Annotated in this window: 109 protein-coding genes (2 of these 109 running past the window's edge); 61 read left to right on the top strand and 48 right to left on the bottom strand. The window is 66.2% G+C overall.

Annotated elements, in window-relative coordinates:
- The 9 genes from ASE75_RS13140 to ASE75_RS15220 all read left to right on the top strand — a co-directional run.
- Nucleotides 1–914, top strand: the 3' portion of a protein-coding gene (locus ASE75_RS13140) for an acyl-CoA carboxylase subunit beta (protein WP_055934283.1). The gene continues 610 nt to the left of window position 1, outside the view; only the last 914 of its 1524 coding nucleotides appear in the window; its start codon lies beyond the left edge, outside the window; its stop codon occupies nucleotides 912–914.
- Entirely contained in the window at nucleotides 911–1453 is a 543-nt protein-coding gene (locus tag ASE75_RS15590; protein WP_156340469.1) for a hypothetical protein, read from the top strand. The genes ASE75_RS13140 and ASE75_RS15590 overlap by 4 nt, the downstream gene beginning before the upstream one ends.
- Entirely contained in the window at nucleotides 1450–1869 is a 420-nt protein-coding gene (gene mce / locus ASE75_RS13135; RefSeq protein WP_055934280.1) for a methylmalonyl-CoA epimerase, read from the top strand. The genes ASE75_RS15590 and mce overlap by 4 nt, the downstream gene beginning before the upstream one ends.
- A 118-nt stretch (nucleotides 1870–1987) precedes the next feature.
- Nucleotides 1988–2773 (top strand): enoyl-CoA hydratase-related protein, encoded by a 786-nt coding sequence (locus ASE75_RS13130; protein WP_055934277.1) that lies wholly within the window; start codon nucleotides 1988–1990, stop codon nucleotides 2771–2773.
- Between the two features lie 129 nt (nucleotides 2774–2902).
- Nucleotides 2903–5041 (top strand): methylmalonyl-CoA mutase, encoded by a 2139-nt coding sequence (gene scpA, locus ASE75_RS13125; RefSeq protein ID WP_055934273.1) that lies wholly within the window; start codon nucleotides 2903–2905, stop codon nucleotides 5039–5041.
- Nucleotides 5038–6093 carry a biotin synthase BioB gene (gene bioB / locus ASE75_RS13120; RefSeq protein ID WP_082463976.1) on the top strand — a complete coding sequence of 352 codons (1056 nt, stop codon included), beginning with the start codon at nucleotides 5038–5040 and terminating at the stop codon, nucleotides 6091–6093. The genes scpA and bioB overlap by 4 nt, the downstream gene beginning before the upstream one ends.
- Complete coding sequence (locus tag ASE75_RS13115; protein ID WP_055934270.1) at nucleotides 6084–6455, top strand: lysozyme inhibitor LprI family protein; 372 nt, start codon at nucleotides 6084–6086, stop codon at nucleotides 6453–6455. Before bioB ends, ASE75_RS13115 begins: the two co-directional genes overlap by 10 nt.
- Nucleotides 6456–6827: 372 nt before the next feature.
- The gene (locus ASE75_RS13105; protein ID WP_055934266.1) at nucleotides 6828–8930 is read left to right on the top strand and encodes an acetyl-CoA carboxylase biotin carboxylase subunit; all 2103 of its coding nucleotides are present in this window, start codon (nucleotides 6828–6830) and stop codon (nucleotides 8928–8930) included.
- Nucleotides 8931–8951: 21 nt separating this feature from the next.
- The gene (locus ASE75_RS15220; protein WP_082463975.1) at nucleotides 8952–9743 is read left to right on the top strand and encodes an abortive infection family protein; all 792 of its coding nucleotides are present in this window, start codon (nucleotides 8952–8954) and stop codon (nucleotides 9741–9743) included.
- A gap of 143 nt (nucleotides 9744–9886) precedes the next feature.
- On the opposite strand, the gene ASE75_RS13100 is transcribed toward ASE75_RS15220, so the two are convergent.
- The 6 genes from ASE75_RS13100 to ASE75_RS13075 form a co-directional block, all read right to left on the bottom strand.
- On the bottom strand, nucleotides 9887–10456 hold the full coding sequence (locus tag ASE75_RS13100; protein WP_055934264.1) for a nucleotidyltransferase family protein: 570 nt from the start codon (nucleotides 10454–10456) through the stop codon (nucleotides 9887–9889).
- Nucleotides 10443–11366 (bottom strand): XdhC family protein, encoded by a 924-nt coding sequence (locus ASE75_RS13095; protein ID WP_055934262.1) that lies wholly within the window; start codon nucleotides 11364–11366, stop codon nucleotides 10443–10445. Before ASE75_RS13095 ends, ASE75_RS13100 begins: the two co-directional genes overlap by 14 nt.
- A gap of 95 nt (nucleotides 11367–11461) precedes the next feature.
- Nucleotides 11462–13675, bottom strand: coding sequence for a xanthine dehydrogenase family protein molybdopterin-binding subunit (locus tag ASE75_RS13090; protein WP_055934260.1), 2214 nt, complete (start codon nucleotides 13673–13675; stop codon nucleotides 11462–11464).
- 170 nt (nucleotides 13676–13845) lie between these two features.
- The gene (locus ASE75_RS13085) at nucleotides 13846–16071 is read right to left on the bottom strand and encodes a xanthine dehydrogenase family protein molybdopterin-binding subunit (RefSeq protein ID WP_055934258.1); all 2226 of its coding nucleotides are present in this window, start codon (nucleotides 16069–16071) and stop codon (nucleotides 13846–13848) included.
- Nucleotides 16068–17054, bottom strand: coding sequence for an FAD binding domain-containing protein (locus ASE75_RS13080; protein ID WP_055934256.1), 987 nt, complete (start codon nucleotides 17052–17054; stop codon nucleotides 16068–16070). The genes ASE75_RS13085 and ASE75_RS13080 overlap by 4 nt, the downstream gene beginning before the upstream one ends.
- Nucleotides 17051–17578 carry a 2Fe-2S iron-sulfur cluster-binding protein gene (locus tag ASE75_RS13075; protein WP_082463974.1) on the bottom strand — a complete coding sequence of 176 codons (528 nt, stop codon included), beginning with the start codon at nucleotides 17576–17578 and terminating at the stop codon, nucleotides 17051–17053. Before ASE75_RS13075 ends, ASE75_RS13080 begins: the two co-directional genes overlap by 4 nt.
- A gap of 141 nt (nucleotides 17579–17719) precedes the next feature.
- On the opposite strand from ASE75_RS13075, the gene ASE75_RS13070 reads away from it, so the two are divergent.
- Nucleotides 17720–18727 (top strand): glycerophosphodiester phosphodiesterase, encoded by a 1008-nt coding sequence (locus tag ASE75_RS13070; RefSeq protein ID WP_055934254.1) that lies wholly within the window; start codon nucleotides 17720–17722, stop codon nucleotides 18725–18727.
- Nucleotides 18728–18732: 5 nt separating this feature from the next.
- On the top strand, nucleotides 18733–19014 hold the full coding sequence (locus ASE75_RS13065; protein ID WP_443025348.1) for a hypothetical protein: 282 nt from the start codon (nucleotides 18733–18735) through the stop codon (nucleotides 19012–19014).
- A 122-nt stretch (nucleotides 19015–19136) separates the two neighbouring features.
- Here ASE75_RS13065 and ASE75_RS13060 read toward each other — a convergent pair whose 3' ends face one another.
- From ASE75_RS13060 to ASE75_RS13050, 3 genes are all read right to left on the bottom strand, one after another.
- Nucleotides 19137–20393: a hypothetical protein gene (locus ASE75_RS13060; RefSeq protein ID WP_162233740.1), complete on the bottom strand. Its 1257-nt coding sequence runs from the start codon at nucleotides 20391–20393 to the stop codon at nucleotides 19137–19139.
- A gap of 145 nt (nucleotides 20394–20538) precedes the next feature.
- Nucleotides 20539–21258 (bottom strand): alpha/beta hydrolase, encoded by a 720-nt coding sequence (locus ASE75_RS13055; RefSeq protein WP_235512741.1) that lies wholly within the window; start codon nucleotides 21256–21258, stop codon nucleotides 20539–20541.
- Nucleotides 21249–21941, bottom strand: a complete 693-nt coding sequence (locus ASE75_RS13050; protein WP_156340467.1) for a TIGR02117 family protein — start codon at nucleotides 21939–21941, stop codon at nucleotides 21249–21251. Before ASE75_RS13050 ends, ASE75_RS13055 begins: the two co-directional genes overlap by 10 nt.
- A gap of 23 nt (nucleotides 21942–21964) precedes the next feature.
- On the opposite strand from ASE75_RS13050, the gene phhA reads away from it, so the two are divergent.
- Complete coding sequence (gene phhA / locus ASE75_RS13045; protein ID WP_055934250.1) at nucleotides 21965–22834, top strand: phenylalanine 4-monooxygenase; 870 nt, start codon at nucleotides 21965–21967, stop codon at nucleotides 22832–22834.
- A 166-nt stretch (nucleotides 22835–23000) separates the two neighbouring features.
- Here phhA and ASE75_RS13040 read toward each other — a convergent pair whose 3' ends face one another.
- The 4 genes from ASE75_RS13040 to ASE75_RS13025 all read right to left on the bottom strand — a co-directional run bounded on the left by ASE75_RS13040 (nucleotide 23001) and on the right by ASE75_RS13025 (nucleotide 28030).
- Nucleotides 23001–24749 (bottom strand): methyl-accepting chemotaxis protein, encoded by a 1749-nt coding sequence (locus ASE75_RS13040; protein WP_055934248.1) that lies wholly within the window; start codon nucleotides 24747–24749, stop codon nucleotides 23001–23003.
- Nucleotides 24750–24863: 114 nt separating this feature from the next.
- Complete coding sequence (locus ASE75_RS13035) at nucleotides 24864–25829, bottom strand: 50S ribosomal protein L11 methyltransferase (RefSeq protein ID WP_055934245.1); 966 nt, start codon at nucleotides 25827–25829, stop codon at nucleotides 24864–24866.
- Nucleotides 25819–26532 (bottom strand): SDR family NAD(P)-dependent oxidoreductase, encoded by a 714-nt coding sequence (locus ASE75_RS13030; RefSeq protein WP_055934243.1) that lies wholly within the window; start codon nucleotides 26530–26532, stop codon nucleotides 25819–25821. The genes ASE75_RS13035 and ASE75_RS13030 overlap by 11 nt, the downstream gene beginning before the upstream one ends.
- A gap of 157 nt (nucleotides 26533–26689) precedes the next feature.
- Entirely contained in the window at nucleotides 26690–28030 is a 1341-nt protein-coding gene (locus ASE75_RS13025; RefSeq protein ID WP_055934241.1) for a methyl-accepting chemotaxis protein, read from the bottom strand.
- Between the two features lie 268 nt (nucleotides 28031–28298).
- Here ASE75_RS13025 and sdhC point away from each other — a divergent pair, with 268 nt between their 5' ends.
- From sdhC to sdhA, 3 genes are read left to right on the top strand one after another with little or no spacing between them, the layout of a single operon-like run.
- Nucleotides 28299–28712: a succinate dehydrogenase, cytochrome b556 subunit gene (sdhC, locus tag ASE75_RS13020; RefSeq protein ID WP_055934239.1), complete on the top strand. Its 414-nt coding sequence runs from the start codon at nucleotides 28299–28301 to the stop codon at nucleotides 28710–28712.
- 1 nt (nucleotide 28713) lies between these two features.
- Nucleotides 28714–29097, top strand: a complete 384-nt coding sequence (sdhD, locus tag ASE75_RS13015) for a succinate dehydrogenase, hydrophobic membrane anchor protein (RefSeq protein WP_055934237.1) — start codon at nucleotides 28714–28716, stop codon at nucleotides 29095–29097.
- On the top strand, nucleotides 29097–30899 hold the full coding sequence (sdhA, locus tag ASE75_RS13010; protein WP_055934235.1) for a succinate dehydrogenase flavoprotein subunit: 1803 nt from the start codon (nucleotides 29097–29099) through the stop codon (nucleotides 30897–30899). Before sdhD ends, sdhA begins: the two co-directional genes overlap by 1 nt.
- A 73-nt stretch (nucleotides 30900–30972) precedes the next feature.
- Here the strand turns inward: sdhA and ASE75_RS13005 are convergent, their stop codons facing one another.
- On the bottom strand, nucleotides 30973–31293 hold the full coding sequence (locus tag ASE75_RS13005) for a type II toxin-antitoxin system PemK/MazF family toxin (RefSeq protein ID WP_055934233.1): 321 nt from the start codon (nucleotides 31291–31293) through the stop codon (nucleotides 30973–30975).
- Nucleotides 31287–31535 carry an AbrB/MazE/SpoVT family DNA-binding domain-containing protein gene (locus tag ASE75_RS13000; RefSeq protein WP_055934231.1) on the bottom strand — a complete coding sequence of 83 codons (249 nt, stop codon included), beginning with the start codon at nucleotides 31533–31535 and terminating at the stop codon, nucleotides 31287–31289. Before ASE75_RS13000 ends, ASE75_RS13005 begins: the two co-directional genes overlap by 7 nt.
- Nucleotides 31536–31654: 119 nt before the next feature.
- On the opposite strand from ASE75_RS13000, the gene ASE75_RS12995 reads away from it, so the two are divergent.
- From ASE75_RS12995 to ASE75_RS12985, 3 genes are all read left to right on the top strand, one after another.
- Entirely contained in the window at nucleotides 31655–32221 is a 567-nt protein-coding gene (locus tag ASE75_RS12995; protein ID WP_055934229.1) for a hypothetical protein, read from the top strand.
- Nucleotides 32218–32706 (top strand): nucleoside deaminase, encoded by a 489-nt coding sequence (locus ASE75_RS12990; RefSeq protein ID WP_055934227.1) that lies wholly within the window; start codon nucleotides 32218–32220, stop codon nucleotides 32704–32706. The genes ASE75_RS12995 and ASE75_RS12990 overlap by 4 nt, the downstream gene beginning before the upstream one ends.
- Nucleotides 32707–32831: 125 nt before the next feature.
- Nucleotides 32832–33611 carry a succinate dehydrogenase iron-sulfur subunit gene (locus ASE75_RS12985; RefSeq protein WP_055934225.1) on the top strand — a complete coding sequence of 260 codons (780 nt, stop codon included), beginning with the start codon at nucleotides 32832–32834 and terminating at the stop codon, nucleotides 33609–33611.
- A gap of 124 nt (nucleotides 33612–33735) precedes the next feature.
- Here the strand turns inward: ASE75_RS12985 and ASE75_RS15585 are convergent, their stop codons facing one another.
- Nucleotides 33736–34029, bottom strand: a complete 294-nt coding sequence (locus ASE75_RS15585; RefSeq protein WP_156340465.1) for a hypothetical protein — start codon at nucleotides 34027–34029, stop codon at nucleotides 33736–33738.
- An 858-nt stretch (nucleotides 34030–34887) separates the two neighbouring features.
- Between ASE75_RS15585 and zapE the strand changes: the two genes are divergently transcribed.
- The 10 genes from zapE to ASE75_RS12940 all read left to right on the top strand — a co-directional run bounded on the left by zapE (nucleotide 34888) and on the right by ASE75_RS12940 (nucleotide 47419).
- Entirely contained in the window at nucleotides 34888–35997 is a 1110-nt protein-coding gene (zapE, locus tag ASE75_RS12980; protein WP_055934223.1) for a cell division protein ZapE, read from the top strand.
- Nucleotides 35998–36138: 141 nt separating this feature from the next.
- Nucleotides 36139–37101, top strand: coding sequence for a malate dehydrogenase (gene mdh / locus ASE75_RS12975; protein WP_055934221.1), 963 nt, complete (start codon nucleotides 36139–36141; stop codon nucleotides 37099–37101).
- Complete coding sequence (locus ASE75_RS15580; RefSeq protein WP_156340463.1) at nucleotides 37101–37592, top strand: hypothetical protein; 492 nt, start codon at nucleotides 37101–37103, stop codon at nucleotides 37590–37592. The genes mdh and ASE75_RS15580 overlap by 1 nt, the downstream gene beginning before the upstream one ends.
- Nucleotides 37589–38473, top strand: coding sequence for a succinate--CoA ligase subunit alpha (gene sucD / locus ASE75_RS12970; RefSeq protein WP_055934219.1), 885 nt, complete (start codon nucleotides 37589–37591; stop codon nucleotides 38471–38473). The genes ASE75_RS15580 and sucD overlap by 4 nt, the downstream gene beginning before the upstream one ends.
- 126 nt (nucleotides 38474–38599) lie before the next feature.
- Nucleotides 38600–41569, top strand: coding sequence for a 2-oxoglutarate dehydrogenase E1 component (locus tag ASE75_RS12965; RefSeq protein ID WP_200922366.1), 2970 nt, complete (start codon nucleotides 38600–38602; stop codon nucleotides 41567–41569).
- Nucleotides 41570–41653: 84 nt separating this feature from the next.
- The gene (gene odhB, locus ASE75_RS12960) at nucleotides 41654–42934 is read left to right on the top strand and encodes a 2-oxoglutarate dehydrogenase complex dihydrolipoyllysine-residue succinyltransferase (protein ID WP_055934214.1); all 1281 of its coding nucleotides are present in this window, start codon (nucleotides 41654–41656) and stop codon (nucleotides 42932–42934) included.
- Nucleotides 42935–43035: 101 nt separating this feature from the next.
- Nucleotides 43036–43323, top strand: coding sequence for a GIY-YIG nuclease family protein (locus ASE75_RS12955; protein ID WP_268796048.1), 288 nt, complete (start codon nucleotides 43036–43038; stop codon nucleotides 43321–43323).
- 102 nt (nucleotides 43324–43425) lie between these two features.
- Nucleotides 43426–44829, top strand: a complete 1404-nt coding sequence (gene lpdA / locus ASE75_RS12950; protein WP_055934211.1) for a dihydrolipoyl dehydrogenase — start codon at nucleotides 43426–43428, stop codon at nucleotides 44827–44829.
- A gap of 445 nt (nucleotides 44830–45274) precedes the next feature.
- Nucleotides 45275–45562: a hypothetical protein gene (locus ASE75_RS12945; RefSeq protein ID WP_055934208.1), complete on the top strand. Its 288-nt coding sequence runs from the start codon at nucleotides 45275–45277 to the stop codon at nucleotides 45560–45562.
- A gap of 261 nt (nucleotides 45563–45823) precedes the next feature.
- Nucleotides 45824–47419 carry an isocitrate lyase gene (locus ASE75_RS12940; protein ID WP_055934206.1) on the top strand — a complete coding sequence of 532 codons (1596 nt, stop codon included), beginning with the start codon at nucleotides 45824–45826 and terminating at the stop codon, nucleotides 47417–47419.
- 464 nt (nucleotides 47420–47883) lie between these two features.
- On the opposite strand, the gene ASE75_RS12935 is transcribed toward ASE75_RS12940, so the two are convergent.
- Nucleotides 47884–48330, bottom strand: a complete 447-nt coding sequence (locus tag ASE75_RS12935) for a hypothetical protein (protein ID WP_055934204.1) — start codon at nucleotides 48328–48330, stop codon at nucleotides 47884–47886.
- Nucleotides 48331–48778: 448 nt separating this feature from the next.
- Here ASE75_RS12935 and ASE75_RS12930 point away from each other — a divergent pair, with 448 nt between their 5' ends.
- From ASE75_RS12930 to ASE75_RS16065, 4 genes are all read left to right on the top strand, one after another.
- Entirely contained in the window at nucleotides 48779–49555 is a 777-nt protein-coding gene (locus ASE75_RS12930) for a hypothetical protein (protein WP_055934202.1), read from the top strand.
- Nucleotides 49556–49624: 69 nt separating this feature from the next.
- Nucleotides 49625–50539 (top strand): LysR family transcriptional regulator, encoded by a 915-nt coding sequence (locus tag ASE75_RS12925; protein WP_055934546.1) that lies wholly within the window; start codon nucleotides 49625–49627, stop codon nucleotides 50537–50539.
- Between the two features lie 113 nt (nucleotides 50540–50652).
- Complete coding sequence (locus ASE75_RS12920) at nucleotides 50653–51408, top strand: SDR family NAD(P)-dependent oxidoreductase (RefSeq protein ID WP_055934200.1); 756 nt, start codon at nucleotides 50653–50655, stop codon at nucleotides 51406–51408.
- 129 nt (nucleotides 51409–51537) lie between these two features.
- Nucleotides 51538–51666 (top strand): hypothetical protein, encoded by a 129-nt coding sequence (locus ASE75_RS16065; protein ID WP_268796047.1) that lies wholly within the window; start codon nucleotides 51538–51540, stop codon nucleotides 51664–51666.
- Nucleotides 51667–51804: 138 nt separating this feature from the next.
- Here ASE75_RS16065 and ASE75_RS15700 read toward each other — a convergent pair whose 3' ends face one another.
- On the bottom strand, nucleotides 51805–52287 hold the full coding sequence (locus ASE75_RS15700; RefSeq protein ID WP_055934198.1) for a hypothetical protein: 483 nt from the start codon (nucleotides 52285–52287) through the stop codon (nucleotides 51805–51807).
- Nucleotides 52288–52441: 154 nt separating this feature from the next.
- On the opposite strand from ASE75_RS15700, the gene uvrA reads away from it, so the two are divergent.
- From uvrA to ASE75_RS12880, 9 genes are all read left to right on the top strand, one after another.
- A complete protein-coding gene (gene uvrA, locus ASE75_RS12910) occupies nucleotides 52442–55345 on the top strand; it encodes an excinuclease ABC subunit UvrA (RefSeq protein ID WP_055934196.1) in 2904 nt (967 codons plus the stop codon).
- 67 nt (nucleotides 55346–55412) lie between these two features.
- Nucleotides 55413–57065, top strand: a complete 1653-nt coding sequence (locus ASE75_RS15205; RefSeq protein ID WP_162233739.1) for an anti-phage dCTP deaminase — start codon at nucleotides 55413–55415, stop codon at nucleotides 57063–57065.
- A 16-nt stretch (nucleotides 57066–57081) separates the two neighbouring features.
- The gene (locus ASE75_RS15565) at nucleotides 57082–57597 is read left to right on the top strand and encodes a hypothetical protein (protein WP_156340457.1); all 516 of its coding nucleotides are present in this window, start codon (nucleotides 57082–57084) and stop codon (nucleotides 57595–57597) included.
- A gap of 119 nt (nucleotides 57598–57716) precedes the next feature.
- A complete protein-coding gene (locus tag ASE75_RS12905) occupies nucleotides 57717–57899 on the top strand; it encodes a hypothetical protein (protein ID WP_055934194.1) in 183 nt (60 codons plus the stop codon).
- On the top strand, nucleotides 57896–59545 hold the full coding sequence (locus ASE75_RS15950) for a PA2169 family four-helix-bundle protein (RefSeq protein ID WP_235512736.1): 1650 nt from the start codon (nucleotides 57896–57898) through the stop codon (nucleotides 59543–59545). The genes ASE75_RS12905 and ASE75_RS15950 overlap by 4 nt, the downstream gene beginning before the upstream one ends.
- Before the next feature lie 320 nt (nucleotides 59546–59865).
- On the top strand, nucleotides 59866–60075 hold the full coding sequence (locus tag ASE75_RS12895) for a cold-shock protein (RefSeq protein ID WP_055934192.1): 210 nt from the start codon (nucleotides 59866–59868) through the stop codon (nucleotides 60073–60075).
- 77 nt (nucleotides 60076–60152) lie between these two features.
- Nucleotides 60153–60380 (top strand): hypothetical protein, encoded by a 228-nt coding sequence (locus ASE75_RS12890; RefSeq protein WP_055934189.1) that lies wholly within the window; start codon nucleotides 60153–60155, stop codon nucleotides 60378–60380.
- A gap of 83 nt (nucleotides 60381–60463) precedes the next feature.
- Nucleotides 60464–60901, top strand: coding sequence for a DUF3597 domain-containing protein (locus tag ASE75_RS12885; protein ID WP_055934187.1), 438 nt, complete (start codon nucleotides 60464–60466; stop codon nucleotides 60899–60901).
- Nucleotides 60902–60967: 66 nt separating this feature from the next.
- Nucleotides 60968–61372 (top strand): glycine zipper 2TM domain-containing protein, encoded by a 405-nt coding sequence (locus tag ASE75_RS12880; RefSeq protein WP_200922365.1) that lies wholly within the window; start codon nucleotides 60968–60970, stop codon nucleotides 61370–61372.
- Between the two features lie 3 nt (nucleotides 61373–61375).
- On the opposite strand, the gene ASE75_RS12875 is transcribed toward ASE75_RS12880, so the two are convergent.
- From ASE75_RS12875 to ASE75_RS12810, 14 genes are all read right to left on the bottom strand, one after another.
- Nucleotides 61376–62407, bottom strand: coding sequence for a cell wall hydrolase (locus ASE75_RS12875; protein ID WP_235512734.1), 1032 nt, complete (start codon nucleotides 62405–62407; stop codon nucleotides 61376–61378).
- A gap of 98 nt (nucleotides 62408–62505) precedes the next feature.
- Nucleotides 62506–65307, bottom strand: coding sequence for a M16 family metallopeptidase (locus ASE75_RS12870; protein WP_235512727.1), 2802 nt, complete (start codon nucleotides 65305–65307; stop codon nucleotides 62506–62508).
- A 50-nt stretch (nucleotides 65308–65357) separates the two neighbouring features.
- Complete coding sequence (locus ASE75_RS12865) at nucleotides 65358–65561, bottom strand: hypothetical protein (protein ID WP_156340455.1); 204 nt, start codon at nucleotides 65559–65561, stop codon at nucleotides 65358–65360.
- Nucleotides 65558–66697: a tRNA guanosine(34) transglycosylase Tgt gene (gene tgt / locus ASE75_RS12860; protein WP_055934183.1), complete on the bottom strand. Its 1140-nt coding sequence runs from the start codon at nucleotides 66695–66697 to the stop codon at nucleotides 65558–65560. The genes ASE75_RS12865 and tgt overlap by 4 nt, the downstream gene beginning before the upstream one ends.
- 230 nt (nucleotides 66698–66927) lie before the next feature.
- Nucleotides 66928–67401 carry a calcium-binding protein gene (locus ASE75_RS12855; RefSeq protein ID WP_055934181.1) on the bottom strand — a complete coding sequence of 158 codons (474 nt, stop codon included), beginning with the start codon at nucleotides 67399–67401 and terminating at the stop codon, nucleotides 66928–66930.
- The gene (gene queA / locus ASE75_RS12850; RefSeq protein ID WP_055934179.1) at nucleotides 67398–68426 is read right to left on the bottom strand and encodes a tRNA preQ1(34) S-adenosylmethionine ribosyltransferase-isomerase QueA; all 1029 of its coding nucleotides are present in this window, start codon (nucleotides 68424–68426) and stop codon (nucleotides 67398–67400) included. Before queA ends, ASE75_RS12855 begins: the two co-directional genes overlap by 4 nt.
- Before the next feature lie 7 nt (nucleotides 68427–68433).
- Complete coding sequence (locus ASE75_RS12845; RefSeq protein ID WP_055934177.1) at nucleotides 68434–69165, bottom strand: peptidylprolyl isomerase; 732 nt, start codon at nucleotides 69163–69165, stop codon at nucleotides 68434–68436.
- A 90-nt stretch (nucleotides 69166–69255) separates the two neighbouring features.
- Nucleotides 69256–69762, bottom strand: coding sequence for a pantetheine-phosphate adenylyltransferase (gene coaD / locus ASE75_RS12840; protein WP_055934175.1), 507 nt, complete (start codon nucleotides 69760–69762; stop codon nucleotides 69256–69258).
- On the bottom strand, nucleotides 69759–70649 hold the full coding sequence (locus tag ASE75_RS12835; RefSeq protein ID WP_443025350.1) for a polyprenyl synthetase family protein: 891 nt from the start codon (nucleotides 70647–70649) through the stop codon (nucleotides 69759–69761). The genes coaD and ASE75_RS12835 overlap by 4 nt, the downstream gene beginning before the upstream one ends.
- A 14-nt stretch (nucleotides 70650–70663) precedes the next feature.
- Nucleotides 70664–70903, bottom strand: coding sequence for an exodeoxyribonuclease VII small subunit (locus ASE75_RS12830; RefSeq protein WP_055934171.1), 240 nt, complete (start codon nucleotides 70901–70903; stop codon nucleotides 70664–70666).
- A 92-nt stretch (nucleotides 70904–70995) separates the two neighbouring features.
- Nucleotides 70996–71199 carry a hypothetical protein gene (locus tag ASE75_RS12825; protein ID WP_055934169.1) on the bottom strand — a complete coding sequence of 68 codons (204 nt, stop codon included), beginning with the start codon at nucleotides 71197–71199 and terminating at the stop codon, nucleotides 70996–70998.
- Between the two features lie 60 nt (nucleotides 71200–71259).
- Nucleotides 71260–72849 (bottom strand): sensor domain-containing diguanylate cyclase, encoded by a 1590-nt coding sequence (locus ASE75_RS12820; RefSeq protein ID WP_162233738.1) that lies wholly within the window; start codon nucleotides 72847–72849, stop codon nucleotides 71260–71262.
- Nucleotides 72850–73114: 265 nt separating this feature from the next.
- Nucleotides 73115–75430, bottom strand: coding sequence for an ATP-dependent Clp protease ATP-binding subunit ClpA (gene clpA, locus ASE75_RS12815; protein ID WP_055934165.1), 2316 nt, complete (start codon nucleotides 75428–75430; stop codon nucleotides 73115–73117).
- Between the two features lie 134 nt (nucleotides 75431–75564).
- Nucleotides 75565–75759, bottom strand: a complete 195-nt coding sequence (locus tag ASE75_RS12810; protein ID WP_055934163.1) for a DUF1192 domain-containing protein — start codon at nucleotides 75757–75759, stop codon at nucleotides 75565–75567.
- A gap of 89 nt (nucleotides 75760–75848) precedes the next feature.
- Here ASE75_RS12810 and ASE75_RS12805 point away from each other — a divergent pair, with 89 nt between their 5' ends.
- The 4 genes from ASE75_RS12805 (at nucleotide 75849) to ASE75_RS12790 (ending at nucleotide 79734) form a co-directional block, all read left to right on the top strand.
- Nucleotides 75849–76850, top strand: a complete 1002-nt coding sequence (locus tag ASE75_RS12805; protein WP_200922364.1) for an NAD(P)H-quinone oxidoreductase — start codon at nucleotides 75849–75851, stop codon at nucleotides 76848–76850.
- A 152-nt stretch (nucleotides 76851–77002) separates the two neighbouring features.
- On the top strand, nucleotides 77003–77872 hold the full coding sequence (locus ASE75_RS12800) for a UDP-2,3-diacylglucosamine diphosphatase (RefSeq protein ID WP_055934159.1): 870 nt from the start codon (nucleotides 77003–77005) through the stop codon (nucleotides 77870–77872).
- Nucleotides 77873–77892: 20 nt separating this feature from the next.
- Entirely contained in the window at nucleotides 77893–78918 is a 1026-nt protein-coding gene (locus tag ASE75_RS12795) for a glycosyltransferase family 4 protein (RefSeq protein ID WP_055934157.1), read from the top strand.
- Between the two features lie 147 nt (nucleotides 78919–79065).
- Nucleotides 79066–79734, top strand: coding sequence for a DUF1013 domain-containing protein (locus tag ASE75_RS12790; RefSeq protein ID WP_055934155.1), 669 nt, complete (start codon nucleotides 79066–79068; stop codon nucleotides 79732–79734).
- A 207-nt stretch (nucleotides 79735–79941) separates the two neighbouring features.
- On the opposite strand, the gene ASE75_RS12785 is transcribed toward ASE75_RS12790, so the two are convergent.
- From ASE75_RS12785 to ASE75_RS12775, 3 genes are all read right to left on the bottom strand, one after another.
- Entirely contained in the window at nucleotides 79942–80487 is a 546-nt protein-coding gene (locus ASE75_RS12785; protein ID WP_055934153.1) for a hypothetical protein, read from the bottom strand.
- Nucleotides 80488–80572: 85 nt separating this feature from the next.
- A complete protein-coding gene (locus ASE75_RS12780; RefSeq protein WP_055934151.1) occupies nucleotides 80573–80929 on the bottom strand; it encodes a hypothetical protein in 357 nt (118 codons plus the stop codon).
- A gap of 35 nt (nucleotides 80930–80964) precedes the next feature.
- Entirely contained in the window at nucleotides 80965–83016 is a 2052-nt protein-coding gene (locus ASE75_RS12775) for an NAD(+) synthase (RefSeq protein ID WP_055934148.1), read from the bottom strand.
- A gap of 219 nt (nucleotides 83017–83235) precedes the next feature.
- On the opposite strand from ASE75_RS12775, the gene ASE75_RS15560 reads away from it, so the two are divergent.
- The 8 genes from ASE75_RS15560 to ASE75_RS12740 all read left to right on the top strand — a co-directional run bounded on the left by ASE75_RS15560 (nucleotide 83236) and on the right by ASE75_RS12740 (nucleotide 89778).
- Nucleotides 83236–83670 (top strand): hypothetical protein, encoded by a 435-nt coding sequence (locus ASE75_RS15560; protein ID WP_156340451.1) that lies wholly within the window; start codon nucleotides 83236–83238, stop codon nucleotides 83668–83670.
- 169 nt (nucleotides 83671–83839) lie between these two features.
- Complete coding sequence (locus tag ASE75_RS12770) at nucleotides 83840–84199, top strand: ArsC family reductase (RefSeq protein ID WP_055934536.1); 360 nt, start codon at nucleotides 83840–83842, stop codon at nucleotides 84197–84199.
- A 39-nt stretch (nucleotides 84200–84238) separates the two neighbouring features.
- The gene (locus tag ASE75_RS12765) at nucleotides 84239–84670 is read left to right on the top strand and encodes a hypothetical protein (protein WP_235512725.1); all 432 of its coding nucleotides are present in this window, start codon (nucleotides 84239–84241) and stop codon (nucleotides 84668–84670) included.
- Nucleotides 84671–84708: 38 nt separating this feature from the next.
- The gene (gene panB, locus ASE75_RS12760; protein WP_055934147.1) at nucleotides 84709–85569 is read left to right on the top strand and encodes a 3-methyl-2-oxobutanoate hydroxymethyltransferase; all 861 of its coding nucleotides are present in this window, start codon (nucleotides 84709–84711) and stop codon (nucleotides 85567–85569) included.
- An 81-nt stretch (nucleotides 85570–85650) separates the two neighbouring features.
- Nucleotides 85651–86352 carry a tetratricopeptide repeat protein gene (locus tag ASE75_RS12755; protein WP_055934145.1) on the top strand — a complete coding sequence of 234 codons (702 nt, stop codon included), beginning with the start codon at nucleotides 85651–85653 and terminating at the stop codon, nucleotides 86350–86352.
- Nucleotides 86349–87671: an outer membrane protein assembly factor BamB family protein gene (locus ASE75_RS12750; protein WP_055934143.1), complete on the top strand. Its 1323-nt coding sequence runs from the start codon at nucleotides 86349–86351 to the stop codon at nucleotides 87669–87671. The genes ASE75_RS12755 and ASE75_RS12750 overlap by 4 nt, the downstream gene beginning before the upstream one ends.
- A 164-nt stretch (nucleotides 87672–87835) precedes the next feature.
- Nucleotides 87836–89233 (top strand): ribosome biogenesis GTPase Der, encoded by a 1398-nt coding sequence (gene der, locus ASE75_RS12745; protein ID WP_055934141.1) that lies wholly within the window; start codon nucleotides 87836–87838, stop codon nucleotides 89231–89233.
- A 116-nt stretch (nucleotides 89234–89349) separates the two neighbouring features.
- Complete coding sequence (locus ASE75_RS12740) at nucleotides 89350–89778, top strand: Hpt domain-containing protein (RefSeq protein WP_082463992.1); 429 nt, start codon at nucleotides 89350–89352, stop codon at nucleotides 89776–89778.
- Nucleotides 89779–89838: 60 nt separating this feature from the next.
- On the opposite strand, the gene bfr is transcribed toward ASE75_RS12740, so the two are convergent.
- The 5 genes from bfr to map all read right to left on the bottom strand — a co-directional run bounded on the left by bfr (nucleotide 89839) and on the right by map (nucleotide 95282).
- On the bottom strand, nucleotides 89839–90345 hold the full coding sequence (gene bfr / locus ASE75_RS12735) for a bacterioferritin (RefSeq protein WP_055934530.1): 507 nt from the start codon (nucleotides 90343–90345) through the stop codon (nucleotides 89839–89841).
- 117 nt (nucleotides 90346–90462) lie between these two features.
- Nucleotides 90463–90633 carry a (2Fe-2S)-binding protein gene (locus ASE75_RS12730; protein ID WP_055934139.1) on the bottom strand — a complete coding sequence of 57 codons (171 nt, stop codon included), beginning with the start codon at nucleotides 90631–90633 and terminating at the stop codon, nucleotides 90463–90465.
- A gap of 75 nt (nucleotides 90634–90708) precedes the next feature.
- A complete protein-coding gene (locus ASE75_RS12725; RefSeq protein WP_235512724.1) occupies nucleotides 90709–91950 on the bottom strand; it encodes a DUF418 domain-containing protein in 1242 nt (413 codons plus the stop codon).
- A 42-nt stretch (nucleotides 91951–91992) separates the two neighbouring features.
- Complete coding sequence (gene purL / locus ASE75_RS12720) at nucleotides 91993–94215, bottom strand: phosphoribosylformylglycinamidine synthase subunit PurL (RefSeq protein WP_055934137.1); 2223 nt, start codon at nucleotides 94213–94215, stop codon at nucleotides 91993–91995.
- A gap of 239 nt (nucleotides 94216–94454) precedes the next feature.
- Nucleotides 94455–95282: a type I methionyl aminopeptidase gene (map, locus tag ASE75_RS12715; protein ID WP_055934135.1), complete on the bottom strand. Its 828-nt coding sequence runs from the start codon at nucleotides 95280–95282 to the stop codon at nucleotides 94455–94457.
- Between the two features lie 52 nt (nucleotides 95283–95334).
- On the opposite strand from map, the gene ASE75_RS12710 reads away from it, so the two are divergent.
- The 4 genes from ASE75_RS12710 to ASE75_RS12695 all read left to right on the top strand — a co-directional run bounded on the left by ASE75_RS12710 (nucleotide 95335) and on the right by ASE75_RS12695 (nucleotide 98338).
- A complete protein-coding gene (locus ASE75_RS12710; RefSeq protein ID WP_082463991.1) occupies nucleotides 95335–96093 on the top strand; it encodes a competence/damage-inducible protein A in 759 nt (252 codons plus the stop codon).
- 8 nt (nucleotides 96094–96101) lie between these two features.
- Nucleotides 96102–96461: a hypothetical protein gene (locus tag ASE75_RS12705; protein WP_055934131.1), complete on the top strand. Its 360-nt coding sequence runs from the start codon at nucleotides 96102–96104 to the stop codon at nucleotides 96459–96461.
- A 105-nt stretch (nucleotides 96462–96566) separates the two neighbouring features.
- Nucleotides 96567–96824 (top strand): PepSY domain-containing protein, encoded by a 258-nt coding sequence (locus tag ASE75_RS12700; protein ID WP_162233737.1) that lies wholly within the window; start codon nucleotides 96567–96569, stop codon nucleotides 96822–96824.
- Nucleotides 96825–97015: 191 nt separating this feature from the next.
- Nucleotides 97016–98338, top strand: coding sequence for an alginate export family protein (locus tag ASE75_RS12695; protein ID WP_162233736.1), 1323 nt, complete (start codon nucleotides 97016–97018; stop codon nucleotides 98336–98338).
- A gap of 159 nt (nucleotides 98339–98497) precedes the next feature.
- On the opposite strand, the gene ASE75_RS15695 is transcribed toward ASE75_RS12695, so the two are convergent.
- The gene (locus tag ASE75_RS15695) at nucleotides 98498–98653 is read right to left on the bottom strand and encodes a hypothetical protein (RefSeq protein WP_162233734.1); all 156 of its coding nucleotides are present in this window, start codon (nucleotides 98651–98653) and stop codon (nucleotides 98498–98500) included.
- Between ASE75_RS15695 and ASE75_RS12690 the strand changes: the two genes are divergently transcribed.
- The gene (locus tag ASE75_RS12690; RefSeq protein ID WP_235512722.1) at nucleotides 98643–100325 is read left to right on the top strand and encodes a chloride channel protein; all 1683 of its coding nucleotides are present in this window, start codon (nucleotides 98643–98645) and stop codon (nucleotides 100323–100325) included. The two genes, ASE75_RS15695 and ASE75_RS12690, sit on opposite strands and share 11 nt — an antisense overlap.
- A gap of 19 nt (nucleotides 100326–100344) precedes the next feature.
- Here the strand turns inward: ASE75_RS12690 and ASE75_RS12685 are convergent, their stop codons facing one another.
- On the bottom strand, nucleotides 100345–101439 hold the full coding sequence (locus tag ASE75_RS12685) for a serine hydrolase (protein WP_082463968.1): 1095 nt from the start codon (nucleotides 101437–101439) through the stop codon (nucleotides 100345–100347).
- Between the two features lie 213 nt (nucleotides 101440–101652).
- Between ASE75_RS12685 and ASE75_RS12680 the strand changes: the two genes are divergently transcribed.
- Nucleotides 101653–102363, top strand: coding sequence for a hypothetical protein (locus tag ASE75_RS12680; RefSeq protein ID WP_055934124.1), 711 nt, complete (start codon nucleotides 101653–101655; stop codon nucleotides 102361–102363).
- Nucleotides 102364–102477: 114 nt separating this feature from the next.
- Here the strand turns inward: ASE75_RS12680 and ASE75_RS12675 are convergent, their stop codons facing one another.
- The 6 genes from ASE75_RS12675 to ASE75_RS12650 form a co-directional block, all read right to left on the bottom strand.
- Nucleotides 102478–103506, bottom strand: coding sequence for a c-type cytochrome (locus tag ASE75_RS12675; RefSeq protein WP_055934122.1), 1029 nt, complete (start codon nucleotides 103504–103506; stop codon nucleotides 102478–102480).
- Nucleotides 103503–104123, bottom strand: coding sequence for a cytochrome c oxidase assembly protein (locus ASE75_RS12670; RefSeq protein WP_055934120.1), 621 nt, complete (start codon nucleotides 104121–104123; stop codon nucleotides 103503–103505). The genes ASE75_RS12675 and ASE75_RS12670 overlap by 4 nt, the downstream gene beginning before the upstream one ends.
- Nucleotides 104120–104521, bottom strand: a complete 402-nt coding sequence (locus tag ASE75_RS12665) for a hypothetical protein (protein WP_055934118.1) — start codon at nucleotides 104519–104521, stop codon at nucleotides 104120–104122. The genes ASE75_RS12670 and ASE75_RS12665 overlap by 4 nt, the downstream gene beginning before the upstream one ends.
- Complete coding sequence (gene ctaD / locus ASE75_RS12660) at nucleotides 104518–107064, bottom strand: cytochrome c oxidase subunit I (RefSeq protein ID WP_055934116.1); 2547 nt, start codon at nucleotides 107062–107064, stop codon at nucleotides 104518–104520. The genes ASE75_RS12665 and ctaD overlap by 4 nt, the downstream gene beginning before the upstream one ends.
- Entirely contained in the window at nucleotides 107061–108029 is a 969-nt protein-coding gene (locus ASE75_RS12655; RefSeq protein WP_055934523.1) for a cytochrome c oxidase subunit II, read from the bottom strand. The genes ctaD and ASE75_RS12655 overlap by 4 nt, the downstream gene beginning before the upstream one ends.
- Before the next feature lie 254 nt (nucleotides 108030–108283).
- Nucleotides 108284–111316 (bottom strand): TonB-dependent receptor, encoded by a 3033-nt coding sequence (locus ASE75_RS12650; protein WP_055934113.1) that lies wholly within the window; start codon nucleotides 111314–111316, stop codon nucleotides 108284–108286.
- Between the two features lie 356 nt (nucleotides 111317–111672).
- On the opposite strand from ASE75_RS12650, the gene ASE75_RS12645 reads away from it, so the two are divergent.
- Both ASE75_RS12645 and ASE75_RS12640 read left to right on the top strand, forming a co-directional pair.
- A complete protein-coding gene (locus ASE75_RS12645; RefSeq protein ID WP_055934112.1) occupies nucleotides 111673–113244 on the top strand; it encodes a right-handed parallel beta-helix repeat-containing protein in 1572 nt (523 codons plus the stop codon).
- Nucleotides 113237–113771, top strand: the 5' end (the start) of a protein-coding gene (locus tag ASE75_RS12640; protein WP_082463965.1) for a tryptophan halogenase family protein. Its footprint extends 983 nt past the window's final position; 535 of the gene's 1518 nt are visible here — the first part of the coding sequence; the start codon lies at nucleotides 113237–113239; the stop codon falls past the right edge of the window. The genes ASE75_RS12645 and ASE75_RS12640 overlap by 8 nt, the downstream gene beginning before the upstream one ends.

Here is a 113771-nt window from a genome sequence, read left to right as displayed (position 1 = left end):
TCGTGACCCAGGAGGCGCTTGGCGGCGCGATCACCCACACGACCAAGACGAGCGTCGCCGACAATGCGTTCGAGAACGACATCGAAACGCTGCTCGCCGCGCGTGATTTCATTGATTTCCTGCCCGCCTCGAACCGGGACGGCGTGCCCGAACGGCCGACCGCCGACGATTGGGACAGGCAGGAGGACAGCCTCGACACGCTGATCCCGGCCTCGGCCAACCAGCCGTATGACATGCACGAACTGATCCGGAAGGTCGTCGACGAGGCCGATTTCTTCGAGACGCAGCCCGCCCATGCCGCCAACATCATCACCGGCTTCGGCCGGATCGAGGGGCGGACCGTCGGCTTCGTCGCGAACCAGCCGATGGTGCTGGCCGGTGTGCTCGATATCAACGCGTCGAAAAAGGCGGCGCGTTTCGTCCGCTTCTGTGACGCGTTCGACATCCCCATCGTCACCTTCGTCGACGTCCCCGGCTTCCTGCCCGGCACGTCGCAGGAGCTGGGCGGCATCATCAAGCACGGCGCGAAACTGCTGTTCGCGTACGGCGAGGCGACCGTGCCGAAAATTACCGTCATCACGCGGAAGGCCTATGGCGGCGCCTACGACGTGATGGCCTCCAAGCATTTGCGCGGCGACCTCAACTACGCCTGGCCCACCGCCGAAATCGCGGTGATGGGGGCCAAGGGCGCGGTCGAGATCATCTTCCGGGGCAAGACGCCCGAGGAAATCGCCGAACGCACCGCCGAATACGAGGCCCGCTTCGCCAACCCCTTCGTCGCCGCCTCCAAGGGCTTCATCGACGAGGTCATCCAGCCCCACTCCACCCGGCGGCGTATCGCGCTGGGCCTGCGGAAGCTACGCGGCAAACAGCTGGAAAACCCGTGGAAGAAGCATGACAACATCCCGCTATGATTGCGCGTGATTGGATTGCCTTAATTGGCGTATTAGCAAGCCTAACGACACCTGCTGCGCTCGCAATTATTGGTTTTAAGCTTAATAAGCGTCCGAAGCATTTTGAGCGGTCACTCGACGAGCAGAAGCGCACGAGTGAAACAAGGTTTCAGCTATACAAAGATATAGGTTTTAAACTGAACGATATATATTCGTATTTTCTTTATGTCGGGTCGTGGAAAGATCATACGCCGGCAGATGTAATAGTGCGTAAGCGTGAATTAGATAGACATGTGTACACATATAGGCCGGTATTTAGTGCGGAATTCAACAAGCAATATGATCGATTCATATCAGCTTGTTTTTCAATGTTTGGGGGTTGGGGAAAAGATGCTTCGTTGAGGACATTTTCAATGTACCGCAAGGAGGGCGGAGATGATAATTGGTCTGATTGTTTTACGCAGGAAGACAACTGTACCGAAATAATGGCGGCTTACAAGAAGTTGCTCAGCAGCTTGGCTAGTGATTTGAACATGAAAAAGAGCGATTTTAGGTTGTGACCCTAGGCCGCCTCAACCACATCGGCATCGCAACGCCGTCTATCGCGCAGTCGATCGAAACCTACCGCACCCTGTTTGGCGCGACCGTGATCGGCGAGCCGTTCGACCTGCCGGCGCAGGGCGTGAAGGTGTGTTTCATCGACGCGCCCAATACCCAGATCGAGCTGATCGAACCCTATGACGACGCCTCGCCGATCGCCGGTTTCCTGCGCAAGAACCCCGCCGGCGGCCAGCATCACGTCTGTTTCGAGGTGCCCGATATCACCGCCGCCGTCGCCGACCTGACGGCGAAGGGCGCGACGATCCTGGGGCAACCCCGCATCGGCGCGCACGGCACGCCGATCGTCTTCGTCCACCCCAAGGACTTCGGCGGGGTGCTGGTCGAACTGATGGAAACGCCGGGGGACGGGCACTGACGCCATCCGCCGTGTTCCTGCGTACGCAGGAACCCAGGGTTTCGGGCGTTGCCCTATGCGGCACTGGATTCCTGCGTGCGCAGGTACACGGGTGGCCGCTGGAACAAGGAATTACGACGTGACCGACTACCAGACCATCCTGACCGAGCGGCACGGCGACGTGCTGGTGGTAACCCTCAACCGCCCGGACCGGCTGAACGCCGCGTCGCTCGACATGGCGGGCGAGATCACCGCCGCGCTCGCCGATCTGGACGGCGCGCGCGCGGTCGTCCTCACCGGCGCGGGCCGCGCCTTCTGTTCGGGCGCGGACTTGCAATCGCGTGGGGGTGGCGGGGGCACGCAGGGTGAGGCCAGCCACGCCGCGCTGACCGACCATTACAACCCGCTGATGCTGGCCATCGCCGACCTGCCCGTGCCCGTCGTCACCGCGGTCAACGGCCCGGCCGCCGGGATCGGCTGTTCGATCGCGCTGGCCGCGGATTTCGCGGTCGCCGCGCGCTCGGCCTATTTCCTCCAGGCGTTCGTCAATATCGGCCTCGTCCCCGACGGTGGCGCGTCGTGGATGCTGCCGCGCCTGATCGGCAAGGCGCGCGCGACGCAGATGATGATGCTCGGCGAGAAGATCGACGCGGCAACGGCGCAAGGCTGGGGCCTGATCTACGCCTGCGTCGACGATGCCGCGTTGCTCGCCACCGCGATGGAACTCGCCCACCGTCTTGCCGCCGGCCCGACGCTGGCGCTCGGCATCATGCGCGCGAACCTGAAGGCCGCGCTCGACAGCGACTATCCGACCGCGCTGGCCCGCGAAGCCGACGGCCAGCGTCGTGCCGCCGACAGCGCCGATGCGGTCGAGGGCGGGGTGGCCTTCCTGCAGAAACGCAAAGCCGCGTTCACGGGCCGATGATGATCCGTGTGTGCACCACCCCGGCGAAGGCCGGGGCCCCATATCGATGCGCGATGTTGGCGGATGCCGTCCTGCATTGCGACGACCCCGGCACTTGGACCCCGGCTTTCGCCGGGGAGGTACGATAGTATGACTGATAAACCGACCCCCGACGACTGGGCGCGCCTCGCCGCGAAGGAAACGAAGAACGCTGACCTCACCTGGGCGACGCCGGAGGGGATTGCGGTCAAGCCGCTCTACACGCCTGAGGACGTGACCACCGACCCCGGCCTGCCCGGTTTCGCGCCGTTCACCCGCGGCGTCCGCGCGTCGATGTATGCCGGCCGCCCCTGGACCATCCGCCAGTATGCCGGCTTTTCCACCGCAGAGGCGTCCAACGCCTTCTACCGCCGCAATCTGGCGGCGGGGCAGAAGGGCCTGAGCGTCGCGTTCGATCTCGCCACCCACCGTGGGTACGACAGCGACCACCCCCGCGTCACCGGCGATGTCGGCAAGGCGGGCGTGGCGATCGACAGCGTCGAGGACATGAAGATCCTGTTCGACGGCATCCCGCTCGATCAGATGAGCGTCAGCATGACGATGAACGGCGCGGTCATCCCGATCCTCGCCTTCTTCATCGTCGCAGGGGAAGAACAGGGCGTGCCGCGCGCGCTGCTCGACGGGACCATCCAGAACGACATCCTCAAGGAGTTCATGGTCCGCAACACCTACATCTACCCGCCCGAACCAAGCATGCGGATCATCTCGGACATCTTCGGCTACACGTCGCGCGAGATGCCCAAGTTCAACAGCATCTCGATCAGCGGCTATCACATGCAGGAGGCCGGCGCGACGCAGCTCCACGAACTGGCCTTCACCATCGCCGACGGCATGGAATATGTGAAATACGGCGTCGCATCCGGCCTCGACATCGACAAGTTCGCCGGCCGCCTGTCGTTCTTCTTCGCGATCGGCATGAACTTCTTCATGGAGATCGCCAAGCTGCGCGCCGCGCGCGTCCTGTGGCACCGCGCGATGACGCAGCTGGGCGCGCAGGACGAGCGGTCGAAGATGCTGCGCACCCACTGCCAGACCAGCGGCGTCTCGCTGACCGAGCAGGACCCGTACAACAACGTCATGCGCACCACGATCGAGGCGATGGCGGCGATGCTGGGCGGCACCCAGTCGCTGCACACCAACGCGCTCGACGAGGCGATCGCGCTGCCCACCGACTTCTCCGCCCGCATCGCCCGCAACACGCAGATCGTGATCCAGGAAGAAACGGGGATGACGAAGGTCGTCGATCCGCTGGGCGGCAGCTATTATGTCGAGAGCCTGACGCAATCGCTGGTCGACGGCGCATGGGAGTTGATCGAGCGCATCCAGTCGGAGGGCGGCATGGCCAAGGCGGTCGCCGCCGGCTGGCCCAAGGCGATGATCGAGGAGGCCGCCGCCGGTCGCCAGGCGCGCGTCGATCGCGGTGAGGACGTCATCGTCGGCGTCAACAAGTACATGCTCGCCGAACAGGACGCGATCGAGATCCTCGACGTCGATAATGTCGCTGTCCGCGCCGGCCAGATCGAACGGATTGCGCGCGTGAAGGCGACGCGCGACGAAACCGCCTGCCGCGCCGCGCTCGATGCCCTGCGCGAGGGAGCAAGGGGCACCGACAACCTCCTCGCGCTCGCCGTCGACTGCGCCCGCGCCCGCGCCACCCTGGGCGAAATCTCGTCGGCGATGGAGGACGTGTTCGGCCGCTACGGCACGCAGCCGACGCCGGTGTCCGGCATCTACGGCGGCGCGTACACCGACGACGCGCGCTGGACCCGCCTGACCGACGGCGTCGCCGCGACCGAACGCCGGATGGGCCGCAAGCCCCGGATGCTCGTCGCCAAGATGGGGCAGGACGGGCATGATCGCGGCGCGAACCTCGTCTCCTCGATGTTCGGCGATCTGGGGTTCGAGATCGTGCCGGGGCCGCTGTTCCAGACGCCCTCCGAAGCCGCCGCGCTCGCGGTCGACAGCGATGTCGACATCGTCGGCGCGTCCAGCCTTGCGGCGGGGCACAAGTCGCTGATCCCCGAACTGATCGGCCACCTGCGCGACGCAGGGCGCAGCGACATCAAGGTCATCGCCGGCGGCGTCATCCCCGCGCAGGATTACCAGATCCTGCGCGACGCCGGCGTACAGGCGATCTTCGGTCCCGGCACCAATCTGGTCGAAGCCGCCGGAGAAGTGCTACGGCTGCTCGGGCACAACATGCCTCCCGAAACGGATACCGAAGAATGACCGATACCCTCGTCCGCGCAGCGGCACCCGCGCCAGTCCCGCAGGCGCGCGCCACGACGCGCACCGACTGGACCCGCGCCGAAATCGCCGCGCTGTTCGACCTGCCCTTCGACGACCTGATGTTCCGCGCGCAGACGATCCACCGCGCGCACCACGCGGCGGGGCAGGTCCAGCTCTGCACGCTCCTGTCGATCAAGACCGGCGGCTGCCCGGAGGATTGCGGCTATTGCTCGCAGTCGGCCAGCGCGGATACCAGGCTGAAGGCCGAAAAGCTGATGGACGTCGACGCCGTCCTCGCCAGCGCGGCGGAGGCCAAGGCCGCCGGATCGCAGCGTTTCTGCATGGGTGCCGCGTGGCGCAACCCCAAGCCGCGCGACATGCCCGCCGTCGTCGCGATGGTCGAGGGCTTGAAGGCGATGGGTCTGGAAACCTGCATGACGCTCGGCATGCTCGACGCGGGGCAGGCGGCACAGCTCGCCGACGCCGGCCTCGATTACTACAACCACAATATCGACACCGCGCCCGAGAATTACGCCAACGTTATCACCACGCGCACCTTCGACGACCGGCTCGACACGCTGGCGCATGTCCGTGACGCCGGGATCAACGTGTGCTGCGGCGGCATCGTCGGCATGGGCGAGACGCGCGAGACCCGCGTCGGCTTCGTCCATGCGCTCGCCACGCTGCCGCGCCATCCCGAAAGCGTCCCCGTCAACGCGCTGGTCCCGGTGCGCGGTACGCCGATCGGCGACATGCTGGCCGACACGCCGATGGGGAAAATCGACGATATCGAGTTCGTCCGGACGGTCGCCGTGTCGCGAATCACCATGCCGCTCAGCATGGTCCGCCTGTCGGCGGGGCGCGAGAGCATGTCCGACGCGACGCAGGCCCTATGCTTCATGGCCGGTGCGAACTCGATCTTCACCGGCGACAAGCTGCTGACCACCGGCAACGCCGGCGGCGGCGCGGACGCCGCCCTGTTCACCAAGCTCGGGCTGGTGCCGATGGACGGCCCCGAACCGATGCGGATCAAGGAAAAGTCATGCTGCTGACCATCCTGCTGCTGGCCGCCACGCCGGGCTGCAACGCCCCGCGCAGCCAGGCGGCGATGAACAGTTGCGCCGGGCTGGAGTACCGGGCGGCCGACGCGGCGATGACCGCGCAGTGGAAGCGTACCTATGCGTACATGAAGGGCCGCGACGCGCAGGACACCTCGCGCGGCGGCGGCTTCGGCTACGCCGCCGCCACGCTCGCCAGCCAGCGCGCGTGGCTGGCGTACCGCGATGCGCAGTGCGTGATCGCCGGCGCGGAATATAGCGGCGGCTCGATCGAACCGATGACCCAGTCCCGCTGCAAGACCGCACTGACGAAGCTGCGCACCACGGAACTGAAATCGCTGATCTGGCGCCGGTGACACGCCTCCACGCCACTCCTTCACCGTTCCCCGGCGAAGGCCGGGGCCCAGTCGGGAGAGCGGATGCGGCGACGTGGATTGCGTCGTCACAACCCGCCCGCAACTGGACCCCGGCCTTCGCCGGGGAAGATGATGTAAGTGCATCATGAAAGCATGGCATCCGCTGATGCTATCGCTCGTATTGATGAGCGTGATCTACTGGATCGCAGCCGCTTTTGGTTTTTTTCTTTTGGCGCTTCGTAGCTGCGGAATGGCTCCCGATAGCGTTGAAATGTGTGATCTCACGCCGATCAGAATCTACGTTGCTGTAGCTCTGATCGGGTACGTTGGGTGGGCTGCGCCGATATCCTTTAGATTTTTGAGGTTTCGCTAGTGTTCAAGAAAATCCTCGTCGCCAACCGTGGTGAAATCGCCTGCCGCGTCATGCGCACGGCCCGGAAAATGGGCATCGCCACCGTCGCGGTCTACTCGGACGCTGACGCGCGCAGCCCCCACGTCCTGCTGGCCGACGAGGCGGTTCGCCTAGGCCCCGCACCGGCGGCGGAAAGCTATCTCAACCCCGACCTGATCCTGCTGGCGGCGAAGGAAACCGGCGCGGACTGCATCCATCCCGGCTACGGCTTCCTGTCGGAGCGCGAGAGCTTCGCCCGCGCCTGCGCCGACGCCGGCATCGCCTTCGTCGGGCCACCGCCCAAAGCCATCGCCGCGATGGGCGACAAGATCGAGTCCAAGAAACTGGCGAAGGCGGCGGGCGTCAGCGTCGTTCCCGGCTTCGTCGGCGAGATCGACGACACCGACCACGCGGTCCGCATCGCATCGGAGATCGGCTATCCGGTGATGATGAAGGCCAGCGCCGGCGGCGGCGGCAAGGGCATGCGTCTGGCGTACAGCGAACAGGACGTCCGCGAGGGCTTCGACGCGACCAAGCGCGAGGGGCTGGCCAGCTTTGGCGACGACCGCGTCTTCCTCGAAAAGTTCATCGAAAGCCCGCGCCACATCGAAATCCAGGTGATGGGCGACCAGCACGGCACCATCCTCTACCTCGGCGAGCGCGAATGCTCGATCCAGCGCCGCCACCAGAAGGTGGTCGAGGAAGCGCCATCGCCCTTCGTCACGCCCGAGATGCGCCGCGCGATGGGCGAGCAGGCCGTCGCGCTTGCCGCCGCCGTCGGCTATTACAGCGCCGGCACCGTCGAACTGATCGTCGGCGCGGACCGCAGCTTCTATTTCCTCGAAATGAACACCCGGTTGCAGGTCGAACACCCGGTCACCGAATGCATCACCGGCCTCGACCTTGTCGAGCTGATGATCCGCGTCGCCGCCGGCGAACCCTTGCCGCTGCGCCAGGATCAGGTCCGCCTCGACGGCTGGTCGGTCGAAACCCGCGTTTACGCCGAGGATCCGTATCGCGGCTTCCTCCCCAGCACCGGCCGGCTGGTGCGGTATAATCCGCCATCCCCCCTCCCGCCTGCGGGAGGGGCCGGGGGTGGGGACACGGCACCGTCGGGCGATCCGCTTATGGGTCAGGACTCCCCACCCCCGACCCCTCCCGCGAGCGGGAGGGGAGTGACCATCCGCGTCGACGACGGCGTGAACGAGGGTGGTGAGGTGTCGATGTTCTACGATCCCATGATCGCCAAGCTCATCACCCACGCCCCCACCCGCCTCGGCGCGATCGACGCGCAGATCGCGGCGCTCGACGCGTTCGAGATCGAGGGGCCGGGCAACAACATCGACTTCCTCTCCGCGCTGATGCAGCATCCGCGGTTCCGCGCCGGCACGATCACCACCGGCTTCATCGCCGAGGAATATCCCGACGGCTTCCACGGCGCGCCCGCGTCGCCCGAGCTGCTCCGCACGCTCGCCGCCGTCGCCGCCTTCGCCGCCACCGCGCAGGCCGACCGCGCGCGCCGCATCGACGGCCAGCTGGGGCGAAAACTCGCGCCGCCCTCCGACTGGATGGCGACCATCGGCAAGACCGATTACGCCGTCGCCGTCTCCACTGACGGCATCACCGTCGACGGCACGTCGCTCGATCTCGCCATGGAATACACCCCCGGCGACCGCCTGATCGAGGTCGAGACCCTGTACGACGAGGACGACGCGGACGGGGAGGGCACACCACCCCTCTCGATCCGGATCGCCCCAACCCGCCGCGGCTTCCGCCTGACGACGCACGGAGCCTCGCACGACGTCCGCGTCCTGCCCGCCCACGTCGCCCCGCACGCCCGCCACCAGATCGAAAAGATCCCGCCCGACCTGTCGAAGTTCCTCATCTGCCCCATGCCCGGCCTCCTCGTCCGCCTCGACGTCGCCGAAGGCGACGCGGTCGAAGCCGGCCAGCCCCTCGCCGTCGTCGAAGCCATGAAGATGGAAAACATCCTCCGCGCCGAAAAGACCGGACGGGTAAAGACGGTCAACGCCAAGCAGGGCGATAGCCTGGCAGTCGATGCGGTGATCCTGGAATTGGAGTGATGGTCGCGCTATAGAGCCGTAATGAGCTTCTTCAACCAGACTTCTGTCGTTGGTCTTGTCGACTTGCCGAGCAATAAACTTGAGCGGGCCATGACACTTCGTAATGGACTTGTCTCGCTCTGTGAGGGCGGTGCCAACATGGATGACTCTGTCTATCGCTTACTTCGGCGTGAGTTCATGGACGATCCTACGGTTTCGCATCTTGTTCCAGCTTTCGTTCGGACTACGCAAGATAAGGCGGCAATGTGGGCGTTTTTGAAAGGGCATAGCGGCCAGTGGGAGCCGCGACGCAAATATGTTCGGGAACAGTTCATGCCGCTAATTGACAGGCTCGAACGGAGTCCGGCGCCTGCCGATGCCATAGTAACCGATGCGCTTCAGCGGTTCGACGCTGAAGGCATCACTGACGCCTGGAACAAAGCGCTTTCTCGGCGCGAAGCCGATCCTGCTGGTGCGATTACGGCAGCACGGACCTTACTTGAAACCGTCTGCAAGCATCTTCTCGAAGATACCGATGGCAACGCCACCTATGGCCCTAGCGATGATTTGCCAAAACTGTATCGGCAAGCATCGGAACTGCTTAACATTGCACCCTCGCAACATTCGGAAGATGCGTTCAAGCGTATATTGGGTAGCGCAGCGAGCATCGTTGAAGGTCTAGGAACGTTGCGCAACAAGGTAGGCGATGCCCACGCTTCGGGCGGGCGGCCGGTCAAGCCAGCACCTCGACATGCGGCGTTAGCTGTGAACATGGCCGGAAGTATGGCATTGTTTTTGATCGAAACAGCCAATGCTAAGGGCATTGATGTATAGCAACTGGATCTCATGAAATTTGAAGAATTAAGCTTTCTTTTTAGTGACACATTGAGATGTGGCTCTTGGAAAGGCGGCTTTCTGCCAACCACAGACGCCGCAAACCGGCACAAATTGTCGCAGCTGTCGCCCGCCTAATCCACCTAACCAACAACCCGCGCCAGATCCCCCACCGTATCCACATCCACCAGCACGCCCGCGTTCGCCACCACATGCCGCGCAGCCCGGATCATCGCCCGTGCGCCGGCGTCCCCCTCCAGCGCCAGCAGCGCGTCGAACCGGTCCGCACCGAACAGCGCCGGCGGCATCGGCCGGACGCCGTCGCTCGACGCCACCACCGCGTCGCCGTCTTCCGCCGCCGCGAACAGCCGGGCGACATGCCCGGCGGTTACGCGCGGCATATCGGCTAGCACGATCAGCACCGCGTCTGCGCCCTCCGCCTTCGCCCGCGCCACGCCCAGCCGGATCGACCCAGCCATGCCGCTGGCCGCGTCGTCGTTGCGGATCACGCGGTAGCCGTGGGCGGCGAAGTCCAGCCGGCACCCGTCAACCACCGCGATCCGCGCGGCGAACGGCACATCCGCCAGCGCCGCGACGACGTGCAGCCCCAGCGGTCGCCCGCCGACGTCCGCCGCCAGCTTGTCCGCCGCCCCGAACCGCCGCGACGCGCCCGCCGCCAGCAGGATCAGCGCCGTCCGCTCAACCGCGACCATGGAACGCCGCGATCATCGCGGCGGCGATCGACAGCGCGATTTCGGACGGGCCGATCGCGCCGATGTCGATCCCGACCGGCCCGTCGATCCGGTCGATCGCGTCGGCGCCCACGCCCTGTTCGGCCAGCCGTTCGCGTCGCGCCGCATGGCTTCTGCGCGATCCCAGCGCGCCGACATAGGCCGCGTTCGACGCCAGTGCCGCGACCAGCGCGGGATCGTCGATCTTGATGTCGTGGCTCAGCGTCACCACCGCCGTCGCCGGTCCCGGCCGGTACGCGGCAACCGCTTCGTCCGGCCAGCGATCGTCCAGCGTCACGCCCGGAAACCGCTCCGCCGTCAGGAAGCGCGCGCGTGGGTCGATCACCACGGTCTCGATCCCCAGTTCACGCGCGAGTCCGGCCAGGCTCTGCGCGATCTGGACCGCGCCGACGATCAGCAGCCGGCGCGGCGGGTCATAGCGATTGACGAAGACCTCCCCCGTCTCGACCGGCCGCAAATCGCTGTGCCCGGTCGACAGGTCGGTCGTGACGGTCAGCGAGTCCCCCTGCGCGCGCGCCTCGGCGATCCGGTCGAACAGTTCGGGGTCGAACCCGTCCGCCGACACCGGCTGCACCATCACCGAGATCTTGCCTCCGCACGGCAAGCCGACCTCCCACGCCGCCGCATCCGCCACGCCGTAGTCGCGGACCTGGAACGGCGCGCCCGCGATCACCTCCGCCGCCACCGCCAGGATATCGCTTTCGACGCAGCCGCCCGACACCGATCCCTCGAACCGCCCATCGGCATGGACCAGCATGTGGCTGCCCTTCGGCCGCGGCGCGGACCCCCAGGTCGACACCACGGTCGCCAGCGCCAGCCGCTCACCCGTCCAGTTCCGTGCCGCCGCCAGGACGCTGTCATTCTCAGCCATATCGTCATCCTAAAGATCCTCCCCGTACGCGGGGAGGGGGACCATGCGCAGCATGGTGGAGGGGGGGCGCCACACGGGACAGCTCCCGGAAACACCTACACCGGCGGCAACCCCGCCATCACCCGGTCCGGCGTGATCGGAAAGTCGCGCACCCGCACGCCGCACGCATTGTAGATCGCGTTGGCCACCGCCGCGCCAGCACCGGAAATGCCCAGTTCGCCGATCCCCTTCGCACCGACCGGGTTCGCGTCGCGGTCGATCTCCTCGACGAAATACGCCTCGATCTGCGGCACGTCGGCATTCACCGGCACATGATATTCGCCGAAGTCGCGGTTCACATACGCCCCGGTCCGCGTGTCGACGACCGCATGTTCGTGCAGCGCATAGCCAAGGCCCCAGATCATCCCGCCGATCGCCTGACTGCGCGCGGTTTTCGCGTTCAGGATCCGGCCGCAATCGAACACGCCGAGCATCCGCGTCACCCGCACCTCGCCGGTCACCGCGTTGACGCGCGCTTCCGCGAACTGTGCGCCGTGCGTGGCCTGGCTGAACGTCTTGTTGTTGCGGCCCGGGTGGATGGTGCCAAGACCGGCGATGGGCTGTCCCCGCGTCAGTTCACTCAACGGCACCCGGCGGTTGCCGGCGATCGCATGCCCGTCCTTCAACGTCATGTCGGCCGGCTCGGCCTCCATCCGCGCGGCCAGCACCGCGACGATATCCTCGCACGCCAGCGCCACCGACGACGCGGACGACGCCGCCCCGAACGATCCGCCCGACCCGGCACCCGGCGGGTACAGGCTGTCGCCCAGCCGCACGTCGATCTGCTCCATCGGCAGGCCCAGCGCCTCGCCCGCCACCTGCGCCAATATGGTGTAGGTGCCGGTGCCGATGTCGGTCATGTCGGTCTCGACCGCCGCCCGGCCGTCCGGCGACAGCGTCACGCGCGCCACGGAATCGCTCAGGAAGTTGACCCGCGCCGCCGTCGCGACGCCAAGGCCTACCAGCCACTCGCCCTCTCGCTGCGCTCCCGGTGTCGCGACCCGCGCGTCCCAGCCGAATAGCGCCGCGCCGTTGGCGAAACACTCCGCCAGCCGCCGCGAGGAAAACGGCTTGCCCGTCGTCGGGTCGACCGCCGGCTCGTTGGCCAGCCGGAAAGCGATCGGGTCCATCGCCAGCGCCTCGGCCATTTCGTCCATGGCACATTCCAACCCCGTCATGCCGACCGCCTCGCCCGGCGCGCGGACCGGGCCGTGCGGCGTGAGGTTCAGCTTGGCGATCCGCGTCGTGAAGCTGCGGTTCTCACCCGCGTACAGCCCGACCGCACCCAGCGCGACCGGCTCGAACGACGTCGCGCCGATCCGCTGCGCCACCAGGCTGTCCTGCGCGATGGCGGTCAGCCGCCCGTCGCGGTCGGCCGCAAGGCGAATATGCTGGCGCGTGTCGCTGCGGCCATAGACCGAATGGAACAGCTGCTGACGGCTCAGCGCGACCTTCACCGGCCGGCCGATCCGCTTCGCCGCCACCGCCGCCAGGATCGCGTCGGCCGACGTGTTCTTGCCGCCGAACCCGCCGCCGATATAGGGCGACAGCAACCGGATATTGTCCGGTGCGATGCCCAGCGACGCTGCCAGCACCGGTTTCGCCATGCGCAGGATCTGCAACGATCCGTACAGCGTCAGCGCGTCGCCGTCCCATACCGCCACCGACCCATGCGGCTCCATCGCCGCATGGACATGGCGCGGGGTCGTATAGACGACGTCCAGCGTCACATCGGCCGCCCGCATCGCCGCGTCGACATCGCCCTTCACCGTATCGGGCAGCATTGCGCCCTCGGCCGGGCTGTCGGCATCGTCGCGCCCGTCGTCCAGCGTGAAGCGTGCTCCGTCCGCGGCTTCGCACGTCACCACCACCGCGCGCGCGGCATCCCGCGCCGCCTCGAAACTCTCGGCCACCGCGATGCCGACGACTTCGCCATAGCTGGTCAGCGTCCCGTCATAGCCTTGCGCCGCCGGCTGGCCGAAGATCGGCGTCTGGCGGGGCAGGGCGGGGTCGCCGACGATCACGTCGATCACCCCCGGCAACGCGCGCGCAAGTCCGGCGTCGATCGACACGACCCGGCCCTTGGCCGTCGTCGCGGTGATCGCCACGCCATACGCCATCCCCTCCAGCCGCCGGTCGAGCGCATAGCGCGCCACACCCGTGACCTTCGCCGGCCCGTCCACCCGGTCCAGCCCACGTCCGAGCACACCCTGCACCCCGCGATCCAGCGCGGTCGGGACGTGACGGGCATCCATGCGATATTCGGTCATGCCATCACCTCATGCTGCCGGGGCAGGGGCACCCCGTCACCCTCGCAAGAGCGAAGGTCCCGCTTTTCTATAATGACCACCCCATAATCGTCACGCCAGCCCCCCTCCGTCATTGCTTCGCTAACGCTCGCAATGACGGTGGAGAGGCGAAAGACCCACCGCCCCGGAAATCAGACCGCCGGCAATCCTTCCAGCAGTTTGTCCAGCGTGATCGGATATTCCCGCACCCGCACGCCCGTCGCATTATACACCGCGTTGGCGATCGCCGCGCCTGCACCCGAGATGCCCAGCTCGCCGATGCCCTTAGCGTGCAGCGGGTTGGTGTGGATGTCGCGCTCCTCCAGGAAAATGACCTCCTGCTGCGGCACGTCGGCGTTCACCGGCACATGATATTCCGCCAGGTCGCGGTTCACCAGCTTGCCGTTGCGCGGATCGTGGATCAGATCCTCGGTCAGCGCGGTGCCGATGCCGAAGGTCATGCCGCCCAGACACTGCGACCGCGCGGTTTTGGCGTTCAGGATCCGCCCGGCGGTGAACACGCCCAGCATCCGCCGGACCCGCGTTTCGCCGGTCACGACATTGACCGCGACTTCGCAGAAATGCGCACCGAACGCCGCCTGCGTCGTCTGCTTCTCTTGGCTACCCGGCTTGATCTCGCCGGTCGCCTGTATCCCGTCCCCGACAAGGCTCTGGATCGGCACCGCGCGGTTGTCGCCGATGACCGTGCCGTCCTTCAGCGTCATCGCCTCCGCATCGACACCCATCGCCTTGGCAAGCTGCCCGCGCAGGTTTTCGCACGCCAGATACACCGCCGACCCGGCCGATCCGGCACCCCAGGATCCGCCCGACCCGGCGGCCGGCGCATCCGCGGTATCGCCCAGCCGAACCGTGATCCGCTCGACCGGCAGGCCCAGCAACTCGCCCGCGATCTGCGCCAGGATGGTGTAGCTGCCCGTGCCGATATCGGTCATCGCCGTCGCGATCGTCGCGGTGCCGTCCGGGTTCAGCGTCACGCTCGCCGACGACTGCATCAGCATGTTCGCGCGACACGCCGACGCCATGCCCATGCCGATCAGCCATTCGCCCTCGCGCCGGCTGCCGGGCTGCATTGGCCGATCCGCCCAGCCGAACTTGGCCGCGCCCTCGTCCAGACAGCGCGACAGGCCGCGCGTGGAATACGGGATGTCCTTTTCCGGGTCGACACTCGGATCGTTCTTCTTGCGCAAATCGACCGGGTCCATCCCCAGTTTTTCCGCCAGTTCGTCCATCGCGCCTTCCAGCGCCAGCATGCCGACCGCCTCGCCCGGCGCGCGCATCGACCCCGACAGCAACAGGTTCAGCCGGACGATATCATGCGTGATCCGCCGGCTTTCGCCCGCATACAGGAAATGCGTGCCGATCCCGGCCGGCTCGAAATAATCCTCGCCCTCCAGATTGGAGGTCAGCGTCTCGTGCGCGATCATCGTCAGCGTGCCATCGGCCTTCGCCGCCAGCCGCAGCCGCTGCTGCGTGTTCGACCGCCGCACCGTCGCCTCGAAGACCTGCTGGCGCGCCATCACCGCCTTGACCGGACGGCCAAGCTGTTTGGATGCGATCGCCGCCGCGACTGCCTCCGCCGAAATGCCCAGCTTCGACCCGAACCCGCCACCGACATAGGCGGCGATGATCCGCACCTTTTTCTCGGAAACGCCCAGCGACTTCGCGAGCTGCGAGACGTTCGACGTCGGCATCTGGTACGACCCGTACACCGTCAGCGCGCCGTCATCATCCCATGTCGCGATCGAGGCATGTGGCTCCATCGCCGCCGAACTCTGGCTTGGCGTCACGAAGGTCGCATCGACCGAGGCATCGGCCGCCGCGATCGCCGCGTCGATATCGCCCTGTTCGCTGTGCGCCGGGATCATGTCGTCGGCGGGCTTGTCGGCACTGTCGCTATTGGCGTCGAAGTCGAAGACGCCCTCATGCTCCTCATACTCGACCTTCAGCCGCTGCGCCGCGTCCCGCGCTGCCTCGAAACTTTCGGCCAGCACGATCGCGATGATCGTTCCCTGATAGAAGATCTCCTTCACGCCCTGCGTCGGGGCGCCTTCCTGGCCGCCCTGTTGCGGGTTGCGCAGGAACGTCTTCAGGTCGGTGACGACGTCGATTACGCCGGGGATCGCGCGCACGCTGTCGGCGTCGATATTCACCACCCGACCGGCACCGATCCGCGCGCCAACCAGTACGCCGTACGCCATATCGTCAAACTGATATTCGGCGGCATAGGTCGCCGCGCCCGACACCTTCTTCGGTCCCTCGATCCGGTCGATCGGCTTGCCGATGATGTCCTGCACGCCGGTGTCCAGCAGACTGCGCTCGACCGGCGCGTCCATCGTCAGGCTGTTGGTATCGCTCATATGCCGGTTCCCGTCAGTTCGCGAAGCGACGCGATCAGCGTGCGCTTCATCAGCGGTATCTTGAAATCATTCGACCCATACCCGCGCGCCTCGGCGAGCAGGATATCGGCGGCGCGCGCGAACACGGCATCACCCGGGGCCTGTCCGACCAGGGCCGCCTCGACCGCCGGGTCGCGCCACGGCATCGGCCCAAGCCCACCGAACGCCAGCGATGCGCCGGCGATCACCCCGTCCCGCACCTCGACCACACCCGCGACCGACACCAGCGCGAACGCATAGGATGCGCGATCGCGCACCTTGCGGTACAGATGCCTGCCGGCCTTTGGCGCGGGCAACTCGACATGGGTGATAAGCTCGCCCGGCTCCAGCACCGTCTCCACGTCCGGCGTCTCGCCCGGCAACGCATAAAACGCGTCCAGCGCGATCCGCCGCCGGTCGCCATCCGCCTTCAACGTCACGACCGTCGCGTCCAGCGCGCGCATCGCCACCGCCATGTCGCTCGGATGCGTTGCGATGCAATGCTCGCTTGTCCCCAGCACGGCCAGGATCCGGTTGAACCCATCCTTGGCCGAACAGCCGGTGCCCGCCTCGCGCTTGTTGCACGGCATCGCGGTGTCGTAGAAATAATAACAGCGTGTTCGCTGGAGCAGGTTGCCGCCGGTCGTCGCCTTGTTCCGCAACTGCCCCGACGCCCCCGCCAGCAGCGCACGCGCGAGCACCTCATACTTCGCCACGACACGCGGGTCGGCGGCCAGATCGCTGTTCGGCACCAGCGCGCCGATCGTCAGCCCGCCATCCTCGCGTTCCTCGATGGTGTTCAGGTCGAGCCGGCTGATGTCGACCAGCTTTTCCGGTGTCTCGATCTGCAACTTCATCAGGTCGAGCAGGTTGGTGCCGCCGGCGATGAACTTCACCCGCTCGCCGCCACCCGCCGCCACCGCCGCCTCGGGGCTGTCGGCGCGCGCATATTGGAACGTCTTCATGCGTCGGCTCCCGAAACTTCGCGGCTGGATACGTCGCTACTGGAGACTTCACGAATAGCATCGACGATGTTGGGATAGGCCGAGCAGCGGCACAGATTGCCGCTCATCCGCTCCGAAATCTCGTCGTCGTTCAGGGTCACGTCGCTCAGCGATTCCGACGCATGGCTGGCCCAGCCCTTCTTGACCTCGTCCAGCATCCCCACCGCCGAGCAGATCTGCCCCGGCGTGCAATAGCCGCACTGGTATCCGTCGTGGCGCACGAACGCCGCCTGCATCGGATGCAGGTTATCCGCGCTGCCCAGCCCCTCGATCGTCGTGATCTCGTCATCCTGATGCATCACCGCCAGCGTCAGGCAGCTGTTGATCCGCCGTCCGTTGACCAGCACCGTGCACGCACCGCACTGACCATGGTCGCAGCCCTTCTTGGTGCCGGTCAGGCCGACATGTTCGCGCAGCACATCGAGCAGCGAGGCGCGAATATCGGGGTCGGTGTCATGCGATTGACCATTGATCGTGAAATGCATCGGCTGCTGGCCCCCGGGGTCGTGATTTGGGTCGATAGTGAAGGGGTAACGCGCGTGTGCAAAATGGTGTCCGTGGCCGCAACGTCGATTAGTCTGTTTCTGCTACTGGCATCTGCCTGCGGACAGGCGCAGGAGAGCAGCATGATCCTTCCCGTCACCCCGCTGTCGCCGCCGATCGTCATCGCCCATCGCGGGGCGAGCGGCCTGCGTCCCGAACACACGCTCGCCGCCTATGATCTCGCGATCGAGCAGGGCGCGGACTTCATCGAACCCGATCTGGTGCCGACCAAGGACGACGTGCTTGTCGCGCGCCACGAGAATTATATCGACGAGACGACCGACGTCGCCGCCCACCCCGAGTTCGCCGACCGCCGCACGACCAGGACGATCGACGGCCAGACCATGACCGGCTGGTTCGTCGAGGATTTCACGCTCGCCGAGCTGAAGACCCTGCGCGCGAAGGAACGCCTGCCAGACTTGCGCCCCGCCAACACCGCGTTCGATGGCCAGTTCGAGATCCCGACGCTGGCCGAGATCATCGCGCTCGCCAAGCGTCGTTCGACCGAAACCGGCCGCACCATCGGCATCTATCCCGAAACCAAGCACCCGACCTATTTCGCGCAGATCGGCCACCCGACCGACCTGCTGCTGGTCGCCGCCCTGCGCGAAGCCGGCTGGGATTCGGACCGCGCGCCGGTGTTCATCCAGTCGTTCGAGGTCGCGAACCTGAAGCGCCTCCACGGCCTGACCAAAGTCCGCCTGATCCAGCTGCTGGCCGGGCGGGGCGGTCCCGCCGACGGGGCCGCGCCCAGTTACGCGCAGATGATTACCCCCGCCGGCCTGCGCGCGGTTACCGCCTATGCCTACGGGATCGGCCCGGACAAGGCGATGCTGTGGAACGGCACGACGCCGACGACCCTCGTCCGCGACGCGCACGCGCTCGGCCTGCGCCTCCACCCCTGGACCTACCGCGCCGAAAACCAGTTCCTGCCCGACCGCTTCCGGAACGGCACCGATCCCGCCGCGCAGGGCGACGTCGCCGCCGAGATCGCCGCCGGTCTGCGCCTTGGCATCGACGGTTTCTTCACCGATTATCCGGCAACAGGGGTCGCGGCGCGCGCCGCCGCCCGCGCCAAACCTTCGGAGTAATTTCAGTGACCTTGCGTAAAATCCTGCCCCTGCTGCTTCTGCCGCTGATGACGTCGGGCTGCCTCAGCACCGCCGCCAGCATCGTAAAGGCCCCCTTCGCCGTCGCCGGCCAGACCGTCGACTGGGCCACCACCAGTCAGGACGAGGCCGACCGCAACTTCGGCCGCAAGATGCGCAAGAAGGAAGCGAAGGAGGGCCGCGAACGCCGCGAATACCAGAAACGCTGCCGCAAATACCCGCAGGAATGCCGCGGCTACGACGGGTATCAGGCCGCCACGGACAATTGAGGCAAGGGGGCTGCCGTAAACGACGCGCAGTCGCTGGCATGCCGGGGTGGGACGTCCCGCATGGCGCGTAGTCATGAGTTGCAAACTCGCAGACACGAACGGCTGCTGTCGCCTAAAGGCAGTCATTCGGGCTTGAGCGACTCCTTGATAAGTTCTCCTGCACGTCCCAGCCAGTTGGTGTGCAGGATGGTGCCTGCCGCCGGCGACACGCTGACGGCAATTTCTGCCACCGCCAAGAGAAGCCCCACCGAGATCGTGATCTGAGCAACCTTTTTTATGCCCTCGCGTGCGCCGTCGGGCAATCCGCCAAGAACGTGAACAAGCGAGCTGAACGTGGCGCTGACAAGGTTCTCGATCGATCGGATTGCGGCAAATACCGTCCGCTTTAACGCGCGCCGTGGATCGCGGATCGTCTCAAGGATGAAAGCCAGCGTTCGTGGTACTTCCGGATCGACGTTGGTCGTCGCCTTCCGAAGTTCTTGGATTAAACGCATACCGCTTTGGTGAAGCGCGATGACGTCGGCCTCGCTGTAGTCAATTGCCGCGGCATTGCCCGCGAACCGTGCCCAATCGGAAAATTGAGAAACGTACATGCCCAGTCCGATCGTCAACCCTCTTAGTCGGCCACTAAGGTGGGTCGGCAATTCCTCTTCGAAACGGTCACAGGTAAACTGAAATGAGATGGCGGCGATACCGAGCTGGATGATGTCCGTGCGTTCCTCGATCCGGCCGCGCATTGCATTCGTCAGCTCGATCAAGCGTGGATCTTGGTTGGACGATGTCATTTCGGTAACGATCTCGCCGAATGAACTGAGCAATTCCTTCCGCGCCGAATCCGCGTTTTGCATGTTGACCGATGCAGATACGGCAGCTTGGTGCCTCACTCTGAGAATGCCACCGGCCACTTCATACATGATCGGACCTACTTTCTGGTCCGGCACCAACTTCGTTACCTCCGCCGCGGCGATCTGAAGCGGCGTAGGTGGCGGCGGTTGCGCTTCCCAATAGGCATGTGTGTAGATGCGGATATCTTCCAGCGCGCTCTCGATCTCCTCGCCCATATTCATGAGGTGCTGCTGCCCACCAACTTTGTAAGTCGCGGTCCTCAGGCGTTCCTGAAAAAACGGGTTGTTGAGAATTGCACTGAAATCCGCTGCTGCGGCTTCGATCTCGGCAAACGCCCGCCGGATGTCGCCAAGCGATTGCTGGCCATCCAGCCGACGCGCTATGGCCTCTGCGGCGGCTTTGACCTGCCGACCTTCGCCTGAGGCCGGCCAAGCAGTCATCAGGCGTACAGCATCGTTACCGATCTGATTGGCGAGCTGCCGCAGTTCGATGCGCTTGAGCCGGGTCCAAGTTTGCGGGTTCTTAACGGCCATGACGTGGTTGAACCCGCGATGAGTGATGCTGACAAGGGGCATCTTCAACAGTGATCTAGATTAAATGTCTTTTCACTGTGCTGATGCGCATTTGCCTCGAACGAACGGTCAGCTATTCATCAACTCCCGCCGTTGCATTATCAACCTACATCTCAGCAAACGCCATCCCGCCCAACACCCGCGCCACCGCCGCCAGCACCTCGGGGCGCACCTGCACCCCCAGATGCCCGCTGCGCACCTCGACCGCCGGGCAGTCCCCGCCGTGGCAGATCGCGCCCGCGACCAGCCCGTCGCTCGCGCTCCAGATCGCGGTTGCGGGCACGGGCAGGGGCGACGCGACCAGCGCCATCGTCGACAGCACAGCCGGATCGTGGATCCGCTCGCCCGACAACAGCTGGAACGCGCGCCAGACATTCGTCGCGCGCGGCGACCCGGCATAGGGCGAGGCGACCGTCACCACGCCGCGCACCAGATCGGGCCGCCGGTGCGCCACCAGCCGCGCCAGAATCCCGCCAAGGCTGACCCCCACCAAAGTCACAGGCCCGCCCTCCGCCGCCAGCGCCGCGACCCGCGCGACCACCGCCTCAGCCTCGGCCCCGACCGTGCGCGTACCGAAATTGCGCCCGAACCCCCAATCCTCGACCCGGTAGCCAAGCCGGCGCAGATACCGCCGAATCACGAACAGCGACCGCGCCGAATTGCCGAGGCCCGGCAGCAGCATCACCGTCCGCCCGTCGCCGCGCGGCACGTCCTCCAGCAGCGCCCGGTGCCGCCACCATGTCGCGACCATCCACGCCGCGCGCGGCACCTCCGCCGCCCACAGTGCCTTGGACGGGGGCAGGGGATCGGGTGGCCTCAGAACCACCACAGCACCGTCGCGGGAAACGGCGTCCACGCCCCCACCCGCACCCCGGCGAAGCGCAGCGCCGCCCCGGTCCAGCTGTTGCACGTCGTCACCGCGCTGTACCGCCCGCGTCCATCATAGAACGCATCATACTCGCCATAGCCCGGGTAATGCGCAGCCCCATCCGCAACGCTCGCCCGGATATACGCCGCCAGCCGCCGATATTCTTCCCGACGCAGCACGATCCGCCGCACGTCCGCCGACGCAGCGGGCAGGGGCACATGATCGACATGCACCAGCGTATCCGTGCTGCCGAACGCGGCCGCCGCGATCGTCGCCGGCTTCACCTCGGCCCAGGTCGGCGTCTCCAGGTAAAACCGCTTCTCGCCCCAGCCGACGCTCAGATGGTCATGACCCCCATAGCGCGGGTCGCGCAGATCCTCGGCCCGCGCAAAGCCCCGCCAGTCGACCCCGGCCGCGACCTTCGGCACGACGATGCCGGTATGCACCCCGTTGCTCTCGACGAAGATGACGATCCCGTCGGCCGCCTCCGTCCAGTCGCGGTTCATCGGAATTGCCCCGCCAACGAAGCCCGCGAGAACATACAGCGCCACGACCAGCACCAGACCGCCCGCACCCCGCGCCAGCCAGCCCCCGATCCGCGCCGGCCAGCGACCCCCGGCAATCCCTGTTTCCCGCGTCATCGGACCCATGCTACGCTTCGATCATGGTAGAGGAAACACAAACAATCAGCGCAGCCCCGTCGCCCGACTGGACCGTCCCGCAGGACTGGTCGCATTACAGCGCGCAGGACCACGCCACCTGGGACACGCTGTTCGCGCGTCAGGCGAAACTGCTGCCCGGTCGCGCGTCGGAGGCGTATCTGCGCGGCCTCGACGTGCTGAAACTGTCGAAGCCCGGCATCCCCGATTTCGACGAACTGTCCGACCGGCTGATGAAACTGACCGGGTGGCAGGTCGTCGCCGTCCCCGGCCTCGTCCCCGACGACGTGTTCTTCGACCACATGGCCAATCGCCGCTTCGTCGCGGGCAATTTCATCCGCCGCCCCGACCAGCTCGATTACCTGCAGGAACCCGACGTCTTCCACGACGTGTTCGGCCATGTGCCGATGCTCGCCGACCCGGTGTTCGCCGATTATCTCGAAGCCTATGGCCGCGGCGGCCAGCGCGCGCTGACCCTCGACGCGCTGAAATATCTTGGCCGGCTCTACTGGTACACGGTCGAGTTCGGCCTGATCGCGGAGCCTGAGGGCCTGCGCATCTACGGCTCGGGGATCGTCAGCAGTTACGCCGAAAGCCGCTTCGCGCTCGACGACCCAAGCCCCAACCGGATCGCCTTCGACCTCGCCCGCGTCATGCGCACCGACTACCGGATCGACGATTTCCAGCAGAACTATTTCGTCATCCCCAGCTTCGACGACCTGCTCCGCCTCACCGTCGAAACCGACTTCGCGCCGCTCTACGCCGACCTCGCCGCTCAGCCCGACATCCCCGTCGCGGCCATCGACCCCAACGACATCGTCCTGACCCACGGCACACAGGCTTACGCGCGAAACAAGGCGGCGGGGGCGGGCTGAAGCTTCCTCCACCACCACCCCGGCGAAGGCCGGGGTCCATTAGGGAAGCGGTTCGTAACGGCGCGAACCGGCCTATCGTTACCGCTGACCCGGTTGGGCCCCGGCCTCCGCCGGGGTGGTGCGTTGTCCCTGTTGCCCCGCTCCGCTCAATCCCTCAGGCCACCCCTCAGGCCGCCAGCGCGCGCAACCCGCCATACCCGCGCCCACGCGTCGCCTCGGCCAGCCGGAACCGTTCGACCAGCCCCAGCAGGTCACCGGCCTTGCCCGACAGGGCGCGCGCGGCGGCGTTGTTCTCGACCACCATCGCCGCGTTCTGCTGCGTGGTGCTGTCCATCTCGCCGACCGCGATGTTGATCTGCTGCAAGCCTGACGACTGGTGCGATGCCGATACCGCGATCGTCGCGACCAGGGTGCTGATCTCCTCCACCCGCTCGACGATGCGGTCCAGCGCGCGGCCGGTGTCGCCGACCAGCGCGACGCCGCGATCGACCTGCGTGGCGCTGACGGTGATCCGCGCCTTCACGTCGCGCGCGGCGTCGGCCGATCGCTGCGCCAGCGCGCGCACTTCGGACGCGACCACCGCAAAGCCCTTGCCCGCCTCGCCCGCGCGGGCCGCCTCGACCCCGGCGTTCAGCGCCAGCAGGTTCGTCTGGAACGCGATGCCGTCGATCACGGTGATGATCTCGGAGATTTCGGCCGAGGCGCGCTCGATCCCGCCCATCGCGTCGACCGCCTGGCGGACGATGTCGCCGCTGGCCTTGGCTTCGGCCCGCGTTTCGGCGACCGCGACGTTGGCGCGCGCGGTGCCATCGGCGGTTTCGCGCACGGTGGTGGTGATTTCCTGAATCGCGGCCGCTGTTTCCTCCAGGCTGGCCGCCTGCTGTTCGGTGCGATGCGACAGGTCGTCGGACGCCTGCGTGATTGCGCTTGCCCCGCTGCCGATCGCGTCGGAACTGGCGCGCACCGCGGCCAGCGCGGTCGACAGCCGCTCGACCGCCTGGTTGAAATCGCGCTCGATCGCCGCATAGGCGCTGGGGAAGCCGTCAAGGCGCGGGGTCAGGTCGGACTCGGCCAGCTGCGACAGCGCGTCGCCGATCTGCGCCACCACCCGCTGCTGTTCCAGCTCCAGTCCCCGCGCGACGACGGCGGCATCGCGGAACACGGTCAGCGCCGCCGACATTTCGCCGACCTCGTCACCCCGGTCCAGCCCGGGGATCGCCGTGTCGGTGTCCCCGTCCGCCAGCGACCGCATCCGCGCGGTCACCGTCTCGACCGGCACCGTGATCGACCGGCCGATCCGCCAGCCGCACAGCAGCACGATCGCCGCGACCAGCAGCGCCAGCAACCCCAGCGACACGCCCGCCGCCCACACCGCGTCCGAAATCGTGTCGATGTACACGCCCGACCCGACCAGCCAGCCCCAGGGCGCAAACCCCTTCACATAGGACAATTTGGGCACTGCGGCCGTCGCACCCGGCTTGGTCCAGTTATATTGCAGGAAGCCCGCGCCGTTCTTGCGGACGATGTCGACCATCTGCACGAACATCGCCTTGCCGTCGGCATCGGTCCTGGCGGTCAGGTCGGTGCCGTCCAGCTCGGGCTTCATCGGATGCATCAACATGCGCGGCTGCATGTCGTTGACCCAGAAATAGTCGTTGTCGCCGTATCGCATCGCCGACAGCGTGGTCAGCGCGGCCTTCTGCGCATCCGCGCGGCTCATCGTGCCGTTGCGTTCCAGCGTTTCGTAATGCGCAAGCACGCCATGCGCGCTTTCAACCGCGTGGCGGGTGCCGACCGCGATATCCTCGTGCATCACCGCCGACAGTTTCATCAGGCTCAGCCCAAGCAGGACCAGCAACCCGATACCGGCGGCAACGCCGATCAGGTTGATCCTGGCACGAATTCGCAACTTCATCGGCCGACATGCTCCCCGCACGATTATCTAAGGGGACCATGCCCGTCACGGCGTTGAAGGACGGTTAATTCGGCCGTCACATTATACTAAATATCGTCCGCCCGATCATTTGTCCTAGATATCCAGCGCCCAGCCGTCGCGGCCCTTGGGGTCGAACGGCCCGCTCGGCACATAACGCCCCGCGCCGGCGCGCAGGGCCAGCACGGTCCAGTCGCCCCGCCGGTCGACCCACTCCACCGTGCAGCCGCACGCGGCATAGGCCGCGACCACGGCCGCGCGCTGCGTTTCCAGCAGGCCCGCCAGCATGATCGTCGCACCGCTGTCGGCGATCGCGGCCAGTTCGGGGGCCATCGACACCAGCGGGCCGGCAAGGATGTTGGCGATCACCAGATCATAGGGGGCGCTGGCCACGATCCGATCATCCAGCGTCCCGTCGGCTATGATCAGGTCGATTCCCGCGACGCCGTTCGCCACCGCGTTTTCGCGGGTCACGTCGATCGCTACCGCATCAATATCCGTCGCGACCACACCGGCGTCGGGCCACAGATGCGCGGCGGCAAAGGCGAGCAGGCCGGTGCCGGTGCCAATGTCGATGATCTTGGAGAAAATCTGCTTCTCGGTCGCCATCGCGTCCAGCATGGCCAGACACCCGCTGGTCGTCTCGTGATGGCCCGTCCCGAACGCGCGGCCCGCGGCGATATGGAACGCGCGTGTCCCCGCGGGCGCCGCCTCGCCGCCGGTATGGACGAAGAACCGGCCGACGTGCAGCGGGGCCAGCCCCGCCTGGCTCATCGTCACCCAGTCGGCATCGGTCAGCCGTTCCAGCACCAGGTCGGCCTCCGCCGCGCTCGGCACCAGCGCGCGGACGGCGGCGATGGCGGCGGCATCCGGCTCGCCCTCGAAATACGCGTCCAGCCGCCAGCGTTCGGCGTCGTCCAGCACGTCCTCGGTCGTCATCAGAGTCGGCGGCGGGTCCAGGTCGACCCCGTCTCCGACATCAATTGCCTCGGCCTCCGCGCGGGTGCAGGGCAGGGTGAGCTTCCAGCTGTCCCCCATCGGGGCCTCCGGTTCAGCGGACATAGCTCGCCCCGTTCACGTCGATCACCGCACCGGTCATCGACGCCGGTGCCTCCAGCGCCAGATAGCGGATGACCGAGGCGACCTCGGCCGGGTCGGCCACGCGCCCCAGCGGAATGTCGGCGAGCAGCGCGTCGCCGCCCCGACTTTCCAGATATTCCTCCGCCATCCCCGTCATCGTGAACCCCGGACACACCGCGAACGCCAGGATCCCGTCACGGGCATAGCCGCGCGCGATGGTCTTGGTCATCGCCACCATCCCCGCCTTCGACGCGGCATAATGCCAGTGCGCGGGGGAATCCCCGCGATACGCCGCGCGGCTGGCGACATTCACGATTCGCCCGGCAACCCCGCACGCCTGCCAGTGCAGCACCGCCAGCCGGCAGAGCTGCGCCGACGCGGTCAGGTTGACCTGCATCGTCCGCGCCCAGTTCGCCGCCCAGACGTCGTCGTCCCCGTCGAGCGGATTGGCCTCGAACACCCCGGCATTGTTCACCAGCACGTCGATCGTACCACCCGCCTGGTCGAGCGCCGCTGCCCACAGGCCAGACGCGCCGTCGGGGTCGGCAAAGTCCGCCGCGATCCCGCGGGCGGTCCCCCCGGCGGCGGTCCGGTGCCCGATGACGTTGGTGCCCGCAGCGTTCAGCGCCACGGCTGCGGCCGCCCCGATACCCCGGCTCGAACCGGTCAGAAGAATGTTGGTCATGGCGGCCGCTGTAGCCGCGTTAGGGGCCGGTCGTCACCCCGGCATGGCACTCCGGTTCCCCGGCGAAGGCCGGGGCCCAGTCAGGCAAGCCGTCGTGATAGCGTACCGCCGTCGACGCAACTGGACCCCGGCCTCCGCCGGGGAACAGAAATGAGTCCTACGCCGCGACCTTCGCCGCGAACGTCCCCGCACTGTCCTTCAACGTGCTCAGCTGCCGGTCGAGCAGGTCGAATCCGTGGCCCACGCCGTCGATCTCGCTCGCGACCGTTTCGGTGTCCTGCCGGATCGCGGCGATCGTGTCGGCCATCGAATCGGCGGCCAGCGCGGTTTCGTCGACCGCGGCGGTGATCGCGGTCACGGTCTGCGCCTGCGCCTCCATCGCCCGGCGGATCCGGTCCGCGCTGTCCTGCACCTCGGCGACGGTCGCCTCGATCGACGCGTTGGTGTCGACCGTCACGCGGGTGGCGGACTGGATCGCGGCGATCTTGGCGGCGATGTCGTCGGTCGCCCGCGCGGTCTGGTTGGCGAGGCTTTTCACCTCCTGCGCCACCACCGCGAAGCCGCGCCCGGCATCGCCCGCGCGTGCCGCCTCGATCGTGGCGTTCAGCGCCAGCAAATTGGTCTGCCCGGCAATGTCGCGGATCAGGCCCAGGATCGATTCGATCGACTTGGCATGATCCGACAGGGTTTCGCTCATGCCGACCGCCTTGCCCGCCTGCACGCTGGCGCGCGCCGCGATCTCGGCCGCGACCTCCACTTCGCTGCGCGCGTCCTCGATCGCGCGGATCAGGCCGGCGGCGGTCTGTGCCGCCTCGCGCATCGCCACGGCGGACTGTTCGGCGGCGGCGGCGACCTCGCTGGTCTTGCCCAGCATCCCGCGCGCGAACGCCGACGTCCGCTCGCTGTTGCCGCGCAGGTCGTGGCCCTCGATCGTGGCGGATTCCACCATCACGGCGATACCGTCGCGGAACTCGGCGGCCAGCCGGTCGCGCGCCATGGTCGCCGAATGGGTGCGATATTCGGTGTAGATCGCGACCGTGATCTCGCCCTCCATCGCCGACAACCGCATCAGCGTGTCGATCAGCACCGGCAGGTCGGCCTCATCGGCCTTGCGCCGCATCAGGATCCCCATCGCGCTGCGATCGCTGGCGCTTATCATCGACAGCAGCGCCATCGGCGGCACCTGCGCGGCATAGGCGGCGGCGACCGAGCGCTCGATGGATTCGATCCAGGCGATCCCGTCGGTATTCAGGAACCGGTCGCGCAGAAAGGTGCAGCCGATGTCGATCATCTGCGCGTCGTTGGCCGTCGCCCAGTTGCGCTCATCGGGGAAACACTGTTTCCACTGCGCCCAATAGGCCCCCGCCACCTCCCGGATATCGGGTTCCAGCACGTCCCACAGTTCGCGGCTCGCGCCGCTCAGCCGTCCGTCGAAATCGAACGCGCGCAGGCGGGACGCACGGTCGATGGTCGCGGCGATCGCGCCGGGTACGGGCATGGTGGTCGGCAAGGAAATGCACTCCATCGGATGATCGCGGGCGGACGGTTCATGGCCCTTGGCATCGACCCTACGGAGCAAGTGGTTAAGGGGTGGTTAGGCCGCCGATCAATGTCCCGCCGATCGCCGCGCATCGGCGGTGCCGCGGGCACGACCGCGCCGGATCCATTGCCGCTGATTGTCCACCCCCCGCCACATCGCTTGCATCGCGGCCCTTGGCGTCTAATAGGTCGACCCCATATCTGTCGTTTCTGCAAGGATACGCTCGTTGGCAACCCGACCCAAAGCCCGGCCTCTCAGCCCCCATCTCGGTATCTGGAAATGGGGACCGCACATGCTGGTCTCGATTCTCCACCGTGCCACCGGCGTCGGCATGGCGCTCGTCGGCCTGCCGTTGCTGACGTGGTGGCTGGCCGCCATCGCGACCGGCGGAGAGGCGTATGCGACCTTCGTCGACGTCTTCACCGTGTCGGGCGGCGGGTTGAACATCATCGGCTATCTGGTCGGCATCGGCCTGACGCTGGCGCTGTTCCAGCACATGATGACCGGCCTGCGCCACTTCGTGCTGGATACGGGCGCGGGCTATGAACTGAAGATCAACCGGATGTTCGCGATGCTGACCATGGTCGCATCGGTCGTCCTGACCGCCGCCTTCTGGGCGTATATCGTGGGAGTGCGCTGATATGGGTACCGGTACGCATCTCGGCCGTGTCCGTGGCCTTGGCAGCGCGAAAGAAGGCGCGTCGCATTGGTGGCGGCAACGCCTGACATCGGGGTCGAACCTGTTCCTGATGGCATGGTTCCTGATCGCGATCGCCCGCCTGCCTGCCTATGACCATGCCAGCGTCCAGATGTGGTTGGCCTCGGCCTGGGTCGCGGTGCCGCTGGTCCTGCTGATCGCCTCGGTCCTCTACCATGTCCGTCTCGGCCTTCAGGTCGTGATCGAGGATTACCAGCATGGTGCCAGCCATGTCGTGTCCATGATCGCCCTCAACGCCTTCGTCATCGCGCTCGGCGCGATCGCCCTGTTCTCGATCCTCAAGGTCGCACTCGGAGCCTCCTCCTGATGTCAGACTCGTACAAGATCATCGACCATACCTATGATGCCGTCGTCGTCGGTGCCGGCGGCTCGGGCCTGCGCGCCGCGATGGGCATCGCCGAAAGCGGCCTGAAGACCGCCTGCATCACCAAGGTGTTCCCGACCCGCAGCCACACCGTCGCGGCGCAAGGGGGGATCGCCGCGTCGCTCGGCAACATGGGGCCGGACCACTGGACCTGGCACATGTACGACACCGTCAAGGGGTCGGACTGGCTCGGCGACCAGGACGCGATCGAATATCTCGTGCGCGAGGCTCCCGCCGCCGTCTACGAACTGGAACATGCCGGCGTGCCGTTCAGCCGGACCGAGGAGGGCAAGATCTATCAGCGCCCGTTCGGCGGCATGATGCAGAACATGGGCGAGGGGCCACCCGCGCAGCGCACCTGCGCCGCCGCCGACCGTACCGGCCACGCCATGCTCCACGCGCTGTACCAGCAGAGCCTGAAGTACGAGACCGACTTCTACATCGAATATTTCGCGCTCGATCTCATCATGGAGAACGGAGTCTGCCGCGGCGTCATCGCGCTGTGCATGGAAGATGGCTCAATTCACCGTTTCCGCGCGCACCAGACCGTGCTCGCGACCGGTGGCTATGGCCGCTGCTATTATTCCGCCACGTCGGCCCATACCTGCACCGGTGACGGCGGCGGCATGGCCCTGCGCGCCGGCCTGCCGATGCAGGACATGGAATTCGTGCAGTTCCACCCGACCGGTATCTACGGCGCGGGCGTCCTCATCACCGAGGGCGCACGCGGCGAGGGCGGCTACCTCACCAATTCCGAGGGCGAGCGGTTCATGGAACGCTACGCACCCTCGGCCAAGGATCTCGCCAGCCGTGACGTCGTGTCGCGCTCGATGGCGATGGAAATGCGCGAGGGCCGCGGCGTCGGCAAGGAAGGCGACCACATCTTCCTGCACCTCGACCACATCGACCCCAAGGTGCTGGCCGAGCGCCTGCCCGGCATCACCGAAACCGGCAAGATTTTCGCCGGCGTCGACCTGACCCGCCAGCCGCTGCCGGTCACGCCGACCGTCCATTACAACATGGGCGGCATCCCGACCAACTACCACGGCGAGGTCGTCAACCTGAAGGACGGCAACCCCGACAGCGTCGTCCCCGGCCTGTTCGCGGTCGGTGAGGCGGCCTGCGTCTCGGTCCACGGCGCGAACCGCCTTGGCTCCAATTCGCTGATCGACCTCGTGGTGTTCGGCCGCGCGACGGGCCTGCGGATCAAGGATACGCTGAAGCCCAACACGCCGCACAACCCTCTCCCGAAGGACTCGACCGAGATGGCGCTCGGCCGCCTCGATCACTTCCGCACATCGACCGGCGGCACCAAGACCGCGGCGCTGCGGATGGACATGCAGAAGACGATGCAGAAGCACTGCGCCGTGTTCCGCACCGACGAGCTGATGGCCGAAGGCGTCGGCAAGATGGAGCGCGTCTACGCCGGCATGGCCGATATCGGCATCAAGGATCGCTCGATGATCTGGAACACCGATCTGGTCGAGACGCTGGAACTCGACAACCTCGCCAGCCAGGCGCTGGTCACGATCCGCTCCGCGCTCAACCGCAAGGAAAGCCGCGGCGCGCACATGCACGAGGACTTCCCCGAGCGAAACGACGGCGAGTGGATGAAGCACACCATCGCCGACTTCGACGGCTGGGGCGGCAAGGGCGGCACGACGAAGATCGACTACCGCCCGGTCCACGACTACACCCTCACCGACGACATCGACTACATCAAGCCGAAGAAGCGGACGTACTGAGCCAGACGGCGGTGGAGCAATCCACCGCCGTTTTTGCGTGCCGGTGCAGACCTTCGCACGTCCGACCCCACCCTCAGTCCGCAAACATCTCGCGCAGCACCGCCAACACCGCGCGCATGGTCGCCGCATCGCTGCGTCCCATCCGCGTGACCAGCCGCGCGGCATCGATTGTCCGCATCTGATCGGCGAGCACCAACCCCGTATTGCCCTGAAAGGTCAGCTCCACGCGGAACGGGGCGGCGCGGCTACCGGTCGTCACCGGCGTTACCGTCACGGTGCGCAGGTGCCGGTTCATGTCGTCGGGTGATACCACCAGGCAGGGCCGCGTCTTCTGGATCTCGCGACCGATTGTCGGGTCCAGCGCCGCCAGCCAGATTTCGCCCCGCTTTACCACGCGCTGTCCGCGTCATCCTCGGTGCCGAACGTCCGCCATTCCGGCGCATCGTCGACGCCGATCGCCGCGGCCGCCTCGGCCCATCCGGCCCTGACCGTTACGGTCATCGGCGTTGCGATCAGCCGCCCGTCCTCGATGGTCAGGTCCAGTGCGGCCCCGGTCTTCAACCCCATCGCGGTCAGCACCGCGCGCGGCACGAGCATACCCGTGGAATTGCCCATTTTTCTGAATGACGTCTGCATCGACCCAATCCCTGCTCCGATTCCGTCGAACGTGTTATAACATGGTTATAACGTGCGCCGGAACGCAAAAATACTACGTCCGCGCGGAACACCCGTCCGTCCGCACGGTTACGAAGGCCATGAAACAGGACCCCAACCGCTATCCGCTGCTCGCCGCCCCGCATATCCGCCTGTCCGGGCCGGTAGACGAGGCGATGTATGCCAGCTTCCGTGACCAGCTCGTCGCAGCCCCGGCCGACGGCACGCTGGTCGTCGCGATCACGACGCTGGGCGGCGACCCCGAAATCGCCCGCGCGATGGGGACCGATATCCGCATGCTGCGCGATTTCCACGGCCGCGAGATCCTGTTCTTCGGCAAGGTCGCGGTCTATTCGGCGGGCGCGACCTTCATGTCCTATTTCCCGGTCGAGCACCGCTTCCTGACCCGCCGTACCCGGCTGATGCTGCACGAACGTCAGCTGACCAAGACGATCAACCTGTCCGGCCCCTTGCGCTCCTGCATCGCCCAGCTGAAGGCGACGCTGCACGAGATCGAACATTCGATCATGATCGAGGAGGAGGGCTTCCACGATATCGTCAACGGCAGCCAGGTGTCGTTTGACGAACTGCATGAAAAGGCCCCCGCCAACTGGTATATCGAGGCGGAGGAGGCCCGCGATCGCGGCCTTGTCCTCGACGTGATATGACCGACGACGCGCACTGGATGCGCGAGGCGATCGCCGTCGCCCGCGAAAAGGGTGACGATCCGGCCCTGTCGCTGATCGGCGCGGTCATCGTCCGGGACGGAAAGCTGCTGGCCCGCGTCCACAACCGCGTGGCCGATGACTGCGATGCGACCGCCCATGCCGAAATCCTTGCCATCCGCGCGGCCGGCGCGGCGGCGGGCGACGCGGAGTTGCGCGGTGCGACGCTCTACACCACGCTGCAACCGTGCGGCATGTGCACGATGGCAACCATCTGGTCGAAGGTCGGGCGCGTCGTCTACGGCGCCGGACGCGACGACGTGCACAGCATGTACTGGGAGGACCGGCACATCGACACGGTCGATTTCGTTCGCGACGCCTGGCGCGACGACCTCGTCTATGAGGGCGGCGTACTGCGGGAGGACTGCGCCGCGCTGTATTTCCGCCCATGGGACAAATTGTCCCAGGACCAGATCGGCAACACATAAGCGATTGACCCGCCGCGACCCCGCACCCATTTGCGAGCGTACCCGCGATTGTGTATCGACGGGGACGCATTGGCCGAGCCGTGGGCGTGATGCCCGGGTGGCGGCGTACAAGACGGGATAATCCGATGGCCGAATTCAGCCTGCCGAAGAACAGTGTCGTCAAGAAGGGTGAGGTTCACGAATCCCCCACCAACGGCCGGCTCAAATCGTTCAAGGTCTATCGTTACGATCCCGACTCGGGCGAAAACCCGCGCTACGACACGTTCAAGGTCGACCTCGACGAATGTGGCCCGATGGTGCTCGACGCGCTCATCAAGATGAAGGGCGAGCAGGATTCCTCGCTCACCTTCCGCCGCTCCTGCCGCGAGGGGATCTGCGGATCGTGCTCGATGAACATCGACGGCACCAACACGCTGGCCTGCACCAAGGCGATCGAGGACGTGAAGGGCGAAGTCCGCATCACCCCGTTGCCGCACATGGATGTTGTCAAGGATCTCGTCCCCGACTTCACCCATTTCTACGCGCAATATTCGTCGATCAAGCCGTGGCTGCAGACCGTCACCCCGCCCCCCTCGGGCAAGGAACGGCTCCAGTCGCCTGACGACCGTGCGAAGCTCGACGGCCTGTACGAGTGCATCCTGTGCGCCTGCTGCTCGACCTCGTGCCCCAGCTACTGGTGGAACAGCGACAAGTTCCTGGGGCCGGCGATCCTGTTGCAGGCATACCGCTGGCTCGCCGACAGCCGCGACGAGATGACGGGCGAGCGGCTCGACGAGCTGGAGGATCCCTTCCGTCTCTATCGCTGCCACACCATCATGAACTGCGCCAACGTCTGCCCCAAGGGCCTGAACCCCGCCAAGGCGATCGCCGAAATCAAGAAGATGGAGGCCGAACGCGTCATCTGACGTGGGTCATGGTCTTTGCGATGATCTGCTTGCCGTAACGGGGAGATAGGCGGTACGACCGTTTCTTGATGCAAAACTTAAAGGTTTTGCATCAAGCTGAAAGCCGAACGACCAATGGCTGCATTCAGAAAGGTGCCGGGATTTCTCGTACCATGCGCAATAATTTGATCTGACCATCGCTAATTATGAGGCCGACGGCCCAATCCCCACCGAGAAAGATTGTCATCGCTCGCTGCCCTGTTCCCAATTTATTTGTTCGATCGGCAGGCCGAAGAACGTCGGGGTAGGCAGTCGAAGCCAAACCGCTAAAGCTCACGGCATCAACCGGCAGAGATGCCAATGCGTTCTTAGCATTAGTGACGATTTTGAGTTCTGGATCATGGGGAATTTCGGGATGCTGACGCTCATAGGCCAGCATGCTCGGCCCTTCACGATCCTCGACGGACACCGGAAAAGATATTCGACGGCCAAGCTTAGCGTCCTGGCTAGCTAAGCCTAGCAAGTGAACTGCTTCTAGCGCTTGATCTTCGGCTTCCGGTTTCGTCGTAAAAAACTGATATTTCGATGCAGTGCAGGTTACGCCACTCGAAGGCGATCCAACCCAGCGATAAGCGGTTTGGGTCGAAATTCGAGCAGCCGGTGATGCCGGGAGGTGCCCATCCTTCAATCGATTTACCGGCGCCAAATATACGGTCGCGATGTCTCGCTCACAAAACCCTGTTTTCCCGCTACGAACGGGCTCTAGGTAGAGTTTTATACGCGTGGAATCTGGCATTCCCGGGGGGGTGGGCGGCTCCATGCCCTCAGGTCCGACCGTAACCTCGGTGACTGGCGGATGCCCTGGCGCAAGCAAAGCGTCTCCCAGCGCCGCCGCACTCAATGCCTTAGCTTGTTCTGGAGTGAGTGCTGGACCGTTTTCTCGGAGGCGTATTGTCGAAATCTCGGCCGGCTCTGCCGCGAGAAGGGGCGAACTTATAACGGATAAGGCAGCTAGCAGCAGACGATACGGCATTGCTGTGTCTTTCATTTGCCATTGGTTTTATGATCTTCTTCTAGCGAAAATTCTCGATCTACCTAACGAAGCCATCGGCGGGTCACTGATGCAAAATTCACAATTTTTGCATCGTATAAGTAATGAGCCAATCTCAGGCGCTTCCCTTATGCAAAAATCCGATGCGTCTGAGGGTGCGTCACAGGCGCGATCAGTTGCCAGGCCGGGAAGGCCGACCGCGACGCCCCCTTCGACAAACCGCCCGCAAACCGGCTAGGGGCGGGCATGGCCACCGTCCTCACCGCATATAACGCCCTCATCGCCAACGGCGAACTCCGCGCCGACCCGGAGCAGGCCGCCGCCGCCGCCCGCCTCGATGCGCTCGCCGTACAGCTCGAAACCCCGCCGAAGACCGGCCTGTTCGCCAAGCTCACCGGCCGCACCGTCGCCCCGCCGCGCGGCGTCTACATGTGGGGCGGGGTCGGGCGCGGCAAGTCGATGCTGATGGACCTGTTCTATGACCATGTCGCGGTGCCGGCCAAGCGCCGCGTCCATTTCAGCGAATTCATGCTGGAGGTTCACGCGCGGCTGGCGGCCGAGCGCCGCAACGAAACCGGCGACCCGATCGCCCCCGTGGCGGCGCGGCTTGCCGAGGAAACCCGGCTGCTCGCGTTCGACGAGATGATGGTCACCAACAGCCCCGACGCGATGATCCTGTCGCGCCTGTTCACCGCGCTGATCGCGGCCGGCGTCACCATCGTCACGACCTCCAACCGCCCGCCCGCCGACCTGTACAAGAACGGCCTCAACCGCGAGCATTTCCTGCCCTTCATCGCGCTGATTGGCGAGCGGCTCGACGTGCTGACGCTCAACGGCCCGGTCGATTACCGCCGCGACCGGCTGGGCCAGGTCGATACCTGGCTCGTGCCCAACGGGGCGAAGGCGACCGCCGACCTTTCCGTCGCGTTCTTCCGCCTCACCGACTATCCCCCCGGCGACAAGGCGCATGTGCCCGAGGAGGAATTGCCGCTGGGCGGCGGCCGATCCTTACGTGTGCCGAAAAGCCTGAAGGGCGTCGCCGTCTTCGCGTTCAAGAAACTGTGCGGCGAGGCGCGCGGGGCCGCCGACTATATCGCGGTCGCGCGCCGCTATCACACCGTCATCCTGGTCGGCATCCCGAAACTCGGCCCGGAAAACCGCAACGAGGCCGCGCGCTTCGTGGCGCTGATCGACGCGCTGTACGAACACAAGGTCAAGCTGCTGGCGGCGGCGGACGCCGAACCGGCCGACCTGTACGAAACCGGCGACGGCCGGTTCGAGTTCGACCGCACGATCAGCCGGCTGGAGGAAATGCGGTCCGAAACCTATCTGGCGCAGGGGCATGGAACGGCTTAACGCTCCTGCGAACCATTATCATTGTAATAGCGAGCTGATATGCTTTAGCGGGTTGCCCCGACTCGGCGATGGGCCTATGCGGCATTTCCAAACGCGGTAACGCCCGAACGCTGCACCGCCATGTTGGAGAAGGACAGGCCTATGGCTCGCAAGAAGATCGCCCTTATCGGCGCCGGCAATATCGGCGGCACGCTGGCTCACCTCGCCGCGCTGAAGGGTCTGGGCGACATCGTCCTGTTCGACGTCGCCGAGGGGATCCCCCAGGGCAAGGCGCTCGACCTGTCGCAGTGTTCGCCGGTCGAGGGCTTCGACGCGAAGATCACCGGCTCCAACGACTATGCCGACATCGCGAACGCCGACGTCATCATCGTGACCGCCGGTGTCGCGCGCAAGCCCGGCATGAGCCGTGACGACCTGCTCGGCATCAACCTGAAGGTGATGAAGGCGGTCGGCGAGGGCATCAAGAACAACGCACCGAACGCGTTCGTCATCTGCATCACCAACCCGCTCGATGCGATGGTCTGGGCGCTGCGCGAGTTCTCGGGTCTGCCGCACCACATGGTCGTCGGCATGGCCGGCGTGCTCGATTCGTCGCGGTTCAGCCATTTCCTCGCCGACGAGTTCAACGTGTCGGTCAAGGACGTGACCAGCTTCGTGCTCGGCGGTCACGGCGACACGATGGTCCCGGTCATCAGCTATTCGACCGTCTCGGGCATCCCCGTCCCCGACCTGATCGCGATGGGCATGTCCACCCAGGACAAGATCGACGCGATCGTCCAGCGCACGCGCAGCGGCGGCGGCGAGATCGTTGGCCTGCTCAAGACGGGGTCGGCCTATTACGCGCCCGCCACCAGCGGCATCGCGATGGCCGAAGCCTATCTCTACGACCAGAAGCGCGTCCTGCCCGCCGCCGCCTATGTCTCGGGTGAGTACGGCTTGTCCGACCTGTATGTCGGCGTCCCCGTCGTCATCGGTGCGGGCGGCGTCGAGAAGATCGTCGAGATCACGCTCGACGACGACGCCAAGGCGAACCTCGGCGTTTCGGTCGACGCGGTCAAGGAACTGATCGTCGCCTGCAAGGGCATCGACGGCTCGCTGGGCTGATGCTCGCTGCCGCCCTGTTGTTTGCAACGCTGCAGCCGCCGGAGCCGACGCTGATTGCCGAATTGCCCCAGCCTGTTCTTAGCGAGGTTTCTTCGGCAATCACGGAGTGTAAATCTGCGCTGACAGGCGGGGGTATCGAATTCCTGGAGGGCGCAGGCTGGAAGCGTGCCAAATTGAAAAAGGCCAGTATTCTGGGCAGCGATGTCAAAGGATTGATGGCTAAAGGGTCGGACGCTCCGCTAATTGAATTCAAGCAATCCCTTAATGGACTGTATTCATGTACCGTGTGGGGTAGGATTGATAGAAAAAAAGACGTGAGCTTGCTTACCTCAGCAATCGTCACCGCGTTGCCAGCCAAATCTAACGAAAAGATCATGGCGGCGTATCTGTTTGCCGGTGAGGACGCATTGGCTGCAATGAATTTGCGCGACAGTAACACTGGGCCAATTTTCAACATTGGCATATTCCCCGTCAAACGAGGTAAAAAATGAGCATTCTCGTCGACCGTAACACCAAGGTCATCACCCAGGGCATGACCGGCGAAACCGGCACCTTCCACACGCAGCAGGCGCTGGCCTATGGCACGCAGATGGTCGGCGGCGTCACGCCGGGCAAGGGCGGCACCACGCATATCGACCTGCCGGTGTTCAACACCGTGCACGAGGCCAAGGCGAAGACCGGCGCGAACGCGTCCGTCATCTACGTTCCGCCCCCCTTCGCCGCCGATTCGATCCTCGAGGCGATCGACGCCGAAATCCCGCTGATCGTCGCGATCACCGAGGGCATCCCCGTGCTCGACATGGTCAAGGTCAAGCGCGCGCTCTCAGGGTCCAAGTCGCGCCTCATCGGCCCGAACTGCCCCGGCGTCCTGACGCCCGAGCAGTGCAAGATCGGCATCATGCCCGGCAGCATCTTCAAGAAGGGGTCGGTCGGCGTCGTCTCGCGCTCGGGCACGCTTACCTATGAGGCGGTGTTCCAGACCTCGAACGCCGGCCTGGGTCAGACCACGGCCGTCGGCATCGGCGGCGATCCGGTGAACGGCACCAACTTCATCGACGTGCTGGAACTGTTCCTGGCCGATGACGAGACGACCTCGATCATCATGATCGGCGAAATCGGCGGCGACGCCGAGGAGCAGGCCGCGCAGTTCCTGATCGACGAGGCCAAGCGTGGCCGCAAGAAGCCGATGGCCGGCTTCATCGCCGGTCGCACCGCGCCTCCGGGCCGTCGCATGGGTCATGCCGGCGCGATCGTGTCGGGCGGCAAGGGCGATGCCGAGAGCAAGATCGCGGCGATGCAGGCCGCCGGTATCCGCGTGGCCGACAGTCCCTCGGAACTCGGCACGACCCTGCTCGCGGTGCTGAACGGGTAACAAACCCTTCTCCCTTCGTGGGAGAAGGTGGCGTCCGCAGGGCGTCGGATGAGGGGGGACGCGGGTAATGCTATCCGACGCCCCCTCACCCTCCCGCAAGGGGAGGGTGGCAGAAGGAAGATGACGATGGGCTACGAAGGCCAGGATTTCAGCGATATCGCCGCCGGCGTCAGCCCGGCCTTCGTGGAGACGCTCTACGCGAAGTTCCAGTCCGCACCCGACAGCGTCGAGCCGGGCTGGCGCAATTTCTTCGAGGGGCTGGAAACGGCGCAGGGGCCAAGCTGGAGCAACACCGCCTGGCCGCTGAAATCGACCGACGACCTGACCGCGGCGATGGACCCGACCCAGATGGAGCCGGCGCCCAGGCCCGCCCGCGGCGGCAAGCCCGCCCCCGCTGCGGCCGCCGCCGCACCCGCCGCCCCGGCGGTCGACGTGACCAAGGCCGCCGCCGACGCGATCCGCGTCCAGATGCTGATCCGCACCTACCGCGTGCGCGGGCATCTGGCCGCCGATCTCGACCCGCTCGGCATGGCGCGACAGGACCTGCCCGCCGATCTCAGCCCGGAATATCATGGCTTTTCCGGCGCGGACCTTGAAAAGCCCGTCTATCTCGGCGGCACGCTCGGCCTCGAATGGGCGACCGTCGCGGAGGTCGTGAAGATCCTGCGCAAGAATTACTGCGGCAAGGTCGGCCTGGAATACATGCACATCTCGGACGTGGAGGAGCGCCGCTTCCTTCAGGACCGGATGGAGGGTCAGGACAAGGCGATCGAGTTCTCCGACCTCGGCAAGAAGGCGATCCTGAACAAGGTGATCGAGGCTGAGCAGTGGGAGAAGTTCCTCGGCAAGAAATATGTCGGCACCAAGCGGTTCGGCCTCGACGGCGGCGAATCGATGATCCCCGCGATGGAGTCGATCATCAAGTATGGCGGCCAGATGGGCGTGCGCGAGATCGTGATCGGCATGGCCCATCGCGGCCGCCTGAACGTGCTGGCCAACGTCATGGCAAAGCCCTTGCGCGTCATCTTCCACGAATTTGCCGGCGGCTCGGCCAACCCGGACGAGATCGGCGGGTCGGGTGACGTGAAATATCACCTCGGCACCAGCACCGACCGCGAGTTTGACGGACACAAGGTCCACATGTCGCTGGTCGCCAACCCCTCGCATCTGGAGGCCGCCGACCCGGTCGTGCTGGGCAAGACCCGCGCGATCCAGACTCTGAACAACGACCTGACCGACCATGTCGCCTCGCTGCCCGTGCTGATCCACGGCGACGCGGCGTTCGCGGGGCAGGGGATCGTCTGGGAGTGCCTCGGTTTCTCGGGCATCCGCGGCTACAACACCGGCGGCTGCGTCCACTTCATCATCAACAATCAGGTCGGCTTCACGACCAGCCCGCAGTTCGCGCGCTCGTCGCCCTATCCGTCCGACGTGGCGAAGGGCGTCCAGGCTCCCGTCTTCCACGTCAACGGCGACGATCCCGAGGCGGTGACCTTTGCCACCAAGATGGCGATGGAGTTCCGTCAGAAGTTCCACCGCGACATCGTGATCGACATGTGGTGCTATCGCCGCTTCGGCCACAACGAGGGCGACGAGCCGTCCTTCACCCAGCCGCTGATGTACGACAAGATCCGCAAGCATCCCGGTGTCAGCGAGATCTACGGCAAGCGCCTGATCGCCGAAAAGGTGATCGACCAGGCGTGGCTGGACGACAATGTCGCGCAGTTCACCACCCGGCTGGAGGGCGAGTTCGAGGCGGGTTCGTCCTACAAGCCCAACAAGGCCGACTGGTTCGGCGGCCGCTGGTCGGGCCTCAGCGCGCCGACCGACGGCGGCGTGGCGCGGCGCAGCGTGGATACGGGGCTTGAGCGCAAGCTGTTCGACGCGATCGGCCGCACGCTGACCACGGTTCCCGACTCGATCAAGATCCACAAGACGCTGGCCCGCGTGATCGAGGCCAAGAAGCAGATGTTCGCCACCGGGGCCGGTTTCGACTGGGCCACCGGTGAGGCGCTGGCGTTCGGGTCGCTGCTGTCCGAAGGGTATGGCGTCCGCCTGTCGGGCCAGGATTCAGGGCGCGGCACCTTCAGCCAGCGTCACGCGGTCTGGGTCGATCAGACCGACGAGCACAAGTACGTGCCGCTGACCACGGTCGAACATGGCCGGTTCGAGGTGCTCGACAGCCCGCTGTCCGAATACGGCGTCCTCGGCTTCGAGTATGGCTATGCGCTCGCCGACCCCAAGACGCTGGTGATGTGGGAGGCGCAGTTCGGCGATTTCGTCAACGGCGCGCAGATCATGATCGACCAGTTCATCACGTCGGGCGAATCCAAGTGGCTGCGCGCCAACGGCCTCGTCATGCTGCTGCCGCACGGCTATGAAGGGCAGGGGCCGGAGCATTCGTCGGCGCGTCCCGAACGCTTCCTGCAATCCTGCGCGCAGGACAATATCCAGGTCGCGAACTGCACCACCCCGGCGAACTATTTCCACTTGCTGCGCCGGCAGATGCACCGCAATTTCCGCAAGCCCCTGATCGTGATGACGCCCAAGTCGCTGCTGCGTCACAAGATGGCCGTGTCGCAGACCGCCGACTTCCTCGGCGACAGCCACTTCAAGCGGATCCTGTCCGACCCGAAGGGCGCACCCGACGCGACCACCCGGCGTGTCGTCCTGTGCACCGGCAAGGTCGCTTACGACCTGATGGAGGCGCGCGACGCGGCGGGCGATACCGAAACCCAGATCATTCGGATCGAACAGCTCTATCCCTTCCCCGGCGACGCGCTGGCGAAGCGGGTGGCGGCGATGCCGATGCTGGAGGATATCGTCTGGGCGCAGGAGGAGCCGAAGAACAACGGCTACTGGTTCTTCGTCGAACCGCTGATCGAGGAGGCGCTGGCCACCACCGATGCCCAAGTGAAGCGTCCGCGCTACGCCGGCCGCTCGGCCTCGGCCTCGCCCGCGACCGGCCTCATGAAGCGGCATCAGGCGGAGCAGGGCGCACTCGTCGCCGACGCGCTTGGCCACAATGTCCGCGACGAAATCCGCCGCGCGCGCAAGACCGAAGACGAACGCACCGCCGGCAAGGCGGGCGCCTGACACTAACCCTTCTGTTCCCCGGCGAAGGCCGGGGTCCAGTCCCGAACCCGGTTATGATCCCCAACGGGGAACGAGGAAAAGACCATGGCAACCGAAGTCCAAGTCCCCACCCTGGGCGAATCGATCACCGAAGCCACGCTCGGCGAATGGCTGAAGCAGCCCGGCGACACGGTCGCGGTCGACGAACCGATCGCCAGCCTCGAAACCGACAAGGTGTCGGTCGAGGTGCCGTCGCCGGTCGCCGGCGTCATGGGCGCGCATGCGGTCCAGGTCGGTGACACGGTCCAGGTCGGCGCGATGATCGCGACGATCGACGCCGGCGACGGTGCCGCCGCCGCCCCGGCGCAGGCCGCCGCGCCGCAGCCCGCCGTCACGCAGGAGCCGAAATCCGAAGGCGGCGCCGGTTACGGTGACCAGCCCGGTACGTCGGCCTCCGACGCGCCCGGCGACACCCCGGCCGCGCTCTCCCCCTCGGTTCGCCGCGCGGTGCTGGAACACGGCGTCGATCCCTCGTCGGTCAAGGGCACCGGCAAGGACGGCCGCATCACCAAGGAGGACGTGACCGCCGCCGCCAGTGCGAAGCCGGCCCCGGCCCCTGTGGCTGCCGCACCGGCCTCTGCCGGCGCGTCGACCGGTAGCGCTGCTCCCGCCGGCCGCGCGGAAGGGCGCAAGGAGGAGCGCGTCCGCATGACGCGCCTGCGCCAGACCATCGCCAAGCGCCTGAAGGAGGCGCAGAACACCGCCGCGATGCTGACGACGTTCAACGACGTCGACATGACCGCCGTCATCGAGGCGCGCGCCAAGTACAAGGACCTGTTCGAAAAGAAGCACGGCGTCCGCCTGGGCTTCATGGGCTTCTTCGTGAAGGCCGCGTGTATGGCACTGAAGGACATCCCGTCCGTCAACGCCTCGATCGAGGGCGATGACATCGTCTATCACGACTATGCCGACATCTCGGTCGCGGTGTCGTCGCCCGGCGGCCTCGTCGTCCCCGTCATCCGCGACGCCGACCGCATGTCGGTCGCACAGGTCGAAAAGACGATCGGCGACTTCGGCCGCCGCGCCAAGGACGGCGCGCTGAAGATGGACGAGATGAAGGGCGGCACCTTCACCATCTCCAACGGCGGCGTGTTCGGCTCGCTGATGTCGACCCCGATCATCAACCCGCCGCAGTCGGCGGTGCTGGGCCTCCACCGCATCGAGGACCGCCCGGTCGCGGTGAACGGTCAGGTCGTCATTCGCCCGATGATGTACCTCGCCCTCAGCTACGACCACCGCCTGATCGACGGCCGCGAAGCCGTGACGTTCCTCGTCGCGCTGAAAAATGCTATCGAGGATCCGACCCGCATCCTGATCGACCTGTGATCCACCCCCGTGCTCCTGCAAACGCAGGAGCCCAGGGTTATCGAGCGGACCGCTCGTGGCTCTGGGTTCGTGCGCATGCAGGAGCACGGTAAAGTGATCGCATGAAGCCCGGCTATGTCTACCTGATGGCCAGCCATCGCAACGGAACGCTCTACCTCGGCGTCACCAGCGATCTGGCTGCCCGGGCATACCAGCACCGTAACCGCATGGTGGACGGCTTCAGCAGGCGGTATGGTTGCACGAACCTTGTCTGGTACGACGCGAGCGACGACATACAGTCGGCGCGACACCGCGAATTGCAGTTGAAAAAGTGGAAGCGGGCCTGGAAGATCGACCTGATCGAACAGACCAACCCGCATTGGAATGATTTGTACGAGACGCTGTTTTAATTCCGCCCCGTGCCCCCTGCGAACGCAGGGGCCCAGAGCCGCAGGCGGCGTCCCCCGTAACCCTAGGCTCCTGCGTTCGCAGGAGCACGACGGAGAAGAACCATGGCCGACGAACAGCAATACGACTATGACGTCCTCGTTATCGGTGCCGGCCCGGGCGGCTATGTCGCCGCGATCCGTGCAGCCCAGTTCGGCCTGCGCGTGGCCTGTGCGGAGGCGCGCGAGACGCTTGGCGGTACCTGCCTCAACGTCGGCTGCATCCCGTCCAAGGCGCTGCTCCATGCGTCTGAACTGTATGAGGAAGCCAGTGCCGGTCACATGACCAAGTTCGGCATCGACTTCACCGGCGTCACGCTGAACCTCGACCAGATGCACGCCGAAAAGGCCAAGGCGGTCAAGGAACTGACCGGCGGCATCGAATATCTGTTCAAGAAGAACAAGGTCACCTGGCTCAAGGGCCGTGCGACCTTCACCGACGCACACACCGTCACCGTTGCCGACCAGAGCGTCACGGCAAAGAACATCGTCATCGCCACCGGCTCCAGCGTCACGCCGCTGCCCGGCGTCGAGGTTGATCAGAAAATCGTCGTCGACAGCACCGGCGCGCTCGCGCTGCCGAAGGTGCCCGGGCACATGGTCGTCATCGGCGGCGGCGTCATCGGCCTTGAACTCGGCAGCGTCTGGCGGCGTCTGGGATCGAAGGTGACGGTCGTCGAATATGCGGACAACATCCTTCCCGGCTTTGACGAGGAAGTGCGTCGCGAGACCGCCAAGCTGTTCAAGAAGCAGGGCATGGAGCTGAAGACCGCGACCAAGGTCATCGGCGTCGCCACCGAAGGCGATGCGGCCACCGTCACGGTCGAGCCGGCCGCCGGCGGCACCGCCGAGATGATCGCCGCCGACGCCGTGCTGGTGTCGATCGGTCGTCGCCCGAATGTCGACGGCCTCGGTCTCGACACGATCGGGCTCGGCCTGAACGCGCGCGGCCAGATCGACACCGACCACCGCTTCGCCACGACCGTCCCCGGCGTCTGGGCGATCGGCGACTGCATCCCCGGCCTGATGCTCGCGCACAAGGCGGAGGACGAGGGCGTCGCGGTGGCCGAGAACATCGCCGGCCAGACCGGCATCGTGAACCACGACGTCATCCCGAGCGTCGTCTACACCATGCCCGAGATCGCCGGCGTCGGCCTGACCGAGGAAGCGGCCAAGGAAAAGGGCGAGATCAAGGTCGGCAAGTTCCCGTTTGCCGCCAACAGCCGCGCCAAGACCAATCGCGACACCGACGGCTTCGTCAAGATCATCGCCGATGCCAAGTCGGACCGCGTGCTGGGCGTCTGGATCGTCTCCTCGCTGGCCGGCACGCTCATCGCCGAAGCCGCGATCGCGATGGAGTTCGGCGCGACGTCGGAGGACATCGCCTACACCTGCCACGCGCATCCGACCCATGCCGAGGCGATGAAAGAGGCGGCGATGGCAGTGCAGGGCAAGCCGATCCACGTCTAACCGAAGCCGCAAGGCGAGGGGGATCGGCTTGCCCGGCCGGCGCGGCCCACAAGGCCGCGACCGACGGCATGGGCTTTGCCCATGCCCGCCCCAAGCCCGCCCCCGTCATTGCGAGCGAAGCGAAGCAATCCAGAGTTACCCGCAGGACGCCCTAGATTGCTTTGCTTCGCTCGCAATGACGGAGTTAAGACGTATAGGCCCAGCTTCCCCCAGCCGTACGACGCGCGTGCGGTACAACACAGCGCGGCGGGCATGGGCAAAGCCCATGCCGTCGGTCGCGGCCTTCGGGGCCGCGCCGGCCGGGCGTGCCGATCCTTCTCGCCTTCGGCTTTGCGCTGGATCGTCACGCCTATGGAACCAATTCCCCCCAAACCGGTTCAGCCACCGTATACCGGATCAGCCGGGACGACCGCGCGTTAGACCGCGCACTAGCTGGGGAACCATCATGAAGAAGCTTATCGCCGCCGTCAGCCTCACCCTCATCGCCCTGCCGCTCGCGGCCTGTGGCGGCAATGGCGACGACAAGCTCGCCGGCCAGGTCGAGAAGGCCGCCGAGAACCGCGCCGATGCGCTGGAAGACATGGCCGACAATCTTGAGGACAAGGCCGAGCAGGTCCGCGAGACCGGCGAAGACCGCGCCCACGCGATCGACGCCGCCGACGTGAACGCGCACGCCATGTCGGACCAGCAGAAGGCCGAGATTATCGCGAACGAGGCCGCCGCCGTCCGCTAAGCCGCGCGCCCATCGGCCATGAAACGGGCCGCCGCGACCGCAGGGTTGCGGCGGCTTTTTCGTGGCGTGTCGACACACGAACCCCACGCCCCATCCTTCTCGCCCGCGCAAGGGTGACAGGGTATGTAAACTCTTCACACCAACACAGCGCTAGCCCGCCATATCGGCAACAACCAGACCCGGATTCCGTCGCAATCCCGACAAATCCCGGCAAACCCCGCGCTACCACCTGTCCAACGCCAGACCGCGAAGGACTCCACCATGACCTACCAGACGCATATCGCCCGGATCGACACGCTGATCCGCGATCACGCCGGCACCTGGGACGGGATTTCCGCTGAATCCGTCGCGCGGATGCGGCTCCAGAACCGCTTCGCCACCGGCCTCGACATCGCCCGCTACACCGCCAAGATCATGCGCGCCGACATGGCCGCCTATGACGCGGATCCCGCGCGCTACACCCAGTCGCTCGGTTGCTGGCACGGCTTCATCGGCCAGCAGAAAATGATCGCGATCAAGAAGCATTTCGGCTCCACGCAAGGCCGCTACCTCTACCTCTCCGGCTGGATGATCGCTGCTCTCCGCTCGGAATTCGGTCCGCTCCCGGACCAGTCGATGCACGAAAAGACCAGCGTGCCTGCGCTGATCGCCGAACTCTACACCTTCCTGCGCCAGGCCGACGCGCGCGAACTGGGCATGCTGTTCCGCGAGGTCGATGCCGCCCGCGCCGCCGGCAACAGCATCGAGGAGCAACGTCTGCTCAACGCGATCGAGAACCACCAGACCCATGTCGTGCCGATCATCGCCGACATCGACGCGGGCTTCGGCAATGCGGAGGCGACGTATCTGCTAGCGCGGAAGATGATCGAGGCCGGGGCCTGCGCGCTCCAGATCGAGAACCAGGTCAGCGATGAAAAGCAATGCGGCCATCAGGACGGCAAGGTCACCGTCCCGCACGAGGACTTCCTCGCCAAGGTCCGCGCCTGTCGCTACGCCTTCCTCGAACTCGGCGTCGAGGACGGGATCATCGTCACCCGCACCGACTCGCTGGGTGCCGGCCTCACCAAGCAGATCGCGGTCAGCAAGACCCCCGGCGACATCGGCGACCAGTATAACGGCTTTCTCGACTGCGAGGAGATCGACCCCGCCACCGCCCGCAACGGCGACGTCATCCTCAACCGCGACGGCAAGCTCCTCCGCCCCAAGCGCCTGCCGAGCAACCTGTTCCAGTTCCGCGCGGGCACGGGTGAGGACCGCTGCGTCCTCGACTGCATCACGTCGCTACAGAATGGCGCGGACCTGCTCTGGATCGAGACGGAAAAGCCGCATATCGAACAGATCGCCGGCATGGTCGACCGCATCCGCGCGGTCGTCCCCAATGCCAAGCTGGTCTACAACAACTCGCCCAGCTTCAACTGGACGCTGAACTTCCGCCAGCAGGTCTACGACGCCTGGGTCGATGCGGGGCAGGACGTCAGCGCCTACGACCGCGCCCGCCTGATGAGCGCCGAGTATGACGAAACGCCGCTGGGGGCGCAGGCCGACGAACGCATCCGCACCTTCCAGTCGGACAGCGCGAAGCGGGCAGGGATCTTCCACCACCTCATCACGCTGCCGACCTACCACACCGCCGCGCTGTCGACCGACAATCTGGCGAAAGCATATTTCGGCGACGCCGGCATGCTCGGCTACGTCAAGGGCGTCCAGCGCAAGGAAATCCGCGAAGGCATCGCCTGCGTCCGCCACCAGAACATGAGCGGCTCCGACATCGGCGACGACCACAAGGACTATTTCGCGGGCGAAGCGGCGCTGAAGGCCGGCGGCGCGCACAACACGATGAACCAGTTCGCGGCGTAAGGTGCGCAGCGGCACTGCCGCCACGACACCTTACGCCCGGCCGGCGGTGCCGACGGCACCGTCCGACGACCTGGCTTTGCCAGGTCGCGGCCCCCACGCGCCAAAGGGGCCAGCCAACAGTTTCCTGGGGAGGAAAGCGCAACCCGTCGCGCAGGCCCGAAAGGCCGGCACGGCGGGTCGTTCCCCTCCCGCCAAACCCCATCCGTGTTCCTGCGCACGCAGGAACCCAGGGCCACCACCAATACCGCTCGCGATCCGAATTTGCCAATTGGGGTCTATCGTAACCAAACAAAGGCGCCATGACGGACTGAAATGCGCCAAGATAACATTATTTTTGATCGTCACACAGGACTTGATCCGGAATGCAAGACCAAAGAGTCGGTTACCCTTGTCTTTGGATTCTAGATCAATCCCAAAATAAAAAGATAGTAACCGTCTGAAAGGGCAATGAAATTATATTCAAACTAGCTCACGGCTATCCAATTACTGATATAGCGCTCGACAAACTCTGAAAAAGTATCAGCGACAAACCGCTCATTTTCTCCGCCAATCAACGCAACTTTGCCGAACGTCGCTCCCTGCTCGCAGGATATTGCCCATGCCCAGCACCAAATGCAGTGGTCGAGAAAAAATAGAAATCTCTTCCCCTTATTTGGGATGAACGATGGCAATGTGTGCTCGTATTCGTCGGAAATATTCTTGATCCTGTCGACTGGCCACCAATTGCCCATCTCGTCATCCCAGTTGTCAGCGACAGGTGACCCCATCGTGAGATAACTGTGGAAATCCTGCGGAAGTATGAGGTCGTAGCGCCGTGCAATCGAGTTAATGACTCCCGGCGGGGTGGGCCGTGTTTTGATGTTGGCACCTGTCTGTGCCCACCAGGCCTCGAGCTTCATTTTGGTGTCCATGCGATAACTGTCAGTCTTGGAAGCGCATCTTCAATAGCAAGTCAGAAGCGACTGAGTGGGGGGAGGAGGTTGCAGTTTATCGGCCCGAACCTGACCATCAAATAAACATCAGTTTCCGCAATCGAGCTGCAAACTGTGCATATTTTGCGTTCTCGCGAGTCCGGCAGGATTCTCCCCCCCCCCCCCCCCCCCCCCCCCCCCCCCCCCCCCCCCCCCCCCCCCCCCCCCCCCCCCCCCCCCCNCTGGCGGTCGATTTGGAGAAACCGCCCATCGCGGTAAAGCGGACCGTGTCGCAGCACCACCTGCGCCGCCGAGAGCGACGGATCGGCCGCCAGCGCGGCTTGTGCGTTGCTGCGCGCCGCACTGTAGTTGCCCGCCGCCAGCGTCGGCTACATCCCCCAAACACCCCGTTGCCCCCACCCCGCACACCGGCTACGCGCCAAGGCCGATGGCGTCGTCCTCCTATCTGTCCGCGCCGACCCCCGCCTCGCGCCGCCGCCGCGCCACCGCCTTCGCGCTGACGGTCGCCGCGCACCTGCTGATCGTCGCGCTGCTGCTGACCCTCGCGCCGTCGCTCAACCCGCTCAAGCCCGACCAGCCGCGCCTCACCACGTTCGACGTGCAGCCGGAGCGCCCGCCCACGCCGTCGGTCGCGGAAAACCCGGTCAAGCCCGACGGGGGAGGGGCCGCCGCGCCCAACCCGGTCAAGGCACCGCCCCGCGCATCGTCCGGCGCGGTCGTTGCCCCCACGCCGATCGTCCCGCCACCCGTCACCGCCCAGCCCAGCGGCATGGTCATCCTGAACAGCGACTTCGACCTCGCCAAGGTGCCGGCGCGCGCCGCGGCGGACGGCGGCGGCGACAGCGAGGGCGCAGGATCGGGCAAGGACAGCGGTTCCGCCTACGGCCCCGGCGAAGGCCCCGGCGGCGAGCGGCTCTACAACGCCGAATGGTATCGCCGCCCGACCGACGCCGAACTGAACGGTTATCTGACCAAGGGCGCACCCCCCGACAGCTGGGCGCTCATCGCCTGCCGCACGATCGAGAACTACCAGGTCGAAAACTGCCGCGCGCTCGGCGAATCCCCCATCGGCTCCGGCCTCGCCCGCGCCATGCGCCAGGCCGCCTGGCAATTCCGCGTCCGCCCCCCGCGCATCGGCGGCAAACCCGTCATCGGCGCCTGGGTCCGCATCCGCATCGACTTCACCCGGCGGGGGGTGGAGTAGGGGGCGGATCCGCGCCCGCGATCCGTCGCATCGCTCGCGTCCCGGCGGCGGTTGCGCTACCGCCTGGACATGCTCACCGGACGCGCCGACCTTGCCGATACGGCCACCTTCCTCGCCCTTGCCCGGCACCGCAGCTTCCGTCGTGCGGGCCGTGAACTCGGTGTCAGTGCCTCGGCCGTCAGCCATGCGCTGAAGGCGATGGAGGCGCGTCTCGGCGTCCGCCTGCTCAATCGCACCAGCCGCAGCGTCACCCTGTCGGCGGCCGGCGAGGATCTGTTCGCCGCGCTGGACGGACCGGCCTCGGCGATCGGGTCGGCGTTCGACCGGTTGAATCAGTACCGGTCCGCCGGCGCGGTCACCGGCCGCATCCGCCTCAACGTGCTGGAACATGCCGGCACGTTGCTCCTCGCACCGGTCCTGCCGCTGTTCGCCGAACGGCATCCCGGCGTGGACGTCGATGTCCGCGTGAGCAACGACATGCTGGATGTGGTGGCCACCGGTGCCGATGCCGGCATCCGCTATGGCGGCACCGTGCCGGAGGATATGGTGGCGCAGCGCCTGTCCGCCGATCTGCGCTGGGTCGTGGTCGCATCGCCGGCCTATCTCGACCACCACGGCGTGCCCAATCATCCGCAGGACCTGCACGCGCACCGGTGCCTTCGCATCCGGCTTGGCGATGACCGGCTCTACCCCTGGGAGTTCGACCGCGCCGGCGAGCGGCTGGAGGTCGCCGTGCCCGGTGTGGTGACGATCGACAACACCCATTTCGGCCTGACGCTGGCCGCGGCGGGCGGCGGACTGGCCTATCTCCCCGAACCCTGCGTCACGCCGCTGGTGGCGCAGGGACTTTTACGGATCGTCCTGCGCGACTGGGCGCCGGACGGACCGGGCTTCCACATCTATTATCCCGGCCGGCGACAGCTCCCGGCTGGCCTGCGCCTGCTGATCGATCTGATCCGTCAGGTTGCGCCGCTCGGCCTGTAGCCGCGTATTGATGAACGGGCCTCATGCCCGCGATGAGGGGCGGATGGCCTGACCGGCGGGGATCGCCGCCCTATCTCCATGCCCTGTCAACCGCATGTGAGAGAGCCGCTATCATGACCACCGGACAACGCTTCACGGGCAAGGTCGCCTTCATCACTGGGGCCGCCAGCGGTATCGGCCGCGCCGCTGCGATCGCCTTTGCCCGCGAAGGCGCAGGGGTCGCCATCACCGACCGGTCGGAGGACGCGCTGGCGCTGCTTCGCGACGAGATCGCGCGAAGCGGGGCGGAGGTTCTGGCCATGCCCTGCGACGTGGCTGATCCGGCGCAGGTCGAATCCGCCGTCGCGCGCACGGTTGCACGGTTTGGCCGGCTCGATTGTGCGTTCAACAATGCCGGGGTCGAGAACAGGGCCGCCGCGGTCCACGACATCGACGTGGCGGAATGGGACCGGATCCTCGGCATCAACCTGCGCGGGACGTTTCTGTGCATGAAGCACGAACTGGCGCAGATGGCCGCACAGGGCAGCGGCGTCGTGGTAAATACGTCGTCGGGTGCCGGGATCCGCGGTGTCGCCGGCGGGGCGGCCTATGCCGCGTCCAAGCACGCCATCATCGGCCTGACCCGCTCGGCCGCGCTGGATTACGCCGCGAAGGGGATCCGCGTGAACGCCGTGCTGCCGGGCAACATCGAAACACCGATGATGGACCGCTTCACCGGCGGCGATGTGCAGAAGGCGATCGACCTCGAACCCGTCGGCCGCCTGGGCAAGCCCGAGGAAATCGCCGAAGCCGTGCTGTGGATGTGTTCGGACCTCGGCGGCTTCGTCACCGGCGCCGCCACCGTCATCGACGGCGGATGGTCGCTCTGACGGCGGGGAAGGCAACATCCGCCGGTCGCCTGTACGGCTTCTGGCATGCTACGGGTATCTCGCACCATTGTGACAAGGCTGTCGGTCGTCGAAACCAGTGCCTATCTCGCAGCCGCGTTGCATGCAGGCATGGCCGATGAGGATCAGGCGTTGGTGGACCTCATCGCCGCCAATCCGAAATCGGGTAATATCATGCCGGCGTGTGGGGGAGCCGGAACGCTGCGGGTGGCTGTAAATCCGGCGGGCATCGGATCATAACCTGTTGCGCCGGATTCAACGTGTCAACGTTCCTACTAACCGTTTTCGGCAAGAAAGATAAGGCCAACGTGCCTTACCTCCGGGGTTTGCCTGCCGTCGTAGCGCTCCGTCAGCGGCTTGAGCCGCCCATAGGACGCCTCACCCCATCTTCCCCTTGAACATCCGCGCGAACACCGCGTCCGCCGCCGCGCCGATCGCGTCGACCACCTTTTCCAGTTCGGGCGACGCCGTCGTCCCGCCAACGCCCGGTGCGGCCGGACCCCTGGCGCTCTCCGGCTTTGGCGGCACCGGTGGCACTGGCGGCACTGGCGGCACTGGCGGCACTGGCGGCACCGGCGGGGCAGGGGGTGGCGGGGCGGTCGTGCCGTGTGGCGGCGTCGGTGCCTCCCGGGCCACCGGCGCGTCCGCCATCTTCGGCTTGGGCGCATGCGCCGCCTGCGCCCGGGTCGCGGCGGCGAACGCCATCACCGCGGCCACGCCCTTGCCGATGATCGCCTGCCCCTCGGGCGTGCGCGCCTTGTCGATCAGCATCGCGGCGGGTTTGCGCAAGGGTTTGGGCACTTTCACGCCGGCAATCCGTTTGGGAAACCCGTTGCGGTCGGTCTTGATCGTCTTGGCCATCGTCTGATCCCTTCGTGCTCGCGTCCAACATGGGCGCAAGAACCGTCCTATTCAAGTAACACACGCGGTGGTTTCGGCTTGTCGCGTGCGGTCCCAGCCACCATGTCCACCGCACCGCTTGCCGCCCCCGAACAAATATGGAACACGCACCCTCATGCTGACCAAGATTTCCGTGCGGGGTGCCCGCGAACACAACCTCAAGGGCGTCGATATCGACATTCCGCGCGACACGCTGACGGTCATCACCGGGCTGTCGGGGTCGGGCAAGTCCAGCCTCGCCTTCGACACCATCTATGCCGAGGGGCAGCGCCGCTACGTCGAATCGCTGTCGGCCTATGCGCGCCAGTTCCTTGAGCTGATGCAGAAGCCCGACGTCGACCATATCGAGGGGCTGTCGCCCGCCATCTCGATCGAACAGAAGACGACCAGCCGCAACCCGCGCTCGACCGTCGCGACCGTGACCGAGATCTACGATTACATGCGCCTGCTCTGGGCGCGCGTCGGCATCCCCTATTCGCCCGCCACCGGCCTGCCGATCGCCGCGCAGACCGTCAGCCAGATGGTCGACCGCGTCCTGACCCTGCCCGAAGGCACGCGCGCCTATCTGCTCGCCCCCGTCGTGCGCGGGCGCAAGGGCGAGTACCGCAAGGAACTGGCCGAGTGGCAGAAGGCGGGCTTCACCCGCGTGCGCATCGACGGCGAGATCCACGAGATCGAGGACGCGCCCGCGCTCGACAAGAAGTTCAAGCACGACATCGAGGTCGTCGTCGACCGCATCGTCGTCAACCCCGACATCGCCGCGCGTCTGGCGCAAAGCTTCGAAACCGCCCTGAAACTGGCCGAGGGGCTGGCGTATATCGACCTGCTGGATACCACCGTGGCGGAGGCGACCGCTGCGTCCACCGATGCCAAGGCCGATGGCGGCGCGATGAAGGGGGCAGGGGTCCTCCCCAACCGCATCGTCTTCTCCGAAAAGTTCGCCTGTCCCGTCAGCGGCTTCACCATCGCCGAAATCGAACCCCGCCTGTTCAGCTTCAACGCACCCCAGGGCGCGTGCCCGGCCTGCGACGGCCTCGGCGAGAAAATGCTGTTCGACGAGGATCTGGTCGTCCCCAACCACGACCTCAGCATCAAGAAGGGCGCGGTCGTCCCCTGGGCGAAATCCAACCCGCCCTCGCCCTATTACATGCAGGTGCTCGGCAGCCTCGCCAAGGCGTTCGACTTCAGCCTCGACACCCCCTGGGCCGACCTGTCCGAGGACGCGCGCCGCATCATCCTCCACGGCACCGGCGGCAAGCCCGTCACCCTGACCTTCATCGACGGCAAAAAGGCGTATGACGTCAAGAAACCGTTCGAGGGCGTCGTCGGCAACCTCAACCGCCGCCTGCTCGCCACCGACAGCGCGTGGATGCGCGAGGAGCTGGGCAAATACCAGTCTTCCGCCCCGTGCGAGACCTGCCACGGCGCGCGCCTCAAGCCCGAGGCGCTCGCGGTCAAGGTCGCGATGCAGGACATCGCCCGCATCACCCACATGTCGGTCGTCGACGCGCTCGCCTTCTTCACCGCGCTCCCCGCCGACCTGACCAGCCAGCAGAACGCGATCGCCGAACGCATCCTCAAGGAAATCGTCGAACGCCTCGGCTTCCTCAACAATGTCGGCCTCGATTACCTGAACCTCGACCGCACCAGCGGCACGCTGTCGGGCGGCGAGAGCCAGCGCATCCGCCTCGCGTCGCAGATCGGCTCGGGCCTCTCCGGCGTCCTCTACGTCCTCGACGAACCCAGCATCGGCCTGCATCAGCGCGACAACGACATGCTGCTCGCCACGCTGCGCCGCCTGCGCGACCTCGGCAACACCGTGCTCGTCGTCGAGCATGACGAGGACGCGATCCGCACCGCCGATTATGTCATCGACATGGGACCGGGCGCGGGCGTCCATGGCGGCGAGGTCGTGGCGCAGGGCACCCTCAAGCAGATACTCAAATCCAAGACCAGCATCACCGCCGATTATCTCAACGGCACCCGCCGCGTCGAAGTCCCCGCGAAACGCCGCAAGGGCAACGGCAAGAAGCTGACCGTCCACAACGCCACCGCCAACAACCTGAAGGGCGTCACCGCCAGCTTGCCCCTCGGCACCTTCACCTGCATCACCGGCGTTAGCGGAAGCGGCAAGTCCAGCTTCACCATCGACACGCTTTACGCCAGCGCCGCGCGCACCCTTAACGGCGCGCGCATCGTGCAGGGCAAGCACGACAAGATCACCGGCCTGCAATATCTCGACAAGGTCATCGACATCGACCAGTCGCCGATCGGCCGCACGCCCCGCTCCAACCCCGCCACCTACACCGGCAGCTTCACCCTGATCCGCGACTGGTTCGCGCAGCTGCCGGAATCGCAGGCCCGCGGCTACAAACCCGGCCGCTTCAGCTTCAACGTCAAGGGCGGCCGCTGCGAAGCCTGCCAGGGCGACGGCGTCCTCAAGATCGAGATGCACTTCCTCCCCGACGTCTACGTCCAGTGCGACGTGTGTAACGGCGCGCGCTACAACCGCGAAACGCTCGAGGTGAAGTTCAAGGGCCTGAGCATCGCCGACGTGCTCGACATGACCGTCGAGGATGCGACCGAGTTCTTCAAGGCCGTCCCCCCCATCCGCGACCGCATGGCCATGCTGGTCGAGGTCGGTCTCGGCTACGTCAAGGTCGGGCAACAGGCCACCACCCTGTCCGGCGGCGAGGCGCAGCGCGTCAAGCTCGCCAAGGAACTCTCCCGCCGCGCCACCGGCAACACCCTCTACATCCTCGACGAACCCACCACCGGCCTGCATTTCGAGGACGTCCGCAAACTCCTCGAAGTCCTCCACCAGCTCGTCGAACAGGGCAACACCGTCGTCGTCATCGAACACAATCTCGACGTCATCAAAACCGCCGACTGGGTGCTGGACTTGGGGCCTGAGGGCGGCGTCAAGGGTGGCGAAATCGTCGCGGAAGGCACGCCGGAGGTGGTCGCCAAGGCCAAGGGGAGCTTCACGGGGAAGTACCTGTCGCCGTTGCTGCGATAAAAACAACACGCTTGTTCGAATCGAAAATGTGATGTTCATTGGGGATAATGAGCGTCGGGGAAATAATATGGCAAGCACAGTTCCAAAAACAGCGCCTGCGAATGATACAAAAACCACAAGTGCAACTGAAATAGTTAAGCAACTCGCTTCCCACGAAATGATATTTGGAGTGGTTGGGCCAGTAGGATCAGGAACCAGTGAGGTTGCTGAGGCTCTTCACAAATTCCTTAAGGATAACGGGTACGACGCTAATATTTATAAGGCGCGAGATGTTATTACGGAATGGGCTAATGCGTCAGAATTCAATATTATCGGCGATGGAAAAATGGACTGCACTCGTGCTTTGCAAGATGCGGGTGATGAACTGCGTCGAAAAACCGGGGAAAACTCTGCTGTTGCGGTGCGGCTTATAAGAAAAATTGTTGAACATCGAGCAAAAGCTACAAGCGTTGAGATGGTGACTGGAAGGGCGGTAGAGCCGGATAGCGCACCGCGTGCTTACATTTTAGATTCATTAAGAAATCCTGGTGAGGTAGAGCTTTTAAGGAGGGTTTATCAACAGGCCTTTTGCCTTATCGGTGTTGTATGTGACGACGAGACGCGGAAATCTAGGCTAACCCAAAAGTTTTCTGATGCTGGAAGAGACAAAATCGAAGAATTTATGCAGCGTGATGAAAAGGCCGCTGTTAAGTATGGGCAGCAAGTATCTGCCACATTTCATTTGTCAGAATTCTTTCTAGACAACTCAGTCTCAAGACTAAAAACATTAGTCGGTGGTAAGGAAGTTCCGAACCCAGACTGGAACGTTACTGACGAATTGGGAAGGCTGACGGATATTTTGAGTCATACCAAAATCTATCGACCTCGTACCAATGAAACTGCGATGTATCATGCATTTGGAGCGAGGATGCGGAGCGCCTGCTTGTCGAGGCAGGTAGGTGCCGCTCTGATGGATGGTAAGGGAAGCCTTCTGGCTACAGGCACTAACGAGGTACCTAGAGCTGGAGGAGGGGTTTATGGAAGCGAATTTGGACAAGTATCAGACGATGATATTAATCCAGATGCCGATCATCGATGTGCATTTCATGGTGGTTACTGCAGAAACACTATGGAGCAAAACTCTATAGTAAGCGAGCTTGTTAACGCTCTGGAGGGGTTTGGTTTGAAAAACAGCCCTGATGTCAGAAATAAAATAAAGTCGACAAGACTTGGGCAAATAATTGAGTTTAGTCGTGCAGTCCATGCGGAGATGGACGCTCTCTTGTCTGCTGCCCGGCAAGGCGTGTCAACTATAGGGTCGAGGCTTTTTGTAACGACATATCCATGTCATAATTGTGCAAGACACATAGTTGCTGCCGGTGTCGATGAAGTACAATTTATTGAGCCGTATTTGAAAAGTCGTGCATTACCCCTTCACGGGGACTCTATTACTACCGTTAAGAAGGACTGGATGGCTCCAAGTAAGATATCTACCTACGACAATAATAAAGGACATGATGTATCTCCCCTGGTTTTGTTCAGACCGTTCACTGGTGTTGCCCCGAGGCTGTATCGACGAGCATTCTATAAGGATCGAGAACTCAAGAACGAGTCTACTGGCGTAATGTTTGAAAACTTTCCAGAGGCTGATGGCAGTGGTGTTGCTCAGGCCTTGCAGGTTAGCTATGCGCAAGTCGAAGCTAAAATAACAGAGAGCATCGGTGAGACGGGCGGTGAATAACCGTAGTAAGCCGTGGATGCGCCTTGTTTATGATAGTGCAGACATACCGACATATTGTATTAGGAAGGAAAAGGACGATCGGCAACTATCTTTGCCATTTCCGGACCCAGATGTCGTAATTGTTATGGATGTAGCAGACTTTGGCGTGAGATCGTTTAAAGCCGCTCTTAGTTGTTTAAAGCCTAAGTGGGTTTTTGACATTCGAGCATCGCCAAGAATGGACCGTCTTGCGGGAGGTCGTATTCACGCCTTTAAAGAATTTGAAAAAATAGGAACGCAGTACATTGATATATTTGGATTATTGAATTTATATAATTATAGCTCAGTCGAGTCAAACCCAGCATTTTGGATGCATATAATCGAAAACCATCTGAGCCATGATGGGAATGCACATGGCCCCTATATGGCTTTACTTGATGATGAGCTTATGATAAACTCAATATCTAAGTATTTTGCCTCGTCTATTTCGCATGTTACAGGAAGAGATGTTGCTTTGTCGAGGCTGACAAATGATTCTGATATATTTGCATAATTCTGCAACTGAATGAAATTTGGGCAGCAGTTCTAAAGATAAAGCAATTAAAAAATACTGCTGTCCTACAATCCCCATTCCGGCATACCAACGCGGTCCCCCTTTGTTCCGGAGGACGCATGTCCGAGTCGCGCACCCGCATCATCATTGGCCACCCCGATAACGAGGCCGACCACCACCGCCGCTGGGCCACGCATGTCGCCGCCGGCCGCATCGGCACCACCCGGCCCACGCCCCCCGACATCGCGCAGAACCGCGACCGCTGGACCGCGCTGTTCCGCAATCCGGCCACCCCGCGATGACCGCCGCCTTCGCCACCCTCTCGCAAGCCGCCCTCGTGCAAGCCGGCGCACGCGCCCACGCCCATCGCCACGACGGCTGGACCCCACCCCGCCAGCGCGCCTTCCTCGAACGGATCGCGGAAGGCCACACCGCCGACGCCGCCTGCCGCCACGTTGGCCTGTCCGTCACCTCGCTCTACGCTTTGCGCCGCCGCGCCAGCGGGGCGGCGTTCGCGATCGGCTGGGACGCGGCGCGGCTGCTCGCACGTGATCGCATCACCGACCTGCTCACCGCCCGCGCGATCGACGGGCAGGAGGAGACGATCACCCGCGCCGACGGCTCCACCGTCACCCGCCACCGCTATGACAACCGCCTCGCCGCCTATGTCCTCACCCGGCTCGATCGTTATGCCGACACCCATGACGCGACGGCGGCGGGGCAGGGGCCGCGCGTCGTCGCCGGCGATTTCGACGCCTTCCTGACGCTCATCGACGAGGGCGGCGACCCCGCGCGCGCCGGCCTGTTCGTCGGCACCCGCGTCGTGGAGGCACCGCAGCCCGAAATGGTCCCGGTCCTGACCCTCGCCAGCGCCGACCGCTATCTGCGCGTGCAGGCCGGACTCGACCCCGGCGTGCGCACCGACGACCTCGACATCGCGCGCATGGCCGACTGGGACACCGAACAATGGGCGCGCGCGGAGGCATCGGGCCTGCTGCGCCGCCCGCCATCGGCGTCCGCCACCGCCACGTCCACCGGGCACAACGCGGAGTCTCACGAACACCAACACCCTCCACTTCGCGAAAGCGGCGACGGCGATACTGGCCTCGTCCCGTGGGACGACACTGGACTGGTCTGGTGGGACGACACCGCCGGTGACTGGCGCACCCGCTTCCCGCCGCCCGCCGGGTTCGCGGGCACCGAGCACGGCACCTATGGCGCGCCCGACTATGCCCGCGACCTGACGCCCGACGAGCGCGCCGCCGTCGATGCCCCGCGTCTGGCCGCGATCGCCAACGCCCGCACGCTCGGCGCGTTCGCCCGCGACCGCTGGTTCGCCCGCGCCGCCGCCGGCGCGACGCCCGCCACGCCGGCTCGGCCCACCCGGACCGCGCGTCGGCTCGCCCGGAAAAGACAACAAAAACAGGGCGGGGCCGCACCCGGTCGCCGGCCCGGTGCGTTATCCCGCCATCTCCATCACGAAAGGACCATCCCCATGGCCGATCACGACCACGACATCAGCACGCTCAACGGTCTCATCGAAACCACGCTCGACAGCGTCGACGGCTATACCGAAGCCGCCAAGGATGCCGAGAACGCCCGCTTCGTCGGCCTGTTCAACGACCGCGCGGCCGAGCGTCGCCAGGTCGCGACCACACTGCAACAGGAGGTGCGTTCGCTTGGCGGCACCCCCGACGACGACGGCACCGTGCTGGCCGGCGCGCACCGCATCTTCCTGAACCTCAAGGCCGCCGTCACCGGCCGCGACGACAAGGCGATCGTCAACGAGGTCGAGCGCGGCGAGGATCACATCAAGGCCAAGTTCGAAAAGGCGCTGGCCGACACCGACCTGACGCCCGCCACCAGGCAGGCGATCCAGGACGCCTACACCTCGGTCAAGCAGGGCCACGACCAGATGCGCGACATCAAGCATTCGATGGAAGCGTAACCGGATCGCGCATGGCTGCCCAAGGCGGCCGTACGCACCCCGTGCTCCGGCGAACGCAGGGGCACGGGCGTTTCGGCCCCCGTCAACCTTGACCGGGCGCGGATGACGGCCGGAGTCGTGGCGGACGCGGTCACCCCGAAATCTCATCAATCGCCACCCCCCATTTGCAATGTCGACCCCCGTCCCCTATATGGGTGAGGCTACAGTCGCACATCGACGGTCTACGGCGCTTTGCGGCACCTTCTTCCTTCTTTCCCTGCTGCCCAAGGCACCGGCTGATCCGACGTTCGGATCGCCCCGAAAGAAGAAAGGAATTCTTTATGACCATCGGAACCGTAAAGTTCTTCAACGCGGACAAGGGTTATGGCTTCATCGCGCCGGACGGCGGCGGCAACGATGCCTTCGTCCACATCTCGGCCGTTGAGCGTGCCGGCATGCCGACGCTGCGCCAGGACCAGCGCGTCAAGTACGAACTCGAAGAGGATCGTCGCGGCAAGCAGTCGGCGGTGAACCTCGAAGCGGCTGATTGATTTCAGCTGTTTGGCGACCGGCCCGGGGACACTCCCGGGCCGGTCGTTTCTACTTTCAGGCAGCGGAGATACAGAACATGGCCGATAACCCCGAGTTCTACCGCGCCCGCGCCGCCGAAGAGCGCGCCAATGGCGACGCCGCCGTCCTCGACAACGTCAAGGATCGTTGCAGCCGCGCCGAAAAGGCCTGGGATGCCATGGCCACCCGCGCCGAACGGACCCAGGTCCTGCGCATCGCCCGCGAAACCCGCACCGCTGAAAACAGCGACGCGTTGACCGCCGAGATGCTCTCCCACCCCGCATAACCGTCGCCGCGGGATATTCCTGCGGAACACCGGATGCCCACCGCCCGTTCGGTCCCTGTCTTTCACGAATGACAGGTGACCCGATGAGTATTTTCAGCAAGATCAAATCCGCCATCTTCGGCGACAACGGCCCGCTCGGCGGCGCCTTCGGCGGCAAGAAGGACGAGGCCCCCCAGCCGGCACCCGCCGCTCCCGTGTCCCGCCCGACCGCCGCCCCCCAGGCCGCGCCGGTCCCGACCCCCGCCGCCGCTCCCGCCGCCCGGCAGGCTCCGGTTGACGTCGACGCCATCCTGACCGCCCGCGCCCAGGGCAAGGATCTCAACTGGCGCTCGTCGATCGTTGACCTGATGAAGCTGCTCGATCTCGACTCCAGCCTGACCGCCCGCAAGGAACTGGCCGACGAACTGGGCTACACCGGTGCCAAGGACGGCAGCGCCGAGATGAACATGTGGCTCCACCGCGCCGTCATGACGAAGCTCGCCCAGAATGGCGGCACCGTCCCCGCCGATCTGCGCGACTGATTGCAACCGCGACCACCGGTCCCGCGTTCGCCCATCGGGCGGGGATCGGTAACAGGGAGAATGACAATGCGTATTTTCGTGATCGCGGCACTGGGTGCCGCCGCCATGCTCGGCGGCTGCTCGACCACCGGCGGCTATGGCAGCAATTATTCCAGCTACGGCAACTACGATTACAACCGCCCCGACCCGGCCTATAACGGCTATGACGCTGGCCGCTATTATCGCCCCGCCCGCCGCGACCGCCGACTGGCGGCCAACGAGCGGATCTATCGTGGGCAGGACGGGCGCTATTACTGCCGCCGCAACAACGGCACGACCGGTCTGCTGGTCGGCGGTGCCGCCGGTGGCGTGCTCGGCAACATCATCGCGCCGGGTGGCTCGGAACTGCTCGGCACGGTACTGGGTGCCGCCGGTGGTGCGCTTGCCGGTCGTGCGGTCGACCGCAACAACGGCGACGTTCGCTGCCGCTGATGCCTAGCTGATCGGTTTGCCCGAATCCTTCCACCGGTCGAGTATCTGCGAGGCCGGTGGAAGATTGTCGGTAGCCACGACCGCCGTTGATGGTGTTTCGGCGGGCGCTTCGTTCCGCTGCGGCACTGGCGGAGCGGTCACGATGCCGGCCGCCGGTATTGGCAACGGCGATATGATATTCATGAGCACTGGTGTTGTCACGACGGCACGATGCGGTCCCGGCACCGGCTCATTGCCAAGATAGCGCTGGTGAAAGGCGCTGGCGGTACCCCAATATCCCTTCCACCGATGGAAGAAATGCGCGCCGACCACGTCGGTCATGACCAGGCTCCGGTTCCAGGCGGGCGTCACGGCGTAGGTGTGGTAATGGGTGGCCAGGCCGACCGGAGCATAGACCCGACCCGCCAAAGCCATCGCTGCGGCTCGTGCCGCCCGCATCCAGCCGCTTCGGGCCGGAACTCGCGACATCGCCCCGTCGCAGGCAAAACTGAACTGGCACCCCGACCGCTCCGACCCCTGATACACGACACCGCAGACCGTCGCCGGAAAGGCGGGATGCCGCACCCGGTTCAGGATCACCTGTGCCACCGCCTGCTGTCCGGCATCCGGCTCCGACGCCGCCTCGTAATAGATCGCTGCCGTCAGGCATTCCAAGGCCCGGCCGCGATCCACGGCGGAGGCCGCCCGCGATGAAAATGGGGCGGCCGCGACCACGCCGCCATTGCCCCAGCCCGCCGCACGGTCGGCCGAAACCGGCACGGCGGGCAGCGCGATCGTGCCGGTCACGCCAGCCGCAGGGGCCGCCATCTCGGCGGCCCGGGTTTCCTGATCGGCATACAGCAGGGCCGCCCCCGGAAAATGGTCCTGCGCCTCATATCCCGTCGGACGCTCAAGGCCCGTCGTCACGGCGCGCTGGTCGGCCATGGCCCGCAGCGCGGCGTGCGCCGACATCGCCAGCCCGGATGCAAGCACAAGTCCCCCCGCTGCCGCCAGACGGCGGCGGGTGATCCAGTCGAGATAGCCCTTATAGTTCAAACCGTGCGTTCACTCCCGAGTTGGTGAGGCGCTTACATCATTGAGGATGAGAAAACCGCTACCGTGTTCCCGGTGTCCCGAACTGGATCATGGGATGTTCAGCGCAGGGCGGCACTGTCGAGTTTTACGGCGTCGGCGGGAATGACCTCCACGGTCGGATAGGTCTTGCGCAGAGGCTCGATGAACTGCTTCGCATCGCCGACGATGACGATGCTGGCGGGCCGGGGGTCAAGCAGCGCGGCCGATGCCGCCTGGACGTCTGCTGCCTGCACCGCGGCAACGGACGCGGTATAACGCTGCAGCTCGCCCAGTGGTACGGCCTCCACCACATAGTCGCCGATCACATTGGCCAGGCCGGCGGTCGTCTCGATCTCGCGACCGAACCCACCGACCAGCACGGCCTTGCGCGCGTCGAGTTCGGCGGTCGCCGCCGGTGCCGTTCCCATCTTGCGCATTTCGTCGACGATCAGGCCGACGACTTCGGGCGCGGTCACGTTCTTGGTCTGCGTCCGGGCCGAAACCAGACCGGGCTGTCGCCGCGCCTGGATGCTGCTGCCGGCCCCATAGGCAAGGCCGCGCTTGATCCGGATTTCCTGATTGAGCCGCGAGGAGAAGCCGCCGCCCAAGGCACCGTTGGCCACGGCCAGCGGGTAATAACGGGGATCCGACCGCGCGATGCCGGAGCGGGCCACCACGACACCCGCCTGACCCGATCCCGGCAGATCGACGACGACGACACGGGGAGCGGGCGCCGGCTGCGCCCGGGGAGCCGCAACGGCTTTCCCCGTGGCTCGCCATGCCCCGAAGCTGGTTTCGGCAACTTGCTTCGCGGTGGCGACGTCGATGTCGCCGACCATCACCAGCGTGGTCTGGGACGGCGTCCAGGTCCGCGCATAGGCATTGACCAGATCCTGCCGGGTCATGGCCTTCAGCGATGCCGGTGTGCCGGCCAGCGGTGCGCCATAGGGCTGGGTGCCGAACACGGCGCGCGAGGCGACCACGGCGGCCAGCTGGGCTGGATTCTTCATCATGACGCTATTGGCGTCGATCGCCTGTGCGCGGGCGCGCTCGATTTCGGCATCGGCAAAGGCGGGGTTGATCGCGACGTCGGCCACGATGCCCATCGCCGCCGGCAATGCGTCCGGACGCACCGTCACGCCGATCGCGCCACCGTCGCGGTCCATGCCGGTTTCCAGCGAACTGCCAAGCGATTCCATCTGGCGGGCGATGTCGGTCGCCGACCGGGTCTTCGTTCCCTTTGCCATCAGGTCCGCCGCCAGGGCGCTGGCCCCGGCACGATCGGCCGGATCGGTTGCCGCGCCACCGGTCGCGACCAGCGTTGCGGTTACCAAGGGCTGGGTATGGCGCTCCACCACGACCAGCCGCATACCATTGGCAAGCGTGGTTTCGGCCGCGTTCGGGATTGCCGAGACGGGAGCGGCGGCAGGGGCCGGTGGTGCAACCCGTTCTGCGGCGGAAGCGGGCCTGACGATCGCGATATCGCGCGGGGGCACCAGATCGGCGACGCGGACGGTGGGAGCGGTCGTGATGGTGTCGCCGGTCGCGGTCTTCGGCTTTGAGTCCTCGGGCAGATACAGGATCGTCGCCGACTGGGCCTCGTTCAGATATGTTCGTGCGACGCGTTGCACATCGGCCGCGGTCACCCGCGCGATCGCCGCCAACTGACGCTCGCCGGCGCGGGGATCGCCGTCGATCAGCACGGACGAGGCGATCTCGCGCGCCTTGCCCTCCGCCGTCTCACGGCCCTTGATCGCCGCGGTCAGCAGTTCGTTCTTCGCCTCAGACAATTCGCTGGCGCTGACGGGGGTGTCGCGGAAGCGGGCGATTTCCCGCTTCAACGCGGCTTCGCCGTCATTGGCCGATTTGCCGCCGGCCAGAATGGCATAGGCGACCAGATTGCCGGTTGCCTGCCTGGTGTCGAACGACGAGTCCGCCGACTGGGCCAGCTGGTCGCGATAGACCAGCGTCTCGTACAGCCGCGAGCTTTCACCGGTCGACAGGATGGTGTTCAGCACCGTCAGCGCGGGAATGTCGGCATTGCGATCGGGCGGCAGGTGATAGCTGACCATGATGGCGGGCAGTGGGGTGTTCGGTTCATACACCGTGTAGCGCACCGCCTTCGTGCGGGCCGGCTCCGTCACCGTGACGCGCGGAATGGCGGTGTCGGGCCGGGTGATCGGCGCGAAATACTGGTCGATCCAGCGATCGAGCTGGGCGGGGTCGAAATTGCCCGATACGACCAGCACGGCATTGTCGGGTCGGTAATAGGTCGCGTGGAAGGCACGGACGTCGTCGATGCTGGCGGCTTCCAGATTGTCGATGCTGCCGATCACGCCGCGTGCGTAGGGGTGAACCGAGTAGCCGACCGCCGGTTCGTAGACCGAGAACAGCTTGCCATACGGGCGGGCGAGGACGCTCTGGCGCAATTCCTCCTTCACCACGTCGCGTTCGGAGGCGAAGCTGGTCGGTTCGACCACCAGGCTGCGCATCCGGTCCGCCTCGGCAAACAGCAGGCGTTGCAGGTGGTTGGCGGGCACGACCTCGTAATAATTGGTATAGTCGTCGCCGGTAGAGGCGTTGTTGTAGCCGCCGACATCCTCGGTCAGCCGGTCCATCTGCTCCGGCACCAGATTGCGGGTCGCCTTGAACATCAGATGTTCGAACATGTGGGCAAAGCCCGACTTGCCCTTGGGATCATCCTTGCCGCCGACGTCGTACCAGACCTGGATCGCCACGTTCGGGGTCGCGGTGTCGCGGATCGCGTAGACGCGCAGGCCGTTGGGCAGGGTCCGTTCGGTAAAGGCGATCGGCGTGATCGCGGTGGCGGCGGCAGGGGCGGCCGGGCGGGGGGCGGTCTGGGCGGCGGCGGGAAGCGCCACCAGTGCGCCTCCAAGCATCAGGGCTGAGCGGAGGAGGCGCATGGTCGTCCTTACTTCTTGGGGCGGCTACGGTTGGCGTACAGCACGGCGGCGGCGACGGCGGCGGAACCGATGCCGACGCCAAGTCCGATCTTGCCGATCGGCCAGTGGCCCGCCTTTTCCGACAGGGCCTTGGCGGCGGCTTCGCTCTGCGCCTTGGCGGCACGGGCGGCGGCGAGAATCTCGTTCGGGGCGTCTTCGGTCACATCGGTCACGCAGTCTCTCCTTTTGCCGACGCATACAACCGCCGGAAGTCATTGGCGAAGGCCGTCAATCGACCCTCGGCAATCGCGGCGCGCAGATCGGCCATCAACGTTTCATAGAACCAGATATTATGTTCCGTCATCAGCATTGCGCCCAAAATCTCGCCGGCACGGACCAGATGATGCAGGTAGGCGCGGCTCCACGTCGCGCAGACGGGGCAAGGGCAGGCGGGATCGAGCGGCCCCTGATCCTCGGCAAACTTCGCGTTGCGGATGTTGATCGGGCCGGTGCGCGTGAACGCCTGACCGGTGCGACCGGACCGGGTCGGCATGACGCAATCGAACATGTCGATGCCGCGTTCGACCGCGCCGACGATATCGTCGGGCTTGCCGACACCCATCAGGTAGCGTGGCTTGTCGGCGGGCAACTGATCGGGCGCGAAGTCGAGACAGCCGAACATCGCCGCCTGACCCTCGCCGACCGCGAGGCCACCGACCGCATAGCCGTCGAAACCGATGTCGATCAGCGCGTCGGCGCTCGATTTGCGAAGTCCCTCGTCCAGCGCGCCCTGCTGGATCCCGAACAGGGCCGCGCCCTCGGCATGCGCGCCGCCGCTGTCGAAGCCGTCGCGGCTGCGTCTTGCCCAGCGCATCGAGCGTTCCATCGCGGCGGCCTGAACCTCGGGCGTCGACGTCGTCGGAACGAGTTCGTCGAAGGCCATGACGATGTCGGAACCCAGCAGCCGCTGAATTTCCATCGAGCGTTCGGGCGACAGCAGGTGGCGCGATCCGTCGAGGTGGCTCTTGAACGACACGCCTTCCTCCGACCGCTTGGTCAGATCGGCCAGACTCATGACCTGATAGCCGCCGGAATCGGTCAGGATCGGCTTGTTCCAGCCCATGAAGCCGTGCAGCCCGCCGAGCCGAGCCATCCGCTCCGCGCCGGGGCGCAGCATCAGGTGATAGGTGTTGCCAAGCAGGATGTCGGCCCCGGACGCGGCGACATCGGCGGGCTTCATCGCCTTCACCGTGGCGGCCGTGCCGACGGGCATGAAGGCCGGCGTGCGGATGGTGCCGCGCCGCATGGTGATGGCACCGGTGCGCGCCTTGCCGTCGGTGGCGGCGATGGTGAAGGAAAAGCGGGTCATGGCGGTCCTGGGTCGGTGCGAGTCGGGCGGGTGCGGAAAAGGGCGGATTGCCCGGGGTTCTTGCAGGCGAAGTGGAGGATGTTGGTGTTCGTGGACGTTGCCCGTCAGTCCCTCAACTTCGTGACGCGCGAGCCGTCCAGACGGGACGTTCCGGTCGTGGCGGCGGGGTTCGACATGGCCTCTGGTCTGCCGCGGGATTTCCAACTTTGGTAGCGAAAACCTTGCGGGCGTTATCGTTTCCTGCCGCGCTTGCCGTCGTCCAGCATCGGCGGCGCGGATCGCAGCGTCACCAGTTCGGCGCGGGTCACGATGCCGTCTTTGTCGATATCGTAACGGATGAAATAGCGGGCGAAGGCGGCCTGAAGCTCGGGCAGGGCGATGCGGTTGTCGCCGTTGGTATCAACCTCATAGGGGCCGGGCAGGGCGTTGCGATCGCCCAGCCAGCGCTGCGCCCAGTCGGCGAAGGCGATGTAGCCGACCGTGCCCGCCGCCGCGCCATCGGCGGTGGCATGGGCCTTGGCGATGCAGGCGGTCAGTTCGGCGCGGGTGACGCGGGCATCGCCATCGGCATCGCAGCCGGCGATGAACAGCGCGGCCGGTTCGGCGAGGATGGTGGCGGGCGGCTGCGCGCGCGCGGTCGGGGCGACGAGCGGCGTGGTCTGTGCCGCGATCAGGGTCGCGATCAGGGCGGGGACCGCGATCATGGCAGCAGCAGCGACGCATCGCCATAGCTGTAAAAGCGGTAGTTGGTGGCGATGGCGTGGGCATAGGCCGCCTGCATCCGCTCGCGGCCCATCAGCGCCGATACCAGCATGAACAGGGTGGAGCGCGGCAGGTGGAAGTTGGTCATCAGCCCGTCGATGCCGCGAAACCGGTAGCCCGGCGTGATGAAGATCGCGGTGTCGCCCTCGAACGGCTGGACGATACCGTCCTCGCCGGTCGCGCTCTCGATGGTGCGCAGCGAGGTCGTGCCGACCGCGATGACCCGGCCGCCGGCGGCGCGGGTGGCGTTCAGGCGTTGGGCGGTGGCGGTGTCGATGCGACCCCACTCGGCATGCATCCGGTGGTCGTCGGTGTCGGTCGCCTTGACCGGCAGGAAGGTGCCAGCGCCGACGTGCAGCGTCAGCGTGGCGTGGCTCATGCCGGCGGCGTCGAGCGCGGCCATCAGGTCGGGCGTGAAATGCAGCGCGGCGGTGGGGGCGGCGACCGCGCCGGGTTCGGCGGCGAACATCGTCTGGTAATCGTCGGCGTCGCGCGCATCCGTTCCGCGCTTGGCCGCGATATAGGGCGGCAGCGGCATGGTGCCGGCGCGGTCCAGCAGCAGTTCGACCGGCTCCTCACCGGCGAAGGTCAGCGCGAAGCTGCCATCCTCCGCCCGGTCGCTGGCGGTGGCCACGACGTCGGCGGCGAAGTGGATGTCCTGCCCCTCGCGCAGTTTCTTGCCGTTGCGGATGAAGGCGCGCCAGCGGCGTGGCCCCTCGCGCTTGTGCAGGGTGGCGCCGATCCGCGCCGCGCCGCGCTGGCCCTCAAGCTGGGCGGGGATGACACGGGTGTCGTTGAAGACCAGCAGGTCGCCGGCCTTCAGCATCGCGGGCAGGTCGGACACGCGGGCATCGCGCGTGCCGTCCGGCACGTCGAGCACGAGCATCCGCGCCGAATCGCGCGGCGATGCCGGGCGCAGCGCGATCCGTTCGGGCGGCAGGGCGAAATCGAAAAGGTCGACGTTCACTGGCCGATTACTTGCGTCGTGGTGCCGTCTTGGCCTTCGGCGCGAGCTTGGGCAACGCCGCGTCACCGGTGCCGGGCAGCGTGACCGGAGGGCCAAGCGCGGTCGGCGGGGCGACCATGGGACCGGCGGCATAGGCCGGCGGATTATCGGCGGCGATATAGGCGTGGACGATGCGGCTGGGGTTCGCGGGCGGCTCGCCCCGCTCGATCGCGTCGACATATTGCATGCCGTCGATCACCCGGCCGAACACGGTGTATTTCTTGTCGAGCGCCAGACGCGGCTGGAACACGATGAAGAACTGGCTGTTCGCGCTGTCCTCCTTGTCCGACCGCGCCGCCGATACCGCACCGCGAACGTGCGGCAGGTAGTTGAACTCGGCGGGCAGGTCGGGCAGCGGAGAGCCGCCCGTGCCGTCGCCCTTGGGGTCGCCGCCCTGGGCCATGAAGCCGTCTATGACGCGGTGGAACAGCAGGCCGTCATAGAAATGCTGGCGCGTCAGCGTCTTGACCCGCTCGACCATCTTGGGCGCGACATCGGGACGCAGCCAGATGGTGACCCGGCCGCCGGTCGACAGGTCGAGCAGCAGCAGGTTCTGGGTGTCGGTCGTAAGCGGCGGCGTAGCCCGGCCGGCAACGGTATATTCTGGTTTGGTCTGAGTGACCGCGGGCTTTGTCTGAGCGGCCGCGGGCAGGGCGATGAAGCACCCGAGCAGCGCGGCGATACCGGTAAGCAGACGCATCGAGTTTCCTACGAATGGGGACGCGCCGCGACTTAGACCATATCGCGTGTTGCGCCAATCTGAACATGGGTGGCCCGAAACGGCGGGCGGTCAGCTACCCTTGCGGCCGATGACGGTCACGCGGTCGATCATTTCGGTGCGGACGGCGGGGGTCACGAACTTGCCGATCTCGCCGCCGAACATCGCGATTTCCTTGACCAGGCGCGAGGCGATCGGCTGCAACGCGACGTCGGCCATCAGGAATACGGTTTCGACCCGCGGATTGATCTGCTGGTTCATGCCGGCCATCTGATATTCATATTCGAAATCGGCAACCGCGCGCAGACCCCGGATGATGACCCTGGCCCCCTCGCGCTCGGCAAAGTCCATCAGCAGCGAGTCGAAGCTGACGACATGGATGTCGCCGCCGATGTCGGCGACCTCGCGCCGGACGGTCGCCATGCGCTCCTCCAGCGAGAACATCGGCGATTTCGAGGCGTTGGTGGTGACGCCGACGACCAGCCGGTCAACCAGCTTGGCCCCGCGCCGGATGATGTCCATGTGGCCGAGCGTGATGGGGTCGAAGGTGCCGGGATAGACGCCGATGCGGACGCTCACCGGTCGCGCTCCAGCACGAAGCGGGCGATGGCGCGCAGCAGGTCGGCCTCGCTGCCATAGGTGTGTAGGTGCTGCACCGCCTGATCGACCAGCATCCGCGCCTGTTCGCGCGCGCGCTCCGCTCCCAGCAGCGACAGGAAGGTTTCCTTGCCGGCACCGGCGTCCTTGCGCAGCTTCTTGCCGGCCAGGGCCTCGTCGCCCTCGGCATCGAGCAGGTCGTCGGCGATCTGGAAGGCGAGGCCCAGATCGCGGGCATAACCGCGCAGGCCCGTGCGCCCCTCCACCGGCACACGACCGAGAATCGCCCCGGCCTCGACGCTGGCGGAGATCAGCGCGCCGGTCTTCATCGCCTGCAACCGGGTGACGGTGGACAGGTCGAAGGTCGATTTTTCCGCCTCCAGATCCATCATCTGGCCGCCGGCCATGCCCGACGGCCCCGAGGCGTGCGCGAGGTCGAGGATGAGTTCGGCGCGGACGAACGGGTCGGGATGGGTGGCGGGGTCGGCCAGCACCTCGAACGCCAAGGCATGCAGGCAGTCGCCGGCAAGGATCGCCGCAGCCTCGCCATAGACCTTGTGCACGGTCGGCTTGCCACGACGCATGTCGTCATCGTCCATCGCCGGCAGATCGTCGTGGATCAGCGAGTATACGTGGATCGCCTCGATCGCCATCGCCACGCGGGCGGCGCAGTCGCGGTCGACCGCGAACAGGTTGGCGGTGGCGAAGACCAGCAGGGGGCGCAGACGCTTGCCGCCGCCGATCGCGGCATGGCGCATCGCGCGGTACAGATCGGCGCGCGCGTCGTCGGGGACGGCGAGCAGCGTGTCGAACCGCCGGTCGATCTCCCCCGACACGTCGGTCAGCGCCTTGCGCAGCGAAACGCCCATGAGTGCCATCGGTGCTATGCCGCCGTGAACGGGCGGGTGCCGGCCGGCCGGCCTTCGGTGTCGAGCCGGATCGCCTCGATCCGGGCCTGGGCCGCGTCGAGCCGTTCGGCGCAGCGCTGGCGCAGGCGGTCACCGCGCTCGTAGAGGTGGATCGATTCGTCGAGCGTCGCGTCGCCGCTTTCCAGCCGCATCACGATCCGCTCGAGTTCCTTCAGCGCGTCCTCGAACGACAGCTCTTCGATAGGCAGGTCCATGACGCCGCTATGGCCCACGGGCGGGACGGGGGTCAAGGATGCCACGGCGTCGGGCACGTTTTCCGTCGTCCGTCATCGCAACAGGGGCGGGATCAGCGCAGTTGCCGGACGGTCCAGGTATAGACGATCGAGATGCCGACCACGCCGAAGTCGAACGCCGCCTGCAGCCGGTGGGGCGACGGATCGGTCGCCTCATGCGTCAGCAGGCGGATGTCAGCCGTCGGATGGCGTGCGGCCAGCGCGATCACCGCAAGAAGCATCGCCGCCGCCATCAGCCTTCGACCATCGCGCGACATCGTCAAAACTCCCCCGAGATGAGCAACGGTAGCGCGGGTCGTGTGGTCCGGCAACCGCGATCAGGCGACGCGGGACATGGTGACATGGCCGCGCACGCGGTCGCGACCGGCGGCCTTGGCGGCGAACAGCGCCTTGTCGGCACAGCGATACATCCGCTTCCAGTCGCTTTCGGTGTCGAGCGGCCCCGTGCAGTGGCCGATGCTGGCGGTAACCGTCAGGTCGTACGGCATCGGTTCGCGGCGCAGGGTTTCGAGAACCGCGTTCGGCGTGACCGGTGCTCCGGCCGCGACGACGATGGCGAACTCCTCGCCGCCAATCCTTGCGATCAGCGCGTCGGCCGGGCAGGCGGTGCGCAACGCGCTGGCGACCGCGCGCAGCACGTCGTCCCCCCCGTCATGGCCGATCGTCTCGTTGATCTGTTTGAAATGATCCACATCGGCGATCATCAGCTGCTGGTCGCCGGCACGGGTGCCGATCGCCTGCAGGAACGAGCGACGATTGCGCAGGCCGGTCAATGGATCGGTATCAGCCAGCAATTGCGCGGCCAGTTCGCGCAGCCGGCTGTCGTCGCGTTCGCGGCACAGCAGGTGGACGCGATAGGCGATGGCGACGCTGGACAACAGCGCCTCCAGGCTCATCGCGATCAGGGTCGAATTGTCGAGCCAGAAGCCCGAGCCGATCAGATGAAAGCTGTTGGCGGTGCGCAGGCAGGCGAAGATGACGGGTGTCGCCCAGCCAATGGCGAATACCCAGAGGAAGTCGCTGCGCTGACGCCACGCCCGCCAGAGGACGCAGACGACCATGACCAGCTCCGCCACGAAGGCGATGCTGAACATCAGGTCCAGCTGCGCGATATGCCAGGGCGCCAGGATGACGAAGGCGGCACCCGTGGCCAGCAACACGGCGACGACGGCGTAGCTGGCGCGTTTCAGCCAGCCGTCGAAAACACGGTCCTCGAAGAAATACCGCGCGAACAACAGCGCGGAGGCACCGCAGACCGACAGCATCGCGTAGTTGATACGAATCCGGTGGTTGTTGGCGATGTCGGGGAAGGCATAGGCAAACAGGCCGGACGAGGAGAAGGCGTAGACCAGCAGGCTGACGATCATCGCGCAATAGGCGAGCTGGAACCGATGCCGCAACGTGACCCACAAGGCAAAATTGTAAACCAGCAGGGCAAGACACAATCCGGCAAAGCCGGCGTAGACGACCGTTGCCAGGATGTCGTTGGTGATCGCGGTGTTGGGCGTTTCCAGCGCGGCGCGATTGACGATGCCGCGAATATTGGCGGATCCGTCGACCCGCCACAGCAGGCGGACAACGGGGACGGCCCGTTCGGGCAGATCCTGTTCGATCATCGCCCCGATGCGAAGGTGACGACTGGCCCCGGTCCCATTGAAAGTGAAGTCGAGGATCCGGCCGTCGGCATAAAGCGCGTAGAGCGTCACGCGGTCCTGCCAAAGGCTGGCGAAGCGCGCCACCGACCGGGCATGATCGTCGGACTTGGGGAACCCGGTCGTTGCCGTCACGGCCCAGAAATCGCCCGGGCCGAATTGATGATGTGGTGTCGTGCAATCGAACCGGGTGGGACGGGCAAGCATCGCGGAGGCGGTGTCGCCCGCGCGCACCGGTGCGATGCAGAGTTTCAATGACGATTGGGTGGTCGTGAAGGCCTCGGCTCGCCCCGTCCACACAAGACATGCCAGTAATGCCAGCAACGACAGGACATGGAGGTAGGGGCGGCTCGGCGGCATGGCCGGGGTGTAGATCAGCGGTTACCAAGTAACCGTAAACACGCAGGCATGGCCGGGGTGGAAAACCCTGAGCGAATCCAAAAAAAACGGAGCAGCGTGGGGCTGCTCCGTCATTGGAGGTGTTGGTCGGTCAACGTTTCGGTCGTTGGACGGGGCCGTGTCAGTCGGCCTTTTCGATCTCGACCTTGCCGCCCTTCTTGCGCGGCTTCTTCGGCGCGGCCGATGTGATTTCGAACGCCAGCACGCCGTCCTTCATGTGGACATGGACCTCACCGCCATGGACCAGCTTGCCGAACAGAAGTTCCTCGGCAAGCGGCTGCTTGATCTTTTCCTGGATCAGGCGGCCCATCGGGCGCGCACCGTACAGCTTGTCATAGCCCTTCTCGGTCAGCCACGCCTTGGCGGCATCGTCGAGCTGGATGTGCACGCTGCGGTCGGCAAGTTGCAGTTCGAGCTGGAGGATGAACTTGTCCACCACCCGCGCGACGACGGTCGTCGGCAGGTAGCCGAACGGCACGATCGCATCGAGGCGGTTGCGGAACTCCGGCGTGAACATCTTCTGCACCGCCTGCTCGTCCTCGCCCTCGCGGGTCAGGCTGCCGAAACCGACCGTCTCGCGCGCCATGTCGGACGCGCCCGCATTGGTCGTCATGATAAGGATGACGTTGCGGAAGTCGACCGACTTGCCGTGCTGATCGGTCAGGCGGCCGTTGTCCATGACCTGCAAAAGGATGTTGAACAGGTCGGGATGCGCCTTCTCGATTTCGTCGAGCAGCAGCACGCAATGCGGATTCTGGTCGATCGCATCGGTCAGCAGGCCACCCTGGTCGAACCCGATATAACCCGGAGGTGCACCGATCAGCCGGCTGACCGAGTGACGCTCCATATATTCGGACATGTCGAACCGCTGAAGTGGGATGCCCATGATCGTCGCAAGCTGCTTGGCGACTTCGGTCTTGCCGACGCCGGTGGGGCCGGTGAACAGATAGTTGCCGATCGGCTTTTCCGGCTCACGCAGGCCAGCTCGCGCCAGCTTGATCGCCGACGACAGCTTTTCGATCGCCGCATTCTGGCCGAACACGACGCGCTTCAGATCGGTTTCGAGCGTGGCGAGCGCAAGCTTGTCGTCGGTCGATACCGACTTTGGCGGGATACGCGCCATCGTCGCGATGACCTGCTCGATCTCCTTGGGGGTGATCGTCTTCTTGCGCTTGGCGAGCGGCACCAGCATCTGCATCGCGCCGACCTCGTCGATCACGTCGATCGCCTTGTCGGGCAGCTTGCGGTCGTTGATGTAGCGTGCGCTGAGTTCGACCGCCGACTTGATCGCGTCGGGGGTGTATTTGACGTTGTGGTGATCCTCGAACGCGCTCCGCAGGCCGGCGAGGATCTTGATCGTGTCCTCGATCGTCGGCTCGTTGACGTCGATCTTCTGGAACCGGCGCAGCAGCGCGCGGTCCTTTTCGAAGTGGTTACGGAATTCTTTGTAGGTGGTCGAGCCGATGCAGCGGATCGACCCGCCCGACAGCGCGGGCTTCAGCAGGTTCGACGCGTCCATCGCGCCGCCGCTGGTGGCACCGGCCCCGATGACGGTGTGGATCTCGTCGATGAACAGCACCGCGTCGGGCAGCTTTTCCAGTTCGCTGACGACCGCCTTCAGTCGCTCCTCGAAATCGCCGCGATAGCGTGTGCCGGCCAGCAGCGCGCCCATGTCGAGCGAATAGATGATCGCGGGCTTCAGGACGTCGGGCACATCGCCCTCGACGATCTTGCGTGCCAGACCTTCGGCGATCGCGGTTTTGCCGACGCCGGGATCGCCGACATAGAGCGGGTTGTTCTTCGACCGGCGGCACAGGATCTGGATCGTGCGATCGACTTCGGGTCCGCGACCGATCAGCGGATCGACCTTGCCGGCCTTGGCCTTTTCATTGAGGTCGACGGTGAACTGCTTGAGCGCGCTTTCGCCCTTCTTGTCGCCGGGTTTTGTCGGCTTCTCGTCTTCCATGCCCTTCACCTCGCGGGGTTCGGGCGCGGCGCCGCCCTTGCCGACGCCGTGACTGATGAAGCTGACCGCATCGAGGCGGCTCATGTCCTGCTGTTGCAGGAAATAGACGGCGTAGCTCTCGCGCTCGCTGAACAGGGCGACCAGCACGTTCGCGCCGGTCACCTCGTCGCGGCCCGAGGACTGGACGTGGAGGATCGCGCGCTGCACGACGCGCTGGAACCCGCTGGTCGGCGAGGGGTCGGTGGCGGCATCGACCTTCAGCGCGTCGAGTTCGGTATCGAGGTAATGGCTGACGGTCTGTTTCAGGTCGCCAAGGTCGACCTTGCACGCCGTCATCACCTTCGACGCGTGCTCGTCGTCGATCAGCGCGAGCAGGAGATGCTCCAGCGTCGCATATTCGTGACGGCGCGAGGAGGCGGCTTCGAGCGCCTTGTGCAGCGTCGTTTCGAGAGCGGGGGCGAAAGACGGCATTTACGATACTCCATCCGGGCCGCGATCCGATGTCCGGGCCGTGATCCCTATGTCGGGAGCCGCGATCCGCGCATCAAGCACTTGAACTTGGCCACCAGCGTTACTGGGCGAACGCGTGATGGGGTCCGAGGGTCTCAACGCCGGAATAACGCATCGGCGCTTGCGCGATGGTTAACGGCGTGTTCAATTTTTGCGCGGGTCCGGGCGATCTCGGTGGACAGCGCCGCGATCCGCGCTTCAAGCTCGGCGACCGAGAGCGGATCGAGGTCCTGCCGCACCAGCAGGGCCAGCGCATCGTTCGGACGGGAGGGGGCGTCATCCGGATCCATTGCGATGCAGCGTTGACCGGGCGGGAGACGATGTCAATAAGGCGGCGAGTCCGGGCAGGGGGTTGGCCGGATGCAAGGGGCGATACGCGATGACGGCTATTCCGGACACGATGCTGGCAATTGATCCCGATTCGCCGGGCGGCTCTGAGGTTCTGGTTCCCGTCGAGCGCCCGGTGCCGACACCGCGCGCCGGCGAAGTGCTGATCCGCATCGCCGCCGCCGGCGTCAACCGGCCGGACGTGTTGCAGCGCAAAGGCGGCTATGCGCCACCGCCGGGCGCGCCGTCGATTCCGGGGCTTGAGGTGGCGGGCACGATCGTCGCGGTCGGCGAGGGTGTCGGCGACGAACAGATCGGCCAGCCGGTCTGCGCGCTGCTGGCGGGCGGTGGCTATGCCGAATATGTCGCGGTCGACGCGGGCCAGTGCCTGCCGGTGCCGCACGGCCTGTCGATGGTCGAGGCGGCGGCGATCCCGGAGACTCTGTTCACCGTGTGGACCAATTTGTTCGAGCGCGCCTATGCGACCGAGGGCGACACCGTGCTGGTGCATGGCGGGACCAGCGGCATCGGCACGATGGCGATTTCGCTGTGCCGGATCTTCGGCATCACGATCATCGTCACCGCCGGGTCTGCCGACAAATGTGCCGAGGCGCTGCGGCTGGGGGCGACGCACGCGATCAATTACAAGACGCAGGATTTTGTCGAATCGGTGAAGGCGATCACCGGCGGCAAGGGCGTCGCCGCGGTGCTCGACATGGTCGGCGGCGATTATCTGCCGCGCAACCTCCAGTGCCTGGCCGAGGACGGTCGACACGTCTCGATCGCGGTGCAGCGCGGGGCGGAAGCGACGATCCCGATCTTCGACATCATGCGCCGGCGGCTGACCCTGACCGGATCGACGCTGCGCCCGCGCGACTCGGCGTTCAAGGCGCTGGTCGCCGACGAACTGGCGCGCACGGTGTGGCCGCATGTCGAAAGCGGACGGCTGCGCCCGGTGATGGACCGGACGTTCCCGCTGGCGCAGGCGGCCGACGCACACCGGCGGATGGAGGCGGGCGACCATGTCGGCAAGATCGTGCTGACGATGGGGTGAGAGGGGAGCGGGATCCTCGCCTTCGCGAGGCTGACGGTGGTTTGGGGCGGCCAAATACCTCCACCGTCCCCGAACCGTAACCTCGCCGCGATGCGGACGTCACAATCGGCGGGCATGACCGGACACGAGGATGCTGTTCCGGGGGACTGCCGATGCATGCCGTGAAGATCGCCGATGTCGCGCACCTGGCCGATTTCGCCAATTCGAGGCCGACGATCCCTGAACGACCGGTCGAGCGGACGCGGTACCGGACGATCTGGATCAGCGACGTCCATCTGGGCACGCGCGGGTGCAATGCCGGGTTGCTGATCGACTTTCTCGACCATGTCGACAGCGAGACGCTGTATCTGGTCGGCGACATCATCGACGGGTGGCGGTTGAAGAAGAAGTTCTTCTGGCCCGCCGCACACAACGACGTGGTCTGGCGACTGTTGAAGCGGGCCAAGCGCGGTACGCGCGTCGTGTATATTCCGGGCAACCATGACGAGGTGTTCCGGCAGTTTTCGGGACTCGATTTCGGCGGCATCTCGATCCGGCGCACCGCGATCCACGAGACGGCGGACGGTCGCCGCCTGCTGGTGCTGCACGGTGACGAGTTCGACGCGATCACGCTGGCCCACCGCTGGCTCGCGCATGTCGGGGACATTGCCTACACCGTGCTGATGGCGGCCAACCGCTGGATGAACGCGGGTCGGCGCTTGCTGAAGCTGCCCTATTGGTCGCTGTCCAAGCATGCCAAGGCGAAGGTCAAGAACGCCGTCGCCTTCATCTCGCAATTCGAGGAGGTGGTCGCGCAGGCGGCGGGCGCACGCGGGGTCGATGGGGTGGTGTGCGGGCACATCCACACCGCCGAGATGCGGACGATCGGCGATATCGACTATTATAACGATGGCGACTGGGTCGAGGGCGGCAACGCGCTGGTCGAGCATTTCGATGGGCGGATGGAATTGCTGCACTGGGCCGATATCGTCGCGGCCCGGGCCACCAATGCGGCCGTCCTGCCGATCGCGGTGGCGGCATGAGCGGCTTGCGCGGGGCACCGATGCGGATCGTCATTGCCACCGATGCGTGGTCGCCGCAGGTGAACGGGGTGGTGCGGACATTGCAGTCGGTGCGCGACGAACTGGAGGCCGCGGGGCACACGGTATTGGTGATCGCGCCCGACCGGTTCCGGTCGTGGCCCTGCCCGACCTACCCGGAAATCCGGCTGGCCTTTCCGCGATCGGCAACGGTCGGCGAGACGATCGCGGCGTTCGCACCCGATGCGATCCACCTGGCGACCGAGGGGCCGTTGTGCCTGGCGGTGCGGCGCTGGTGCCTGGCGCAGGGGCTGCCGTTCACCACCGCCTATCACACCCAGTTTCCCGATTACGTCGCCAAGCGGACCGGCGTGAATGCGGAGCTGGTGTGGAAATATATCCGCTGGTTCCATGCCCCGGCGCGCGCGATCCTGGCCTCGACGCCGTCGGTCGCGGCGACGCTTGGTGCGCACGGGCTGGATCAGGTGCGGCCGTGGGGGCGCGGCGTCGACCTGTCGCTGTTCGGCGCGGTGAAGGCCGATCCCGTCATCCGGGCGATGCGGGAGCGGGGGCCGGTGCAGCTGTATGTCGGGCGGATCGCGATCGAGAAGAATGTCGCGGCGTTTCTGGAAAGCCGTGTCCCGGGGACGAAGGTCGTCATCGGCGACGGACCGGCACGGGCCGATCTGGAGCGACGCTTTCCGGCTGCGATCTTTCTGGGGGTCAAGACGGGCGCGGATCTGGCGGCGGCCTATGCGGCGGCGGACGTGCTGGTCTTTCCCAGCCGCACCGACACGTTCGGGCTGGTGATGATCGAGGCGCTGGCCTGCGGGACGCCGGTCGCGGCCTATCCGGTCGCCGGGCCGGTCGATGTGCTGACGCCCGAGGTCGGGGCGATGGACGCGGATCTGGACGTGGCGATCGAACGGGCGCTTACCCGGCGGCGGATCGCCTGCCGGGTCTATGCGCTGCGCTTCACCTGGGCCGAGAGCGCGCGGCAGTTCGCCGAGGCGCTGGTGCCCGCGCGGCGGCTGGCGATGGCGGCGTAGCCCCTGGCCGGGGGCCGGTCGCTTTCAGGCAATCGGCCCCCGATAACGGGGCGGGTTGCCTGAGACGCCCGCAACGACTAGATCGTGACGATTGCGCGGCCGCTCCGGTAAGGGGCGGCCCTTTCTATTTCAGACGGAGTTTGCCCCGTGGCCCAGCCGCTCATGCCCCATGCGACCGCGTCCTGGATGGTCGACAACACCGCGCTCAGTTTCGAGCAGATTGCCGATTTCTGCGGGCTGCACATCCTTGAAGTGCAGGCGATCGCCGACGATACCGCCGCGACCAAGCTGACCGGGCGCGATCCGGTGCGGACGCATGAGGTGACGCAGGAGGAGATCGACAAGGGGTCGGCCGATCCCGATTATCGCCTGAAGATGATCAAGGGGCCGGAGCAGGTGCGCCGGACCAAGGGGCCGCGCTACACGCCGGTGTCCAAGCGCCAGGACAAGCCGGATGGCATTGCGTGGATCATCCGCAATCACCCCGAGATCACCGATGGCGCGATCAGCAACCTGATCGGCACCACGCGCACGACGATCGCCGCGATCCGCGACCGCAGCCACTGGAACATCGCCAACATCACGCCGAAGGATCCCGTGACGCTGGGCCTGACCACGCAGCGCGAGCTGGACGCGGCGGTCGGCAAGGCGGCCAAGGCGGCCGGTATCGAGGCCCCGACCGACACGCGGCTTGAGGGTGACCGCGAGGCGCTGATCGGCCAGCTGCGCGCCGAGCGTCAGGCCGCGCACGATCTGGCCGAGCAGGGCGGCGAGGCGGCACCCAAGCCGCTGTTCGACGATCCGTTCAAGCGCTGAACCAGGTACCGGTAAACAGGCATGAAGGGTGGGCCATCAGGTCCGCCCTTTTTTGTGTCCGGTTTGTGGTGCCGATATGGCGGGTCGGCTGGAGCGGCCGCCACCCCGGATTTGATCCGGGATTCAGGGTGATGCGCTACGGCATCTCTGGCGCTGGATTCCGGGGTACGCCGGGATGGAACGTGCGGATGTGATCGACGACTGGTGTCAACCCCGCGCCTTCGCCACGCTGACATTGAGGACGAGGATGCGAGGATTGTCGGCCCAGCGTGTGCCGGGTGCGGCGTGGGTGGTGTCCCAATAGGCGGCGAATGCGGCTGCGGCGGTGGGGTGCCAACCGGGGAGCGGTTTCGGCAGGCACCAGCGCCAGCCGCCAAACACGGGCCTTATCCCCTCTGCCCGAAAATCGTCGGTCGTCATGTCCTGCAGGTGCTGATGTCGTACGGTCTGGACGATCAGGGCCGTGCGGTGCGCCCAGCGCGGCAGGAGCGCCGCCGATACCCATGGGTGACCGCGCAAGGCCGGTGGGTGGCCCTGACGCCCCCGACCATCGTCATACTGCCGCCAGCCATCGGCGAAAACCGCGAACTCCGCCTGTCTGACCGCGCAATGATGGTCGCGGCCTTGCCGGGTTCGCCCTGCCACCCACGCCTCCCGCAACAGGATGCGGTTGCCGGGCCGGCACCGGCCGGCCGCACTGTCCAACGCGATCCGAAGCTGATGCTTGCGGCGCGCGCGCAAGGCGTTGGCCATGCCGGGATCGAGGGTGAGAGGATAATCGGCCAAGGGTGTCGGACGACCGCGCGACCATTTAGGCGCCGGGTGTCACCGGGGTCGATCAGCCCGCCGTCTTGGCCGGGGCAACCGGACCGGTGACCTTGGCATTGCCGCCGGGGCCGATCGCGACCAGCCAGCTGTCGCCGGCGACGCATTTGGCGACCCAGGTGGGCTGCCCGTCGCGGTCCTCCTGACGTGCGGAGGTGTCGATGCCCTGGCATTTCTGGCCGGCGTCGCTGATCGCGCGGAACAGGACGCCGTTGCGCTGGCCGTCGTTCATCGCGGCGATCTCGGACTGGATCCGGTCGGGGCCGGCCGGCACGGTGGGCGCGGCTGTCGTGTTCCGGACCGGATCCTGACCGCAGGCGGACAGGGTGAGGGCGCAGGTGGCGGTGAGGGCAAGGGCGGCAAGCTTCATGGCGCGTCTCCGTCGGGTGATGGGCGGCAAACGCATCAGGGTACGTTGCGGTTCAGTTCCTCCAGCCACAATCGCGCGTGGCCGTCGGATGGCGCGCGCCAGTCGCCGCGTGGCGACAGCGCGCCACCGCCCGACACCTTGGGGCCGTTGGGGATCGCCGACCGCTTGAACTGGCTGGTGGTGAAGAACCGGTGGAGGAACCTGGCCAGCCAGTGCCTGATCGTGGGAAGATCATAAGCGGCGCGCGACCCTTCCGGAAAGTCGTGCGGCCATGAGCCAGCGTCGATGTCGCGCCACGCATGGAGTGCGAGGAACGCGATCTTCGAGGGCGCAAGACCGTGGCGGATGACGTAATGCGCGAAGAAGTCGTTCAGCGCGTATGGCCCGATAATGCTCTCGGTACTCTGGATCGCGCCGCCGGCGTCTGCGGGGACCAGCTCGGGCGAGATTTCGGTGTTCAGGATCGCGGTCAGCACCGCATCCGTCGCCGGGTCATACTGGTCGGTCCGGATGCACCAGCGGATGAGGAACTGGATCAGCGTCTTCGGCACGCCGGCGTTGACGGCGTAATGGCTCATCTGGTCGCCGACGCCGTAGGTGCACCAGCCGAGCGCCAGTTCGGACAGGTCGCCGGTGCCGAGCACCAGCCCCTCGCGCTGGTTGGCGAGGCGGAACAGGTAATCGGTGCGCAGGCCCGCCTGCACATTTTCGAAGGTGATGTCGTAGACCGGCTCGCCATCGGCGAAGGGGTGGCCGATATCGGTCAGCAACTGGCGCGCGGCGGGACGGATGTCGATCTCGTCCGCGCTGATGCCCAGCGCGCGCATCAGCGCCCAGGCGTTGCTCTTGGTGCTGTCGCTGGTCGCGAAACCGGGCATGGTAAAGCCAAGGATGTCGGTGCGGGGGCGTTTCAGCCGGTCGAACGCCTTGGCCGCGACGATCAGCGCGTGGGTGGAATCGAGGCCGCCCGACACGCCGATGACGAGGCGTCTGGTGCCCGACGCCTGGAGCCGCTTGGCCAGCGCCTCGACCTGGATGTTGAAGGCCTCGTAGCAATCCTCGTCGCGGCGGGCGGGGGCGTCGGGGACGAAGGGGAAGCGGGCGAGCTTGCGTTCAAGTCCGTGGTCGGCGAGTGCCGGGGCGTGGTCGAAGGCGATGCGGCGGAATCGGGTTTCGGGGTGGCAGGCAAAGGCAGCGGCGTCGTTGAAGGTGCCGTTCCGCAGGCGTTCCTGCACGATGCGCTCGCCGTCGACATCGGCCACGACCATGCCGGCCGTCGTGGCGAAGCGCGGCGATTCGACCAGCAGGTCGCCGAGTTCGTAGACGAAGCCCTGCCCGTCCCAGGCGAGGTCGGTGGTGCTCTCGCCCGGCCCGGCGGCGGAATAGACATAGGCGCAGGTCGCGCGCGCCGACTGGGCGGCGGCGAGCATCATCCGTTCGCGCGCCTTGCCGATGACGATGTTCGACGCCGACAGGTTGCAGCAGATCGTCGCACCCGCGAGTGCGCCCATGGTCGAGGGCGGGGTGGCGGCCCAGTAATCCTCGCAGATTTCGGCGTGGAAGACGAAATGCGGCAGGTCGCTTGCGGCGAAGATCAGGTCGGTGCCGAACGGCGCGCTCTGGCCCGCGACGGCGATGGTCAGGCCGGTGAGGCCCGCTCCGGAGGCGAACCAGCGTTTTTCGTAATATTCGCGGTAGTTGGGCAGGAAGGTTTTCGGCACGACGCCGAGTATGCTGCCGCGCGCGATGGCGACCGCGCAATTGTAGAGGCGGCCGTTGCGGAGCAGGGCCGCGCCGACCAGCAGGATGGTGGGGAGGGTTTTGCTGGCCTCGACCACGTCGCGCAGGGCCGCTTCGGTCGCGGCGATCTGCGCGGTTTGCAGGTGCAGGTCGTCGATCGCGTAGGACGTCAGGTTGAGTTCGGGGAAGACCAGCAGGTCGACGCCTCGGGCCGCTGCGTCCTTTGCGAGTGCGATCGTCGCGGCGGCGTTGGCGGTGGTGTCACCCGTGCTCGCGACCGGTGTGGCGGCGGCGACGCGGACGAAGCCATGGGCGTGGATCGCGGTGAAGCGCTGGGCGGTGTCCATGCGGTGTGGTCTAGCTGGTGGCGGCGGGGTTCGCCAGCTTGGGGTTTTGGTGTAGGAGCTGGATTTTGCTGACAGTGGTATCGTGATAGATGCGTTTTGTGCATCAATAGCAGGGTTAGCTTTCCGGCATTGTCGGCCGATGCAGGCATATTGAATCTCGCATCGTGATGGGCGCTGAAAGTCATGGAAAGCGGGCAAGAGGCGTTATAGCCTGACGTCATGAAACATACCGCGCTACGGTCAATCGTTCACAATGTCGCCGACTCCCTTGGAAGCGGCATTGGAATACTGATCGGCCACTACGAGATGGACGTTTATGGCGACGCACAGCGCTCCCCCGAGCGCGCTATCACGGTCGACTTTCTACGGGGCGTCGTCATCGAGGGTAAACCATCGGTATCGCTCGTGAAATCGGTTGCGCTGTATCCAACCGCATTAGCTCACCTTTGCTCGAAAGCCGGTGGATCAATCGCCGACCTCGCAGAAGCGAAAGTGCGGTTTTGGTCCGATGCTTTGGACCACCACTTCACAGTGACGATCACGGATGGCAGCGGTCGCCGCACCGCCACGGACTATGCAGGAATACCCGGCCGGCGAGTTAAGGTGCTGGATCTTCTCGGGCGCTTGCGACCTAAAACTAGTGCGCAAGTTTGATGTAACCTTTTCAGGCTTTGCATCAACGGAGGAGTGGCGGGCGGCGATCGCATCAGCTCTGCGGCGTGTGTTCGGGTTGGTCTCTGCGTTCAGTTCGATCATTCAATGATCTGCACTCGATCGCGCTTCCGAGGCCGCTATGACAATGGTTCCATCGCTGGAGACGACAATGACCATCACCCTCTACGGCATCCGCAATTGCGACACGGTGAAGAAGGCACGGGCTTGGCTGGATGCGGCAGGGGTCGCGTATAGCTTTCACGACTACAAGACCGCCGGGGTCGATGAGGGCAAGCTCAAGGGCTGGGTTGATCGGTTGGGGTGGGAGGTGCTGCTGAACCGGGCGGGGACGACGTTTCGGAAGCTGCCGGAGGCGGACAGGCAGGATCTGGACGGGGACCGTGCGGTGGCGCTGATGCTGGCCAATCCTTCGGCGATCAAGCGGCCGGTGCTGGAGGCGGGGGATACGCTGCTCGTCGGGTTCAAGCCGGAAATCTATGGCGCGGGGGGGCTGGCGTCGGGCGGGTGAGGGGCGCATCCTGCTGCCGGTGAACCGGGGGAGGATGGCATGACGGACACGATGCGCGGGCCGGTGTGGTTTCGGGTGGTGGCGGTGGCGTTGCTGGTGTGGGGGCTGGCGGGGTGTTTTGCCTGTATCCAGCAATTCCGGCTGGGGGCCGGGGCGATGGGGTCGCCTAGCGCCTATGACCGGGCGCTCTACGATGCGCTGCCGGTCTGGTATAATGCGGTCTATGCGGTGGCGGTCGGGTGCGGCGTGCTGGGGGCGGCAGCCTTGCTGGGGCGGTCGGTGTTGGCGCGGCCCTTGTTTGCGCTGTCGAGCTTGGGCGTGGCGGTGCAGTTCGGCTGGCTGTTCGCGACGACGGACATCCTTGCGGTGAAGGGGGTGGGGACCGCGATCTTTCCGGCGGTGATCCTGGGTATCGCCATCTTCGGCTGGTGGCTGGCGGGGTATGCCCGGCGGCGGCGCTGGATCGGCTGAATCGACGGCACGCGTTTCCGCCGTTAGGACGCTTCCCCATGTCCACGACCTTCACGATCGATGCGGCGACCAGCCGCGCTACGCCCGTATCCGCGCCGATGAAGCGGCTGACGATCCCTGCGATCCGGCGGCAGAAGGGCACGACCCCGCTGGTCATGCTGACCGCCTATACCGTGCGGACCGCGCAGCTGCTGGATCCGCATTGCGACATGCTGCTGGTCGGCGACAGCCTGGGGCAGGTGATCTATGGTCTGCCGTCGACGGTCCCAGTGACGCTGGACATGATGGCGGCGCACGGCGCGGCGGTGGTGCGCGGCAGCCACCATGCGGTGGTGGTCATCGACATGCCGTTCGGCAGTTATGAGGGCAGCCCGGAAAAGGCGTTCGAGAGCGCGGCCTGGCTGATGAAGCAGACGGGGGCCGCGGCGGTGAAGCTGGAGGGCGGGGCCGCGATGGCGTCGACCGTGCGCTTCCTGTCCGAACGCGGGATCCCGGTGATGGGTCATGTCGGGCTGACCCCGCAGGCGGTGAACATGCTGGGCGGATACGGCGCACGCGGGCGGACCCAGGCGGAGGCGGACAAGATCGTCGCCGATGCGGTCGCGATTGCCGAGGCAGGCGCGTTCGCCATCGTGATCGAGGGCGTGGTTGAACCGATCGCGATCGCCATCACGCAAGCCGTGGCCTGCCCGACGATCGGCATCGGCGCGTCGGCGCAGTGCGACGGGCAGGTGCTGGTCGCCGAGGACATGCTGGGCCTGTTCGAGCGGACGGCGAAATTCGTGAAGAAATTCGACGACATGGCCGGGCATATCTCGCGCGCGGCGCAGACCTATGCCGACGACGTGCGGTCGCGCAGCTTTCCGGGCGCGGATCAGGTGTACCAGCCGCGCCCGTGATGCGGCTTTCGTTTCGCAGCGGACACGGCTAAGGTCTGTGCCATTCCCGCCCATCCCCCGTGTGCTACCCCGGAGCGTTCCTTGGCCGTCCCGCCCAAAACCAACGAAGCCTTTCTGCGCGAGGTCGACGAAGAACTGCGCCGTGACCAGCTGACCAGTTTCTGGACGCGATACGGCAAGATCACGATCGTCGCGATCGTCGTCGCACTGGCCGCGTTCGGGGCGTATCTGTTCTGGCAGCATCAGCGGCGCGAAGCCGCCGGCGTCGAGGGAGAGAAACTGCAGGCGGCGTTCGACCTGCTGGCCGCCAACAATCCGGCCGCCGCGAAAGCGCCGCTGGCCGAGATCGCCGGATCGGGCAACGCGGGTTATGCCGCGCTCGCCAAGTTCACCCAGGGCGATATCGCGTTGCAGAAGAACGACCTGAAGGCGGCGGCCGCGCTGTTCGCAGGAATCGCGGCCGACACGGCGGTGCCGCAGCCGATGCGCGACCTGGCGCTGGTGCGACAGACATCGGCGGAATATGACACGCTGAAGCCGCAGGTCGTGATCGACCGGTTGCGCGGCCTGGCGGTCGCCGGCAATCCGTGGTTCGGCAGCGCGGGCGAAATGGTCGCCATCGCCTATCTGCGCACCGGTCGCCGCGATCTGGCGGGCCGGATGTTCGGGGCGATGGCTAGGCAAGAGCAGGTGCCCGCCTCGCTTCGTCAACGTGCGGTTCAGATGGCCGGCGTACTGGGCGTGGATGCGGTTGCACAGAACGAGGACACCAAGGCGCAATGACTAAGCAGTTCCGGTCGTCGGTGGCGATCGCCGCTCTGGTAGCGCTCAGCGCGTGCGGCGTGTTCAAGGGTGGTCCCAAGAAGACGCCGACGCTGGGGGATCGCATTCCGATCCTCGCGTCCGAAACCGACGCGTCGGCCGATGCGACGATGGCGGACATCCAGGTCCAGCTTCCCCCGCCCGAGGTCAATGTGGCCTGGGCGCAGACCGGCGGCAATGCGTCGAAGTCGATGGGGCAGCTGGCGCTGGCCGATAGCCCGGCCCGTGTGTGGTCGGCCGAGATCAACGGCGGCAGCGACCGCGAACGGCTGGCCGCGTCGCCGGTCGTTGCGGACAACACGCTGTTCGTGACCGACGTGCAGGCGACCGTCCATGCCTTTGCCGCCGATACGGGCGCGAGGAAATGGTCGATGATGATCGCCGGCGAGGACAGCAAGAAGGCGGTCCGCTTCGGCGGCGGCGTCAGCTATGACGATGGCAAGGTCTATGCGACCGATGGCTTGGGCGACGTGGTGGCGATGAACGCGGCCGATGGCGCGATCCTGTGGCGGGCCAAGCCCGGCGGGCCGTTGCGCGGATCGCCGACGATCGCCAACGGCAACGTCTATGTGCTCAGCCAGGACAACCAGATGTTCGCGCTGAACCAGGCGGATGGCAAGGTGCAGTGGGCGCAGTCGGGCACGCTGGAAACGCAGGGCGTGTTCGGCGTCGCGGCCCCCGCCGCCAGCCAGGGGTCGGTCGTCGCGGGCTTCTCCAGCGGCGAACTCAGTGCCTATCGGTATGAAAACGGACGCGTGCTGTGGCAGGACGCGCTGTCGCGCACGACCGCGTCGACATCGGTGTCGAGCCTGGCCGATATTGATGCGGCCCCGGTGGTCGATCAGGGCCGTGTCTATGCGATCGGCCAGGGCGGGCGTGTCGTGGCGCTGGAACTGGCGACCGGTCAGCGACTGTGGGAGCAGAACTTCGCCGGCATCTCGACGCCGTGGATCGCGGGCGAATGGCTGTTCGTGGTGACCGACGACGCGCGGCTGGTCGCGTTGTCGCGCACGACGGGCCGCGCGCGCTGGATCAGCCAGCTGCCGCGCTTCACCAACGAGAAGAAGAAGTCGGGGCAGATCACCTGGTTCGGACCGGTGCTGGCCGGCAATCGCCTGATCCTGACCAATTCGGAAGGCGAGATCGGCTATGCCAATCCGTCGGACGGCGCGCTGGTGTCGACGGTGAAGACCAAGCAGTCGTTCGCGCTGCCGCCGATCGTGTCCAATTCGACGCTGTACACGATCGACGAGAAGGGGCGGATCACCGCGTATCGGTGATCGCCTGTTGTCCCGTGCAGGCGGGGGCAGGGTCAAGCAGGACAAGCGCCCGATGGACCTGTGACCCTTAGGCTCCTGCGTTCGCATGAGCACGGGATGGACAGCAATACAGGCCCGCAGGGGACGGGGTGACGCGCGCGCGCGTTTGGTCTAGGGGGTGCCCCATGTCCAAACTTCCAGTCGTCGCCATCGTCGGCCGTCCCAATGTCGGCAAGTCGACGCTGTTCAACCGCCTTGTCGGCAAGAAGCTCGCGCTGGTCGACGATCGTCCCGGCGTGACCCGCGACCGACGCGAGGGCGACGCGCATTTGCTCGGTCTCGATTTCCGCATCGTCGACACCGCCGGATATGAGGATCACGACGCGCAGTCGCTGCCCGGCCGGATGCGTCAGCAGACCGAGGCGGCGGTCGCGATCGCCGACGTCGCGCTGTTCCTGATCGACGCACGCGCGGGCATCGTGCCGCTGGACGAGGAAATCGCCCGCTGGCTGCGCGTGTCGAGCACGCCGGTGATCGTCGTCGCCAACAAGGCGGAAGGCCGCGCGGGCGAGCAGGGGATCATCGAGGCGATGGCGCTGGGGTTCGACAACCCCGTGCCGCTGTCCGCCGAACATGGCGAGGGGCTGGGCGATCTGTTCGAGGCGCTGCTGCCGCACCTGGAGGGTGAGGACGCGGTCGTCATCGAGCAGGAGGATGAGGAAGATTACGAGAACCCGAACGCGCCGCTGAAGCTGGCGATCGTCGGGCGGCCGAACGCGGGCAAGTCGACTTTGGTCAACAAGATCCTGGGCGAGGACCGGATGATTACCGGGCCGGAAGCCGGCATCACGCGCGATTCGATCGCGGTCGACTGGGACTGGCACGATCCGCAGGGCGGTGTGCGCAAGGTGCGGCTGATCGACACCGCGGGCATGCGCAAGCGCGCCAAGGTGCAGGACAAGCTGGAGAAGATGTCGGTTGCCGACGCGTTGCACGCGGTCGATTTCGCCGAGGTCGTGGTGCTGCTGCTCGATGCCACGCTGGGGCTGGAGTCGCAGGATCTGCGGATCGCCGACCGGGTGCTGGAGGAGGGCCGCGCACTGGTCATCGCGCTGAACAAATGGGACGTCGCCGAAGATGCGTCGTCGCTGTTCAACGGCGTCAAGCGCGCGCTGGAGGACGGGCTGAGCCAGGTCAAGGGCGTGACCGTGCTGACCGTGTCGGGGGCGACCGGCAAGGGGATCGACACGCTGATCGGTGCAGCCTTCGAGACGCGCGCGGCGTGGTCGAAGCGGGTCGGGACGGGCGAGTTGAACCGCTGGTTCGAGCGCGCGATCGAGGCCAATCCGCCGCCGGCCCCGGGCGGCAAGCGGATCAAGCTGCGTTACGTCACGCAGGTCAAGTCGCGTCCGCCAAGCTTCGTGATCTTCGGGACGCGGGTCGATCAGTTACCGGCCAGCTATGAACGCTATCTGGTCAATTCGATGCGGCGCGAACTGGGCTTCGGCGCGGTGCCGGTGCGCGTGACCATGCGCGCGCCGAAAAACCCGTTCGACAGCGCCGGCGGCCAGTCGGGGCGATAATTCGTCCAATCGGCCGGGATTTTCCTCTGGTCGAAACGGCCTGTTTACCCCTGTCCGATACCGCGGTGTGGTAGCCACCGCCTCGTGATGGGACCGGGGTGGACGGGGAGATTGCCGTGTCGTTCGAAGGAAGTACGCTGGTCGACTGGGCGGCTTATGCGCGGGCGCGGGCCGAGCTGGGCACCCAGTTCGTTCGAATCCTGGGCTATTTCCGCGAGGACGGGGTAAAGTCGGTTGCGGCGGTCGAGACGGCGATGCGCGCGAATTCGGCGGCGGGCATGGTGATCCCCGCGCACACGCTGAAGGGCGAGGCACGGCAGTTCGGGGCCGAACCGCTGGCCGTGCTGGCTGAGACGATCGAAATGGCCGCGCGCGATTGCGTCGAACTGCACGACAGCCCGCGCGACATGCTGGAGACGGTGGTGCGTCTGCGTCCACTGTTCAACGAGACGCTGACCCTGCTGGAGCGCGAGGCCAGTCCGACGGTCGAACGCCGGCCGACGACGTTCGGACGGCGCGGCGCGATGCCCTTCGGAAGAGCCTGAGGCGTCATTCCTTGAAACCGTCGGCGTCCGCCCGGTGCAGGACGGACGCCGGAGTAGCGGTCAGGGGTGCGCGCCGCCATGGCCTGGCGCGTCCAGCTCGGACAGGGCGTTCAGCTGGATGTAGTTGTGGATGCCCATGCGCTCGATCATCTCGAACTGACGCTCCAGCGTGTCGACATGCTCCTCCTCGCTGGCGAGGATCATCGCGAAGAGATCGCGGCTGACGTAATCGCGGACCTGCTCGCAATAGGCGACCGCGCCCTTCAACTGGTCGACGGCCTCGAGTTCGAGCGCGAGATCGGCCTTCAGCGCCTCCTCGACGGTTTCACCGATGCGCAGCCGGCCGAGCAGCTGGAAATTGGGCAGGCCGTCGAGGAACAGGATGCGCTCCGACAGCTTGTCGGCATGTTGCATTTCCTCGATCGATTCCTTCCGCTCGAACTGGGCCAGCTTGTAGACGCCCCAATGGTCGAACATGCGGAAATGCAGCCAATATTGATTGACCGCGGTCAGCTCGTTCTTGAGCGCCTCGTTCAGGAACTCGATTACTTTGGGATCGCCCTTCATGGCCATGTCTCCGTCGCCTTTTCGCATCGTAAATGAATGGATGCAGATAGCGGCGCACAGGCGATGGCGACAAGCGCAAAAGCGCGGATTTCTGCGGGTTTCACGGCCTTGAGAATGCTACGCAGCCGCGCGTTCCTCGTTGATAATGGTCCGCGCGACGCTGGCGCACTGGCCGCATTTCGGCGTGCGGCCAAGGCTGCGGAACGCCTGACACGGGGTCAGGCATCCGCCACGCGCGCACTGGCGGACGTCGGATTCGCGGATGGCATTGCAGACGCAGACGACCATGGAAGCTCCCTCGCAGTATCATCGCGATAGAGCTAATGCGAATGTCTCGCAAGCGGATTTGCGTCTTATTCGCAACTAGTCGCTGCGGTTCGTCCTGCTTTCGGTGCGGCGCATCGGCTGGAGGCTCCAGCGCGACAGGCTGCGCCACACCCATTCCATCGGCCCGTAGCGATAGCGATCGAGCCAGGGCTTCGACCAGGCCAGCATCAGCAGCCAGACGCTAGGTGCCAGCGCGTAGACCTGCGCACGCGGCCACGCGCCGAAATGACCCAGACCCCATTGGAAGACGAAGGTCATCAGCAGGCTGGTGGCGATATAGTTGGTGAAGGCCGCGCGCCCGGTGGCAGCGATCTGCGTCGTCAGCCGGCCACCCGGACGGATGACGAGCATCAGCAGCGCGGCATAGCCGACAAAGCCGGCGACGCGGACGGGTTCGGACGCGAAGATGGATCCGAACACGATCCAGCGCTGATCGAAGCCGTGTGCCATCGTGACCGCGCCGAGCAGGGCATAGGCGGGCAGGGCGATGGCAAGGCCGACGATCGCCCACTGGCGGTAGCGCGCGCGCGTCCACTCGCCGGTCAGGAAGCCGGAGCGATAGCCGGAAATGCCGAACAGCATCGCGCTCAGCGTCTCCGGCCCGACGATCTGCAGGAAATCGAGCGGGTTGGTCGCGTGGTGCCAGCGCCACGCGACGCCGGTCCACCAATCACCGGTAAAGGCGTCGATTTCCGCCGCCAGCATAGAGGCGGGCGGATGGCCGAACGCCAGCGCGAAACCGTCCCAGGTGGCGATCTGGTCGGGCGTGGCGCGGGGGGCGGCATCGAACAGCGCCAGCGTGGTCAGCCCGGACAGGACCGTGCTGCATCCCAGAATGACGAGGCCGATGGCAACCAGTCGCCCGGCCGACAGGCGCGCGAATGGATAGGCAATGGCCCCGACCAGCGCATAATGCGCAAGGATATCGCCCCACCACAGCAGATACAGATGCGCGCAGCCGATGACGAACAGCACGGCCATGCGGCGGAAATGGACGCTCGCGGCGGTCGCTCCCGAGGCGCGGGCACGGTCGATGACCAGCAGCATCGACGCCCCGAACAACAGGCTGAACAGCCCGCGCATCTTGCCCTCGATAAGCACGAAATTCGCGTACCAGACGACCGTGTCGGTCAGGCTGGTCTGCCCCCAGGCGGTCGGGTTGAAATAAGCCGCCTCCGGCAGCGCGAAAGCGGGCAGGTTGGCAACCACGATGCCCATCACCGCGACCCCGCGCATGACGTCCAGCGTGACGATCCGGTCGGTGTCGGGCGGCGGCATCCGGCCTGTCTCCTGCTGAACGATGGCTGGAGGGACGGCCGATCAGGCCAGCGCGGCGTTCGCCCCCATCAGCGTCGGGAAGAACCCCTCATGCGCGGCACGCAGGTCGTCGAGCCTGACCGCGTAATCGGCATCGGGCCGCTCGAAGATCAGCCGGGTGCCGCCGGTCCGGCCAAGCGGTTCGGCCTCGACACCCGCCTCGTGCGCGGCGGCCAGGAAGTCCATCAGCGCCTCGTCGCGGACGGTGACGAGGTAGACACCCTGATCCTCGCCGAAGAAGGCGCGGGCGCAGTCGAACGGCTGCGGACGGTTGAGCATCGCGCCGACGCGGCCGGCCAGCGCCATTTCCGCGAGCGCGACGGCAATGCCGCCGTCCGACACGTCATGGACCGCGGTCAGTTCACCGGCAAGGATCCAGGTACGGATCAGGTCGCCGGTGCGGCGCTCGTCGGCGAGATCGACGCGCGGCGGCGGGCCATCCTCGCGCCCCAGCGTCTCGCGCAGCCAGAGCGACTGGCCGAGGTGACCGGTGCGCGTACCGACCGCCAGGATGATGTCGCCGGAGTTCTTGAACGCGATCGTCGCCGACTTGGTATAGTCGGCGAGCAGGCCGATGCCGCCGATCGCCGGGGTCGGCAGGATGCCGGTGGCGGTGCCGTCCTCGTTCTTTGTCTCGTTGTAGAGCGACACGTTGCCCGACACGATCGGGAAGTCGAGCGCGGCGCACGCCTCGGCCATGCCCTCGATACAGCCGACGAACTGGCCCATGATCTGCGGGTTCTGCGGGTTGCCGAAGTTCATGCAGTCGGTTGTGGCCAGCGGCGTCGCGCCGACCGCGGTCAGGTTGCGCCAGCACTCGGCGATCGCCTGCTTGCCCCCCTCATACGGGTCGGCATAGCAATAGCGCGGGGTGCAATCGGTGCTGATCGCCAGCCCCTTCTGCGTGCCGTGGACGCGCACGACGGCCGCGTCGCCGCCGGGGCGCTGCACGGTGTCGCCGCCGACCATGTGGTCATATTGCTCCCAGATCCAGCGGCGGCTGGCGATGTCGGGCGACCCCATCAGCGTCAGCAGGTCGGCGGCGATGTCGACGCTGCCCGCGAAGTCCTCGATTTCCGCGCGGGGTTCGGTCGGCACATGCGGGCGGTCGTAGAGCGGGGCATCGTCGGCGAGCGGTGCGAGCGGGATGTCGCACACGACCTCGCCCTTGTGCGTCAGGACCATGCGGCCGGTGTCGGTCACCTTGCCGATGACCGCGAAGTCCAGTTCCCATTTGCGGAAGATCGCCTCGGCCTCCGCCTCGCGGCCGGGCTTCAGGACCATGAGCATCCGCTCCTGGCTTTCGCTGAGCATCATTTCATAGGGCGTCATGCCGGTTTCGCGCTGCGGCACGTCGTCCATGACCAGTTCGATGCCGACGCCGCCCTTGGACGCCATTTCGACCGAGGAGGAGGTCAGGCCGGCGGCGCCCATGTCCTGGATCGCGACGATGACGTCGGTCGCCATCAGTTCGAGACACGCCTCGATCAGCAGCTTTTCGGTGAAGGGATCGCCGACCTGCACGGTCGGGCGCTTCTCGTCGCTGTCCTCATCGAACGATGCCGACGCCATCGTTGCGCCGTGGATGCCGTCGCGACCGGTCTTCGACCCGACATAGACGATCGAGTTGCCGGTGCCGCTGGCGGCGGAATAGAAGATCTTGTCGGTGTCGGCGATGCCGACGGTCATCGCGTTGACCAGGATGTTGCCGTCATAGGCGGCGTGGAAGTTCACCTCGCCGCCGACGGTCGGCACGCCGACGCAGTTGCCGTAGCCGCCGATGCCGTGGACGACGCCGGCGATCAGGTGGCGCATCTTCGGGTGATCGGGCCGACCGAATCGCAGGGCGTTGAGGTTGGCGACCGGCCGCGCGCCCATGGTGAACACGTCGCGCAGGATGCCGCCGACGCCGGTCGCGGCCCCCTGATACGGCTCGATATAGGATGGATGGTTGTGGCTCTCCATCTTGAAGATCGCGGCCTGACCGTCGCCGATGTCGACCACGCCGGCATTTTCGCCGGGGCCGCAGATGACCTGGGGGCCGGTCGTCGGCAGCTTCTTCAGGTGGAGGCGGCTCGACTTGTAGGAGCAATGCTCCGACCACATCACCGAAAAAATGCCCAATTCCACAAGGTTGGGCGTTCGGCCGAGCGCGGCGAGGACGCGCTCATATTCTTGCGGGGACAGGCCGTGTTCGGCGACGATCTGGGGCGTGATCTCGGTCATCCCCGCGCTTTAGCGATGTGATGCCCGGGCGTCACCCCGTTGCTGCACTGCCATAATTTTCGATCCCGCAAATCGCAGTGGATTATTTACAATCCGCGTATACAGTCAAAAAAAACAAGGAGAGGATCGGTGCAGCTTCCTTACCGAATTGTATCGTTTTTGTGCGTACCAGTGGCGTTCCTGGCCATTAACGTGCGCACGATACTGGTTGGAATGCTTGAATAGTGCGCTAGCCGAATTCAGGCGTAGGGCGGCTGGTGCAGGCCGGCGGGCGACAACGTGAAGATTTCGCAACCGTCCTCGGTGATGCCGATCGAGTGTTCGAACTGGGCCGACAGCGACCGGTCGCGGGTCACCGCCGTCCAGCCGTCATCAAGCAGCTTCACGTCGGGTCGGCCGATGTTGATCATCGGTTCGATGGTGAAGATCATGCCCGGCCGCAATTCGGGACCGGTGCCGGGGCGGCCGACATGGACGACCTCGGGCGCGTCATGGAACAGCTGGCCGACGCCGTGCCCGCAGAAATCGCGGACGACGCCGTAACGATGCGCCTCCGCATGACGCTGGATGGCGTTGGCGACGTCACCCATGTGGTTGCCGGGCCGCGCCTGTTCGATGCCGAGCATCAGGCATTCATAGGTAACCTCGACCAGCCGGCGCGCCTTCAGCGGTACGTCGCCGATCAGGTACATGCGGCTGCTGTCGCCGTGCCAGCCATCGACGACCGGGGTGACGTCGACGTTGACGATATCGCCCGACTTCAGCGTCTTCTCGCTCGGGATGCCGTGGCAGACGACATGATTGATCGAGATGCAGCTGCTGTGGGTGTAGCCGCGATAGCCGAGCGTCGCCGGCACGCTGCCGCGTGCGGTGACGAAATCATAGACCAGCCGGTCGATCTCGCCGGTCGAGACGCCGGGCACCATGTGCGGGACCAGCATGTCGAGGGTTTCGGCAACCAGCCGCCCGGCCTTGCGCATGCCGGCGAAGGCCTCTGGCCCGTGCAGTTTGATGGCGCCCGTGCGGCCTTCCGGCGCGTCGGCGGTGACGGTCACATATTCGGTCATGGGCAGCGATATAGCGTGGCCGCGCGGCTTTTGCGAGGCTATGCCGGCGGGCATGGAAAACGAGCGCATCTGGACAGCGGCCCTGGTGGTCATCGGCGACGAGATCCTGTCGGGTCGCACGCAGGACAAGAACATCGCGCAGCTGGCGACCTGGCTGAACGTGCAGGGTATCCGTCTGGCGGAGGTGCGGGTGGTCGCCGACCGGACCGAGGCGATCGTCGAGGCGGTGAACACCCTGCGGGCGCGCAACGACTATCTGTTCACCACCGGCGGCATCGGCCCGACGCATGACGACATCACCGTCGATTCGATTGCCGAGGCGATGGGGCTGGGCGTCGTCCATCACCCCGAGGCGATGGCGACGCTGGAACGCTATTACGAGACGCGCGGCGGCCTGACTGAGGCGCGGGCGCGGATGGCGCGGGTGCCCGAGGGGGCGTGCCTGATCCCCAACCGCGTGTCGGGCGCGCCGGGGATCCGCATCGCCAACGTCTTCATCATGGCGGGCGTGCCGCACATCACCGCCGGCATGCTCGACGCGCTGACCGGCACGCTGGAGGGCGGTCGGCCGGTCGTGTCGCGCAGCATCGGATGCTGGGTCGGCGAAAGCGAAGTGGCCGACGTGCTGCGCGAAACGGAAAAGGCGCATGAGGGCGTGGCGATCGGCAGCTATCCGTTTTTCCGCGAAGGGCGGACGGGCGCGAACTTCGTCGTGCGTGCGCCCGATGCGGATCAGGTCGACCGCTGCATCGCCGACCTGCGCGCGCGGCTGGAGGCGACGGGACGCACGGTCGTCGCCGACGGGATCTGACCCGGGCGGTGCGGCGTGATCGGCACCGGCGATCGTCCGGTCGCCGCTCGTTTCGTGGCCGATCGCGCGGCACGGCCGTCGTCGCCGCCTTTGCCGGTCTGCTGGTGAGTGGTTTGCTCGGCCTGATCGCGGGGCGGTATGCGACGATGGACGTGACGCCGTCCTACGCGGTGCCGGTGGTTTCCGACAGCAATTCCCGCCGCCTGGCCCGGGCCGAGGCCCGCGCCGCCGCCGCGCTGGAGCGCCAGATGCGGCGTGAACTGGCCGGCATGATCGAGATGCCCGACGCGCCGGCGCTTGCATCCGATGCCGCGGAGCGAACGCCGGACGTGGCGGACGACCCGCCGTGGCTGGTCGCAGGACCATAACGCCACGGTGCCGGGCGACGTGCAGGGCGTCGCGGCTTCGCGCCATCGGCGGGAACGGGCGTGATCGTCCGACGTTGGACCGGCACCGATAACAGGATGAAAACCATGAAGATATTGCTGGCGGCACTTGCTATTGTCGCGGTCGCGACGCCCGCGCTTGCCGACAACGACACGCCGACCCGCGCGCAACGCGCAGCGGTGATGAAGACGCTCCGCGCCGCCGGCTGCACCAGCCCGTCCAATATCGAACGCGACGATGGCGGGTACGAGGTCGACAACGCCCGCTGCAAGGACGGCGTCTACGACATCACGCTGTCGGCCGACCTCAGGATGGTGTCGCGCGAAAAGGACACGAACGACTGACCGGTTCTGACGCGCGTTGCGACGGGGGCGGCGATTTGCCCGACCCGGTCGCGGCGCGGTACTTTTACGATGACGAGACGTGGTGGGGGCGGGTGACAATGGGGCGTTGGGGGACTGTCGGCAGCACGGCCATTGGCAGGGGCATTTGCAGGGGACTTGTGACCGGCGCGGTCACCCTTCTGTCGGCGGGCATGGCGCACGCGCAGATTACGGATGATGGTTTGCTGCATGACGCGATCGGCGCGCCGGATGCCCTTCACCTGTCGGGCAGCGTGCGGACCCGGTTCGAGGCGATCGACGGGCAGTACCGCGAAGATTCGGTGAACCGCGATCAGGTGTTGGCGCTGCGCACGACGCTGTTCGCCGAATATGACACCGGACCGGTTCGGCTGGGTGCCGAGTTTCACGACGCGCGTGCCTATCTCCAGCGGCGCGGGTCGTCGGTCGGGACCGATGTCGTCAACGCGCTGGAGTTCTCGCAATATTATCTGCAGGGCGACCTGGGGCAGGCGCTTGGCGCGGGCAGCGAGACGCATATCAAGGCCGGCCGCATGACGATGCAGATCGGGTCCGAGCGGCTGGTGGCGCGGCAGGGGTTTCGCACCTCGGTCACGTCGTTCACCGGCGTCCGGCTGATCCGCGAGGGCGATGACGGTCGCCAGTTCGTCGCGTTCTGGACGATGCCGACGGTCCGGCTGCCGACGGGGACGCGCGCCATTCGCCGCAACCGCCCGCAATGGGACCGGGAAAACACCGACCTGCAACTGTTCGGCGCGTTCAACCGGACGCCGGTGGGACGCGGCGTGATGCTGGAGGGCTATGCCTATGGCCTGATCGAGCGTGGCGAGAGTCAGGCCGATCGCAGCGACCGTCGCCTTTTCACGCCGGGGTTCCGGGTCTTTCGCAAGCCCGATACGGGACTGGCTTTCGAGCTGGAAGGCATGGCGCAGTTCGGTGAGGGGCGCGATGGCAGCCCGGACAGTGGCAAGCCGGTCGTGCCGGTTTCGGCGTACGGCGCGCACGGGGACGTCGGCTATCAATTCGGCGGCGGCTGGAAACCGCGTCTCTCGGTTTTCCTCGATTATTACACGGGCAATCGGCGCGAGGGGCGGATCGGCCGGTTTGACACGCTGTACGGCGCGCGGCGTTTCGAGTTCGGGCCGACCGAGCTGTTCGGCGCGGCGGACCGGTCGAACATGGTGTCGCCGGGTACCCGGCTGACAGCATCGCCGGTGCAGGGCGTATCGCTGATGACCGACTACCGCCTGCTGCGGCTGGACAGTGCGACCGACCGGTTCAGCAACAGCGATGTCCGCGATGGCACGGGGCGTTCGGGGCGCAATGCCGGCCATCAGGTGCAGGTGCAGGTCGAATATGACGTGATCCCGAAGGTCGTTGCGCTGGACCTGGGGTTCGCCCGGCTGTTCAAGGGCCGGTTCCTGCGCGACGCACCGAACGCGCCGGACCCGCGCGACGTCAATTACGGGTATGCCTCGATGATGTTCTCCTTCTGACGACGGGCGCGGCATGAAGGGCGCGGCGTGAGGGGCGGGGCGTGACCGGGGGCGCTTGTTGCGCTGATGCGCCTCCGCTACGTCCCCGGGCCTGCCGCGTACGTCCGACCGTCGTCTGCCGTGGTGGCATGAGGAGCCGGGCGCTGACTGTCTCGATCATTAGTGGCCGGCCGCTTCGCCGGGCTTTCCGACGGCGGCGTTGCCGGTGAACGGCGCGCGACCGGTCACCGCGGTTCTCCGATCCTCGTCGACCCGCGCCCGCAGCGCGGCACGCGACTTTCGCGGCTGGTTGCGGGCGAGCGAGGTGTCGTTCATCGGGCTGGCGATCTTGGTCGGCGCGGGTGCCGGTCTGCTGAGCGTCGTCATCGGTGCGGTGGCGCGCGCCCTGCAACACCTGTTGTTCGCCCTGCCGCCCGATTCGCGGCTGAGCGGCGTCAGCCGACTCGGGCTGGCAAGTCTCCTCATCCTGCCGTTGGGTGGTCTGGTGCTCGCCGGTTTCAGCTATGCGACGAAAGCGCGTAAACGGCGGCTGGTCGATGCGGTCGAGGCCAATGCGCTGCACGGTGGCCGCATGTCGGTGTCCGACAGTCTGGTCATTTCCGGGCAGACCATGCTGTCCAACGGATTTGGCGCATCGGTCGGGCTTGAGGCGGCCTATGCCCAGATGGGCGGGGCTGCGGCGTCGGTGCTTGGCGGCTGGCTGAAGCTGCGCCGGGCGGATCAGCGCACCCTGGTCGGTGCGGGCGCGGGTGCCGCGATCGCGGCGGCGTTCGGCGCACCGCTGGCCGGCGCGTTCTATGCGTTCGAGATCGTGATCGGCACCTATTCGCCGGCCGCGATCGCCCCGGTCGCCGCGGCGGCGCTGGCCGGCGTGCTGGTGGCGCAGGGGTTCGGGGTTCAGCCCTATCTGATCGACGTCACGTCCCAGACGCTGGTCGAGCCGCATCACTACCTGATCTACGGCGCGCTGGGGGCGATCTGCGCCGTGCTCGGGATCGCGCTGATGCGGGCGGTCGGGCATGTCGAGCACCTGTCGCGGCAACCCTGGCTGCCGGACTGGGCGCGGCCGGCGGTGGGCGGCCTGTTGCTGATCCCGGTCGCGCTGCTGTCGCCACAGGCGCTGTCGGCGGGGCACGGGGCGCTGCATGCCGATCTGGCGGTCGGCGCGTCGATCGGCTTCATCCTGCTGGTGATGGGGGTGAAGACTATGGCGTCGATCATTTCGCTGGGCTTCGGATTTCGCGGCGGCCTGTTCTTCGCCTCGCTGTTTCTGGGCACGTTGCTGGGGCATGTATACGCGGATATCCTGACCTTGGTTACCGGCCATGTCGTCATCGACCCGCGCAATGCCGCGATGGTTGGCATGGCCGCCTTTGCGGTCGCGGTGGTCGGTGGGCCGATGACGATGGCGATGCTGGTCCTGCAATCGACACACGATTTTTCGCTGACCGGGGCGGTGATCGCCGCGTCGCTGGTGGCGTCGTCGATCGTGCGCGAGACGTTCGGCTATTCCTTCTCCACCTGGCGGCTGCACCTGCGCGGCGAGACGATCAAGAGCGCGCGCGACGTCGGCTGGGTCAAGACGCTGACCGCCGGGCGCATGATGCGCAAGGAAACGCGCCCCACGGCCGCCGCCCTGACAATCGCCGAGTTCCGCCGCGCCTTTCCGCTCGGGTCGACGAGCCGGGTCGTGCTGACCGATGCACAGGACCATTATGCCGGGATCGTCGTGGTCCCCACCGCCTATGCCGACGGGGTCGATGCCACGGCGGCGGTCGGTACGCTGGCGACCGGGCACCGCAAGGTGCTGACGCCCGAGATGGATATCGCCGCGGTGATGGCCGGTTTCGACACGGCGCATACGGACGAACTGGCGGTCGTTGCGGATGACGGCCGGGTGCTCGGGCTTCTGTCCGAAAGTTATGTGCGTCGCCGCTATGCCGAGGAACTGGAAAAGGCGCAGCGTGAGGTGTTCGGCGAACGCTGACCGCCGGGTGGGGGCGGCGTTATTCGACGGCCTGGATCACCGCCCGCGTGACATTGCCCATGAACTGCATCCGGGCCGGAATGGGGCGGCGCGTGCTGCCAATCAGGACCGCGATCGCATAGGTATGGCCATCGGGGGATCGCAACAGGCCAACGTCGTTATAGCCGGTCGACAGGCTGCCGAGTTCCTGGCCCGTGCCGGTCTTGTGCGCCAGGGTCCATCCGGGGCGCAGGCCGGACTTCAGCCGCAGCGGCCCGGTCTTGCTCGCCCCCATCACCGTCAGCAGATGCACGGTCGACGCGTTGCTCAGCAACTCGCCGCGCTGGAGCAGGGCAAGGCCCAGCGTGATGCCGTTGGCGGATGCGCCGTCATAGGGGGCGGCCAGATACCGGGTCAGCGCCTTGCTGCGCGCCTCGTAGCTCATTTTGGCGCGGGCCTGCAGAAAGCCCCAGCCGCCGGCCCATTCCGGTTTCCATTCCAGGCCGGCGGTCTTCGCCTGGAGAACCCGTTCGCCGGGACCGAAGCTGACGCCGGCGATGCGCTTGGCCGTCAGCATCCGGCGGATCGCGGTCGGGCCGCCGACTTTCCAGAGGAGGACGTCGTTACAGGTGTTGTCGCTGCGTGTCATCGCGCAGTCCAGCAGGGCCGAGACGGTGGTGCGATAGCCATCGGCCCCAACCCGCGCCCGGATCGGCTGGTGGAACACGGTCAGGTCGGACTGGCGCACGGTGACCGCGTCCGACAGCGACAGCGCCCCGCGATCGACCGCATCCATCACCGCGATCGCGACCCACAGCTTGCTGACGCTTTGCTGCGGCATGGCGGCATCGGCGTTGTACCCGACGACCCAGCCGTCGGTCACGTCGCGGACGGCGATGCCGACCTGTCCCTGAAAGCTGGACCCAAGCGCCTGTACCGCGTTCAGCAGGGCCGCCGGCGGTTGATCCCGCCGTCGCCCGGGCTGCGCCGGGGGCGTCGCGACGGACAGATAGGTCGACGGGAGCAGGGGGCGGGTCGCTGGTCGCCGCGGTGCCGCCGGTGGTGCGGTGGACCCGGGGGGAGTCCCGGTCGGGACACAGGCGGCCAGACCCATGCTGATGCCAAGGGTCAGCATGGCCGCCCGGTTTGTTTCAAGTTTACGCAACATCATTACCCCGCACCGACGCTGCGGTCATAGGGCGGGTACCGGGCGTCGGGCCAGCGCGGGTCCGTCGGTCCGCCCCGTCTGACGCCGGACTGGTCGTATGTCCGCGGCGATGGCCCGGGGCGACGCGGCGCTTGCGGCCATGCCGGAACCATGGTTTCGGACAGGAAGGGGAGAGCGGGCATGCGGACGATTGATTTCAGTTCCTGGCAGAGCGTGCTGGCGACGATGCTTGGCCTGGCGCTGGTGACGCTGATCGGCGTCGGCATCCGGTTGCTGACGATGATGACGATCCAGCAGCGGCGCGAACGCATGAACCGCCAGATCAACGAACGGCTGCGTACGCTGATCGCGGCGTACAAGACGCTGGGCGGATCGTTCACGGGCACGCTGACGGTCGATCCCGCGCACCTGCGCGACCTGCGCCGGCGCGAGGGCGACCCGGCGCTCGCCGCGCCGCTTCGGCTGGATGCGGAGGCGATCGCCGGTTCGGATCGCGGCCGGCGGATCCGCGATGCGGTGGAGGCCGCGCTGTCCGACATCATCCTGCTCGGCACCGACGAGCAGGTTCGGCTGGCGGTGGCGGCGGCGCATGACCTGGTCGCGGGGCGGCCGGTGCCGACCCACGATCTGGTCGTGTCGCTACGCAATTTCGTCCGCGCGGCGCTGGATCTCCAGGCTATTCCGCGCGACCTCGTGCTGCCGGCGCAGGGGCCGACACGACCGGCCGGCACAGGCGGGCGGGGCAAGTCGGATCGTGACGCGGCTTCGGCTGGCCGGAGTGGCGGCGCTGGCGCTGGCGGCATGGCGACCGGCGGTGGTGTGCCCGACGGTGGTGCGGGCGATGTCGGCGATCCTTCGCCCACGGCTATCCCGACCGGTGGGATCCGCTGACGTTGCCGGGGGCGTCGCCGGTGACGGTGCCGGTCCGTCCGCCGCACCGTCGATGACGGCGTGCTACCGTTCGATATCCGAAAAACCGAGGAAGCGACCGGCCAGCCGGATCGGTCAGCGGCCCGCCAGATAGCGTGCGAGCGGGTCGATCATGTCCTCCGGGATGCGCCGGGCGATGACCGGCATCGTCGCCTGCGATTTCCGCGCGTCGACCACCGTTTCGTCGCCGCGCCAGTGACGCAGGCGCTGGGCGATGTAGCTGGCGCGCTGGCCGGCGAGCACCGGGAACGGCTTGCCGGGGGCATGGCAGCTGGCGCAGGCCGGCAGCTGCGCCTTTGGCAGCCCTTCGCGGACGATCCTTGCCGCCTCGGTCGTGCCGGACGGGGCGGTGCGTCCGATCCCCGGCATGGCGGCGAAATGGTCGGCGAGGCGTGTCATGTCGGCCGGGGTCAGCGTAGCGGCCGCGTTGGCCATGACCGCGCTCTGGCGCTTGCCGGTCGCATAGGCGGTCAATGCGGCGCGGAGATAGGCCGGACTCTGGCCGCCGAGGATCGGCATGTCGGGCTGGCCGCGTCCCCGTCCGTCCGCGCCGTGACAGCCGGCACAGGTTGCGATCCGGGCGTCGGCGATACCGGGAACCTCGGTCAGCGTGCGGTAGGTCGCCGGCGTCATGCCGGGCAGCAGGCGGACGAACGCGACCATGCGGCGGACTTCATCGTCGCGGTCCCGCGCGGCCCAGCCGGGCATCCCGGTATATTTGACGCCGCGTTTCAGGATCCAGAAGATCTGCTTGTCGGTCCATTCGCGGGCGTTGACCGACAGGTCGGGGGCAGGCGGCGTCGCGGCCTGCATCACCGGCAGGGGGCGGACGCCGGGCGCGCCGTGACAGGCGGCACAGCTTGCCTTGAACAGGCCGGCGGCACTGACCAGCCCCGCGTCCGCCCTGGGATCGTCGGGGGCGGTGATGGCGGCATAGGTGCGGACGGAATTGCGCATCGTCCAGTGGAGGAACCAGTCGGTGACCTTCCAGTGCCCCGACGATGCGGCGATGTTGAACACGCCCGACCACGCGAACAGCAGACCGGCCAGCGCCAGCGCGACGAGGGCGGCGACGGCGCGCGCCCAGGTGATCCGGATCGTCATGCGGTCGCGCTCCGTGTCTTCAAGAGTCCGCCGAGCATCGCCAGCCCGCCGATGAAATAGCTTGCGGCACCGACCATCAGCATGACGACGCTACCGAGTTGCTGGTCCTCGAGCGCGTCGAGACCGTGGATTGCCGGGTGCATCGCCATCATCGCGTACAGCGGCCGCGGGGCAAGGCCGATCAGCGCGCCGAGCAGCGTCATGTGCATCGACGTCAGCAGCAGCGCGGCGATGCCCGACGCGCGGCGGTCGCTCGCGCCGCCAATGCGCGTGCCGAGCACCGCGCTCCACAGGAGGACGCCGGCGGCGAGGAAGCTCGCCTGCTCGATCAGCAGTGCCGGTGCCTGCATGTCGACGCGCAGCCTGAGGGCCGGCAGGTGCCAGAGCCATACCACGGCCAGCTCGACCAGCGACATCGCCAGCGGCGTCACGACGGTCGGCCAGCGCTCGGCCGGATCCCAGCGCGTGCCCGCGATGCCGTAGGCGAGGAACGGCGCGGCGACCGCGACCGCGATCATGTGCCCCGCCATGTGCCCGACCATCCCGAGCGGCGCGGCGGCGAATGCCCAGCCGATCGGGACCAGGGCGATGCCCGATGCGAGGGCGGCGCGTCTCATCGACAATCGCCGAACACGATGACCGGCAGCGCGGTGAAGAGAACGGCGACGAAGCTCAGCCCGGCCAGCAGCCGGGTCGACAGCGCCAGAAAGCGCAGCCGGTCGATCGCGGTGCCCTGTTCGTGCGGCGGCGGGTCGCCGGGTGTCTGCGACTGGACGCGCGCGACATAGCCGGCGGCGGCGATGCCGAGCAACGCCACGATCGTCGCGATCAGCGTCGCCAGCGGAAAGCCGTTCAGTGCCGTTGCCGGCCGCTTCGCACAGGTCACCGCCACCCAGAGGTAGCAGAACAGGAAATGCGCGGCCCAGATCGTCGGCGGGACGATCAGCGTCCACAACGTCACCTTCAGGTCGCGCGCCCAGTGGCCGAACCGTCGTCCCTCCGGCTCGCGCGTCATGCGACCCCCGGGAACAGGCCGATCGTGCAGAACGTCACGATGCCGGTCAGCGCGAGGAAATGGTGGTACACGGTGATGTTGCGCAGGTCCGCGTCATAGACCGGCGTCATCTTGCCCGCGAAGCTGCGCGCGAGCGTGTAGGCCTGCATGATGACGCCGATCGCGGCGTGGACGGCGGTCCAGATCACCAGCGTCCAGACGATGGCCGGGTATACATGCAGCTCGGGATCGAGACCCGATACCCAAGGCCCGGCAAGCCCGGCGAACAGGCTGGCCAGCGTCGCGACGATCCCGACCACCAGCAGCGCCCGGCCCGCGGTTACGTTGCCGCGACGATGAACCTCGCGTGCGCCCACGGTCGCGGCCCAGCCGGTCAGGGTCAGCGCCAGTGCGACCATCGGCCAGACCACGCCCGGCCCGTCCAGTCCTGCACCGCTCGGCGGGAAATCGGTGTGGATCGTCCAGAAGAAGAAATAGCCGAACACCAGCCCTGAAAACGCGGTCGCGTCCGCCATCATCGTGATGAACATCGCCCACCAGCCCGGCGCCGCCGGCCCGGAGGTGTAGAGCGGCACCTCGATGCCGTGGCCGATATGCTTGGTCGGCTTTTCAGGGATCTCGGCGGTCCCGGTCCACAGCCACCACAGCACGCAGGCGAGCGTCGCGATGCCGCTGACCGCCGACCAGATATAGAGGTGATAGGTGGTCAGGATGAACACGCCGGCGAGTGCAACGGCGGTCATCATCGGCTTCACGCTGGGCGTGCCCAGGCGGATCACCTGCAACGGCCGCGCGTCGAGCACGGTGGTGACGATCGACTCGCGCCGCATCTCCTCCGCGTCGGGCAGGAAGAAGCGGCCCTCGTCGACCTTCTGCACGAAGTTCTTCTGGTCCCAGATCGGATAGCGGCTCTCGATCAGCGGTACCGAACGGATGCCCCAATCCTCGTCGTCGGGATGCGCCAGCCATTCGAGCGTGCCGGCATTCCAGGGATTGCGCGGGGCCTTTGAACGGCGCGGCGACAGCGCCAGGTCGACACAGACGATCAGCACGCCGAGCGCAAATAGGTACGAGCCGGCGGTCGAGGCCAGGTTCAGTCCGCCGATCCCGAGTTCCTCCGGATAGGTGAAGACGCGGCGCGGCATGCCGAGCAGGCCCGACAGGTGCATCGGGAAGAAGGTCAGGTTCATGCCGACGAACATGATCCAGAACGCGATCCGCCCGAGCGTGTCGCTGAGTTTCTTGCCCGTAATCAGCGGCCAGTAATAATACAGCCCGGCGAACAGCGGCAGCAGCGTGCCGCCGATCAGCACATAATGCAGATGCGCGACGATGAAATAGGTGTCGTGCGCCTGCCAGTCGAACGGGGCGACCGCGACCATCACGCCGGTCAGGCCGCCGATCACGAACACCGCGAGGCTTCCGCTCGCGTACAGCAGTGGCGTCGATTTCTTGACGTTGCCGGCCCACAGCGTCGCGATGAACACGAAGATCTGCACGCCCGTCGGGATGGCCACCGCCTCGGACGCGGCGGAAAAGAAGGCGAGGCTGATCTTGGGCAGGCCGGTCGTGAACATGTGATGGACCCACAGCCCGAAGCTGAGGAACGCGGTGCCGACGGCGGCCAGCACGATCCACGGATAACCGAGCAGGTGGCGCTGCGCGAACGTCGGGATCAGCATCGCGAACAGCGCGATCGACGGCAGGAAGACGATGTAGACTTCCGGGTGACCGAAGATCCAGAACAGGTGCTGCCACAGCAGCGGGTCGCCACCTTTCTCCGCGTTGAAGAACGGCCAGTTCAGCAGCCGTTCCATTTCGAACAGCACGTCGCCGGCGATCAGCGGCGGGAATGCGAACAGGATCATGACCGCGACGACCAGGATGTACCAGGCGTACAGCGGCATCAGGTTCAGCCGCATGCCGGGCGGGCGGCATTTCAGCACGCCGACGATCAGTTCGACCGCGGCGGCGACCGACGACACCTCGATGAAGCTGAGGCCCAGCATCCAGATATCCGCGCCGAGACCGCTGAGATCGGTCCGGGTGGTCAGCGGCGGGTACATGAACCAGCCGCCATCGGGGGCCGCGTCGAAGAAGATCGACCCCGACACGAACACGCCGCCGATCAGGAACGACCAGTAGCCGAACGACGACAGCCGCGGAAACGGCAGGTCGCGCGCACCCAGCAGCTGGGGCAGCAGGATGATCGACACCGCCTCGAACATCGGCACGGCGAACAGGAACATCATCATCGAGCCGTGCAGCGTGAACAGCTGGTTGAAGGTGTTCGCGGTGACGAGGTCGTTGTTCGGCACCGCCAGCTGCGTCCGCATGATGAGCGCGAGGACGCCGGCGAACAGCATGAAGCCGAACGCGGTCAGCGTGTACCACACGCCGATCCGGTTGTTGTTGACGTCGGTCCAGCGAAAGAACCAGCCGGTCGGGGCCTTCCACACTTCGCGCAAGCGATCCTCCTGGCCCTTGCGGACGGCGGGATCGTTCTGGTCGGGGGCGACGTACTGGGCGCTCTCGGTGGTCATTTGAGCCCCTGAAGGTAGCTGGCGATCTGGTCGGCTTCAGCGGCCGACATCTGCGGGAAGGCGGGCATCCGCACGCCGGGCTTGGTCTTGCCCGGATCGCGGATGAAGCCGGCGATGTTCGCGTGCGTCATCGGCAGGACGCCGGCGGCCAGTGTCGGGCGCGACCCGAAATGCGTCAGGTCGGGGCCGATCCGTGCGACGGGACCGACGCCGCGCACCGTGTGGCACCCACCGCAGCCATAGCTGGCGAATGCGCGCGCGCCCGGCGAGGACGTGACGGCGACTGGCTGACGCTGTTGCGCGAGCCAGCGTTCGAACGCGGCCGGCTCCATGGCGATCACATCGAACGCCATCAGCGCATGGCCAAGTCCGCAGAATTCGGCACAGACGCCGCGATAGGTGCCCGCCCTGGTAGCGCGGACGACGAGGCGGTTGGTGCGGCCGGGCATCATGTCCATCTTGCCGGCCAGCCCGGGCACCCAGAAGCTGTGGATGACGTCCGGGCTGTCCAGCGCCAGTTCAACCGTGCGACCGACCGGCAGGCGCAGTTCGTTCGCGGTTTCGACCACCGACCCGCCGGGGGGCGCATAGCGGATGCGCCACCAGAACTGTTCGCCAACGACACCGATCCTCAGGTCGTTGCCGGCGACCTCGCGCGGGCGCATCGCGGGCAGGGCGTAGAGCAGCAGCGCGAAGAGAATAATCGAGGGACCAATGCCGCCGAGCCAGAGGACCAGCTTCATTCCGCCCCTGTGCGTCAGGCGGCCTTCGGGCGCGCGTATCGCATGGCGCATGAGCAGGGCGAGACCGGCGGCGATGATGACCGCGCCGACGACGAGCACGATCGCGATCGTGCGGACGGTGTCGGCCTCCTCCCCGAACGGTGCAAGCGTCGACTGGTGCCGGTTGCACCCCGCCAACAGCGGCAGGCATGCGCCCACGGAAAGAAAATCAGCCTTCCGCATCATACCCTTGCCACCCTTTTGAAAGTCCTGCCTAGACGGCTGGGGCGGGCGGCGTAAACCGGAAAATACCATATTCGTCATGCAGGCGTCGGGGAGGCGGATCCAGGCCCGGGTCATTTGTGCCGCGCGATCCATGCCAACCGGCATGGTCCGCGACCATGCGGGCGTCGTTGTCCGTCATTGTCCGCCCGGTCGGCCGGGCCGGATCGAGCGGCAGGACCGGGTGGTGGAAGCCGCCCGACCCTGCTGGTTCGTCAGAAGCGTGCCGAGACGCCGAAGGTGAAGCGCCGGCCGAAGTTCTCGAAGCTGACGAACAGATTGTCGTAGCGTCCCGACTGGGCGAGGCTGGACTTGGTCAGGTTGATCCCTTCTGCATAGACCTGCACGTTCTTCAGGACGTTGAAGCCGAGGCGGGCATCGAGCTGTTCATATGATTTGGCGAATACCGGTTCCTGTTCGGAGCAGTAGATGCCGCCGCAGAAGCTTGGATTGCGCAAGAAGCCGCCGCGCCGGTTGTAGGCGACGCGGGCGGCGATGGGACCGCGTTCGTAGAAGCCGATGACGTTGAACGAATCGCTGACGCCGGGCAGCGTGGTCTTGGTCGCGTCATAGCTGTCCGGGTCGAATGGCCGGTTGCTGCCGACCATGGTATAATTCGCCTGGATACCCGCCCCGAACGCAAAGGAATGCGTGACCGAGAAGGTCGCCCCGCGCAGCCGCACGTCACCGCCATTGACCGGGCGCGAGATGGTGAAATTGTTGAACGGCCCCGCCGGCACGGTCGGCACCGTCAGTCCCGACGTGGTGCCGCTGACGATCAGCCCGTCGATCTGTTTCTGGTACAGGTCGACCGCGAAGCTGGTGGCCGCCGCCGGATACCATTCGAGCGAGGCGTCCAGATTGGTCGACACCAGCGGGCGCAGGTCGGTGTTGTTGGTCGAGGCGAAACTGCCGACCTCGCTCAGCGCGCCGAAGTTGAACCGCGGTGCCACTTCGTCGAGTTCGGGGCGGGTCAGCGTCTGCGAGGCGGCGAAGCGGAAGACGAGGTCGTCGGTGACGAGAACCTTCAGGTTCATCGACGGCAGGAAGTTCTCGTACTTGCTGCGCAACGCCAGTTCGGTCAGCCCGCCCGGGCCGTCGGCGGCCGCAAAGATCCCCTCCAGCGCCAGCGGATCGGGCGGCGGGCCATTGGGGGCGGGAATCGGCTTGCGGAAGCCGGTCAGCACCCGGCTGAACCCTGACGCGGTGATGTCGGTCCGGGTATAGCGCACGCCCGCCGTGATGTGCGATTCCATGCCGAACAGCCGGAAATCGCCATCGGCGTCGAAATAGGCCGACGTCACCGTCTCCTTCACCCTCGACGATGCGCCGGTCCGCACGGCGGCATAGCTCGATCCGTTGGCGATGAAGGCGTCGATCGCGGCGAGGCGCTGGGTCGCATCGGCGCGGCCAGCGATGATCTGTCGCAATCGCGCGAGGTTCGCGGGGTCGGCCATATAGCGGTCATAGGCGTCGACGTTGATGAGGAACGTATCGTTGTTCGCCCCCGCCGCCTGGCCGAACAGCGACGGATCGGGCGACAGGATGCCGTTGGTGACCGAGCGGAGTTCGGCCGCCGAGCGGAACGTGTAGCCCGAATTCTGGTATACCTGCTGCTGCAGCGCATCGGCCGTCGCATAGCGATCCAGCGATTTCTCGCCCGTCTCGCGCAATGCGCCGACCCGGACCTTGAAGTCGGGGTTTATCTTCCAGTTCAGTTCGCCGCTGAATTCATAGTTCTTGGCGTCGATCAGATCGCCGGTGTTGTACTGTTGACGGACCTGCACCAGCGATGCGTTGTCGTAGGACGCGTTGAGCCGGGGATCTATGTCGGTGATCGCCGGCACCGCGCCGGTGGCGTCGAGGAAATATTTGCCGACGCCGACGATTTCCATGCTGCGTCGCCGGTTCAGCCCCGGATTGTCCAGTTTGGCGGTCGAATAGGCCCCGTCGAGTTTCAGTTGCAGGCTGTCGTCGATGTCATAGGCGATGTTGGCGCCGGCCATCTGCGTGCGCGTCGGCCGCCGGTTGAGCTCGACGTTGAACGCCTGCGACCCGGCATTGGGGTTGGTGTCCATCTTCACCACGACGCCGTTTTCGTCGACCTCGGTCCGGCTCTGGTTACGGATATAGTCGGCAAAGCCGGTGAAGCCCGCGCCGTTGCCCGCGACCGCGCCCGCCGCCGATTTGGGTGGATTGACCGCGTACAGCCAGTTGCTGACGCTGTTGACCGTCGTGTCGGTGTTGAAGTCCGAACGCAGGTAATCGAGATTGACCTCCAGCCCGTCGACCGGGCGAAGCTGCACCGCCGCGCTGTATCCGGTGCGGACGCGGTGCTCGTCGATGCGGTTGCGGTTGAACTCCTGCGGTCGGTACACCGGACTGACGCCGAAATTGTCATAGGCGAACAGCGCGGGGTAGGCGACCGGATCCGATGCGGTGAACGCGCCGATGGTGCGCAGCGACCCCGTGCCGGTGGTGTAGGTGCGGTTGCGGCGTTCCTGTCGCGCGAACGACATCAGGATGCCGACGCGGTTGTCGAGAAACGTGGTGGAGAACAGCGCCGAACCGTTCGGGGTCAGCTTGCCGCTGTTCTCCTCATACAGCCCTTCGAGGCGGAACGCGCCATGTGTGCCGGGCCGGTCGAGCGGGCGCGCGGTACGCACATCGACGGTGCCGCCCACGCCGCCTTCACGGATATAGGATTGCTGCGTCTTGTAGACGTTCACGCCGCCGATCAGGTCGGACGAGATGGTGTCGAAGCTGAACGAGCGGTTGTAGTTTTCCGATGCGATGCGGCGGCCGTTGAGCAGCACGGTGTTGAACCCCGGCCCGAGACCGCGGATCGACACGAAACGGCCCTCGCCGCCGTCGCGGTCGATCGACAGGCCGGGGACGCGCTGAAGCGCCTCGGCGAGGTTCTTGTCGGGGAACTTGCCGATTTCCTCGGACTTGATCGATTCGACGATCACGTCGGACCGGCGCTTGCTCTCCAGCCCCTGGATGATCGCGCCGCGGATGCCGGTCACGACGATGTCGTCGGCGGGCGTGTCGTCTGGCAGGATTTCGGCCTGCGGCGGGATGGCGGCCGGTTGCGCAGCGGCATCGGGCGCGGTTTGCGCGGCGGCGACGCCGGGCAGGGCGGCCATGCCGATGCCGGCCATGACCCCGCCCAGCAGGCGCAGCCTGGCGCGGTGCAGTCCGGTCGCGCGGCTACGCTCCTTGGAAGCCTCTTCCAGCATCGTCATCCTCCCCGTTTTTCGCGCCAGCATCGCTCGGGCGTGCTTGGCATTTCATTTGTCTGATAAAAACACGGACGGCCGTCAATTGCCCCGGTCGCCGGTGGCCGGCCTGGCCAAGACGCTGCACAATCATATCCCGTATACAAAAATCGTTTGATTTCAGATGGTAGCCACGCGCTGCGCCGGAGGCCCGAGGCGCAAAAATATTTATTATACACAAGGACATCGCCGATGGACGCGGCGGGACTGGTGGCATGTCGCCCGATCCGGGTGCCTATCCGCCCACACAAGGCACCGCGCGGCGCTGTACGCCCTTGGTGAAAACCATTAGTAAGACAAAAAGAACGTGGGGAGGGTGTGCGATGCGACTGTGGGACACCGGCCTTGCCCGTATCGGATGGCTGTTGCCCGTGCTGTTCGCGCTGGCCGCGCCGCTGCCGGCGCTGGCCGGGCCGGTGCTGCATGTCGATTCGCGGCGTGGCGACGATCGCCGCGACGGTGCCACGCCCGCGACCGCGCTGCGCACGCTGCGCGCGCTCGGATCACGCCCGCTCGCGCCGGGGACGGTCGTGCTGCTGCGCGCCGGATCGCGCTGGACCGAACCGTTGCGCGTTACCCGGTCGGGCACCGCGCAGCACCCGATCGTCTATCGCCCCTATGGCCGCGGCGCGCGTCCACGGATTGATGCAGGCGGGGTTGCCGACGCGGCGGTGACGATCGTCAATGCCGGCCATGTGCGGGTGTCGGGGCTGGAGCTGACCAACCAAGGCGCAAGCGGGGGCGGCGCGAAGCGGCGCGGGGTGTCGATCCTGGCGCATGACATCGGCACGCTGCGCGACATCCGCGTCGACCGGATGTTCATCCACGACGTCAACGGATCGAACGATCACAAGGACACCGGCGGCATCGTGTTCGAAACCGTCGGCGCGCGGGTGCCGAGCCGGTTCGCGGGGCTGGTGATCGAACGCAACCTGATCCGCCATGTCGACCGGTCCGGCATCGTCGCGTCGAGCGACCAGTTGAACCGTGCGCGCTGGTTCCCCAGCATCGCCGTGGTGATCCGCGACAATTACCTGGAGGACATGAGCGGCGACGGGATCACGCCATGGGCGACCGACGGCGCGCTGGTCGAGCACAATGTCGTGCGATCGGCGGCGCGCCGCGCGCCGGGGTATAATGCCGGGTTGTGGCAGTGGAGCACCGACAACACGCTGATCCAGCTCAACGACGTCGCCGATACGCACGGCACCCGCGACGGCCAGGGGTATGACAGCGACTATAATTCGCGCGGCACGACATTCCTGTACAATTACAGCCACGGGAACGAGGGCGGCTTCATGCTGCTGTGCACGCCGGTGCGGCGCGATCCGCAGGAGAATATCGGCAACAGCGGTACGATCGTCCGCCATAATATCAGCCACGACGACCGGACGCGGACCTTCGCCCTGTCGGGTGCGGACGACGTGCTGGTGGAGCGCAACGCGGTCTACACCCCGGCGGGGGCCGAGGTGCAACTGGTGCTGGCCACCGACTGGGACGGATGGTCGTCGCGCGCGGCGTTCGTCGACAACCTGTTCGTGTCGCGTGGGCGCGCGCTGTACGGGCATCAGGTGGAGCGCGATATCGATCGCGGCACCTATGTCCTTGCCCCCGGATGGGGACCGGCGCGCGACATCACGCTGAGCGGCAACCGGTTGATCGGCACGCATGTCGGGGTGGCGGGTGCGCCGGGCCGCCTCGCGCCGCTGCCGCTGCCGCCGCGCGACTGGACGCCGCCGGCGCTGCGCGCGACCGATGCCACCGCGCTCGATGCGTTCATGGCGCGCCACCGGGCGTGGCTGCTGGCGTTGATGCGCGATCAGTTCGGGGCAGAGCCGGTGCTGGCCGTGCCCGTCCCGTTCGCCCTTGCCGCCACGCCGGGGCGCAATGGCTGAGGCGGCGTCGCCATTGCCCGATGCGGTGCGCCGGGTCGTGATCGTCGGGGGTGGTACCACGGGATGGTCCGCCGCCGCCGCGCTCGCCACCGCGCCGGGGATGGGGCATCTGCACGTCACGCTGGTCGAGACGCCCGACATTCCGACGATCGGGGTGGGCGAGGCGACGATCCCGCACATTCGCGGGTTCAACGCCGCGATCGGGCTGGACGAGGCGCGATTCGTCGCGAACACCGGCGCGACGATCAAGCTGGGCATCCGGTTCGACGACTGGCACCGGCGCGGCGCGCGCTATTTCCATCCCTTCGGCGAGACGGTGCGGCGGATCGGCGGGGTCGATCCGCACCATCATCTGGTGCGCGGACAGATGACGGCGGACGATCTGGCGGCGCTGTCGCCCGGTGCGGTCGCGGCGGCGACGGGGCGGGTGGTCGATGCGTCGCCGCCCGATCCGGCGATGGTCGAGCGGGCCGACTATGCCTATCACTTCGATGCCGGGCGCTATGCCCCGTTGCTGCGCGACCATG

The organism is Sphingomonas sp. Leaf17, from assembly GCF_001421505.1.
Classification (GTDB): domain Bacteria; phylum Pseudomonadota; class Alphaproteobacteria; order Sphingomonadales; family Sphingomonadaceae; genus Sphingomonas.
This window is presented reverse-complemented; position numbering and strand designations above follow the sequence as displayed.

Excerpts from the sequence above, each read along its gene's own strand:
- ASE75_RS15590 (WP_156340469.1), top strand. The coding sequence starts at position 911 with ATGATTGCGCGTGATTGGATTGCCTTAATTGGCGTATTAGCAAGCCTA.
- scpA (WP_055934273.1), top strand. The coding sequence starts at position 2,903 with ATGACTGATAAACCGACCCCCGACGACTGGGCGCGCCTCGCCGCGAAG.
- bioB (WP_082463976.1), top strand. The coding sequence starts at position 5,038 with ATGACCGATACCCTCGTCCGCGCAGCGGCACCCGCGCCAGTCCCGCAG.
- ASE75_RS13115 (WP_055934270.1), top strand. The coding sequence starts at position 6,084 with ATGCTGCTGACCATCCTGCTGCTGGCCGCCACGCCGGGCTGCAACGCC.
- ASE75_RS15220 (WP_082463975.1), top strand. The coding sequence starts at position 8,952 with ATGAGCTTCTTCAACCAGACTTCTGTCGTTGGTCTTGTCGACTTGCCG.
- ASE75_RS13100 (WP_055934264.1), bottom strand. The coding sequence starts at position 10,456 with ATGGTCGCGGTTGAGCGGACGGCGCTGATCCTGCTGGCGGCGGGCGCG.
- ASE75_RS13095 (WP_055934262.1), bottom strand. The coding sequence starts at position 11,366 with ATGGCTGAGAATGACAGCGTCCTGGCGGCGGCACGGAACTGGACGGGT.
- ASE75_RS13090 (WP_055934260.1), bottom strand. The coding sequence starts at position 13,675 with ATGACCGAATATCGCATGGATGCCCGTCACGTCCCGACCGCGCTGGAT.
- ASE75_RS13085 (WP_055934258.1), bottom strand. The coding sequence starts at position 16,071 with ATGAGCGATACCAACAGCCTGACGATGGACGCGCCGGTCGAGCGCAGT.
- ASE75_RS13080 (WP_055934256.1), bottom strand. The coding sequence starts at position 17,054 with ATGAAGACGTTCCAATATGCGCGCGCCGACAGCCCCGAGGCGGCGGTG.
- ASE75_RS13075 (WP_082463974.1), bottom strand. The coding sequence starts at position 17,578 with ATGCATTTCACGATCAATGGTCAATCGCATGACACCGACCCCGATATT.
- ASE75_RS13070 (WP_055934254.1), top strand. The coding sequence starts at position 17,720 with ATGATCCTTCCCGTCACCCCGCTGTCGCCGCCGATCGTCATCGCCCAT.
- ASE75_RS13060 (WP_162233740.1), bottom strand. The coding sequence starts at position 20,393 with ATGGCCGTTAAGAACCCGCAAACTTGGACCCGGCTCAAGCGCATCGAA.
- ASE75_RS13050 (WP_156340467.1), bottom strand. The coding sequence starts at position 21,941 with ATGACGCGGGAAACAGGGATTGCCGGGGGTCGCTGGCCGGCGCGGATC.
- phhA (WP_055934250.1), top strand. The coding sequence starts at position 21,965 with ATGGTAGAGGAAACACAAACAATCAGCGCAGCCCCGTCGCCCGACTGG.
- ASE75_RS13040 (WP_055934248.1), bottom strand. The coding sequence starts at position 24,749 with ATGAAGTTGCGAATTCGTGCCAGGATCAACCTGATCGGCGTTGCCGCC.
- ASE75_RS13035 (WP_055934245.1), bottom strand. The coding sequence starts at position 25,829 with ATGTCCGCTGAACCGGAGGCCCCGATGGGGGACAGCTGGAAGCTCACC.
- ASE75_RS13030 (WP_055934243.1), bottom strand. The coding sequence starts at position 26,532 with ATGACCAACATTCTTCTGACCGGTTCGAGCCGGGGTATCGGGGCGGCC.
- ASE75_RS13025 (WP_055934241.1), bottom strand. The coding sequence starts at position 28,030 with ATGCCCGTACCCGGCGCGATCGCCGCGACCATCGACCGTGCGTCCCGC.
- sdhD (WP_055934237.1), top strand. The coding sequence starts at position 28,714 with ATGGGTACCGGTACGCATCTCGGCCGTGTCCGTGGCCTTGGCAGCGCG.
- sdhA (WP_055934235.1), top strand. The coding sequence starts at position 29,097 with ATGTCAGACTCGTACAAGATCATCGACCATACCTATGATGCCGTCGTC.
- ASE75_RS13000 (WP_055934231.1), bottom strand. The coding sequence starts at position 31,535 with ATGCAGACGTCATTCAGAAAAATGGGCAATTCCACGGGTATGCTCGTG.
- ASE75_RS12995 (WP_055934229.1), top strand. The coding sequence starts at position 31,655 with ATGAAACAGGACCCCAACCGCTATCCGCTGCTCGCCGCCCCGCATATC.
- ASE75_RS12990 (WP_055934227.1), top strand. The coding sequence starts at position 32,218 with ATGACCGACGACGCGCACTGGATGCGCGAGGCGATCGCCGTCGCCCGC.
- ASE75_RS12985 (WP_055934225.1), top strand. The coding sequence starts at position 32,832 with ATGGCCGAATTCAGCCTGCCGAAGAACAGTGTCGTCAAGAAGGGTGAG.
- ASE75_RS15585 (WP_156340465.1), bottom strand. The coding sequence starts at position 34,029 with ATGCTGGCCTATGAGCGTCAGCATCCCGAAATTCCCCATGATCCAGAA.
- zapE (WP_055934223.1), top strand. The coding sequence starts at position 34,888 with ATGGCCACCGTCCTCACCGCATATAACGCCCTCATCGCCAACGGCGAA.
- mdh (WP_055934221.1), top strand. The coding sequence starts at position 36,139 with ATGGCTCGCAAGAAGATCGCCCTTATCGGCGCCGGCAATATCGGCGGC.
- ASE75_RS15580 (WP_156340463.1), top strand. The coding sequence starts at position 37,101 with ATGCTCGCTGCCGCCCTGTTGTTTGCAACGCTGCAGCCGCCGGAGCCG.
- sucD (WP_055934219.1), top strand. The coding sequence starts at position 37,589 with ATGAGCATTCTCGTCGACCGTAACACCAAGGTCATCACCCAGGGCATG.
- ASE75_RS12965 (WP_200922366.1), top strand. The coding sequence starts at position 38,600 with ATGGGCTACGAAGGCCAGGATTTCAGCGATATCGCCGCCGGCGTCAGC.
- odhB (WP_055934214.1), top strand. The coding sequence starts at position 41,654 with ATGGCAACCGAAGTCCAAGTCCCCACCCTGGGCGAATCGATCACCGAA.
- ASE75_RS12955 (WP_268796048.1), top strand. The coding sequence starts at position 43,036 with ATGAAGCCCGGCTATGTCTACCTGATGGCCAGCCATCGCAACGGAACG.
- lpdA (WP_055934211.1), top strand. The coding sequence starts at position 43,426 with ATGGCCGACGAACAGCAATACGACTATGACGTCCTCGTTATCGGTGCC.
- ASE75_RS12945 (WP_055934208.1), top strand. The coding sequence starts at position 45,275 with ATGAAGAAGCTTATCGCCGCCGTCAGCCTCACCCTCATCGCCCTGCCG.
- ASE75_RS12940 (WP_055934206.1), top strand. The coding sequence starts at position 45,824 with ATGACCTACCAGACGCATATCGCCCGGATCGACACGCTGATCCGCGAT.
- ASE75_RS12935 (WP_055934204.1), bottom strand. The coding sequence starts at position 48,330 with ATGGACACCAAAATGAAGCTCGAGGCCTGGTGGGCACAGACAGGTGCC.
- ASE75_RS12930 (WP_055934202.1), top strand. The coding sequence starts at position 48,779 with ATGGCGTCGTCCTCCTATCTGTCCGCGCCGACCCCCGCCTCGCGCCGC.
- ASE75_RS12925 (WP_055934546.1), top strand. The coding sequence starts at position 49,625 with ATGCTCACCGGACGCGCCGACCTTGCCGATACGGCCACCTTCCTCGCC.
- ASE75_RS12920 (WP_055934200.1), top strand. The coding sequence starts at position 50,653 with ATGACCACCGGACAACGCTTCACGGGCAAGGTCGCCTTCATCACTGGG.
- ASE75_RS16065 (WP_268796047.1), top strand. The coding sequence starts at position 51,538 with ATGGCCGATGAGGATCAGGCGTTGGTGGACCTCATCGCCGCCAATCCG.
- ASE75_RS15700 (WP_055934198.1), bottom strand. The coding sequence starts at position 52,287 with ATGGCCAAGACGATCAAGACCGACCGCAACGGGTTTCCCAAACGGATT.
- uvrA (WP_055934196.1), top strand. The coding sequence starts at position 52,442 with ATGCTGACCAAGATTTCCGTGCGGGGTGCCCGCGAACACAACCTCAAG.
- ASE75_RS15205 (WP_162233739.1), top strand. The coding sequence starts at position 55,413 with ATGGCAAGCACAGTTCCAAAAACAGCGCCTGCGAATGATACAAAAACC.
- ASE75_RS15565 (WP_156340457.1), top strand. The coding sequence starts at position 57,082 with ATGCGCCTTGTTTATGATAGTGCAGACATACCGACATATTGTATTAGG.
- ASE75_RS12905 (WP_055934194.1), top strand. The coding sequence starts at position 57,717 with ATGTCCGAGTCGCGCACCCGCATCATCATTGGCCACCCCGATAACGAG.
- ASE75_RS15950 (WP_235512736.1), top strand. The coding sequence starts at position 57,896 with ATGACCGCCGCCTTCGCCACCCTCTCGCAAGCCGCCCTCGTGCAAGCC.
- ASE75_RS12895 (WP_055934192.1), top strand. The coding sequence starts at position 59,866 with ATGACCATCGGAACCGTAAAGTTCTTCAACGCGGACAAGGGTTATGGC.
- ASE75_RS12890 (WP_055934189.1), top strand. The coding sequence starts at position 60,153 with ATGGCCGATAACCCCGAGTTCTACCGCGCCCGCGCCGCCGAAGAGCGC.
- ASE75_RS12885 (WP_055934187.1), top strand. The coding sequence starts at position 60,464 with ATGAGTATTTTCAGCAAGATCAAATCCGCCATCTTCGGCGACAACGGC.
- ASE75_RS12880 (WP_200922365.1), top strand. The coding sequence starts at position 60,968 with ATGCGTATTTTCGTGATCGCGGCACTGGGTGCCGCCGCCATGCTCGGC.
- tgt (WP_055934183.1), bottom strand. The coding sequence starts at position 66,697 with ATGACCCGCTTTTCCTTCACCATCGCCGCCACCGACGGCAAGGCGCGC.
- ASE75_RS12855 (WP_055934181.1), bottom strand. The coding sequence starts at position 67,401 with ATGATCGCGGTCCCCGCCCTGATCGCGACCCTGATCGCGGCACAGACC.
- ASE75_RS12845 (WP_055934177.1), bottom strand. The coding sequence starts at position 69,165 with ATGCGTCTGCTTACCGGTATCGCCGCGCTGCTCGGGTGCTTCATCGCC.
- ASE75_RS12835 (WP_443025350.1), bottom strand. The coding sequence starts at position 70,649 with ATGGGCGTTTCGCTGCGCAAGGCGCTGACCGACGTGTCGGGGGAGATC.
- ASE75_RS12830 (WP_055934171.1), bottom strand. The coding sequence starts at position 70,903 with ATGGACCTGCCTATCGAAGAGCTGTCGTTCGAGGACGCGCTGAAGGAA.
- ASE75_RS12825 (WP_055934169.1), bottom strand. The coding sequence starts at position 71,199 with ATGTCGCGCGATGGTCGAAGGCTGATGGCGGCGGCGATGCTTCTTGCG.
- clpA (WP_055934165.1), bottom strand. The coding sequence starts at position 75,430 with ATGCCGTCTTTCGCCCCCGCTCTCGAAACGACGCTGCACAAGGCGCTC.
- ASE75_RS12810 (WP_055934163.1), bottom strand. The coding sequence starts at position 75,759 with ATGGATCCGGATGACGCCCCCTCCCGTCCGAACGATGCGCTGGCCCTG.
- ASE75_RS12805 (WP_200922364.1), top strand. The coding sequence starts at position 75,849 with ATGACGGCTATTCCGGACACGATGCTGGCAATTGATCCCGATTCGCCG.
- ASE75_RS12800 (WP_055934159.1), top strand. The coding sequence starts at position 77,003 with ATGCATGCCGTGAAGATCGCCGATGTCGCGCACCTGGCCGATTTCGCC.
- ASE75_RS12795 (WP_055934157.1), top strand. The coding sequence starts at position 77,893 with ATGCGGATCGTCATTGCCACCGATGCGTGGTCGCCGCAGGTGAACGGG.
- ASE75_RS12785 (WP_055934153.1), bottom strand. The coding sequence starts at position 80,487 with ATGGCCAACGCCTTGCGCGCGCGCCGCAAGCATCAGCTTCGGATCGCG.
- ASE75_RS12780 (WP_055934151.1), bottom strand. The coding sequence starts at position 80,929 with ATGAAGCTTGCCGCCCTTGCCCTCACCGCCACCTGCGCCCTCACCCTG.
- ASE75_RS12775 (WP_055934148.1), bottom strand. The coding sequence starts at position 83,016 with ATGGACACCGCCCAGCGCTTCACCGCGATCCACGCCCATGGCTTCGTC.
- ASE75_RS15560 (WP_156340451.1), top strand. The coding sequence starts at position 83,236 with ATGAAACATACCGCGCTACGGTCAATCGTTCACAATGTCGCCGACTCC.
- ASE75_RS12770 (WP_055934536.1), top strand. The coding sequence starts at position 83,840 with ATGACCATCACCCTCTACGGCATCCGCAATTGCGACACGGTGAAGAAG.
- ASE75_RS12765 (WP_235512725.1), top strand. The coding sequence starts at position 84,239 with ATGACGGACACGATGCGCGGGCCGGTGTGGTTTCGGGTGGTGGCGGTG.
- panB (WP_055934147.1), top strand. The coding sequence starts at position 84,709 with ATGTCCACGACCTTCACGATCGATGCGGCGACCAGCCGCGCTACGCCC.
- ASE75_RS12750 (WP_055934143.1), top strand. The coding sequence starts at position 86,349 with ATGACTAAGCAGTTCCGGTCGTCGGTGGCGATCGCCGCTCTGGTAGCG.
- der (WP_055934141.1), top strand. The coding sequence starts at position 87,836 with ATGTCCAAACTTCCAGTCGTCGCCATCGTCGGCCGTCCCAATGTCGGC.
- bfr (WP_055934530.1), bottom strand. The coding sequence starts at position 90,345 with ATGAAGGGCGATCCCAAAGTAATCGAGTTCCTGAACGAGGCGCTCAAG.
- ASE75_RS12730 (WP_055934139.1), bottom strand. The coding sequence starts at position 90,633 with ATGGTCGTCTGCGTCTGCAATGCCATCCGCGAATCCGACGTCCGCCAG.
- ASE75_RS12725 (WP_235512724.1), bottom strand. The coding sequence starts at position 91,950 with ATGCCGCCGCCCGACACCGACCGGATCGTCACGCTGGACGTCATGCGC.
- purL (WP_055934137.1), bottom strand. The coding sequence starts at position 94,215 with ATGACCGAGATCACGCCCCAGATCGTCGCCGAACACGGCCTGTCCCCG.
- map (WP_055934135.1), bottom strand. The coding sequence starts at position 95,282 with ATGACCGAATATGTGACCGTCACCGCCGACGCGCCGGAAGGCCGCACG.
- ASE75_RS12710 (WP_082463991.1), top strand. The coding sequence starts at position 95,335 with ATGGAAAACGAGCGCATCTGGACAGCGGCCCTGGTGGTCATCGGCGAC.
- ASE75_RS12700 (WP_162233737.1), top strand. The coding sequence starts at position 96,567 with ATGAAGATATTGCTGGCGGCACTTGCTATTGTCGCGGTCGCGACGCCC.
- ASE75_RS12695 (WP_162233736.1), top strand. The coding sequence starts at position 97,016 with ATGGCGCACGCGCAGATTACGGATGATGGTTTGCTGCATGACGCGATC.
- ASE75_RS15695 (WP_162233734.1), bottom strand. The coding sequence starts at position 98,653 with ATGAACGACACCTCGCTCGCCCGCAACCAGCCGCGAAAGTCGCGTGCC.
- ASE75_RS12685 (WP_082463968.1), bottom strand. The coding sequence starts at position 101,439 with ATGCTGACCCTTGGCATCAGCATGGGTCTGGCCGCCTGTGTCCCGACC.
- ASE75_RS12680 (WP_055934124.1), top strand. The coding sequence starts at position 101,653 with ATGCGGACGATTGATTTCAGTTCCTGGCAGAGCGTGCTGGCGACGATG.
- ASE75_RS12675 (WP_055934122.1), bottom strand. The coding sequence starts at position 103,506 with ATGACGATCCGGATCACCTGGGCGCGCGCCGTCGCCGCCCTCGTCGCG.
- ASE75_RS12670 (WP_055934120.1), bottom strand. The coding sequence starts at position 104,123 with ATGAGACGCGCCGCCCTCGCATCGGGCATCGCCCTGGTCCCGATCGGC.
- ASE75_RS12665 (WP_055934118.1), bottom strand. The coding sequence starts at position 104,521 with ATGACGCGCGAGCCGGAGGGACGACGGTTCGGCCACTGGGCGCGCGAC.
- ctaD (WP_055934116.1), bottom strand. The coding sequence starts at position 107,064 with ATGACCACCGAGAGCGCCCAGTACGTCGCCCCCGACCAGAACGATCCC.
- ASE75_RS12655 (WP_055934523.1), bottom strand. The coding sequence starts at position 108,029 with ATGCGGAAGGCTGATTTTCTTTCCGTGGGCGCATGCCTGCCGCTGTTG.
- ASE75_RS12650 (WP_055934113.1), bottom strand. The coding sequence starts at position 111,316 with ATGACGATGCTGGAAGAGGCTTCCAAGGAGCGTAGCCGCGCGACCGGA.
- ASE75_RS12645 (WP_055934112.1), top strand. The coding sequence starts at position 111,673 with ATGCGACTGTGGGACACCGGCCTTGCCCGTATCGGATGGCTGTTGCCC.